This is a genomic window from Eubacterium ventriosum (genome assembly GCF_025150745.1).
Classification (GTDB): Bacteria; Bacillota; Clostridia; order Lachnospirales; family Lachnospiraceae; genus Eubacterium_G; species Eubacterium_G ventriosum.
The window spans coordinates 911,201-1,026,543 of record NZ_CP102282.1; the positions used below are offsets into that span (position 1 = coordinate 911,201).

The window sequence follows — 115,343 nt, forward strand, 5'->3', positions numbered from 1 at the left end:
TTAATGTTTTGGTTATAGCAGATATGATTATAATGGCATTTACCCTGATAAAATATTTTATTTATCACAGAGGCTTGTGGGAAGAGTTAAGAGGTAAGTTGCCGAAAAACATCGAGAAATAATATGGTATACTACTAGTACAAAATAATTTTTATATAAGAGAAATTAAAAAAATCTTGACAAAAATATTTATATAGTGTAACATAACAGAGCGATAAGTCATAACGCAAATCGCCCAGTTAGCTCAGTTGGTAGAGCAGAGGACTGAAAATCCTCGTGTCTCTGGTTCGATTCCGGAACTGGGCACTATATAAATATGCGGGTGTAGTTCAGTGGTAGAACACCAGCCTTCCAAGCTGGATATGTGGGTTCGATTCCCATCACCCGCTCTATTTTTTTGCCCGAAAGGCTGCCGTGCTAAAGAAAGCACGGTGGCTTTTCTTTTTATATTCCCCTTGTTGTATCTTTGTTCTTTTGTGGTAAAATTAAAAAAGAGTGTTGCGATTTTACGCAATGAAGAACGGAGGAATTAGATATGGCAGAAAAAGTTCAATTTACAAATTCACAGATGCTTAAATGGATGGAATATGTAGCAGATATGCAGGGAGTAAGTGCGGAGAAGATTAAGATGCTTAACACTTGCAGCAAGAGAAGAAATGTGTTGGCAACTATTGCAACACATAAGAGAGTTTTGATTTTTGCAGATTCTACATATCCTAACATGTTATATAAATGCTGGGAAGCAGGATATGGTGATTATGAAATGTACTTTGGTGAAGGGTACGAACCTTCTGAAATGAAGCATTGCAAAGTAAGCGATATGATGGACGGCAATTTAGAAGGACCAACGGTTATTTATATTGTTAATGAAAACACAAGAGAATCAATGATTTTCGGAATGAAGAATGATAATTTTTCATCAGGTATGGTTAAATATGTAGGTCATGAAATCCGTGCAGTTATTATGAATAAGCTTGAAATGGATGTAAGAGACACTGTTTTACTTGCAAATGCTGAGAGTATTGCAGTTGAAGCATCAATGGTAGCTTATGAAGGGGTTGTTATTGCAGCGGAAAGAGATGCAGGTTCACTTAGGACAATGGAAGAGAATGCTTCTAAGTTTGGTACCCATAATATTGAAATTATTCCTGAAATTACTGTTGAAGCATTGGAAAAACTTCCAACGCCAAGACTTGCTTTTATCGTGGCACAAAAAAGTACCATCGAAAATGATATAGTAACTTTATTAAAAGTAAATCCGAAGATTAAATTTATTATTTATACATTAGAATTAGATATTTTAGCAGATATTAAATACCTAATGAAGAAACATGGTGTAGATGTAACAGAAGTAATGCAGATAGCTGTGTCTAAGGTAGACAAGAATGGAGTATTTGTCGCACAGCCGGCACCATGGATGATTACATGTGAGGTAAAAGAGAAATAATATGAAGTTTTTGCTAGTTGCAATTAATGCAAAATACATACATTCAAATCTTGCAGTTTACAGCCTTAAGGCTTTTGCTGAAAAATATGGAAATAATAATAATGAAATAGAGATTGCAGAATATACTATTAACCAGTACAGTGATGATATTTTAAGAGATATTTATAAAAGAAAACCGGATGCAGTTGGTTTTTCATGCTATATCTGGAACATTGGAATGGTTAAGGAGATTGTTAGGGATTATAAGAAGATTTGCCCAAATGTGGATGTTTGGGTGGGTGGCCCTGAAGTTTCCTACAATGTGGAGCAGGTTCTTAGGGAGAATGAAGCCATTGATTATGTTATGTATGGGGAGGGCGAGCTTACTTTCAAAGAAGTAATGGACAAGTATACTTTTAATGGAATTGGTATTGATGAACTTAATGATATACTTGGTATAGGATATAGAAAGTCTAAAAGTTTAGAACATCAGATATTCGAATCAGAAACAGGAATACTAGATTGTTCAAAAAAACAGAGAATCCAGATTATAATCAACAAACCTCAACAGCCTGTTGATATGTCGGACATTCCTTTTGTTTATAAGGAGATGAAGGACTTTGAAAACAAGATTATTTACTATGAAACAAGCAGAGGCTGCCCTTTTTCATGCAGTTATTGTCTTTCATCCATTGACAAAAGATTAAGGTTTAGAAGTCTTGATTTGGTTAAGAAGGAACTTCAGTTTTTCATAGACAATAATACTAATCAGGTTAAGTTTGTGGACAGAACTTTTAATTGCAACAAGAAGCATGCAATGGAAATTTGGTCATATATTAAGAAACACGATAATGGTGTAACTAATTTTCATTTTGAAATTGCAGCAGATCTTATGACGGATGAGGAGATTGCCTTAATAAGTGATATGCGACCGGGGTTGATTCAGTTAGAAATTGGCGTGCAGTCAACTAACGAGAAGACTTTGGAGGCAATTAATCGTAAAACGGACATTGAAAAAATAGCAGAGATTACGGAAAAGATACATCATGGTGGTAATATTCATCAGCATCTTGACCTTATAGCAGGGCTTCCATATGAGAATTATGAAAGCTTTAAGAGAAGTTTTGATCAGGTGTATGCAATGAAGCCTGACCAGTTTCAGTTGGGATTTTTGAAAGTTCTTTATGGCTCAATGATGAAGGAAAATAGTGAAAAATATGGTATGTCTTATAGTGGCAGGGCACCTTACGAAGTGCTTAAAACCAACTGGGTTAGTTTTGATGACATATTGAAACTAAAAGAAGTGGAGGCTGTTGTTGAGATATATTACAATAGTTTTCAGTTTGAAAATACAATAAGAAAGCTTAGTGAACTTTACGAATCACCATTTGAACTGTATGAACAACTGGGTAGTTTTTACCAGAGACACAGTGAAAACGGGGAGAAACATTCAAGAGTAAAGCGTTATGAATTACTTTTGAATTTTATTAAGAAGAGGAACTTTGAAGAGAATATTCAATGGGAGGAGCTTTTGACAAAAGATTTTTATTTGCGTGAAAATGCCAAAAGCCGTCCTGGATTTTCTAAAAACATTGAAAAATACAAGCATCAGATTAGAGAGTTTTTTAAAGGAGAAGAGGTTAGAACAATCCTTATGGATTATGAAGATTACGATTCCAAGCAGTTAGAAAAAATGACTCACGTTGAAGTGTTTGGAATAAATGAGGACAATCTTACATATATATTATTTGATTACAAACACAGAAATCCTTTGAATAAACAGGCTAAGCTGATTAACATAACAAAGCAGATAAAGAGATAGGAATTATGGTTAAAGATTATGTGTGTGTGGATATCGAAACATCCGGCATAAGAGTAAAGTGGGACAAAATAATAGAGATTGGAGCAGTTAAGGTAAGGGACGGTAAGGCAGTTGATACTTTTTCGGAGCTGATTAATCCGGGACTGAAACTTAGTCCCTATATTACGGAACTTACGGGAATAACTGACGAAATGTTAAAGGATAAACCTTTTATAGAGGAAGTTCTGCCAAGATTTATTGAGTTTGCCGGGGACGATGTGATTATGGGACACAATATTATGTTTGACTATAGCTTTTTGAAACAGAATGCAATTAACCAGAAACTTAAGTTTGACAAAATGGGAATTGATACATTAAAGATTGCAAGAAAGACTTTGAAGGGACTTGAAAGCAGAGGCTTGGAATATTTGTGCAATTATTATGGAATAGCAGATGAAAACCATCACAGGGCATTTAATGATGCAGAGGTTACATCTAAGTTATACAACGTGCTAATGGAAAAGTTTGGAACAGAGAGTCCGGGACTTTTTGAACCTTATCAGTTAGTATTTAAAGCGAAAAAAATGCAGCCTATTACTGACAGACAAAAGAAATATTTAAAAGATTTGATGGTATATCATAAGATTGAAATGAATTTTAATATAGATGAGCTTTCAAAGAATGAGGCGTCTAAAAAAATAGACAAAATTCTTTCAGAAAAAGGCAGAATTTTTGACTAGGACATTTTTGACAGTTATGGTATACTTTGTTAAAGAAAAAGTGGGTTATTAGACCACAGTTCACAATATTAACGTTTTTTATTAATATAATAAATGTTAAAATACCTAAAATTTGATTACACTGTAATCATTAGTTTATTGGGAAAAGGAGAATGGTATGAACTTTTTTTACAACAAGAAGAATCAGAGAATTATCGCAGGAGTAATAGCAGGTTTATTAATACTTGCAATGGTTGTTACAACAGTATTTAGTGTATAGAGAAGGACTTGAGGAGGCTAATTGTGAAGGGGATTAAGAAAGTAGTTTTATTAATCGCATGTGTTATTCTTACAATGGGAACAGTGTGTGTATGGGCTGCTTCTGAGGATGCAGAAGAAAAGATTAAAAAAGGCGTGTCAATTGACAGCGTTGATGTAAGTGGAATGACAGCAAGCGAAGCTACAAAAGCGTTGAAGACAGTTGTGTCAGACAAGACAGCTACAACGGTAACATTTGATGTTAATGGTAAGTCAGTTCAGACTACGTTAGGGAATTTAGGATACAAGTGGAGCAATAAGACAGTAGTTGATGAAGCTGTGAATACAGGAAAGACAGGTAACATTATAAAGAGATATAAGGATGGTCTTGATTTACAGCATAATGGCATGAAGTTTAATGTTGAAATGTCATTTAATAAAGATACCTTAAAAAAGAAGTTGCAAACTATTTGTGCTGAGTATGAAATAAAGGCGCAGAATGCATCTTTGGAGGCTACAGGTCATGGATTTAAGATTATAAAAGAGAAAGAAGGCGTGACTGTAGACTATGATAAGACTGTAGAACAGTTATATACATATGTAACAGAGAAGTGGAATAAGAAAGCTAACATAAAGTTAACTGCCACAACTACAGTTTCAAAACCTAAGTATACAACAGAGGATTGTGAAAAGGTTTCTAACGAACCAATGGGCAGTTATACAACAGAGTTTAGTGTAGGAAGTTCTTATGCTAATAGAAACTTAAACATACAGAATGGTGCTAAGTTAATTAACGGAGCAGTTGTTTATCCGGGAGAACAGTATTCATGTAATGAAAACTTATATCCGTGGACAGAGGATAACGGATGGCATCCTGCAGGTACATATGTTGATGGTGGCGTTCAGGACAGCTTAGGTGGTGGTATTTGTCAGGTTTCAAGTACACTTTACAATGCTTTGCTTAGAGCAGAGATTAAGGTTGTTAAGAGATTCCCGCATTCAATGGCAGTAGGATATGTTCCTTTGTCAGCAGATGCAGCTTTGGCAGGAGATTACAAGGATTTAGTATTTGAAAATGATACTGATGCGCCTATTTATGTTCAAGGTATTTATAATTCAGGCGGTTCAATTACTTTCAATATTTATGGACATGACACAAGAAAAGCAGGTCATTCAGTAAAATATGAAAGCAAGACTGTAAAGACTACACCTGTTAAAACACAGACTAAGAAGGATTCAAGTAAGCCTGTAGGCTATTCAGAAGTTGAATCTTCAGGTCATGTAGGGTATGTGGCTGAATTATGGAAGATTACATATGAAAACGGCAAGCAGGTTAGTAAGGAATTAATACATACAAGTACTTATGCAATGTCACCAACAATTGTTGTAAAGGGAACTAAGAAGGCTTCCACAACAACTAAGAAAGATGATAGTGATAAGGACGACAAGAAGAGTAGTGAAAAGACAACAAAAAAGTCGACTTCAAGTAAGAAATCAAAAAAATCAGAATAGTTAAATAAGGCGGTGAATTATGAATCCGGGAAAAGTTTCAGAAGTAACTTATAAAAGAGCTATTTTAAAGAATTTAAATTCCAAAAACGAAGGAGTTAAACCGGGAGTAAATGCTGCAAACATACAATTAGAAGACATTACGGCTGTAGTGTCTTCTAATTGTATATTAAAGACTTTTGACGGATGTGAAGAGTTTTATGTTCAGCGAAGTATTAACAGTATTTGCGAAAAGGGTGGCGTTCCAAAAAGTTTACAATTAAGCATTACAATGCCATTGGAATTTGAAGAAAAAGAAGTAAACAGAATGATTAAAAATTTTAGAAAGTCAGCAGACAGTCATAATGTGGAAATTAACCAGTGTAATGTTTATAGAGGAACCACTGAAGGTCCAATTATTAACATTTTTATGATTGGAACAACAGGCAATTTACTAAAAAGTGATAGCATAAAACCGGGAATGGATGTTATAATGGCAGGAACACTTGCTATTGGTGGAACATCTGTTATAGCAGAAAGATATAAAGATAAGTTAGAAGGCAAGTTTTCCGGAAGATTTATTTCAGAATGCTTGGAATTGAAAGATTACACTAGTACCGAGAAAGCTTCTGCAATAGCAATAGATGCAGGAGCTGTGTATATGCACGCTGTTTCTGAAGGAGGATTGTTTAGCGGATTATGGGAAGTGGCTTCATGTGTGGATAAAGGCATTCAGGTAGATATTAACAAGATTCCTATTTGGCAGCAGGTTATTGAAATAGCAGAATTTATGGATATTAACCCTTATTTGTTGGAAGGTTCAGGTTCGCTATTGATTGTAAGCCCTGATGGTTATAAAATAGAAGAGTCACTAAACGCTAACGGAATCTATGGAGAAGTAATCGGAAAGATAACTGACAATAAGAACAGAGTAGTTATAAATGGCGATGAAACAAGGTATTTGGAACCTCCAAGAGGTGATGAAATATACAAATTTATTTAAAAAAGGAGATTGGCAATGAGAGAAGAGATTTTACGTTTAATTGAAAAAAATAGCAGAATTGACATTCATGAAATGGCGATTCTTTTAGGAGCGAAGGAGGCGGAAGTTGCCAGCGCCATAGCGGATATGGAAAATGAAGGTGTAATATGTGGATATTACACACTTATTGATTGGGATAAAACTAACGATGAAAAAGTAACAGCATTAATCGAAGTTCGTGTTACACCACAGCGTGGAAGCGGATTTGATGAAATTGCAGAGAGAATATATAAATTTGAAGAAGTTAAGGCAGTTTATCTTATGTCAGGTGGTTTTGACTTTACAGTTATACTTGAAGAAAAAACAATGAAAGAGATAGCCCAGTTTGTATCAAGTAAGCTTTCTACTTTAGATTCAATTTTGAATACAGCAACACATTTTGTATTGAAGAAGTATAAAGACTACGGAATGATTTTAGATGAAAAAGAAAAAGATGAAAGGATGTTAGTGACACCATAATGAGAGATCCATTATCAAAAGTAACAAAGGAAATTAAACCATCAGGTATTAGAAAGTTTTTTGACATTGTAAGCGAGATGAAAGATGCTATTTCACTTGGCGTAGGTGAGCCTGATTTCGATACCCCTTGGCATATTAGAGAAGAGGGGATATATAGTCTTGAGAAAGGACGTACTTTTTATACATCTAACTCAGGTCTTAAAGAGTTAAAGATGGAGGTATGCAATTACCTTAAAAGAAAATTAGATGTAGATTATGATTATAACGGCGAAGTAATGATTACTGTAGGTGGTAGTGAGGCCATTGATATTGCGATGAGAGCAATGCTTGATCCGGGTGATGAAGTTTTGATTCCACAGCCAAGCTACGTTTCATATGTTCCATGTGTTGAATTAACACATGCTGTTCCTGTCATTATTGAATTAAAGGAAGAGAACGAATTTCGTTTAACTAAGGAAGAAGTTTTAGAAAAGATAACTGACAAAACTAAGATTTTGGTTTTACCTTTCCCTAATAATCCAACAGGTTCTATTATGGAAAGAAAGGATTTGGAAGATATTGCTCAGGTTTGTATAGAAAAAGATATTTTTGTATTATCTGATGAAATTTATTCTGAATTATCTTACAAGGAAGACCATGTTTCAATAGCATGTATTCCGGGAATGAAGGAAAGAACAGTTTTGATTAACGGTTTTTCAAAGGCTTATGCAATGACAGGTTGGAGACTTGGTTATGCGTGTGCGCCAAAGGTTATTATGGATCAGATGGTTAAAATCCATCAGTTTGCAATTATGTGTGCACCTACAACAAGCCAGTATGCTGCAGTTGAAGCATTAAGAAACGGTGATGATGATGTGGCAAGAATGAAGGAGTCATACAATCAGAGAAGAAATTATCTTGTTCACGAATTAAGAGATATGGGACTTGATTGTTTTGAACCATATGGAGCATTCTATGTATTCCCAAGCATTAAGAAGTTTGGACTCACATCAGAAGAGTTTGCTACAAGATTGCTAGAGGAAGAAAAGGTTGCCGTAGTTCCGGGAACAGCTTTCGGTGATTGCGGAGAAGGTTTTCTTAGAATATCATATGCATATTCACTTGATGATCTTAAGCTTGCCCTTGGCAGAGTTAGAAAGTTTGTTGAAAGACTGGAGCAGAAGTAGACTATAAGCTTACATGATTAGCAGATGTACATTAGTGTACAGTTTTGTAAGACAGAATGGAGATAGGTTATGAATGTTATATTATTAGAGCCTGAGATCCCACAGAACACAGGTAACATAGGACGAACATGTTGTGCAACAGGTACAAAGCTTCATCTTATTGAACCTATGGGATTTAGAATAAATGAGAAGAATCTTAAGCGTGCAGGAATGGACTATTGGGATGATTTGGACGTGACTATTTATGATAGTTTCAAAGATTTTATGGATCAGCATCCGGGAATAAAGATTTGGATGGCTACAACTAAGGCTCCACACAGATATACAGATGTAGAGTTTGGACCGGATGATTATATAATGTTTGGAAAAGAAAGCGCAGGAATACCGGAGGAGATTTTGGTAGATAATGAAGATACATGTATTAGAATCCCAATGAATCCGGAGATTAGATCATTAAATCTTGCCAATTCAGTTGCAATTGTACTTTATGAGGCATTAAGACAGAATGATTTCCATGGAATGCAGATGGAAGGTCACCTTCACAGACTGCAGTGGAAGGAATAATATAATCAGAAACAAATTGATTATAGAAATAAAAAATAAATTATAAAGCATTTAGACTATTAAATAACAATGTAAAAAATAGCCTAAATGCTTTTAATTTTTTGTGCATTATAACGTTTTTAGAGATTGTGGTCGAAAAATCTTTAAACTTCTGCTAAAATGTTTTATCGAAAGTAAAAAAAGGAGGATTTGACAATGTCAAACAACGAAATTGGTAACTCAGCAGTATATGATGCCAGAGAGTTGGGAAAAGGAAAGATGTTTCTTTTAGGTTTCCAGCATATGTTCGCCATGTTTGGTGCAACAGTTTTGGTACCACTTTTAACAGGTCTTGATGTTCAGACAACATTACTTATGGCAGGTCTTGGAACTATTCTTTTCCATATTTTTACAAAATTACAGGTTCCGGCATTTCTTGGTTCATCTTTTGCATTCCTTGGTGGATATACAACAGTATCAGGAGCTTTTGGTGACTTTGGAGTAAAAGATTCAGCTCATATGCTTCCATATGCATGTTTAGGTGTAGCTTGCGCAGGACTATTATATTTAGTTTTAGCGTTGCTAATAAAGTTAGTAGGTGTTAAGAAGGTTATGAAGTTCTTCCCACCTGTTGTAACAGGTCCTATTATTATTGCTATTGGTCTTTGCCTTGCACCATCAGCACTTAATAACTGTGCAACATGTTGGCCACTTGCCGTCGTAGCGCTTGTTATCGTAATATTCTTTAATATCTGGGGAAGAGGAATGGCAAAGATTATTCCTATTCTTTTAGGTGTAGTTGGAGCATATTTATTCGCCCTTATTTTTGGAAACGGATTAGGTTTATTAGGCGAAACAGGTCAGGTTGATGTAAAAGCTATTGCTGATGCAGCATGGATTGGTCTTCCTGTTCATATGGACGAAACAATTTTTTCAATTGACTGGAACAACAGCTCAGCAATTATTTTTGCTATTACAACAATGGTTCCAATTGCCATTGCAACAATGATGGAACATATCGGTGACATTTGTGCCATCAGTGCTACAGTAGGAAAAGACTTTATTAACCGCCCAGGTCTTCACAGAACACTTTTAGGTGACGGACTTGCTACAACATTATCATCAATTTTTGGTGGCCCTGCTAACACAACATATGGTGAAAACACAGGTGTACTCGCTCTTTCAAGAGTATATGATCCAAGAGTAGTAAGAATTGCAGCTTATCTTGCAATGTTATTCTCATTCTCCCCTAAGTTTGCCATGATTATTCAGGCTATGCCATCAGGTATCGTTGGTGGTATTTCATTTATGCTTTATGGAATGATTGCAGCAATCGGTGTTCGTAATGTAGTAGAAGCACAGGTTGACTTTAAGAAGAGCAGAAACGTTATCGTTGCAGCTATTATCGTTGTATGTGCTTTAGGTATCAAGTTTAGTTCAGGAATGGGCGCAGATGTATTAAGCGGAGTTGACGGAGCAGTTTCATTCTCAATCGGAGGAGTAGTAATCAGCCTTTCAGGACTTGCAGTTGCATCAATTGCAGGAATTATCCTTAATGCAGTATTCCCAGACAAAGATGAAGTGAACGACGTAACAGAATCCAAATAATAAATTAATGTAATTACAGTGTCAAAAGGTCCTATCCCAATTATTCCAGTACAAAAAGGGAAAGGTGAATTGGAATTTTGATATTTTAATTAAGTATCACAAAAAAATGGATGCCAGCAAACAATAGGCAGATTTTCGAAATTTTGCGAGTATAGTGTACAGCGATAAAACTACTGTCCGAGCGAAGCGAGTTTAGTTTTTCGCTGTACGATAGACGACGGAGCAAAATAAGAAAATCAACGTGTTTGAGGGCATCCATTTTTTTGTGATACGACAAGTGGCAAATTACCTGTTAATGGTAACAATTCCTTTGTTAGTCTGTATCAATCCTTCATCTTTCATTTTCTTTAATTCTCTACTCATGGCACTTCTGTCAACTGAAAGATAGTCCGCAAGGGCAGTCATTGTGAAGGGAAGCTTGAAAGTATTGCTTCCGGATTTCGAAGACAAAATTTCAAAATAATTATTTAAACGGTCACGTATGGTTCGACCGCTTAAAACTTCAAGATGTTCACAGATAGATCTTGTCTTATCTGAAATTATAACAAGAATATTATTAACTAACTGGCTGTGATGTGGACAAGCTTTCGAGCATCTTTTTATAATGTGTTCATAATCAATAAAACGAACAACGCAGTCACATGTAGCTTCAAGAGAAATGCTTTCAGGACAGGCATAGTGATAAAAAAGCTGACCGAAAAGATCACCACGACATAATTGCTCAAGAATAGTCTGGGTCCCGTTAGGAAGAAAATGTATAACCCTTGCGCTACCTGACTCGATTATACCTACCCCTATATTGTTGTCGTCATAGAAGCAGATAACTTCTCCGGATTTATAAGTTCTGGTATACGTTTTAAAACAGTGCATCATTTCAGCCTGTTGCTGTTCTGAAATATTGTAAAACAAATCTGTTTTTGTTATTTCCATAAATAAACTCCAATCTATATTGATATAACTATTGTATAAAAATTTTTATCATGAATATGTTGCAAATGCAACAGAAAAATAAAAACAATCATCATATAATAAGAATGTAAAGAAAATATAGACCAGGATTGCACTTTATAAAGTGAAAAACGTTAAATTTTAAAAACGAAAATAATTCCTTCTTAACGTTGCAAAAAAAAAGATAAAGTGTTATATTAATCACAGTTAGTGAAAATTACTTTTATTGTGTCTAGTTGCGTCTTCTTGACAATTAAACACGGCACTGGCTAATATTTTTGAGAGGTGTATGATATGGATACAATAACATGCATTAAAACAAGAAGAAGTGTTAGAAAGTTTAAACAGGAACCAATATCTAAGGATATTATTGAAGATTTGGTTTTGGATGCTTCGTATGCGCCTTCTTGGAAGAATACTCAGACAACACGATATATTGCAATAACAGATGCTGAGATTAAAGCTAAGCTTGCAGAGGAATGTTGTGCAGAGCATAACAGAGGAATTATTAATGGAGCACCACTTCTTATTGCTACATTAATAGTGGACAAGCGTTCAGGTTTTGAGAGAGATGGCAGTTATTCCACATCTCGAAAAGATTGTTGGCAGGCATTTGACAATGGCATTGCTACACAGACATTGTGTTTGGCAGCTAATGACAAAGGCTTGGGAACAGTAATAATGGGATTGTATGACATCGATAAAGCAGAAGAGATTATCGGGGTTCCCGAGGGACAGTTACTTATGGCACTTGTTGCTGTAGGTTATCCTGATGAAGAACCTGGTGTTCCAAAGAAGAAGACAGTAGATGATTTATTAAGCTATCGTTAGTCATTCACTATATTTTATGCTTTACATTTATTTTTAGGAGGAAAAACAAGATGAGAGAAGAATGGAAAGGATTTACTACAGGCGAATGGGCAAAAGAAGTCAACGTCAGAGATTTTATCCAGAAGAACTACACACCATATGATGGTGATGCAAGTTTCTTAGCAGGTCCTACACAGGCAACAACAGATTTATGGAATCAGGTACTTGATCTTCAGAAACAGGAAAGAGCAGCAGGCGGCGTACTTGATATGGATACAAAGGTTGTACAGACAATCACATCACACGGCGCAGGTTACTTAGATAAAGATAAAGAAACTATTGTTGGTTTCCAGACAGATAAGCCTTTCAAGAGAGGTCTTCAGGTTAACGGTGGTATCCGTATGGCAATGAAGGCTTGTAGTGACAATGGATACGAAGTAGATCCAGAAGTTGTAGATTTCTACACAAACTACAGAAAGACTCATAACGCTGGTGTATTTGATGCTTACACACCAGAAATCAGAACATGTAGAACAAACCACATCGTAACAGGTCTTCCAGATGCTTACGGACGTGGACGTATCATCGGCGACTACAGAAGAGTTGCATTATACGGTGTTGATACACTTATCACAGATAAGGAAGCTCAGAAAGCAGCTACACCTACAGAAATGAGACCAGAAGTTGTCCGTGATAGAGAAGAATACTCAGAACAGATTAGAGCTCTTAAAGAATTAAAAGAATTAGGTAAGATTTACGGATTTGATATTAGCAGACCAGCTCAGAACGTACAGGAAGCTATTCAGTGGATGTACTTCGGATACCTTGCAGCAGTTAAGGAACAGAACGGTGCAGCTATGTCATTAGGACGTACTTCAACATTCATCGATATCTATGCTGAAAGAGATTTAGCTAACGGAACATTTACAGAAGAACAGATTCAGGAATTCGTTGACCACTTCATTATGAAGTTAAGATGTGTTAAGTTCGCAAGAACACCTGAATACAACCAGATTTTCGCTGGTGATCCAGTTTGGGTTACAGAAGCAATCGGTGGTGTTGGTATTGACGGACGTCACATGGTTACAAAGATGTCATTCAGATATCTTCATACATTAGAAAACTTAGGTGCAGCTCCAGAACCAAACCTTACAGTTCTTTGGTCAACAAGACTTCCACAGGACTTCAAGAAATACTGTGCTAAGCTTTCAATTGAATACTCATCAATGCAGTACGAAAGTGATGACTTAATGAGACCAATCAATGGTGATGACTATGGTATCGCTTGTTGTGTATCTTCAATGAGAATCGGTAAGGAAATGCAGTTCTTCGGAGCTAGAGCAAACCTTGCTAAATGTTTACTTTACGCTATTAACGGTGGTGTTGATGAAAAGACTAAGGTTCAGGTAGGACCTAAGTACAGACCAATTACATCAGAATATCTTGATTATGATGAAGTAATGGAAAGATATGAAGACATGATGAAATGGTTAGCAGACGTTTATGTTAACGCTCTTAACATCATTCACTACATGCATGATAAATATTCATATGAAAGAATCCAGATGGCTTTACATGATGCTCATGTAACAAGATGGTTCGCAACAGGTGTTGCAGGACTTTCAGTAGTAGCTGACTCACTTTCAGCTATTAAGTATGCTAAGGTTAAAGCTATCAGAGATGAAGATGGAATCGTAGTTGACTATGAAACAGAAGGTGACTTCCCTAAATATGGTAACGATGATGACAGAGTTGACCAGCTCGCAGTTATGATCGTTAACAAGTTCATGGGTTACTTAAGACAGCACTTCACATACAGAGATAGTATTCCAACACAGTCAATCCTTACAATTACATCAAACGTAACATACGGAAAGAACACAGGTAACACACCTGACGGTAGAAAGATGGGACAGCCATTCGCACCAGGTGCTAACCCACTTCATGGTAGAGATACACATGGTGCTGTAGCATCACTTGCATCTGTAGCTAAGATTCCTTTCGAAAACGCTAGAGATGGTATCTCAGATACATTTACAGTAGTTCCAGATGCACTTGGAAAAGACTGTGACGTATTTACAGGTGACCTTGACGCTGATGCACTTGGTCTTGATATTGATGAAATCATCAAGCAGCAGCAGTTATAATAAATACAAATAAAAAGGAAAATCAGAATGTCAACAGGAATAATTCATTCAACAGAAAGTTGCGGAACAGTAGACGGACCGGGTGTAAGATTTGTAGTGTTCTTTAAAGGGTGTCCAATGAGATGTGCATATTGTCACAATCCGGACACGTGGTCAATGGAAGGCGGTACAGAAATGACCGTTGATGAATTGCTTAAGGAATATGAAACAAAGAAATTTTTCTACCAGAGCGGCGGTATTACTGCTACAGGTGGTGAGCCTATGGTTCAGATTGATTTCCTTACTGAACTGTTTACTGAAGCACATAAGCGAGGAATTCATACCTGTCTGGATACATCAGGTGTAACATTTAGACCTGATGATCCGGAAAACCTGATGAAAGTAGATAAATTACTTGAAGTAACCGATTTGGTTATGCTGGATATTAAACATATTAATCCGCAAGAACATTTAAAACTTTGCAAACAGCCTAATGACAATATTTTGGCTTTTGCAAAATATCTTGATAAGAAAGGTATTCAGATGTGGATAAGACATGTTGTTGTACCACATATAACTTTAAATAAAGAGTACTTATATGAATTAGGACTTTTCATTGGAAAGTTAAAGATGGTTAAGGCTTTGGATATATTGCCATATCATGATATGGCTAAGCCAAAGTACGAGAAACTTGGCATGGATTACCCATTGAAGGATATAGAGCCTGCTACCAAAGAAATGGCAGTAGCTGCTCGAAAAATAGTGTTGCAGGGATTTAAAGAATCCAGAATTAAGTTATTACAAGAGAATAAATAGGAGGTAATAAAAATGGCAGCAAGCGAAAAACAGATTGATAATTTAGTTTCTTTAATAGATGGATATGCACAGGAAGGTGGTTACCATCTTAATGTTAACGTATTAAACAGAGATACATTACTTGATGCTCAGAAGCATCCAGAAAAATATCCACAGCTTACAATCCGTGTATCAGGATACGCTGTAAACTTTATTAAGTTAACAAAAGAACAGCAGGATGACGTTATTCACAGAACATTCCACGGAAGTTTATAAGATAACGAAAAGAAATGATTCTTTATCGCCATATCGGGGTTACCCGGTATGGCGATTTTTTCTTGCTAATTAATGAAAAGAGTTTATAATTATAAAAAGAGTGTCTTACTCAAATATATAGTAAAAGAGGCGAGAATTATGCATAATATAGTTTCAAAATTACTTATTTACGGAGATATGCCTAAAGATTCCATTCTTATGGAACTTAGTGACATTATTAGAGAATATAAAAGTGGTGACTATAAGAAAGATGAAATAATCACTAGGATATATAATCAGATTAAGAGAATTCTGGAAGTATCAACAGATTATGCTTTCGATAAGAATTTGTGGCACAACTATCTTACATATTTATTAATAACAAATGAGAACCCATTTAGCTTAACATGTGAAAAGGTTGGAGCAAGTGTGGGAACAGTAAACAGTTTTGCAAAGAATGACTTTAAGCAGTTCAAAGCCTTATTTGATTATGACTTTAAGCCAATGGAAGAAGAGCTTGGTATTGACTGTTTTACAAAGATTGAAAATTATCAGGCAATTGGGAAACCTGAACTTATGTACAACAAGAATGTTAGTGAAAAGGTTAGAGATTTAAGCGAAAAGCTTGAAAGCGCTAAGGATGAAGAAGAATTTTTTGATCACGTAACACAGTTTTATAAAGATTATGGTGTTGGAATGTTTGGTCTTAATAAGGCGTTCAGAATTTCAGACAACAATGGCAAGGTTGAATTCCAGGCTATTAACAATATGGAAAAAGTTATGCTTGATGACCTGGTTGGATACGAAATTCAGAAAAAGAAACTTGTTGATAATACAGAAGCTTTCGTACAGGGAAGAAAGAGCAACAACTGCTTATTATTTGGTGACAGCGGTACAGGTAAATCTACAAGTATTAAGGCTATTGTTAACGAATACTATGATCAGGGACTTAGAATGATTGAAATATACAAGCATCAGTTTAAAGACCTTTCTAACGTTATAGCTATGATAAAGAATAGAAACTACAAGTTCATTATTTATATGGATGACCTTTCATTTGAAGAATTTGAAATTGAGTACAAGTTCTTAAAGGCAGTAATTGAGGGGGGCGTTGAAACAAAACCTGAGAATATTTTGATTTATGCAACATCTAACAGAAGGCATCTTATTAAAGAAACATGGAATGACAGAAGTGATGTTCAGGTTGATAATGGAATGCATAAGTCAGATACTATGGAAGAAAAATTATCACTTGTACATAGATTTGGTGTTACAATTAACTACTCAAAACCTACACAGAAGGAATACTTTGATATTGCAATTGAATTGTGTAGAAGATTAGGTGTTGAACTTAGTGATGATGAAATCAAGGCTGAAGCAAATAAATGGGAATTAAGCCATGGTGGAATTTCAGGTAGAACAGCACAGCAGTTTGCTAACTATCTGGCAGGTCAGCAGAAATAAAACATAGGACAGTATTGATGATAACTACACAATAATAGTTAATTCATGTGGATAATTGTTCAATAATAATCAACATATGTAGATAAATCTTGCAAGGTTGTTAAAAAAATTAACCTTGCAAGATAAAAGAAAAATAAAAAAATAAAATTTTTTTGAAAAAAATTAAAAAAGTACTTGCATTGTTATAGTGACTGTGCTAGAATATTTTTTGTCGCGAGACATTGGCCCATCGCCAAATGGTAAGGCACTGGACTCTGACTCCAGCATTTTCAAGGTTCGAATCCTTGTGGGCCAGCTTTAAACCACTTCATTATGAAGTGGTTTTTTTCTTTCTAAGATTATCAAAATTCATTTGTAAAGCTAAGAATATATTTATAGTCTGTAATCCTGTATCCTATTTTATACAACTGCTTGGATTGAAAGCATAGAAGTTCTTTTTGTCCATGTCTTCAGTTACCATTCGTAGAGCTTCGCCAAAACGTTGAAAATGAACAATTTCTCTTGCTCTTAAGAATTTAATAGGTTCTCGAACATCACTTTCTTTTACAAGAGTTAGGATATTATCGTATGTTTTTCTGGCTTTTTGTTCTGGTGCGACCTCGTAAGAACAACATAGCTGGAAAACCTTGAAAATACGCTATTTTGCGTAGGACAAGCACTTTCTTGCTACGATTGCATAAGAACAAATATATAGAAAAATGAAGATGAAACAAGCTATCCTACATAGTTCCAATGTTTTCAGCAACTAAGACGTTCAGAAATGAGCGTCTATTTTTTTACCCTAAAATCGAAAGGAGAATTAAATATTATGAAAAAGATTATAAGACGATTGCTTACAGGTGTACTCACCCTTGCAACCGTATTTACCGCCTTTCCAGTCACACAAATTCATGCTGCGGATTCTGTCTATACTCATTCAGATGGAAAAACAGGCACGGTTTTAAAAGTGACAGATGGTGGCGAAGTTGAATCCACATTTCAAGAGGGGTGGATGAAAGCAGATGGTGAAACTGCCTACTGTATTCAGCTAGGTGTTGCGTTCCAATCTGGATATAAAACTCGCAAGGACGCAACCGAACGTCTGAACCAGTCACAGATTACAGATGTAGCATTGAATCTGGAATACATCAAGGAACATACCAAAAAAGGTTTTACAGATGAACAGTCTTACCTATTACAACAGTGTACGGTGTGGCGTAGATTAAGCGTTCATTTAGGATGGGGATTTGGAAAGACCCATGTTGACTATGACGAAATCTCAAAAAGCATACAAGATAAGCTTTATGCAGACGCACAGGCTTTTGCTAAAGCAAATAAAGACCGTTACGATTGTGGCGGTTATATTTACGTCGGTGAGGGTCAGGACTTAGGACAGTTCTGGGCGAAATTGGCTGTCGGAAATGGCAAGATTCAGAAATCTTCCAGTAATACAACGATTACAAAATCTAATGACTGCTATTCAATCGCTGGTGCGACTTATGGTGTCTATTCTGATAAAGGCTGCACGAAGTCTGTTGCCACACTTACGACAGATAGTAATGGAAACACTGATACAGTGGAATTAAGGGCAGCGACATACTTTGTAAAAGAAACGAAAGCTCCAAAGGGATTCCAGTTAGATAAGAACGTCTACACCCTTACGGTAAAGGCTGGTGAAACTGCTACCTTAAAAGTAAGCGATACACCAAAAGTCACAGACACATTGGTTGAGCTTTTCAAGATTGATATGGAAACTTCCAAATCAACCGCACAGGGTAACGCTTCTTTGGAGGGTGCGGAGTTTGTCTGGAAATATTATGACGGATATTACACAAAAGAAAATCTACCATCAGAACCGACACGCACATGGACGACAAAAACAATCGCTGAAAAAGACAGCAAGAATGAAGTCCATTACATCACACATTTAGCTGACGTTTACAAAGTATCTGGTGACAGCTTCTATACACAGAATGGTACTATCTGTTTGCCACTTGGTACTATCACTGTGGAAGAAAAGACAGCTCCAAAGGGTTACTTGTTAGAGGGTGCTTATATGCAAGCCGCTGGAAGTTCTGAACAGATAAAAGGCGTGTATGTGGCACAGATTACAGAGAATGGTGAGCTTGCAGCGTTAAGCGGCAGCAACCAGTATTCCGTATCAGACAAGGTTATCCGTGGCGGTGTAAAAATCCAGAAGCGTGACCTTGAAACAAAAGATACAAAAGCACAAGGCGGTGCGACTTTGAAAGATACTGCCTTTGAAATCATCTCCTTAAATGATAAGGCTGTCTTGGTAGATGGCAAGTTATACAGCAAGAATGAAGTTGTCAAAACAATCCATACAGGCATAGACGGTATCGCTACGACTGACGCAGATACGTTACCATACGGAAAATACCGTATCGAAGAAAGCAAAGCTCCAGAGGGATATTTAACTGACGGTGCAAAACCGATTGAGTTTGCAATCACAGAGAATGGAAAAATCGTTGATTTAACTGACGAAGTACACTCTGTTTACAATCAGATTAAGCGTGGTGATATTGAGGGTGTTAAAATCGGTGACGGTACTCACAAGCGACTTGCGAATGTTCCGTTTAGGATCACAAGCAAGACGACTGGTGAAAGCCACATCATTGTGACTGATAAAAACGGTCAGTTCTCTACTGCTGCTGACTGGGTATCCCATAAACAGAATACAAACGCTGGCAAATCTAGTGAGGACGGTATCTGGTTTGGAATATCTGAACCAGACGACAGCAAAGGTGCTTTACTCTATGATACTTACGAGATTGAAGAATTACGCTGTGATTCCAACAAAGGAATGACCTTGATTCCTGCCTTTGATGTTGTGGTATCACGCAATAAGACTGTCGTTGACTTGGGAACATTGACAGATGATTACGAACCAGAAATCTCTATCCATACCACAGCTACCGACAAGGTAACAGGCGAAAAGTCAATCATTTCTGGTAAGAGCGTGACTATCGTTGATACAGTCACTTTAGATGGCTTGAAAAAAGGAACAAAGTATCAGCTCAAAGGCTGGCAGATGGTAAAAGCTGAAAATGCAGAACTTATTGTTAATGGTGAGCGTGTGGAAAGTGATTATTCCTTTACCGCTAAAGATTCCAAAATGGAAGTTGAAGTTTCGTATACATTCAATGCCAGTGCTTTAGGTGGCAAAGACCTTGTGACGTTTGAAGAATTGTACGACCTTTTCAATCCAGACGAGCCTATCAAGGTGGCTGAACACAAGGACATTGAGGACGACGGGCAGACGGTGACAATCACAGAGCGTATCATCACTATGCACACGACCGCTGCCGACAAGGTAACAGGTAAAAAGACAATCGAAGCTGGTAAGGACGTAACTATCGTTGATACTGTTACCTTAGATGGTCTTGAAAAAGGCACAAAATACCAGCTAAAAGGTTGGGAAATGGTGAAATCGGAAAATGCAGAACTTATCGTCAATGGTAAGTGTGTGGAAAATGACCTTACATTCACCGCTACAGATACGAAGATGGAGGTTCAGATTGCCTTTACATTCAATGCCAGTGAGCTTGCTGGTAAAGAGCTTGTCACTTTTGAAGAATTGTACGACGTGACAAATCCAGACAAGCCTATCAAGGTAGCGGAACATAAGGACATCAAGGACGAGGGGCAGACGGTGACAATCAAGGAAAAATCAGAATCCCCTACTACACCAGAAGAATCCAGCACACCAACGAAACCGAGCGATTCACCAAAAACTGGTGACAATACGCCATTTGCCGCATTACTCGCTATGATGGGAATTTCTGCTGCTGGTCTTATCTTTGCAGGTTATAAAAGATTCCGCAGAGTAAAGAAATCTAACTAATGCAGGAGGTAGCAGCTTATGAAAGCACTCCCCCGACCACCGCCCATCATAGAAACGTCAGCCTTTGGCTGACAGTTTAACTAAATTCTGCTTGACTGTCATTTATCTTTCTGAATGGGGATTGTCAAGGGTGTAAAGCACAACGCTTGCCCTTGATGATTCACAGGCAGACAGATACAATCTATACAGCAGAATGACACTATCAATCATTAAAATATAGAAAGAAAAGAGGTAAATACATTTATGGAATTAAAACACGTTATCCCGAACATGGAAAAGACATTCGGAAATTTAGAGTTTGCAGGTGAGAATAAAGTGGAACAGCGTAGGATCAACGGACGTATGACGGTAGTTTCCCGTAGCTTCAACCTTTATTCGGACGTACAGAGGGCAGATGATATTATCGTCGTGCTGCCTGCGTCTGCTGGTGAGAAGAACTTTGAATCAGAGGAAAAGGTAAAACTTATCAATCCCAAAATTACCGCAGAGGGCTATAAAATCGGCACAAGAGGATTCACAAACTATATCCTGTCAGCAGACGATATGGTGAAAGCATAAGGAGGGAAAAAGATTATGAGATTAGCAAACGGAATCATCATTGATAAGGAAAAGACATTCGGAGTATTGAAGTTCTCGGCATTGCGTCGTGAGGTACATATCCAGAATGAGGACGGTACGGTTTCTGAAGAAATCAAATTACGTACCTACGATTTGAAGTGCAAGGAACAAGGACGTATGATACAGGTAAGTATTCCTGCTGCTGTTCCGTTAAAGGAATTTGACTACAACGCAGAGGTGGAAATCATCAATCCTGTGGCTGATACGGTGGCAACTGCTACCTTTCAAGGGGCAGACGTTGACTGGTATATCAAGGCAGATGATATTGTTTTGAAAAATAAACGAGTGTCTAAAAACGCTACTGAACTACCAAATAAAAACTGATAGTATTATTCATTGTTTCCAATAATTAGAAGTGATATAATTATTAAAAATGTTTTAAGGAGATATGTGTATGGAGTTGATTAATTTCATTAAAGATAATTGGGTCAATCTTGGTTTGATTATAGTAGGTTTATCTGCTGTATGGATTTATAAAGCACAGGAAAAGGGGAAATTGCGTGACGCTGCTTCTTTAGTTGTTTTGCAGATAGACGAACTTCAAAAGCGTGTACAAGAAATTCAGTCTTATATAACTAATCAAGGTTTAAATTTAACTGCCTTTTATGAATCACTTCCCTTAATTGATGTTAATCATTGGAAAAACTATAAGCATTTATTTATTCGCAGAATAGATAACAAAAGTTATGATAGTATAAATAAATTTTACCAATATGTTACTTCTATGCAAGAGCAACAAGAACTGATACGCAATTTGCAAAGGAACTATTTTTTTGTAAAACAAAGTGCTTTATGTAATGTGGAAATTTCATTTATTGTTGAGACATTGAAAGAAGTTGATTCAAGTTCTGTATCCAGCAAACAATTACAAGAGCTTATGCAAGCCACTTCCGTAGTAACTAATGAAAATCAGCAAGAAGTTTTAGCAAATTTAATTAGACAAATCGAACAAAATAATCCGAATATTGATATGGATAGATTTTGGGGGATTTATCAAAATAAACGAAGAAGATTTATAACTATTACAAATGGGGATTCTTTAACTCCATACACGCCCGAACAAATATCAGTGACATTACAATCACTTCTAAACCAATATAATTTGTTAGAAATATCAGGAATCGAAGGATATAGAAAGCTTCGTAAAATAGCTAAAATGACAAGGAAATAATATGTAAGCAGTAAATCTATAAGGTTTGCTGCTTTTTTCATGGAAAGGAGGATTTTATATGCCACTATACAAAAAAAGAGGAAACCGTATCAGAGCCAGTGACAAGTCGCTGGTTTTTCGTTTCTCGGCTAGTTCACTGTTCCTGTTGTTCCTTGCTGTGATTATGCTGCTGAACCTAAAAGCAATCCTAACAACGGACTGGAAATCGGTTCATCTTATGCAAGATGGTAGCGTCCATTTTACCGTCACGCCATACATGATAGTTACAATCATTGTGGCAGCTCTGGTCTGTGTGATTGCTGCCTTTTTGTACCGAAGATTCCAGTATGACAGGGTAAAGCAGCTCTTTCACCGTCAAAAGCTGGCAAAGATGATTCTTGAAAATGGCTGGTATGAATCGGAAACCACACAGGACAGCGGATTTTTCAAGGATTTACCAGCGACCAGCAAAAAAGAGAAAATTACCTATTTTCCAAAACTGTATTACCGTATGGATAACGGACTATTGTATATCCGTACAGAAATTACGCTGGGGAAATATCAAGACCAGCTTTTACACTTGGAAAAGAAGCTGGAAACAGGCTTATATTGTGAGCTGGTTTCCAAAGAATTAAAGGACAGCTACGTTGAGTATGTCTTACTCTATGACACTATCGCAAACCGTATCACCATCAATGAAGTACAGGCTGAAAATGGCAGCTTGCGTCTAATGAAAAATGTCTGGTGGGAGTATGACAAGCTCCCACACATGCTGATTGCTGGCGGCACTGGTGGCGGTAAAACTTACTTTATCCTCACTATCATTGAAGCTCTGCTCCGTTGCAATGCAGTCATGTATGTGTTAGACCCGAAGAACGCTGACCTTGCGGATTTATCCGTCGTCATGCCAGAAGTCTATTACAAAAAGGAAGATATAACCGCCTGTATTGATAGGTTCTATGACGGTATGATGGCAAGAAGTGAAGATATGAAGCTCATGGAAAACTACAAGACAGGTGAAAACTATGCCTATCTCGGTCTTGCTCCGCACTTTTTAATCTTTGATGAATATGTGGCGTTTATGGAAATGCTGACGACAAAGGAAAACGCTGCTGTGCTGAATAAGCTCAAACAGATAGTCATGCTCGGACGACAGGCAGGTTACTTTCTTATTCTCGCCTGTCAGCGACCAGACGCAAAATACCTCGGTGACGGAATCCGTGACCAGTTCAACTTCCGTGTCGCATTGGGGCGTATGTCAGAACTGGGCTATTCCATGATGTTCGGAGAAGTAGACAAGGACTTTTTTCTGAAACAGATCAAAGGACGTGGCTATGTCGATACAGGAACAAGTGTCATATCCGAGTTTTACACTCCCTTTGTACCAAAAGGACACGATTTTCTAAGAGAAATAGGCATACTCTCACAAAACAGGCAGGACGGACAGGCGGCGTGCGAAGCAAAAGCCGCAGGTACGGACTAGCCTGTGTTGGTGTGGCTTGCCACACCAACCATTCGCCCCCATTATCTAACAGGGGGGCACAAATTATCTGGAAACAGTTATAAAAATATCGGGAAGTCCTTGAAAACAGCGGACTTTTCAAACATTCAAGGGAGTGTGACAAAATCGGTAAATGTCACATTCCTTTTTCGATTGGAGGGATTTTTACTGAATGATACCGACTGGATAAACAAGCTCAAAGAACAACGGACGCAGTACGGCGTTTCCCAGAATCAGCTTGCGGTCATGGCTGGTGTCAGTCGTGAATACATCAGCAGGCTTGAATCTGGAAAAGTAGCCTTGACAGAAGAAATCAAGGTGAAACTCACGGACGCTCTGGATAAACTGAATCCAGAAAATCCGCTGGAAATGGTCTTGGATTACGTCAGAATCCGATTCCCCACACAGGACGTAAAACACGTTGTGGAGGATATTCTTAAATTAAGGCTTGATGTGATGATACATGAGGATTTTGGCTTCTACTCCTATGCGGAACATTACGTCTTGGGTGATGTGTTCGTGCTGGCTTCACCCGATAAGGAAAAAGGCACATTGCTAGAGCTGAAAGGTAAAGGCTGCCGCCAGATGGAAAGTTACCTTTTGGCACAGCATAGGAGCTGGTATGACTTTCTCATGGACGCTCTGATAGAGGGAGGTGTGATGAAACGTCTTGACCTTGCCATCAACGATATGGCAGGAATCTTAGACATTCCAGAGCTGACAGAGAAATGCAACCATGAGGAATGTATTTCCGTATTCCGCAGCTTCAAGAGCTACCGTAGCGGTGAGCTTGTAAGAAGTCAAGAGCAAGACAGATACGGTATGGGAAATACATTGTACGTCGGTTCGCTCAAATCGGAAGTCTATTTCTGTATCTACGAAAAGGACTATGAACAGTATGTAAAGTATGACATAGCCATTGAAGATACGAAAATCAAGAACCGTTTTGAAATAAGGCTAAAGAATGAGCGAGCCTATTATGCGGTGCGTGACCTGCTGACTTACCACGACGCAGAACGTACCGCTTTCGATATTATCAACCGCTATATGCGATTCGCTGACAAGGAGGTGGATAAGCGACGCAGCGAATGGAAAACCAATGAGAAATGGGCGTACTTTATCGGTTCTGATCGTGGGCGTTTGAAACTGACGACCAAACCAGAACCGTACACGCTCACAAGGACGCTGAACTGGATAAGCAGACAGGTAGCTCCCACATGGAAAGTCTTACAGCAGATAGACAGTACCAACGGTACGACTTACCTCAAAGATATTTTAGACCATGCGAAGCTCACCGAGCGTCATAAAAAGCTGATTGAACAACAGACGACTTCCACAGAGGAAATCATCAGTAAGGAGGAATGACAACATGAAGCATATCTTATTTGACTTCTTCCTGTTCTCACTTGGGGCAGGATTCGGAGTAGTGACTATGTGTCTTATGCAGTCTGCAAAAGCCGCAGACAGAGAAATTGAAATGATGGAAAGGAGAAAGAGATAATGAATTTCGGACAGAACTTATACAACTGGTTTTTATCTAACGCACAATCCCTTGTGCTTATGGCAATCGCTGTTATCGGGGTGTATCTCGGATTCAAGCGTGAGTTTTCCAAACTTATTGGATTCTTGGTGATTGCCTTAATTGCTGTCGGCTTGGTATTCAATGCCGCTGGCGTGAAAGACGTACTGTTACAGTTATTCAATAAGATTATCGGGGCGTAATATATTGTTTTTTCTTCCAGTATTTTGATATACTAGAGAAAAGGTAATTTAAATCTGGGAGGAATAAATCTTATGCTTCAATATGCTTTAAATAAGAGCTTTGAAGAAATGCAAACAGTAATTAAGCTTGCTGAAAGTGATTTGAATAATGATGAATTAAAAAAGGAAGTCAATTATAGGGTTGGTACATTTCTACATTGGTTATTGGATTATTATGAATGGTTAGAAAAAACTTATAAAGGAAAACTGAATAAAAGTGATATTTCTTTTTTCAGCGGATTAAGATATGCTAACAATAAATTGAAACATGACCCTAACGTAATTCAAATATATGAGCGTACAGGAGGTTTTACTTTTCCAATTACATTTCCTCTATCCATTGAAAAAATTGAATTTAAGTGGGGTAAGATTGATGTGGAAAAAAATCCAAAGTATCAAAACCAGTATGATAATTACGTTACGTATATTGATGGAAAAGAAATCATTACTCTATCACAACAGGCATTGAAGCAACTAGAAAATTATAAGTAAAACAAGCTGACAGCAGCTAAATTAGTTGCTGTTTTTTATTTGTAAAAATCAAAGATTGGAGGACAACATGAAAACAGATATTTTTGAGGATATGAAAGAGCTGGTCGGCTGTAAAGATGTTTCAGACCTGCCCTATAGAAAACGCAAGGTATGGGAAGAAATCAAACGACAGTCACTGCTTGCCTATCCAAAAGAACAGTTAGAAAAATTTTCCCATTATGTATTCGGTGTAGATTATGCTGTTATAATGGGAATACTGGATATGATGAAAGGAAGTGACAGACCATGCAGGAAATGCGAATCTACCTGTTAAACAATACAAAACCTTACCACGACGAGGACGACGGTTACTCTGGCGACTGGTTCAACTGCCCGATAAATTTTGATGAAGTCAGAGAAAAGTTAGGTGTAGAGAATGAGGAACAGGTCGAGATTGCAGACTATGAGCTGCCATTCCATATCAACACCGACACACCGATATGGGAAATCAACGCCCTTTGCCGCTTCGTGCTGGAAATAGACGGTACGCCTATCGGTAACGAAATGAAAGCCATTCAGCAGAAATGGTTTGACAGCTTCGAGGACTTTATCGACCATAAGGACGAGATACGTTACTATGATGTGGGTGACGGTGCAGCACTGGCAGAATACCTTATCTGTGAGGAAAATATATTCGGTGAGATTCCCCACGAATTACAGAAGCATATCGACTACCATTCCTACGGAAACGAGCTGGAAATGGACGACAGATACCTTTTCACAACAAGCGGTGTATTCCGTTATCAGTAAGGGGTGATGTGGTATCGAAGAAATGCGAATCTATATCGCCAATCTGGGGAAATATAACGAGGGTGAGCTTGTAGGTGCGTGGTTCACACCGCCTGTCGATTATGATGAGATGGCAGAACGTATCGGCTTGAATGATGAATACGAGGAATACGCAATCCATGATTATGAGCTGCCCTTTGAGATTGACGAATACACACCCATTGAGGAAGTCAACCGCCTGTGTGAAATGGTGGAGGACTTACCAGAGGACATACAGGACGAGCTTTCAGAGCTGCTCTGCTATTACAGCAGCTTGGAGGAATTGTGCGAACACGCAGACGACATTATCCATTATCCCGATTGTGACGATATGACAGACGTTGCCTATTACTTCATAGATGAATGTCAAAGCCTTGGTGAGATACCAGACAGGATAAGGAACTACATAGACTATGAAGCCTACGGTCGTGACCTTGATTTAGAGGGGCGTTTTGTCGTCACCAATCATGGCGTGTTTGAATGTCCGTATTAGCAATGACAACTGAATATCTTATTATCAGCCAGTTATCAATGAACTGGTATTTTTTATGCAGCAGCTTGTGAAAACAGGCTGCTGTTTCCATTTTAAGAGAAATCTTCAAAGAAAGGAGCTGTGAAAAATGAAGAAAATCAAAAGCTATACAAGCATTTGGAGCGTGGAAAAAGTCATTTATGCCATTAACGACTTTCAACTCCCGTTCCCTCTCACGTTCAGTCAGATGGCATGGTTTGTCGTGTCGCTGTTCGTGGTTATCCTCTTTGGGGAGCTGCCGCCCTTTAACATGATTGACGGTGCGTTCCTCAAATACTTTGGAATCCCTGTCGCTTTTACATGGTTCGTGTCACAAAAGACCTTTGACGGGAAAAAGCCTTTTGGGTTCTTGAAATCCTGTATCTCGTTCTTCCTGCGACCAAAAGTGACCTATGCAGGAAAAGCCATCAAGCTGAAAAATGAAAAATTCAATACCGCTGTTACAGCAGTTAGGAGTGTGATGTATGTTCCCGATTAAATATATCGAAAACAATCTGGTGTTCAACCATGACGGTGAGTGCTTCGCCTACTATGAGCTGACACCTTACAATTATTCGTTCCTGTCACCAGAGGAAAAGTACATGGTGCATGACAACTTCCGTCAGCTTATCGCCCAGAACCGTGACGGGAAAATCCATGCCTTACAGATTGCCACAGAAGACAGCTTGCGTGCGGTGCAGGAACGCTCAAAGAAAGGAATCACAGGCAGGTTGAAAGAGATAGCCTGTAAAAAGGTAGACGAACAGACCGAAGCGTTGGTTGAGATGATTGGGGAAAATCAGATTGACTACCGCTTTTTTCTTGGCTTCAAGCTGCTGGTGAATGAGGAAGAAATCAGCTTAAAGGGCATGAAAAAATCAGCGGCTATGACCTTTGCCGATTTTATCTATGAGGTCAATCACAAGCTCATGGGCGACTTTGTTTCCATGAGCAATGATGAAATCAACCGATTCATGAAGATGGAAAAGCTGCTGGAAAGTAAAATATCAAGACGTTTCCAGTTCCGCAGACTGGATAAGAACGACTTCGGGTATCTCTTGGAACATATCTACGGAAACACGGGTGTTGCGTACAGTGATTATACCTATGAGCTGCCTGTCAAGAAGCTAAAGCGTGAAACGCTGGTAAAGCGATATGACCTTATCCGTCCGACACGCTGCATGATAGAGGAAAACCAACGATACCTAAAGATTGAACGTGAAGATCAGACAACGTATGTTGCCTACTTCACGATTAACAATATCGTGGGTGAGCTGGACTTCCCATCTTCGGAAATCTTCTACTATCAACAGCAGCAATTCACGTTTCCTATTTCCACTTCCATGAATGTAGAGATTGTAACGAATAAGAAAGCCTTAACCACAGTCCGTAATAAGAAAAAGGAATTGAAAGATTTGGATAACCATGCGTGGGAATCCAATAACGAAACAGGAAGTAATGTCATGGACGCTCTGGATTCGGTGAATGAGCTGGAAACCAGCTTAGACCAGTCAAAGGAATCCATGTATAAATTATCTTACGTTATCCGTGTAGCTGCTGATTCTCTGGACGAGCTGAAACGACGCTGTGATGAAGTCAAGGACTTCTACGACGATTTGAATGTGAAGCTGGTACGCCCATTCGGGGATATGCTCGGCTTACATGGTGAATTTATCCCATCAAGCAAGCGTTACATCAATGACTATATCCAGTATGTCACTTCTGACTTTCTCGCTGGTCTTGGATTCGGTGCGACACAGCAGCTTGGGGAAACGGACGGTATCTATATCGGTTACAACCTTGACACAGGGAAAAATGTATATCTAAAACCCAGCCTTGCCGCACAGGGCGTAAAAGGCTCTGTCACCAACGCATTAGCGGCAGCGTTCCTCGGTTCGCTCGGCGGTGGCAAGTCATTCTGTAACAACCTTATCATCTATTATGCGGTGCTGTTTGGAGGGAAAGCGGTCATTGTAGACCCGAAATCAGAGCGTGGCAACTGGCAGGAAACACTACCCGATATTGCACATGAAATCAAGATAGTCAACCTTACCAGTGAGGACAGGAACAAAGGACTTCTCGACCCGTATGTGATTATGAAGCGTACAAAGGACGCTGAAAGCCTTGCGATTGATATTTTAACATTCCTTACGGGCATTTCTTCCCGTGATGGTGAGAAGTTCCCTGTCCTTAGACGTGCAATCCGTTCCGTTACGCAAAGTAAGCAGCGAGGACTACTCCATGTCATTGATGAATTAAGGAAAGACGGTTCGCCTGTTGCAGAAAATATCGCAGACCATATCGAGAGCATGACAGACTATGACTTTGCACACCTCTTATTCTCGGACGGTGATGTGGAGCAATCCATCAGCTTAGACAGGCAGCTCAACATCATACAGGTAGCAGACCTTGTGCTGCCAGATAAGGACACAAAATTTGAAGAATACACTACTATGGAATTATTGTCAGTGGCAATGCTTATCGTCATCAGTACCTTTGCCTTAGACTTTATCCATTCAGACCGCAGTATTTTCAAGATGGTGGATTTGGACGAAGCATGGACGTTTTTACAGGTGGCACAGGGAAAGACTCTCTCTAACAAGTTGATTCGTGCTGGTCGTTCCATGAACGCCGCTGTTTACTTCGTCACACAAAACTCTGGTGATGTGGACGACGAGAAAATGAAGAACAATATCGGCTTGAAGTTTGCCTTTAGAAGCACGGATATAAAGGAAATCAAGAATACCCTTGAATTTTTCGGCGTGGATAAGGAGGACGAGGGCAACCAGAAGCGATTGCGTGACTTAGAGAACGGACAATGCCTGTTTCAAGATTTGTATGGGCGTGTAGGTGTTATCCAGATTCACCCTGTATTCGCTGATTTGTTCCATGCCTTTGATACCAGACCGCCCGTACAGACGGAAGAATCGAGGTGAAGCCTATGCGTAAACGAAAAATCCTGAGATTCTTCGGTATCGCTCTGCTGGTGGTTCTCGGTGTGCTGGTGTTCCTATCTATCACAGGCACGGTGGCTCATGCCGCTGGTCTGGTTGACAGTACAGTGAGTGACGCTAACGCCTATTCTAAATATCCGCTGGAAAACTACCAGCTTGACTTTTACGTTGACAGCTCGTGGGACTGGCTGCCTTGGAACTGGTTAGACGGTATCGGGAAAAGTATCCAGTATGGCTTGTACGCTATCACAAACTTTGTCTGGACGGTGAGCTTATATATTTCCAATGCAACGGGATATGTGGTACAGGAAGCCTACAAGCTGGACTTTATCTCTGATACTGCAAGCTCTATCGGAAAGAACATTCAGACGCTTGCTGGTGTCACGCAAAGTGGTTTTTCCAGTGAGGGATTCTATGTGGGATTCCTGCTTATCCTCATTCTGGTAATGGGTATCTATATCGCCTACACAGGACTTATCAAGCGGGAAACCACAAAAGCGGTTCATGCAGTCGTCAACTTCCTTGTGGTCTTTATCCTGTCAGCGTCCTTTATTGCTTACGCTCCGAACTATATCAGTAAAATCAATGATTTTTCCGCTGATATAAGCAGCTCGGCATTATCGCTCGGTACAAAGATTGTGCTGCCCGATTCCAACAGCAAAGGGAAAGACAGTGTGGATTTGATAAGGGACAGCCTGTTTTCCATACAGGTGAAACAACCTTGGCTGCTCTTGCAGTATGGGGAATCCGATATTGACAAGCTCGGCTCTGACCGTGTGGACAGCCTGTTAGAAGCAAGCCCAGATACGGACGACAGAGAAGATATAGTGGTTGAGGAAATCGAGGATAAGGACAATGCAAACCTAAGCGTTACAAAGACCATGAGCCGATTAGGAACAGTGGTATTTCTGTTCATCTTCAATATCGGAATCTCTATCTTTGTATTCCTGCTTACTGGCATGATGATTTTCTCACAGGTGCTATTCATCATTTACGCTATGTTCCTGCCTGTCAGCTTCATTTTATCCATGATACCGACCTATGAGGGCATGGCAAAAAAGGCACTTACGAAGCTGTTCAATACCATCATGTTAAGGGCAGGTATTACGCTGATTATCACCACAGCATTTAGTATCTCAACTATGTTTTACTCAATTTCTTCTGGCTACCCGTTCTTCATGGTGGCATTTTTACAGATAGTCACTTTTGCAGGAATCTACTTCAAGCTCGGTGACTTGATGGCAATGTTCAGTCTGCAATCTTCCGATACACAGCAGGTCGGCAGACGTATCATGCGGCGACCTTATATGTTCTTAGGCAGAAGTGCAAGACGCTTGGAGCGTAAAATCGGCAGGACGGTTGCGGCTGGTGCTGCTGGCGGTGTAGCTGGTGCGGTGGTCGCTTCAAATAGCCGCAAGGCTGATACAGCAAAAGGAAACAGTCATACACGACCAAACCATGACACCGCTTCTGATACTTCCACTTTTGGGAAACGTGCTGGTGCGAAAGTCGGTGCAGTGCTTGATGGTAAAGACCGCTTGAAAGATAAGGCAAAATCCATTAGACAACAGGTCAAGGATATGCCGACACAGGCACAGTATGCAGTACATAGCGGTGTAAACCAGATACAGGAAAATGTATCAGACTTCAAGCGTGGCATTGTGGAGGAAAAAGCGACCAGAAAACAGGGTCGTGCAGAGAAACAAGATAAGCACAGACAGACAGTTGCGGAAAAACGTATGGAACTGGATAAAGCGAAAGAAAGCACAGGATTAGTGACAAAAGGAACTGCCCCTGTGCATGAGCGACCAGTGACAACGCTTGTATCTGCAAAAGCAGCTCCACAGGTGGCAGCTTCTAAGCAGGAGCAAACGGTCAAGGAACGTCCTGCTGTTACAAGGGAACAATCTTCTGTAAAGAAAGAGCCTGTTACGAAACAGCAGGATAATGTGAGGACGCAGGTTGTCAGAGAATCCTCTCCAACCGTGAAACAGGCTTCAACAGCAGCTACAAAACAATCTGTCCGTCAGACCATGCAATACCAGAAGCAGACAAAGTCCGTACAGAAAAAGACCACAAATCCGTCAACCATGAAGAAAACGACCAGCAGGAAAGGCGGTAAGAAATGAAGCTAAGACACTTCGCTGTGTTCGGTGGGATTTTCACGGTGATTATTTGTCTGCTTTTGTTCCTGTTTATCGTGACCGCAGATGATGAAGAAAACAGCACTTCCCACTTTGATTTTTCTGGACTGAATCTGTCAGAGGAAGTGCTGAAACATCAGCCGACGGTAGAAAAATATGCGAAAGAATATGGAATTTCGGACTATGTGAACTATCTGCTTGCCATCATGCAGGTGGAATCTGGCGGTACAGCTACGGACGTTATGCAGTCGTCAGAATCAATGGGGTTGCCGCCTAATTCCCTCTCGACGGAGGAATCCATCAAACAGGGGTGTAAATACTTCTCGGAGCTTTTAAAATCCGCAGAAGCGAAAGGCTGTGACATTGATACAGTGGTACAAGCCTATAACTATGGCGGTGGCTTCATTGACTATGTGGCGAAGCATGGAAAAAAGTACACTTTTAAACTGGCTGTCAGTTTCGCTAAAGACAAATCGGGCGGTGTCAAAGTCACCTATAAGAATGAGATTTCCATTAAGGAAAATGGCGGCTGGCGTTATAAGTATGGAAATATGTTCTATGTCCGTCTGGTGAACCAGTATTTAGCTGTTCCCAGTTTCGGTGACGCTACCGCACAGGCAATCTTCAAAGAAGCATTGAAGTATCAAGGCTGGAAGTATGTCTTTGGCGGCAGCAATCCGAACACCAGCTTTGATTGTTCTGGTCTTACGTCTTGGTGCTATGGGAAAGCTGGTATCAGTCTACCTCGTACCGCACAGGCACAGTATGACGCTACGCAGCACATACCGCTGTCACAGGCGAAAGCTGGTGATTTGGTATTCTTTCACTCTACTTATAACTCTGGAACGTATGTCACCCATGTGGGAATCTATGCAGGAAACAACAGAATGTATCACGCTGGAGACCCTATCGGATATGCAGATTTAACAAGCCCCTACTGGCAGAAACACTTGATTGGTGCTGGTCGGGTAAAATCAAAATAGAAAGGAAATGGTACTATGATATTTAAGAAAAAGGACAAGGAATCAAAACCGAAAAAAGAGAAAAAAGTGCCTGTGATGAAAGTCGGCACACACAAAAAAACCGTGATTGCCTTATGGCTGGTGCTGATTGCAAGCGTCAGCTTTGGGGTGTATAAGAATTTCACCGCCATTGATATGCACACGGTACATGAAAAAGAAGTCATTGAACAGCGTATTGTCGATACCAACAGGATAGAGAACTTTGTCAAGGCATTTGCGAAGTCCTACTATTCTTGGAGCAACACGCAGGAATCCATTGATAAAAGAACCGTGGCAATCAACAACTATCTGACTAAGAGCTTGCAGGATTTGAATGTCGATACGGTAAGGCAGGATATACCCACAAGTGTGGCGGTTACGGACGTAAAGATTTGGGATATAGAACAAGCTGGAACAGACGACTTTACCGTTGTCTACTCGGTAGATCAGACGGTAACGGAGGGTGAAACGTCAATCGGCTACACTTCCGCTTACATGGTAGTGGTTCATGTAGATGGTGACGGGAACATGGTTATCACACAGAATCCGACCATCAGCAGCACACCGACAAAATCCAGCTATGAACCAAAGACAAAGGAATCTGACGGAACGGTGGACGCTGCCACTACGGAGGAAGTGACAGAGTTCTTGGAAACATTCTTTAAGCTGTACCCTACCGCTACGGAAAAAGAGCTTGCCTACTATGTATCTGGAAATGTGCTTGAACCTGTAAACTGTGATTATCTGTTTTCAGAGCTGGTGAATCCTATCTTTATCAAAGATGGGAAACAGGTCAAAGTTTCGGTATCGGTGAAGTATCTCGACCAGAGGACAAAGGCAACACAGATTTCACAGTTTGATTTGACGCTGCAAAAAGATAGTAACTGGAAGATTGTGAGATAATATGATGAAAGGCTTGCATTTCGCATATAAGAATGAAATGCAAGTCTTTTTATAGTGAATGAATATTATTCATTGACTTTTGCTTCTACAGATTGTATAATACGAAACTGAAAGGAGGCTTATGTTTATGGATAGTATAAAAGAGAGGTCAAAAATAGCTTTTAACCAACAAGCACTTACTTATGATAAGGATATAAAAGGTCAACACGCCAGAAATCTTTATCCTTACATATTAAATATGCTAAAAGATAGACATTTTTCCTCTATCTTAGATTTAGGGTGTGGTACGGGAGAACTTCTTTATCAAATACAACAAATATATCATTCAAAAGATTTAACTGGTATAGATATATCTGATAAAATGATTGATATAGCTAATAGAAAAAAGATTAACAATGCTCATTTTGTAATGGGTGATACAGAAGATTTACCCTTTAAAAATAGTACATTTGATATTGTTGTTTGTAATGATTCTTTTCATCATTATCCGGCACCAGAGAAAGTATTAGACGAAGCATATCGTGTTTTAAAAGACAGTGGCATAATTATTATTGGTGATTGCTGGCAGCCATTATTTGCACGACAGCTAATGAATCTGTATATGAAATACAGTAAGGAGGGTGATGTAAAAATATATTCCAAAAAAGAAATGATTAACCTTTTATTAAACAAATTCCATAATGTTAATTGGGAGCGTATAGGAATTACTTCTTGTATATCATTTGCGACAAAATAGATATGAGTGAATATCAGTCATTGACACTTTATTTTGTAAATGTTACTCTATAAAAAAGGAGGTTTTTGTATGCGTATTTCCAAAGAACCAGAAGCAAGAAAACAAGAAATATTAGAAACCGCTATGAAATTATTCGCTGAAAAAGGATATGAAAAAACGTCCATATCTGATATTGCAAAAGAAATTGGAGTGGCACAAGGGCTATGTTACCGCTATTTTCCATCAAAAGATATTCTTTTTCAAACGGCAATCAATGAATATGCAAATATATTAGTCGATAAATTAAAAACAAACATCAATATTGAACAGGATTCTATAAAGGATATTTTAAATCATATGGAAGTATTATCGGAAAGTACAAATGATACATATTATGATATATTCCATAATGAAAAAAATAAAACTTTTCACGACTTATTATCCTTAAGTGTATGCAAAAAGTTAGTGCCTGTCGTTGCAAAACTGATAAAAAATGCAAATGTAACGGGAGAGCTTAATGTTTCTGATGTAGAATCATATGCTAATTTTTGTGTATACGGTCAGCTTGGAATTTTGACAGATGATAATTTGTCATCAGAAGAAAAAAACAGAAAGATAAAAGCAATTTTATTTGATTTATTCAAGCTATAATCTTTCCCCTGCTTTTACGGGCAGGGAAAATTTTTAAACAATAAATGAATGATATTCATTCATCAAGGAGGATTACATGAATACGAAATTAGATTTTATAAACGGAAATACTAAAAAATGTTTGCTGGCAATGACACTTCCTATGATTGTAGCTATGTTTTTAAATATGGCTTATAACTTGGTTGACAGTCTTTGGATTGGGAATTTACTAGGCGAAACAGCGTATGCTGCATTAACTAATTCTACACCTATTGTATTACTTTTGACTTCTGTTGCGATGGGAGCAACAAATGGGATTTCTATTTTGCTCTCACAGGCAATAGGAGCTAGAAATGAACAAAAGAAAATGAAATTGATTTCTACGTCCTTTTGTATTGCAATAATTTTTTCTCTGTTTATTACTTTAATTTTAGAGTTGTTTTTGCCTGTTATATTAGCGGCATTAAATACGCCAGCGGAAATAATGAACATGGCAAGAGATTATTTATCAATTTATATTTTAGGTTACTTAGCTGTATATCTTTACTTATATTTTACAGCGGTTCTTCGCAGCTTTGGAAATACAATGTTTCAAGTGATTGCTATGCTTATATCAACAATTTTAAATATCATTTTAGACCCTATTTTTATTCTTAAAATAGGTTTTCGTGGAGCTGCGATTGCGACATTACTCTCACAATCAATGTGTTTAATTTTTATGATTATTTATATTAAGAAACGAAATGTTTTTAAAATTTCATTTGCGGATTTTGATAAAAAAGAAATTATTCCGCTAATAAAAAGTGCTGTGCCATCTGTAATTCAGCAAAGTATTCCAGCAGTTAGTACCACTTTTTTGACTTCGCTTGTCAGCACTTATAGTATTTCTGCCATTGCAGCATATGGCGTTACAGGAAAATTAGAAACAATATTATTTTATCCTGCAATGGCATTTAATATGGTTCTAACTTCCATTGTTGGACAATGTATTGGTGCAAAAAGAGTTGATAGAGCAAAAGACTATTTAAAATTATCCTTGAAATACGGTATTACAGTTTTATTTATACTTTCAACTCTGATTATTATTTTTTCAAAACAGTTAGCAGGCTTATTTGTTTCAAGCAATCCTGTAGCACAAATTGTAAAAGAATATTTTATGATTATTAGTATTGGATATGTGTTGAATACCATAACAAATTGTTATTTAGGTTGCTTGAATGGAATGGGAAAACCTACAAAGAGTATGCTTTTAATGATTTTCTATTATTTAGTTGTTCGCATACCTTTAGCTTATGTTTTCTCATATATAGGACTTGGTTTAAATGGCATTTGGATTGCAATTTTAATTAGTCATATAATTGCTTGCATTACAGCTATTTCAACTGGTACACACTTATTTAAAGAGAATATAAGAATGGAGGGTTAATTTCCCTCCACTCCCTTAGACTTAATGATTCCGTCTGCAACGCTTTCCATGATAACTAAATCCTTATCAGACAAGTTATCAAGCTGTCTTTCCAACTGTATTCTTCTGGTGCTTTTCGCCAGATCAGAAGCAGGTAGGAAAAAAGCGTCTGCTGATACATTTAACAAATGAACAAGGTCATAAAACACCTGTAAACTTGGGTGCTGCCCCTTATTCTCAATATTCGTCAAATAACGTGGGTCAATCTCAATCATTGCTCCTACCTGTTCACGGGTAAGACCTTGTTTTTTACGAGCTTCTTTGATGGCAAGACCAAAGGCTCTGAAATCATACTTATCTTCTTTTTTACGCATATTTAATCACCTCACTACATTTTACTGTTCCTGTTGATTTTCTAACAGGTATAGAAAAACGTATAGTATGGTTTGTCAGTTCCTATTATGCGTATAAAGGTGAAAATGTACTGCCTAGCGGCAAATAAAAAAAACCGCTATCAACAGTACCGTTTTTGCATGTCACAAAATATCTTTTTCCAGATGGCGGTTGAAAAGCCGCCTTTTTCTTTTCCCATCAATAGGAAAACAGCATAATGGTTTTGGTTTAGCGGCTCTGGGAGGTAGCCGCATTGAAAGACCTGTATAATCGACAATCTTCGATATATCCGTTATTGTCAAAAAAAACCTAGCTTTTACAGCGGCAGAATATACCCTTGAATGTGGTTTTTTACATTACACAACAGGAACAATTTTTAAAGCACAAGAACAGCATTTCTTTCATGCACTTGTGCTTTTTTGCTACTCAAAAAAATTTTTAAAATTTTATCTGGTTTGGGTTACAAATCTTCCCTCCGTGTTGAGTGTTAGTGCGGAAAGAGGTAAAAAGCCTTTTCGCTTTGGCAACTTCAACTTGAAAGGAGGTGAGATTATGAAACCTTCTTCATTTGAGAACGCTATAAGACTTCAATTTGACTGTCTGGTTCGTAAGGTGATTGGCAGAACCGTCAAGAACTATAACAAAGAACTTGCCAGACGTTCAAAGCATGAAATATCTTTCTGTGAAATGCCAGAGCTGGAATTATGCCAGTTAGGTGTAACGGACGAATACTCGATTGAATTTACTTCTTTTGATGTGTTCGGTACAGAAGTTCGTGTCTATGATGAGAAATTATGTGAAGCAATCAAAAAATTAAGTGAAAGACGACGCAATGTTATATTGATGTTCTACTTTTTGGAACTGCCTGACGCAGAAATTGCAGAGATTCTGAATATTTCCAGAAACTCTGTTTATAGAAACAGAATGTGTTCACTAAAACTCATTAGAGATATGTACGAGGAGGAATTATAACATGATGAAGTCTACAAAAAAGTGTCCTCTATTCTCCACAATCAGTTTAGCTGCTGATGGCGACAGTGTGGCAATAGAGAAAATACTAAATCACTATGACGCTTACATATCAAAAGCTAGTTTACGTCCATTCTATGATGAACACGGAAATATGTATATTGTGGTCGATATGGAGCTAAAAGGCAGAATTAGAGCTGCCCTTATCAAAGCAATTCTAGGTTTTGAAGTCAGAGTGAAATAAACAAAAATATATGGAGTGCAATACTACCTCATTCCAGCTCCGTTTAGAAATGTGTTCTTTGAAAACTGAATAAAGTAATCAGATACGTTTGATATACGGTAAGCCGACGGACTGGAACGCCATGACCCATGAAAGGAGGGATATAAGAGCGAGCGACCACGCCAGTGATCCGTAAGCGACTGTTGGAAAAGTTGCTGCCATGACCCGTATATCAGAATAATGATACACTCGCATGGTGCGATTCACCCATAAGAATGGGAATGGTGAAATTCCAGTGGAGCTTGCCAAAGCCATCTGATTACTTTCTATTTATAGACAAATTCTTTCATAACGTACAAGCATTTTTGCATACTTTGTAAATATATTGTAGTGAGGTGGTTCAATGGCAAATGATATAAAGGTAGTTTGCAAGAATGTTTTTAAAAATTGTGATAAAGCGGCGTTTACAAAAGCATTTACTCTAAAATGGATAGAGTTGATAAATCAATATGAAAAAAATAAAGGAAAGGCAACTCCTGCCAGATGATAGACAAACTATCCTACAAGATGTTATAATAACATTATGTAGAGATAGTTTGTTTCGTCTTCTCTAAAAGGAGAACGAAGCATGATAGAATCGAAATCAAGAGTTGCTATCTATTGCCGCTTATCAGAGGAAGATAGAAACAAACAATCAGAAACAGACGACAGTAACAGTATTCAAAATCAAAAGTCAATGTTACTTCAATACTCATTAGAACATGGTTGGGAAGTCTACAATATATACAGTGATGATGATTACACTGGTTCTGACAGACGACGACCAGAATTTAACAGGTTGTTGGAGGACGCAAAGAATCGTAAATTTGATATTGTCCTTTGCAAGACACAATCCAGATTTACCAGAGAACTGGAATTAGTGGAAAAATATATCCACGGTCTTTTCCCTCTTTGGGGTATTCGTTTCATCAGTATTGTTGATAATGCGGATACTGCCAATAAGGGGAATAAGAAATCTCGACAGATTAACGGTCTGGTAAATGAGTGGTACTTGGAGGATATGTCAGAGAATATTAAAAGTGTTCTCACTGACAGAAGAAAGAACGGACACCATATCGGTGCTTTCGCCCTGTATGGGTACAAAAAAGACCCAGATGTAAAAGGTCATTTGATTATTGATGAAGAAGCTGCGGAAGTTGTCAGAGAAGTTTTTACACTGTTTTCACAAGGGTATGGAAAGACCGCCATTGCCCGTATGCTGAATGACAGAGGAATCCCGAATCCTACGGAATACAAACGACTTCATGGATTACGTTACAAACAACCGAAAACGAAAAATAACACTTTATGGAAATATTTTAATATTTCTGATATGTTAGTAAATGAAATGTATATTGGAAATATGGTACAGGGTAAATATGGCAGCATATCTTATAAAACAAAGCAAAATAAACCCAGACCAAAAGACCAATGGTACAGAGTTGAGGGTACACATGAGCCGATTATCGAACGTGAATTATGGGATAGAGTTCAAGCTATGGTCGCTCAAAAAGCAAAACCTTTTATAGTAGGAACAATCGGTTTGTTTGCAAGAAAGGCTCGTTGCATGAATTGCGGTTATACAATGCGTTCATCAAAAAATCGTGGCAAGCACTATTTACAATGTTCTTGTCGTCATATATCAAAAGACGCTTGTATAGGCTCTTTCATTTCTGTAGATAAACTAGAAAAAGCTGTGATTGATGAACTTAATAGGTTATCCGCAGAATATCTTGATAAAGATGAGCTTGAACAAAATGTGCAATTCAACAATGACTTGCGAGGTCAAAAGGAAGCTCTGGAAAAGGGGATTGCCGCTTATCAAAAGAAGATTGCGGAATACACAAAAGGAATCCGTGAGTTATATTTAGATAAGGTAAAGGGTATTCTTTCAGAACTCGATTATTTGGATTTATCCAAAGACTTCTCAACACAAAAAGAAAGGCTCGAAAAACTGGTAATTGATACGCAGAAACAGCTTGACGTTATCGAAAGGAAAATGCTGATTGGCGACAACAGACGACAGTTAATCGAGCAATATACAAATCTTGAACACTTAGACAGGGAAACAGTTGAAAAACTGATTGATTATGTATTGGTCGGTAAGAAAGACCCTGTAACTAAGGAAGTACCTATTGAAATACATTGGAATTTCTAAGGTTCTCATATCTGGCAGCTAGTATGCCAGATTATCGGGAACTATCTTTTAAAACCTCAATGTTGTTTTTACATAATCGTACCATCCGCAGCCATATCTTCTATAAGGTCTGCAATAGGATCACCACAAGATTGGAAGGTAGTAGCTGAGAAAGGAACACCTCCGGCAGACTGTGGCCATACGCCCAAAGTGTGGTCGACATAGTATTTCTCAAAGCCTGCAAGGTCAATATCATCACAAGGAAGGTCTTTTACAAGCTGGGAAACAATGGAGCCGACCATTTCGAGATGCCCAAGTTCTTCCACCGCAATATCATTGATTAAACCTGCAACTTTAGGGTTTTTCATTGCAAATTTCTGTGACATATAACGCATTGCGGCCGCTGATTCTCCGTCAGGACCCCCATACTGACTCAAAACTATTTGAGCAATTTTTGGACTTTTGATTTTAATATTTACAGGATACTGTAATCTTTTTTCATAATTATACATTAGCAGTTACCTCCTTCCCAAGGCATTGGACCTTTATTCCAGTCCCAGTAGTCCTTATTTGCTACATCATATGCCGAAAGAGGTCCAAAATTGTTAGTGTACATTTCCCACGCCTCTTCCCGCATTTCCTTCGCCTTGCGATAGTATTCAAGGGCCTCCATGCAATTGGGATGAGTATCAAGGAACAGCTTTACGTCATCCATTGCAAAACTTGCTTTAGTAATAATATCCATAAGTTTTTCTTTACTCATATCACACTTCATCGCCCACATCCCCTTCCAACATAAGGTTTATAAAGTTCCTTGAATATGGTTCCACAGCCTATAGCCTGGTCAATGTCATAAACATCCTGCCATTTTTGCCAAGGGACAAAACACATACCGGGAGCCATATGGTCGACATGTTCTGTTCCACGGTCACAACCCTCATTGTTCCGTTTCATATTGCAACCACAACCCTGATTATCATAAGTCATATTGCAACCACATCTATGGTTATCATTTCCGATACTGTGATTCATAGTATTGCGTTCCATACCACGATTTGGGTTATCCATTTTTCGTTCTCTCACATTGTTGTTCATTTCACATCCACATTCCTGTCCCGACATAGGTCTGCCACATGGCATCATTCTGTTACAATTACCACGATTATATCTTCCGTTTCTTGGCGTATTCATATTGTTATGATTAAAACAATTTGCGTTTTGATTGCAATTGTTACAGTCCATAAAAATCTCCATTTTCTTTTTGTTCTACAGTATTATTCTATGCATAAAATAATTTGGTGTTAAATAAAAATAAAAAAATAAAATAAATGCAATATTTTTTGAAAACCTTTCGTTTAATATGTAAAGACACAAGGAAAGCTAGCAAAATAAAGTGACTTTGAAACAACAGTAAGGAAGACTATGAAAAATCAGTATTAAATCAAGAAGGATACACAAACAAGGAGGTAGGAGCTATGAGGAAAACATCAAAATTTTTATTTGCAACAGCTATGGCAGTAACTGTTTTGGCATTGGCTAATCCATCACCAACAGTAATGGCTAAATCAAAAGGGAAAAAGGCAAAGGTAGTATACACGCTTAAAAAAGGCACACTTACAATCTCAGGAAAAGGTGAAATGCCTAAGAAAATGACTTTCAAAAATAATAAGAAAGTTAAAAAAGTAGTTATTAAAAACGGTGTAACGTCAGTTTCAGACAAAGCATTTTATAAGTGTAAAAACTTGTCAAAAGTAACAATTGGCAAATCGGTTAAGAAAATAGGAATTGATAGTTTTAATGGAACAAAAATTAAGAAAGTAACAATTCCTAAGAAAGTAAAAGAAATCGGTCAGGATGCTTTTGAAAATTGTAAGCAGTTAGAAAATATCACATTACCAGGAAAGTATACATTAAAAAAGAAAAAAGGTGATGACGCTTATGCAACAATTATGGGCGGTTCAATGGCTGACACAGTAACTTTTTCAACAAGTATTGATTTAAAGACAGTTACATATGTTAATTCTAATGTTTTTGATGTTAGTGCAAATGACAAGAATTATACATCAAAGTCAGGAATGATTTACACAAAGGACGGAAAAACTCTTGTAAGAGTATCAGCAGGAACAAAGGAACTTTCAATAGATGAAGGTTGTGAAACATTTGCATTACAGTCAATTCTCTATGCAAGATATTTTGATGGAGATGATTATGTAGTTTGTAACAAACTTGAAAAGATAAGAATACCGGCATCAGTCAAGAAGATTGACTTATATGCATATGAAGCGGGAGATTCTCTTGACAGATTTGATGAAGTAAAAGATGTAGTGATTTCAGCTACAGATTTAGATGGGGAAAGTATTGTAAATCTTTGCAACCGTACAAATATTTCTACATGGGCAAATGTTGCAAAGCAGGTACCAGACGTAAAGGTTGAGGATGGAATGTATATTTCAAAGGAAGGAGTAATGCTTGGTTACGAAGGTAAAGACGAGAAAGTTGTAATACCTGAAGGTGTTAATACTATTGCTTCAAATGTATTAAAAGTAAAAAATATTGATGGAAAAAAAGTAGCAAAAGAAATTGTAATGCCTGACACAGTTACTACAATAGAGGATGATGCTTTCTATGAGGCAAAGGGTGTTGAACAGGTTACATGGTCAAAGAGCCTAAAAACTGTAGGAGATAGCGCTTTTGCAGGTTGCAGTTTAATAACATTGGATATGCCAACAACAGTGACAAAGTGGGGCGAAAATGTATTTGCGGATAATCAGTTGGAAAAGATTACAATTTCAAGTGCAATAAAAGAAATTCCACAGAATATGTTTACAAGATGTGGTTTCTTAAAAGAAGTTGTTATACCTGACAATATTGAAAAAATTGGATGCTCAGCTTTTGCAAATTGTGGCAGATTAGAAAAAATAACAATAGGAAAGAATGTAAAAGTCATTGAAGCGGCTGCATTTAATAATACGGATTTAAAGGAACTTGTAATACCGGCAAATGTAGAAAAAGTTGAAACAGATGCTTTCAGTGAGATTTGGTACCTTGGAAATGTTACAATAGAAGGCAAAACAGTTATTGAAAATGGTGCATTTGGCAGCTCATCATATCCAACTTTAGACTATAGAGCAGGTGCACAGTATAATAAAACTAGTATAAAATTAAGAAGCGTTAAAAAGTCCAAAAATAAATACCTTACAACTAAGACAAAATGGGTTAAAGTCAAAGGTGTTAGCGGTTACGAAGTAAAAGTTGCAACAGACAAAAAGTTCAAGAAGAACACAAAAACTGTAAAAGTAACCGAAACAAAAACAGATGTAACTGTTAAAATTAAAGTTAAAGATGTTAAAAAAATCAAAAAAGTTTATGTTAAAGTAACTCCATACACATTTGTTAATGGTACAAAAGTATATGGAATTGCACAGACAGATTTAATGGAGATTAACTAAGACTTTAATGGCTTAACAGCAACAAAACCCAGAAAAACTTAATATTATGGTAATAACCCGGGAAATCAGAAAGGTAACAAACAAGATTTCCCGGGTATTATATTTTGTATAGAAGAAATATAACTGTTGGTTTTTGTCAGAAACTGGGGTATACTAGATTTCGTGGAATAAAGTTTTGGAGGTAATTATGAGAAATTGTTTAGTTGCACAGTCTGGTGGACCGACTGTGGCTATTAACTCAAGCTTGGCGGGAGTAATTCAGGGAGCAATCGACAGCAAAAAGTTTGACAAGGTTTACGGCTCTCTTAATGGTGTACAGGGACTTTTAAATGGATGCCTTATGGATTTGACTGAAAAAGTTGAACAGGTGCCTATGTTTATTGAATTGTTAAAAAAGTCACCTTCTATGTATTTAGGTTCATGTAGATATCAGTTGCCTGATTATACAGAAGACGATGCACCATATGCATATATTTTTAATAAGTTTGAAACATATGAAATAGATGCATTTTTCTATATTGGCGGAAATGATTCTATGGACACGGTAGACAAGCTTAACACATATGCAAAAGCTGTTGGAAAGGATGTTAAGATAGTTGGTATTCCTAAGACTATTGATAATGATTTGTGTATTACAGACCATACACCGGGCTATGGTTCAGCAGCAAAATATGTGGCATCTACTTTACTGGAAATAGGTCACGACACATCAATTTATCCAATTAACAGCGTAACTATTGTAGAAATTATGGGACGTGATGCAGGGTGGCTTACAGGGGCTTCAGTCCTTGCAAGAAATAAATATAATCATGCACCTCATCTTATTTATTTGCCGGAAGTTGCTTTCGATGAGGCTCAGTTTATTGAAGATGTAAGAGAGGCAATTAAGAAATACAATAACGTTGTAATTGCTGTTTCAGAGGGAATCAAAAATGCAGAAGGAAAGTACATTAGTGCCACATCTGCAGTGGAAGATACTTTTGGACACAGCCAGTTAAGCGGAACAGGAAAGTGCTTAGAATATATTATTAAGCAGAATCTTCAGGTAAAGGTTCGTTCTGTTGAAATTAATATTTTGCAAAGATGTGCTGCACATATGTCTTCTATTACAGATATTGGCGAAGCATTCAGACTTGGGCGTCATGCAGTTGAAACTGCACTTGAAGGCAAGTCAGGCGTTATGGTTACAGCAATCAGAAAAGCTAACGAACCATATAGTGTTAAAATGGGAGACACAGATGTTAAAAATGTGGCAGGCCTTGTAAAACATGTTCCAAGAGAATGGATTAACGAAAGAGGAAATGATGTAACACAGGATTTTGTTGATTACGCATATCCGCTTATTCTTGGGGAACCGGTTGTTAAGTATGAGAGAGGAATTCCTGATTATTTGGATGTTTCTCATTTGTATCCTAATAACTAAAGTAGAGAACAAACTTCACAATAATTTTATAAAAGTGCAAAAAACATAGTTATATTAGCGAATATTAGTGTTGCAATACTACCAAAATGGGTTATAATATAAGCAGTTGTTTAAAAATTAACAATGAATGAATTTTACGGAGGTACATTATGTTAGTATCAGCTAAAGAAATGTTAGAAAAAGCTAAAGCAGGCCACTATGCAGTAGGTCAGTTTAATATCAACAACCTTGAATGGACAAAGTCAATTCTTTTAACAGCAGAAGAATTAAAGAGCCCTGTTATTTTAGGTGTATCTGAAGGTGCTGGAAAGTACATGACAGGATACAAGACAGTAGTAGGAATGGTTAACGGAATGATGGAAGAACTTGGAATTACAGTTCCAGTTGCTCTTCACTTAGATCATGGTTCATATGAAGGATGTTTAAAGTGTGTTGAAGCAGGATTTTCATCAATCATGTTCGACGGTTCACATTATCCAATCGAAGAAAACATCGAAAAGACTAAAGAATTAGTTAAAATCGCTAACGAACACGGTATGTCACTTGAAGCAGAAGTTGGTTCAATCGGTGGTGAAGAAGACGGTGTTATCGGTAGGGGTGAATGTGCAGATCCTGATGAATGTAAGGCTATTGCTGATTTAGGAGTAACTATGTTAGCAGCAGGTATTGGTAACATTCATGGTAAATATCCAGCAAACTGGGAAGGATTAAGCTTTGAAACATTAGCAGCAGTTAGTGAAAAAGTTGGTAATATGCCATTAGTTCTTCATGGTGGTACAGGAATTCCTGCAGACCAGATTAAGAAAGCTATCTCACTTGGCGTTTCAAAGATTAACGTTAATACAGAATGTCAGCTTTCATTTGCTGAAGCTACAAGAAAATACATCGAAGCTGGTAAGGACTTAGAAGGAAAGGGATTCGATCCTCGTAAGTTACTTGCACCAGGTGCTGAAGCAATCAAAGCAACAGTAAAAGAAAAAATGGAACTTTTCGGTTCAGTTGGAAAAGCTGAATAATCCATACAAAAATAAAGCAAGAATACATGCCCCGGCAAAAGCCGGGGTTTTTCTTTTGGCAGGAGGAGATTCCTATACATAATGATATAATTGATTATTTTGCTATGTTAGATAATATAATCAAAAATCACTTATATAATTCTTGATTAAAGTTTAAAAAGTATTTATACTTTACTAAGAAAGGTTATGATATGAAAACTAACAAAAAAGAATTAGGAAAAGAACAGAATACAAAAATAGAATCTGAAAAAACAGAAAATAATAAATCAATTGAAACAGATGAAAAAAATTCTACAACAATTGAAGACAAAAAAACAAGCTTGGATGACTTATCACCTAAGTCTAAGAAGTTTGCAAAGATTTATAATGCTGTAAGATTTCTTGTGATTATTGCGGCAGGAGTAGCCTTGATTTATGCGTCTTACAGCCTGACAGAATCTTATTTGAATTACAAGGATGATGAGAAGAAGTATGCAAGTCTTAATGATATGTTTGTACAGGATGCTAAAGGAAATACAGGCTCAGATAGTAGTGCCGGTTTAAATGGAAACAAAGCTTTAAATAATAGCGAGGTTTCAGACAGCAATTCAACTGCCAACAGCACAAATTCCAATACTTCAAACACAGGCTCAAGTACCACAAGTTCAAACAGTTCAAGTTCAGACACCTTAAACTACAGTGCTGATAGCAAGAAGTGGGTTTGGAACTATGATGCCATGCTTAAGTATAATGATGAGGCAAAGGGGTATATTAAGTTAGACGGTACAAGAATACAGTATCCGATTTTTGAACATAGTGATAACAAGTATTATTTAAAGCATGGTGCAGACAAGATTTATAATGGAGCAGGTGCGATTTTTATTGACTATAGAACAGCAGGTCTTGAAGGAGATATGTGTATTTTGTATGGTCACAATATGCTTGACGGTTCTATGTTTAAAGAAATTATGAATTTTAGAGATAAGGATTTCTGCAAGAAACATCCAACTTTTGATATTTATATTGGTCGCAAGCATTACATTTATTATGTTTTCTCTGTTTTTTCGGGAAAAGACGTTGATGAGAAGATTTACCAGTATGGTTTTGAAAATAAAAGCGATTTCCAGAGCTGGATTGACAGAGTTTACAGCAAGAGCACATACAAGTTTGATACAAGAAAGCCAACGACGGATGACAAGATTATTATGTGTTCAACATGTGTGGACGACTATGGAAACAGACAGCTTGTTTGTATGTACAGAGGGGAAGAAGTTGTGGATTAAGGACTTACACTTAATTTTATTAAGAAAAAGGTTTAAAAAATTAGATAAATACTCATATGCTATTGATTTTTGTAAAGAAATGATGTAAGTTATGACACGTACAGAGCAAAAAGCTCAACCGCTAAATGAGATTAAGGACAAGGACGTTCTTCAAAAGTGAAGTTTGGAGAAGTGTCCTTTTTTTATAAGTGACGTTCATTAGTGTATTTACTATCATAAATGCCATTTATAAAACTTTAAGATGAAATTGTTAATTATATTTATTATAGCGGACGAAAAATTTGTTGTATAGGAAAGGAACAGAACTATGGGAGTAAACATTGAAAAAGTTTTTGGGGAAAACGTATTTGACGATGCAGTAATGAAAGTTCGTTTACCAAAGAGCGATTACGAAACAGTTAAGAAACTTATGTACGAAGGCGGTGAAATCACAGAAGATTTAGCAGATGTGGTTGCACAGGCAATGAAGGAATGGGCGTTGGAAAAAGGTGCTACACACTTTACACATGTGTTCCAGCCATATGTAATTTCAGTAGGAGCTGAAAAACATGATTCATTTGCTTCTGTTCCAATAGATGGAAAAATCGAAAACACATTTACAGGAAAAGATTTATTAATGGGTGAACCTGATGCTTCATCTTTCCCTTCAGGTGGTTTAAGAGCTACTTGCGGAGCAAGAGGATATACAGCATGGGATATTACATCACCTGTTTATGTTAAAGAAGATACCCTTTGTATTCCAACGGCGTTTTGCTCATATACAGGGGAATCACTTGATACAAAGACACCATTACTTAAAGCAATGCATGCAGTAAGTAAGCAGGGTGTAAGACTTATGAGATTATTCGGTGATCAGGATACTAAGAGAATTTTCTCTTATGTAGGACCTGAACAGGAATACTTTTTAGTAGACAGAGAAAAATATTTAAAGAGACCTGACCTTATGTATTCAGGACGTACACTTTTCGGAGCAATGCCTCCTAAGGGACAGGAAATGGACGACCATTACTTTGGAGCAATTAAGCCTAGAGTAAAAGCTTTTATGGAAGATATTAACATTCAGTTATGGAAATTAGGTATTACAGCAAAAACAGAACATAACGAGGTTGCACCTGCTCAGCATGAAATTGCACCAATTTTTTCAATTTCAAATGTAGCATTAGACAATAACCTTTTAGTAATGGACGTATTAAAGAAAACAGCTACAAAGCATGGTCTTGTATGTTTATTACATGAAAAACCATTTGATGGAATCAATGGTTCAGGTAAACATAATAACTGGTCACTTACAACTGATGACGGAATTAACTTGTTTAAGCCAGGTAAGAAACCTGAAGAAAATAAATTATTCCAGTTAGTACTTGCCTGCACAATGGCAGCAGTTGACAGACATGCAGTATTATTAAGACTTGCAGCATCAAATACAGGTAACGATCACAGATTAGGAGCTAACGAAGCACCTCCAGCAATTATTTCAATGTATCTTGGTGATCAGGTTGGAGATATTGTAGAGCAGATTCTTAAGAACGGTAAGGCTACTTCAAGTCTTTCATCAGGAACACTTGAATTTGGTATTAAGAAACTTCCTGTACTTGAAAAAGATCCTACAGATAGAAATAGAACATCACCTTTTGCATTCACAGGTAACAGATTTGAATTTAGAATGGTTGCTTCATCTAACTCAATTGGTGATACAAATACAGTGCTTAACGCAATGATGGCAGAAGCATTTAGCGAAGCTTGCGATGCCCTTGAAGGAGCAGCAGATTTCGATAAGGCAGTTGAAGAATATACAGCTAAGTTAATGAAAGAACATGCAAGAATCGTATTTAACGGTAACGGATATTCAGATGAATGGCCAATTGAAGCTGAAAAGAGAGGACTTCCTAACTGCAGATCAATCGTTGATGCAATCCCTGCATTAGTAGACGATACAACAGTTGCAATGTACGAGAAATTCAACATTTTATCAAAGGCTGAATTGGAAGCAAGAAAAGAAATTCTTTTTGAACAGTATGCAGGCGTGCGTAACATTGAAGCATTAACAATGGTTGAAATGTCAAACAGAATCATTATGCCGGCAGTTACAAAATATACAAAGGATCTTGCTGATACAGTTATCGCTGTTAAGGAAGCAGGAGCTGACGCATCAGTTCAGGCTGGATTATTAGGAGAAATCTCAGCTAAGTTAGCTGAAACAAAGGCAGCTACAACAGCACTTGCTGAAATTGTAGAAGAAGCAAAAGCTAAGGATGACAGTAAGGCAATTGCAATATCATACAAGGACGACGTAATGGCAGCTATGGCAGCTTTAAGAAAGCCTGTAGATGAGCTTGAAGTAATTATGCCTAAGGAAGTATGGCCAATGCCTACATACGGTGATTTAGTATATGAAATCGATAAATAAAAGGCAATAACAATAGAATAATTTTGCTAAAGCAATACAAATAAAGTAGGGATACTGTTTTTGAGTAAAGACGGTATTCCTATTTTTTGTGCTATAATGTTAAAAAATCTTATTTCACCTGTGATTGATAAAGGTGAAATAATGAGCTATATCTGTTGCATAAATGCCAATAATTGTATAAAATAATATCTATGCGATTAAAAAGAAAAGGTGAATAAATGAAAACAATATTAGATATTATTTTATTATTAGTAGGATTTGTGCTTCTTATAAAAGGAGCAGACTATTTTGTAGACGGAAGTTGTGCAGTGGCGAAGAGACTTAGAGTACCATCAATAGTAATCGGACTTACAATTGTGGCAGTTGGAACTTCCCTGCCGGAACTTGCAGTAAGTACATTTGCAGCAGTTAAACATTCTAATGCCATAGCACTTGGAAACGTGGTAGGTTCTAACATATTTAATCTTTTGATGGTAATTGGTATTACTGCATTATTTAAAGATATGTTAGTAAAAAAATCCATACTAAAAAGAGAAATGCCACTTTTGCTTATAATATCAGTACTGTTAATATTTTTGGCAGGAGATATTTTATGGTTTGGAGGAATAATTAAGAAAAACAACATTTTCCTATTTGAAAATGGATCAACAATGGTAGGAAATGTTAACAGAATTGATGGTATATTATTGCTTGTACTTTTCGTAGGATTTATAGCCTGGACTGTAAGTTATGCTTTAAAAGAAAGAACAGAAGAAGATGGTACCGATGAAGTTATAATGCTTTCAAAAAGAAAAAGTGCAATTTTCATAGTTGGTGGTGCAATTGCCATAGCGGTAGGAGGACAGGTTGTTGTAGACAGCGCAAAGAGTCTGGCTCTTGCAGCAGGAATGTCTGAAACATTGGTAGGACTTACAATTGTAGCAATGGGAACATCACTTCCTGAACTTGTAACATCAGCAGTTGCAGCTTCCAAGGGAGAGGCAGACCTTGCAATAGGAAATGTTGTAGGTTCAAACATTTCAAACATTCTTTTAGTACTTGGATTATCAGCAGCAATTTCATCAGTTGGAGTTACGGCAATGAACTTCGTGGACATAATAGTTTCATTGGCTGCTACAATTATCGTGTTTATTGTTGCATCAACACAGAGAACAATTAAGAAGAAAGAAGGAATCTTTCTTGTAATAATTTATGCATTCTATATGGCATACATTATTTGCAGACAGATTTATGGATAAAAATGAAAAAAGAGCTTCACGTTTCGTGAAACTCTTTCCGTGCAAAAAGGATGCAACGCACGCATCCTTTCCGCAAATATATTCTAATAATAAAAAAGGGAGGGAATCGGATTAAATCCGATTCAAAAAAATTATGAAAAAACATAAACAAATGATTAATTTCTTTTGTTTATGTTTGTATTATAATTTTTAAACGTGAAAAAAGAGTGTTTTACGTGTAAAAGAAATATGAACAAAATGTAAAAGTTAAAGGAGATATTAAAATGGCAGAAAAAAATCCAATAGTAACAATTGAAATGAACAACGGAGATGTTATGAAAGCTGAACTTTATCCTGAAGTTGCGCCTAACACAGTTAACAACTTTATCAGCCTTGTAAACAGAGGATACTATGATGGAATTATTTTCCACAGAGTAATCAGAGGCTTTATGATTCAGGGTGGAGATCCTGAAGGAACAGGTATTGGCGGACCGGGATACTCAATTAAGGGCGAATTTACACAGAACGGCTTCAAGAACGACTTAAAGCATGAACCGGGCGTACTTTCAATGGCACGTACAATGATGCCAAATTCAGCCGGATCACAGTTTTTCATAATGCACCAGACATCACCTCACCTTGATGGTCAGTATGCTGCATTTGGCAAGGTAATCGAAGGAATAGAGGTAGTAAACAAAATTGCAGACGTGGCAACAGACAGAATGGACAAACCATTAGAACCACAGGTAATGAAAAAAGTAACAGTAGAAACATTTGGAGTAGACTATCCGGAACCTGAAAAATGCTAAAAAACATAATTATTGAAAAATAATTATAGAAAAGGCAAAAATCAGAACAAAATTAAAATAAGGAAGTAAAAAACATGGCAAAGATAACAAAAGACATGATAATCAAAGATATCATAAACATAAACATGGGCTGTATTCCAATCCTCTTAAATGAAGGAATGCACTGCGTAGGATGCCCTGCATCACAGGGAGAAACATTGGAAGAAGCATGTATTGTACACGGACTGGATGCAGATGTACTTGCAAAGAAATTAAATGATTTCGTAGTAAGCGTAGACGGCGAATAATAGAAACATATCTAAAGAACATCGAAGGGAGCATACAAGTTGTGCTCTCTTTTTATTTGATTTATATTGTGTCGGCAGAGAAAAAACACCTTCAAACACGTTGATTTTATCATTTTACGCGTTACTGCAAGCGGTGCATGAATTAGTGAAAAAAAGAGCCGCACAAATGCGACTCTCCTGATATCTTTAGTATATGTAGGAATTATAAAGCTACGTCACCAATAATTCCGTCGATTACGTAATAAGCTTTCATGTCTTCAGGCTTAATGTAGATAGAAACTGACTTCATATCCTTCTTACCATTCTTTGCTGTGTAATCAGCCTTTACAGCCTTTTCGATTGCAGCAGTATCAAATTCCATACCTGAGAACTGAACATAAATGTTGTTTTCAACTTTAGCAGCCTTAGCAGGTGCCTTTTTAGCAGTTGTAGCTGCTTTCTTAGTAGTTGTAGCTTTCTTGGCAGCCGGTTTCTTTTCAGCAACTTTTGTAGCAGCCTTAGCAGGTGCCTTATCTTCTTTCTTAGCTACAGTCTTAACTTCTACAGCCTTTTCAACTTTTTTAGGTTCAGCTTTTTTTACTTCAGCTTCTTTCTTAGCTTCAACCTTAGCTTCTTTCTTAGGTTCAGCTTTAGTCATTGCTGCTACTACAGGAATCTCTACTGTATTGTCTTTCTTAGCAGCAACAGGTGTTGTTTTTTTCTTTGTGTTTGCCATAACAAAATTCCTCCTTAACAAACTTTCGGGAAAACTAATTTCCATATCTTCCATATTTAATACAGATCCCGAATTTACAATTAACTTATATATTTGTTAATTATAATGGTAGGTCGATACTAAGTCCGTAATGTCAAGTTAAGAAATTTATCAACCAAAATAATAAATGCATACCTCACAATAATACAACTTTTGTGAAAAATATGCAATCTTTGGGAAAAAGTTTATGAAAATATTACAAGATGTATTAACTAATATATGCTTTTAATAAGGAATTGGTTAATAAAAATTTAATTAAAAAAGTTAAATGTTAAAATCTAACAATAAAAGAAAAAATCAGCTGAAAAAAATTAAGCATTTTAGGTATAAAATATATGACAAAAAATTGACATAGACTGTAATATTTGTTACAATTTTTAAAGACGATGACGAAATTTGACAGGAAAATTCGAAAAATCAGAGAAGGAACCATTAATGGATAGCAATAGATTAGAGAGAAAAAAGAGAATAGAGAGAAACAGAAAGAGAAGATTATACAGAAATGTTAATAATCTTATGTACGCCGGTATTTTTGTTATGGCAGCAATTATTACAATAGCTGCAGCAGTTAGCAGAAATAATAAGATTGAATATGTAGATACAGCTCAGATGGCATCAACAGAGTCAATCAGAGTTAACAATAGCAATACAGACAAGGTTGCAGCTAAGGCTGAGGAAACAACCAAGAAATCAAAGAAGAAGGTAGTTACAACAGAAGAGGCAGTTGAGAGTACAACAGCCGAAGCTGAGACAACAACAGAGCCTGAAACCACTACAACAAGGGAAAATAACCTTGAATTAGGCGGAAGAATTAAGATTACGGCAGATACGTTGTATGTAAGAGAGGAAGCTTCAGCAGACAGTTCAGTGCTTGGAATGGCATCAACAGGCGATGAGTTCTACGTTCTTGGAAAAGAAGGGGACTGGGTTTTAGTCAACTATCAGGGTAATGATGGTTATATCAAAGCAGAGTTTGCCGAATCAGCAGATTAATATTTATGTAGGATAATAAATCTTGAGTATAATGTATAAAATAAAATATACTTAGGGTTTATTTTTTTGCGTTTAGATGATAAAATTGCATAAAATGAAATGAAAGGAAGATGAGTATGAGCTATATTGCTTGGCTTGTAGTGTTTGTTGTTTTTGCAGCACTTGAGTTGGTATCACTTGGCCTTACCTGTATATGGTTTGCCATTGGAGCTTTAGCCGGATGTGTGGCAGCATTGCTTGGAGCAAACTGGATTGTTCAGGCAGTTGTTTTTCTGGTAGTTACCATGGTGGTATTAATATTTATAAGACCATTTGCCATTAAGTATGTAAACAACAAAGCTGAAAAGACTAATGTTGAATCAATGGCAGGTAAACAGGGAAAAGTTGTTGTGGAAATTGATAACATTAACGCAAAAGGAATGATTAAGGTAGACGGTATGGAGTGGACAGCCAGAAGTGTAGATGGAGAGATTATTCCTAAAGATTCATTAGTTACAGTTGTGTCCGTAGAAGGGGTAAAAGCTATGGTCAGAAAGGCCTAGTATACAAGGAGGTAGAATATGATATTTTTTATTATTTTAATTGTGTTAGCCATTGTATTGGTTTCAACATGCGTAAAGATTGTGCCACAGGCGCATTCATTTGTTATTGAAAGATTAGGTGTTTACAAAGAAACATGGTCAGTGGGACTTCATTTCAAAATTCCATTTTTGGATAGAGTATCAAGAAAAGTTAATTTGAAGGAACAGGTTGCAGACTTTGAACCACAGCCTGTTATTACAAGAGATAATGTTACAATGCAGATAGATACAATTATTTTCTATCAGATTACAGATCCAAAGCTTTATGCTTATGGTGTTGAAAATCCAATTGTGGCTATTAAGTCTTTAACGGCTACAACACTTAGAAATATTGTAGGTGATCTTGAACTTGATGAAACTCTTACTTCAAGAGAGACAATCAATGCTAAGATGCGTACAGAATTAGACGTTGCAACGGATCCTTGGGGAATTAAGGTTAACAGAGTTGAGCTTAAGAACATTATTCCACCAAGAGATATTCAGGAAGCAATGGAGAAACAGATGAGAGCTGAACGTGAAAAGCGTGAACAGATTCTTAGAGCTGAAGGTGAGAAAAAATCAGCAGTTCTTATTGCAGAAGGTAAGAAAGAAGCAGCTATTCTTAATGCTGAAGCTGACAATCAGGCAGCAGTTCTTAAGGCCGACGCAGAAAAGAAGAAGAGAATCCTTGAAGCTGAAGGTGAGGCACAGGCTATTCTTAGTGTCCAGAAAGCTACAGCAGACGGTATCAAAGCCATTAAGGAAGCAGGAGCTGATGAGGCAGTTCTTACACTTAAGAGTCTTGAAGCTTTTGCAGCAGCAGCAGACGGTCAGGCTACAAAGATTATTATTCCATCTGAAATTCAGGGAATTGCCGGTTCAGTAAAGGCTTTGGCTGAAGTTATTAAGGATTAAGAATTAATTTAATTTTTACTGATAAGGAAGAAATATGTTTAACGAGAAAATGGTATTGTGTGGTGCTAACGCATACGACAAAAAATATTATTTAAATGAGCAGTTTTCCAACCTGCCAGAACAGATTAAACAGGAATTGCAGATTATGTGTGTTCTTTTTACGGAGGAAGTTGGAGGAATACTTGTTCTAGAATATGATGAGGAAGGCAATCTTCAGATTATAACAGAAGCTGATGAAGGGGATTTGTTATATGATGATATTGGCTGTGGACTAAAGATAAGACAGATGCAAATGGAAAAAAGAGATTTACTGGAATCTTTAGAAATGTACTATAAAGTTTTTGTATTGGGAGAAGAAATATAATGTTACTTACTGTTGATGTTGGAAATACTAATATAACACTTGGACTATTTAAGGAGGATAAGGTATTTGCCACATTTAGAATGAATACCCAGATGGTGAAAACATCTGATGAATATGGTTCAACAATAGCCGAATTAATAGCGAGAAAGAATATTAATATTAACGAGATTGAGAATGTTATTATTTCATCGGTAGTTCCTAAAGTTATGTATTCCTTAAATAATGGTATTATTAAGTATTTTGGAATAAAGCCTATAATTGTAGGCCCGGGGACAAAGACAGGAATAAGAGTTAAAAGAACTGATCCGAGGGAACTTGGTTCAGACCGTCTTGTGGATGTTGTGGCAGCATATGAATTATATGGCGGACCTTGTATTGTAATAGATTTTGGCACAGCTACAACTTATGATTTGGTTGGAGCTGACGGTACTTTTGAAGCAGGAGTTATTTCGCCGGGAATAAAGATTTGCACAAAGGCTTTGTGGAATGAAACAGCTAAGCTCCCTGAAATTGAAATCAAAAAGCCTGAAAGCATTTTAGCTAAGGATACAATTTCATGCATGCAGGCAGGTATTGTTTATGGATACATCGGTCAGACAGAATATATTATTGAAAAGATGAAAGAGGAAAGCGGTCTTACAGATGTTAAGGTTGTTGCCACAGGTGGCCTTGGAAGAATAATATGGCAGAATACAGACAAAATAGACATATATGACAAGGAATTAACTCTTCAGGGAATGAGAATTATTTACGAGAAGAACAAGAATAATAAATAAGCTTGGAGATTAATTATGAAAATAGGCAATGTTGAAATTGAAAATAGTTTGGCATTGGGACCAATGGCAGGTGTAACGGACCTGCCATTTCGTCTGCTTTGCAAAGAGCAGGGATGTGGCATGCTTTACACGGAAATGGTAAGTGCCAAAGCTATTTTGTATAAAAATAAAAATACAAACATATTATTAAATATTGATAAGGCTGAGCATCCAATAGCTGTTCAGCTTTTTGGCTCTGATCCTGACATTATGGCGGAAATCGGTGCAAAGGTTGCAGAAGGTCCTTGTGATTTTATTGATATTAATATGGGGTGCCCGGTGCCTAAGATTGTTAACAATCATGAAGGTTCTTATTTGCTTACGCAGCCTAAACTTGTGGAACAGATTCTTACAAAAATGGTTAAGGCAATAAAGAAGCCTGTTACAATAAAGGTTAGAAAGGGCTTTAAAGACGGTGAAATTCAGGCACCTGAGATTGCAAGAATTGCGGAAAGCTGTGGCGTATCAGCAATTGCCGTTCACGGAAGAACAAGGGAGCAGTATTACAGCGGAAAAGCAGACTGGGACGTGATTAAAGAGGTAAAAGAGGCTGTGAAAATTCCTGTAATTGGTAACGGTGATATTTTTTCTGCAAAAGATGCAAAGGCAATGAAGGAATATACCGGATGTGACGGGTTAATGGTTGGAAGAGCCGCAAGAGGAAATCCATGGATTTTTAAACAGATAAAAGAGTATCTTGAAAATGGAATTATTGTGGATGAACCGTCTTCAACAGAAGTACGCGATATGGTTTTGAAACACGCAAGAATGCTTATTGATTACAAAGGTGAATATACAGCAGTTAGGGAAATGCGAAAACACATAGCCTGGTATACACAGGGCTTGCCACATTCTGCAGAGCTTAGACGCAGATGCAATGAGATTGTGGACTGGCAGTCCCTAGAGGAGCTAATTAAATCAAAATTATAAGGTTTTATAGGCTTTTTGTACACTTTTTCGGGGCTTTAACATTGACAATAAATGGTGGTTGGGCTATTATAAAGTGTAAAACTATGAACGAACATGTAGATGGAGGAAGTAAACATGGCAGATGCAAAGAAGAATATATTGACATATGCAGGTCTTCAGGAATTAGAAGCAGAATTAGAAGATTTAAAGGTAAATAAACGTAAAGAAGTAGCACAGAAGATTAAGGAAGCCAGAGAGCAGGGGGACTTATCAGAAAACGCTGAATACGATGCAGCTAAAGATGAACAGAGAGACATTGAAGCAAGAATCGAAGATATTGAAAAGATTCTTAAAAATGTTGAAGTTGTAGCTGAATCTGATATTGATGATACAAAGATTAACGTTGGATGTCATATCATCATTCATGATTTCGAATATGATGAAGACCTTGAGTTCAGCATAGTTGGTTCAACACAGACAAACAGCTTAAGTGGAAAGATTTCTAACGAATCACCATTAGGTCATGCACTTATTGGACACGAAGTTGGAGATATTGTAGAGGTTGAAATGGGCGATACAGTATCAAAATATAAAGTTCTTGATATTAAGAAAAAGAAATAAATTATATTATACAGTGTCAAAAGGTCTTAGCCCACCTGTGCTTGCACAAAGGTGGGAAAATGACCTTGAGACACGCTCCGATATGAGCATAAAAGGGAAGCGTAAGCTTCACGATATGCGAATAATCGGGGAGGATTGCGGGAGTGCGAAGTGCGGAGCAATCCGTATAATAGAAATATAGATAATAGATTTATAATTGGTTTAACCAGTTGAATATATACTACTTTAAGGAGTTTAAGAAAATGGCACAGCAGAATAAGAATGAACAGCAGGTTGACGTTAATCAGCTTTTAAAGGTGCGTCGTGAGAAGCTTGCTGATTTACAGGAAAGAGGAAAGGATCCTTTCCAGATCACAAAGTATGATGTAACAAACCATACTACAGAGATTAAGGATAACTTTGAAAAGTTTGAATGTGAACATGATGAAGAAGGAAAGCTTGTTAAAGATCCTGCAAAGCTTGTTTCAATTGCAGGTCGTATTATGCTTAAGCGTGTAATGGGTAAAGCTTCATTCTGCAATGTTCAGGATAAAACAGGAAATATTCAGGTTTATGTTGCAAGAAATGAATTAGGTGATGAACCTTTTGAAGAATACAAGGATTTCAAGAAGATGGATATCGGTGATATCGTTGGTGTTAAGGGATATCCTTTTGTAACAAAGACAGGTGAAAAGAGTATTCACGCTACAGAAGTTACTCTTCTTTCAAAGAGTCTTCAGATTCTTCCTGAAAAGCATCATGGCCTTACAAATACAGACCTTAGATACCGTCAGAGATATCTTGACCTTATTATGAATCCTGAAGTTAAGGAAACATTTATTAAGAGATCAAAGATTATCAGTGAAATCAGAAAATACTTAGACGGACAGGGATTTATGGAAGTTGAGACACCTATGCTTGTACACAATGCAGGCGGTGCAGCAGCACGTCCATTTGAAACACATTTTAATGCTTTAGATGAAGATGTTAAGCTTCGTATTTCATTGGAACTTTATCTTAAGAGACTTATCGTTGGTGGTCTTGAAAGAGTTTATGAAATTGGACGAGTATTCCGTAACGAAGGTGTTGATACAAGACACAACCCTGAATTTACACTTATGGAATTATATCAGGCATACACAGACTACCACGGCATGATGGATTTAACAGAAAATCTTTACAGACATCTTGCTGAAAAAGTTTGTGGAAGTGCTAAGATTGAATATAATGGCATTGAAATGGATTTAAGCAAGCCTTTTGAAAGACTTACAATGGTTGATGCAGTTAAGAAGTATGCCGGTGTTGACTGGAATGAAGTTGAAACAGTTGAACAGGCTAGAGAACTTGCAAAAGAACATCATGTTGAATTTGAAGAACACCACAAGAAGGGTGATATCTTAAACTTGTTCTTTGAAGAATTTGTTGAAGAACATTTAGTACAGCCTACATTTATTATGGATCATCCAATTGAAATTTCTCCTTTAACAAAGAAGAAACCTGAAAACCCTGAATATGTAGAAAGATTTGAATTTTTCATGAATGGTTGGGAAATGGCTAACGCTTATTCAGAGCTTAACGATCCAATTGACCAGAGAGAAAGATTTAAGGCTCAGGAAGAATTATTAGCACTTGGTGATGAAGAGGCTAATACAACTGACGAAGACTTTATGAACGCACTTGAAATTGGTATGCCACCTACAGGCGGTATCGGATTTGGTATTGATAGAATGTGTATGTTACTTACAAACGCAGCAGCTATCAGAGATGTTTTATTATTCCCGACAATGAAGCAGTTGGATAAATAATTTATTTTTAAAAACTGTAGAACCCCTTTATTTATGGGCATTGTAACAAGTTATTAGTAATTAAAAATTTACTAATTAAAGCAAAAGGACGTATAAAAGGACGTAGAAATTTTACGCTATAATAAGTCATAGTACGTTAACTTAATAATTAAATAAAAAATTTAGACACTTTCTAAAAAGAAATTTTTAGAAGGTGTCTTTTTTTATTTACATTTTCAGCACTTGTGATTTTGTAGGAGATATAAAAAATATAAAAGGAGGAAGAAAGAAATGTGTAAGGTAATTGCAATAGCAAACCAGAAGGGTGGAGTAGGAAAAACTACTACAACAGTGAATTTAGGTATTGGATTAGCAAGAAAGGGGAAAAGGGTTCTATTAATAGATGCAGACCCACAGGGTAGTATGACAGTAAGTCTTGGAATTGATGAACCAGACAAGATTGAGTATTCATTAGCAAATGTGTTAATGGATGTTGTAAATGAGGAAGAAATCGATTATGCAAAAATAATTTTAAAACATGAAGAAAATATTGATTTTGTTCCGGCAAACATAGAGTTGGCAGGATTAGAGGTTTCTATGGTTAATGTAATGAGCAGAGAATTAGTAATGAAAAGATTTATTTCTGATATAAAAGAAAACTATGACTATATTCTTATTGACTGCATGCCGAGCCTTGGAATGATAACCATTAATGCACTTGTGTGTGCCAATTCAGTGTTAATTCCTGTTCAGGCATCATATTTACCGGTAAAAGGATTACAACAGTTAATAAAGACAATAAGCAGAGTAAGAAGACAAATAAATCCGGAACTAAAAATAGAAGGTATGGTTATGACAATGGTTGATATGCGTTCTAACTATACAAAGGACATATTAGAGGCATTAGAAAGCACCTACGGAGAAACAATTGGAATATTTGACAGTAGAATACCAATGTCAGTAAGAGCTGCAGAAACAAGTGCTGAGGGAAAGAGTATATATATTCATGACCCAAAAGGAAAAGTGGCAAGAAGTTATGAAGAATTAACAGAGGAGGTGCTTGTACATGAGTAAAGTAAGAGAAAAAATAAAATTAACAAGTTACGATGAATTATTGAAAGTGGAAACAACAGATGGATTAAAAGAAATAGATGTAGATAAATTACATGATTTTAGTAATCATCCATTTAAGGTTTCGGATGATGAAAAGATGGAAGAATTAACAGAGTCAATAAGGGAAAGAGGCGTACTTCTTCCTATATTGGTAAGGAAAACAAATGACGAAGAATACGAGATAATATCAGGGCACAGAAGAACACATGCAGCAAGGCTTGCAGGACTTGAAAAGGTGCCGGTTATTATAAGAGAATTGAGTAATGACGATGCAACAATAGTAATGGTTGATTCAAACATTCAAAGGGAAGAAATACTTCCAAGTGAAAAAGCCTATGCATTTCAAATGAAACTTGAAGCGATTCACCATAAAGGAATAAAAGGAGCAGAAAGCAGGGAAGTTGTAGGAGAGGCAAATGGCTTGTCAGGGAGACAGGTATCACGATACATAAAACTTACTAATCTGTTACCGGAGTTACTTGAAATGGTAGATAAAAAAAAGATTGCCATAAAACTTGCAGTGGAAATAGCAGAATTGTCCGAGAGTGAACAGCAGGAAATTTTAGATTATTTCAATCTTGGATATAAGGTTAGTTTAGAGCAGGTTAAGGCAATTAAAAATAAGGAAAAATCAACGGACATCATTGAAAGACCAGAAGAGAAAACCAAGGAGAGTACAAAGGTTACAATATCCAGGAAGAAACTTAAGCAGTATTTTCCTGAAAATTATACAAAGGCGGAAATGGAGAACATAATTTACCAGTTATTGGAGAAATGGAAGAGTGACGGTTATGACATTTGATTATTATTATGGAGCTCAGGCAGAGCAGTTTAATTTCATAAGAATTCCCAAAGCAATGATTGTGGACCCAATGTTTGCAGATTTGTCAGTCAATGCAAAACTTCTTTATGGAGTTTTGCTTGACCGAATGAACCTGTCAATGAAGAACAGATGGTTTGATTCAGAGAACAGAGTGTACATAATTTATCAGATTGCAGAAATAATGGAGGACTTTAATTTCAGTAAAAAGACAGCTGTAAGATATTTAAATGAGCTTGAGAATTTTGGATTGGTTGAAAAGAAAAGAAGAGGTTTGGGACTTCCAAGCCTCTTATATGTAAAGAATTTTGTTGTGTTTCAGGACCATTCGGAGCCTGATGACACAGATTTTGATGATGTAGCGGAAGATGATAATTTGAATGAAAATATGGAAACTTCAGGAGGTATACAGAAGGAAACTTCCAGAGGTGTAGGAACTTACACTTCAAGAAGTGTAGATATGGAAACTTCTAAAGGTGCACAGGAGGAAACTTTAAGAGGTGTAGAAACTTACACTTCAAGAGGTGTAGATATGGAAACTTCTAAAAGTGTACGACAGGTTACATCAAGAGGTGTAAAAAGTGAACTTCAAGAAGTAACCAAAAGGGGTCCGCTCATTAGTAAGACTAATAGTAATAATATTAATATTAATAATACTAAAGAGAGTAATAATATCTTATCTAATCCCATGGTGAAAAATGCAGTTGATGTGATGGGAAGAGAAGAAGAATCAATTTTTGAAAAATATACAAAAATGGTAAAGGATAACATAGACTATGATGTTTTAATTAGCAGACATTATCTTGAAAAGTCAATGATAGATGGAATGGTTAATCTTATTGTTGAAACCATTATCAGTGAAAATGATTATATTATTATTTCAAGTACAAAGTTTCCAAAAGAGGCTGTAAAGTCCAGATTCTCAAAATTGGACATCAGTCATATTGAGTATGTGTTAGAGTGTATGAATCATAATACAACAAACATAAAAAACATTAAGAAATACCTGTTGGCAGCACTTTATAATGCACCAACAACAATTGACAGTTATTATAAGGCAAGAGTGCAACATGACATGCCAGAACTTGCAAATTAGAAAGTGGGACACCGGGTCCCAATGTTTAAAATACAGAGTATGGTTGAAAGAGTCGAAATTCAACCACATTAGAATTTGAAATCGAAGATTACTATGATAAAATGTATTTATCAATTCTTGGTGGAATTACCACAACACTAAGAATGATGGATATTTGTTATAAATGGTTAAAATACAATTCGACAGAAGGGTTGGAACAATGATTAAGAAAATTAAATATGCGATTATAGTAATGTTGATTATCGCCAATGTGATATGTTTAAATAGTATTGAGGCTGCAGAAATATCCAAGGTGACTAATGTAAAGACAAGAGAAGTTACTAAAACTTTCAAGACTATTAAGGATGCAAGTCTTGCGACAACTAAGTTAAAGTACATAGCAGGTTACAAGATAAGCTGGAAAAAGCAAAAGAAAGTTACAGGTTACAATGTTTATGTTTACTATCCAGCAACAAAAAACTGGAAGAAAATAAAGACAACAAAGAAAAATTGCTTTACATTAACTAATTGCTTTCAAGGTGAAAAAGTAAAAATAAAGATAAGAGCATATAAAAAAATTAATGGAAACAATGTATATGGACAGTTTTCAAAAGTGAAAAGTATTAAAATCAAAAAAGCTCTTTATTCAAGAACGAAATGGGGCAAAATCAAAAAGCCCTTCACAGACAGAATAGCATCTGAAAAAGCATTTGAACTTCAAAATGAATACCGAAAATCCGTAGGTTCTGACAAAATTAAATGGTCAGAGAATTTATATAATGTTTGTCTGGAAAGAGCAAAGCAAATTAGTAAGAATTACAGCCATAATGGATGGTATGAAACAACGATGAAAGTTCTTTCAAAAAAATACAAGATAGATGACGAGTTTATTTGGATTAAAGAAGGAGATTCCGAATATGGTATAAATTATGCTTCCGGTGAAAATATTCTTAATGGAGCGTATTCATACAAGGAAGCAATGAAACAATGGAAAAGAAGTAGTGCTCATTACAACAATTTGACATTAAAAAGTCATGTTAAGGGAGCGATAGCATGCTATAAATCAAAAGGAGATTATTATTGGGTCGCATTGTTTGCAGATGCGGACATTGATAAGCTCCTAGAAGAAAAATGTAAAAAATGAATATAAGACAGATAACGCCTTATTAAATCACAATTGATTTGATAAGGCATTTTTTTGTTTTTTTCAAGAAAGGAAAGAGGTATAAGATGTTTAATAAAATGAAAAAAATGGTAGCAGGATTATTAGCTACAATAATGATTACAACAAATGTTTGTCCAATGTTTCCAGTAAGAGCTGCAAGTGGAGTTGCCAGCTTGGAATCACTGGGAAAACTAGGAACAGTAAATATAGGGTCAAAGAGTGAGAGTGGAACATGGCTTCAAACTCAAGTAGATTCAAAGCCGGTTTTTTGTATGGATTTGGGAAAGGCATGCCATACGGGATATACTTACAAATCTGAATCAAAAACAATTAGTAGCGATGATTCCAGTACAAAGAATAAGTTAGAAGCCAAGATTGGATATTGGTATGACCAAGTGAAAAAAGGTAGTAATAAGGCTTGGGTTTATGCACAGTGTCTTATCTGGAGTGTTGAAGAGGGGTGCACAAGTGAAAGTAATTTAAAAAGTGTAATAAATCAGGTTAAAAAAAATACAGGATATTATAAAGATGATTCATTATATTCAGATATTTTTGAAGTAAGTAAAAAAGTAGAATGTGATATTTATATATGGAAATATTCAGGAACTACAGATGACAGTGAAGTTCAAAAGCTGTTACAAATCAAATCAACTGATGAAGAATATAAGTATTTAGCTACAAATGGAAAAAGATACTACAGACAAAGAATAACACTTGAAAAAGTTGATGAAGATGGAAATGCGCTTCCAAAAGTTGCTTTTATGTTTACAGCTAAAAACATAAAGGAATTATATTCCTATCAGTATAATGGTTGGGGAGATTCAGTGAAAGAAGAGGCTGATGAGGATGCAACAAAGTTTAGTCAGGATGTAATGACAGATTCAAATGGAAAAATTGTATTTAGATTTACATATATATTGAATTCAAAAAAATATTATTATGTTTCTGATGATGAATTATCAAAGATGAGTTCATCTGAGAAAAAGCAAATGAAAGACTTATTAGATGATAAAGGATATAATTATGCATCTGATTTATCTAAAGCTAGTGCTGAAAAATTAAAAGAAGCAGATCTTGATGACCAGATGGATGATATCAGTAACAAGTATGTTATTGAGGAAGTAAATTCAGGAAATGACAATATATTAACTTCTTTTGTGGTAGATAAGGGAAATAAGAAGATAACAGATGCAACTAATAATAAAGTGACAGTGACACTGACTAAGGCTGATTCATGGACAAGAAACAGTGACGGAAAGTGGCCTGAAACTGCAGAAGAATCTTATAGCAATTATAAGCTTGCATACAAGCCTGTTCTTAAGGACAAGTATAAGAAAGTGAAATTAACTGCAGTAAAAATTGATGAAGAAACAGGCAAGGTTGCCCAGGGTGATGCAACACTTGAAGGTGCAGTGTATGGAGTGTATTCAGACGTAGCCTGCACAAAGTTACTTAAGTCATATACAACAGACAAGAACTACCAGTTTGAAACAGATTATATGAGATGTGGAAAGACATATTATCTAAAGGAAATCACACCACCAAAGGGATATCTTAAGAATGACAAGGTGTATGACATTGTGGCTGACGGTACAAACTTCACTGCAGAATACAATTCAATTGAAAAGCAGGTTTCAGAAAGGCCAATCAAGGGTGATGTGGCAATCATCAAGGGCATGGGTAACGGAACTGCAGGCATTGTACCATTTGAAAAGAGTGCACAGTTTCAGGTATATCTTGCAAGTGCAGGTTCATATGACAAGGCAAAGGCAACTGAAAGAGACATTTTAACAACAGACTTAAACGGATATGCCAAGTCAAAACAGTTACCATATGGTACATATGTTGTACATCAGATCATTGGAGCAGACAATACTGAAAAGTGTCCTGACTTTTACGTGAATGTGAAGGAAAACGGAAAGACATACAAGTATCTTTTAAACAATCCGGAATTCAACGCATATCTAAAAATCGTAAAGAAGGATTCAAAAACAAATCAGACAGTTTTAAAGGCTGGAACAACATACCAGATTTACAAAGTTGATAAAGATGGCAAGGAAACTCTTGTGACACAGACACACAGCAATGTAAATGCAATAGAGGTTGTGGACAGATTTGTAACAGATGAAACAGGAGAAATCATTACTTACGAAAAGTTAAAAGCCGGTACATATAAGGTTTATGAAATTGAAGGTCCGGAAGGATACAGGGTAAACAGACAGCCGGTGATGGTTGAGATTAACAGTAACTCATACAAGACAATGGTGGACAAGCTTGGCAAGGAATATCTGTACGCAGAGTGTGAGTACTATAATGATGTGACTTACGGAAAATTTACAATAAATAAAATTGGTCCTGAATTATGCAAGAAGGATGATGAAAGTGATTATGCAGATAAAAATGCGGATGGCAAAGAAAATGCAGGCTTGGAAAATAAAAACGGCAATGAGGACAAAACAACAGTAAATGATAGCAATAAGTTAAATGACATTGCCATAAATCCATTTAACTATAAGGACACATTGCTAAATGGTGTTGTGTTTGAACTTACTGCAAGAGAAGACATCATGTCACAGGATAATCAGGGAACAGTATTGTTTAAGAAGAATTCAGTTGTTGCAAAAATTACAACAGGTGAAAGGGCAGAGTTTACAAATGATTGCAATGGCATCTGTAATTTTGTGTTAAACGATGACGGAACAATCACACTTAATGTCCCACTTGGAGAATACACTTTAAAGGAAGTAAAGACAAAGTATGGTTATGTTCTTCCAGAACAGTCATTCTGGGACTTAAGTTTTAAGTGGAATAACAAGGATGATGAGTATGTGTTTGACATTTCTGAAAACTCAAAGGATGGAAAGATTGACATACACAATGACATGGTAAAGACAGACATTACACTTGAAAAGCAGGATTCAAAGACAAATGAGCCTGTTGGAAATGCAAGATTTGGATTTTATTCAAGGGACAACATTTATGACAGGAATGGAAATGTGATTGTAGCTGTAGGTGAAAAGATTGCAACAGTTACAACTGACAAGGAAGGAAAGGCAAAGATTCCTTTTGATGTGCCTGCAATGGATGAAGGTTATGGAAAGATGGAAGGCAACTTAAATTCAGGAGATTACTATTTCCTTGAAGAAAGTGTTAGCAACAGTTATTACATTAACAGGGAAAAACATCAGGTACATCTTGAATACAAGGATCAGGAAACTGCAGTTGTATCAGCAAAGGCAGTGGTTAAGGAAGACCAGACTGAAACAGTAATCAGCAAAAGAATGATTGCATCATCAGTTGAGATTAAGGACTGCCATTTGAAAATCAGTGATGAAAACGGTAACGAAATCGTAAGCTGGATAACAGGTGACATTTCGTCAGTTAAGTTAAATGAAAAGCTTGATGAGATGGGATATGACAACGTTCATGTAGAAAAATGCGACGGTTATGCAGTTAAGATATACGGATTACTTCATGACAGGGAATACACCTTAACTGAAACAAAACCATCAGACGGTTTCGTAACTGCAAGTGATATTATCTTTAAACTTGCGGAAAGTGATGATGCAAATGCCAAGACAAGAGTACTTATAAAAGATGGTGATGCTTTTAATGAAAATATTGACAATCAGGTGGTAATGTATGATGACACAACAAAGATTGAATTTTCAAAGACAGACATTACAAATGGAAAGGAACTTCCGGGATGTCATATGCAGGTAACTGAAAAGGACACAGGAAAGGTAATGGATGAATGGGTTTCATCAAGACAGAGCCATGTGATTGAAGGAAAGTATGCCGTGGGAAAAACTTATGTTTTAATGGAAACAAAACCAAGAGACGGATACGCAACAGCAACAAGTATTGAATTCACGGTGGCTGATGATGGAAAAGTCCAGAAGGTAAACATGGTGGATGACACAATCAAGGTTGAATTCAACAAGATTGCATCAGACACAAAGAAACAGCTTGGCGGTGCAAAGTACAAGGTATATGACAGCAATGGCAAAAAGGTGTATGAGTTTACAACCGGAAAGAAAGCAGAATTCATAGAAGGCATGTTTAAGGCAGGAGAAACCTACACATTTAAGGAAGTGGATGCACCAGAGCATTACAAGGTTGCAAAGAATAAGAAAATCAAAGTTAAGGATACAGGAAAAGTTCAGAAACTTACGGTTACTGATGAAAGAATCCCTGTGGTACCTGACACACCACAGACAGGCATTAATGGAAAGACAGCAGGAATGGCAGTTTCACTTATTTCTTTATTACTTGCACTTGGATGTTTTGCATGCGTAAGAGCAAAGGATAAGTCAAAATACAATTTCAAAAAGGAGAAGGACGATGAAGAGGATAATTAAAATATCTGTGATACTTCTTTTAGTGGGGATGGCTGTGATTGCAGCTGTCCCTTTTTTGAAGGAAAAAAGAGCAGAGAAAAAGTATGAGAATGATTTTAAGAACATACAGGAGAGCGTGATAGAAAAGAAGTCAGATGCAAATGGTCTTGTAAAGAAAAACAAGGACTGTATAGGTTATGTGGAAATACCGGGAACAACCATAAGTTATCCTGTGATGCAGACAAAGGACAATCCGGATTTTTATTTGAATCATGATTTTAACAGGAATTACAGTTTTTATGGAACACCATATTTAAGTGCATACTGTGATGTGACAAAATCAGACAACCTGCTTATTTACGGTCATAACATAAACGGAGGAAAAATGTTTGGAGCGCTGGAACAGTATAAGGATAAGGAGTTTTTTAATAAGCACAGGAAGATATATTTTACAACAGATAAAAAGAGGGAGTATGAAGTGTTTGCAGTGATGTGTGTTAACATACATGAGTTTGAGTACTGGAAATTTGTTATGGCAAGGAATAAGAAAGAGTATGACGAGTTAGTTGACAAGATGGAAGAGCATAGTTTGTGGAGAAGGGAAAATAAGCCAAAGTACGGAGACCAGATGCTGATGTTGTCTACTTGCGATAATAAAAAAGGGGATAATTGGAGAATTGTGGTTATTGGAAAAGAAATATTTTAAAAATAGTAAAATAATCTGGTAGTATCTACAGATAAAATAAGTAAAATACTACCAGATTACAATTTTGTACAGATTGTTAAGTGCCTTTGATATTATGTGTTAACTCAACTTTTATTTTAAGTGTTTTTTCTAAAATAACTAGAATGGCTGCCAAATCAATAGATGTAAAAAGCGTAGTAGAATATAGAAAATATTTTGTAAAAAATAAAACGATTCCAATAAAAAGGATCACCAGTAAGGCTACACGTTTAATTTTTGTGTATTGAATAATTTCGAAATTCTCCAAACAACGAGTCTGATTTCCTTCTGTTTGAGTAAAAAACAAGTAAATAAAATTTGCAAAAGATATTATTATTAAAATAACAATATTTTTATAAAAAAATGGTTGACTAACCAGCAAAATAACAATAATTATGTTAGAAATCACATAGCAAAGAAAACGCGATTTACAATGGAATCCACCACAATATGAACGTAACGGTATGAAAGATATTAGAAAAAATAGCAATATATCTGTTTTTTTGACTATATATGAAAGAAATAATGCTGTTAAAAAATTTGCGATTATCATAAAACCATTATTTAAACCATAAATGTAAAATTCCTTATTTTCGCTAATAATTTTTTTCTCTATCATTTTGTCAACTAAATAATCTGTAATTACCATAACTAAAATTTCCTTAATTTTTTAGCATTTTCAGGTAATTTTTCTTCGTGTAATACATACCAACATCTTTGATTGGATGCGACAGTAGTAATGACTAATGCAAATGTGGCAAATGAAGAAAGCATTTTTATATTTGCATTTGAAATGAATTTTTTAAGAATTGCCTTCATAAATAAACCTCCTTTTTTATTTTGATAAATATTATCACAAATGATGCAAAAAAAACGAAATTGTAATAAAAGGTATTTTATATGTAATATTTTCACAAAAAATATATAAAATATTGTCGAAAGTAGCACTATATATAGACCTAGTTTTGAAAACAAACGAGTAAAATTGTAGCAGGACTATATATGGGAGGAGTGCTATGACTTCAAATGAAGCAATCTGTAAGAGAATATCAGATTTGTGTAAGGAACAAAATATTACTTATTATGCATTAGCATCTCGTGCGGCTATTCCAAAATCTACACTCATGAACATATTGTCTGGTACTAATACAACTGTTGCTACCATTAATAAAATATGTAGTGGTTTAGGAATAACGATGTATGAGTTTTTTCAGTCAGAGTATTTTGAAGATTGTGAAGATGATTAATATGAAGGGGAGAAAAATGTTACGTTTGGCAGTTTGTGATGATGATAAAATTGTTGTAGAACAAATAGAGTCATATATAGAACAATTAAAAGAATTATCTATAGTATATGAGGTGTACTTTTCAACAGAAGAATTTTACGGTCACATGTTTGAATTAGATTTTGATGTATACTTTCTAGATATAGAAATTGCAGACAAATCAGGAATAGAATTGGCTAAAAAAATAAGACAGGCAAATCAATATGCAGTGATTGTATTTATAACCAGTTATTCTAAATATGTTATAGATGTGTTTGATGTCAATACCTTTAATTTTATTTTAAAGCCATTGACGTATGAAAAATTCAAAAAAACTATATGTAAAGTATCTGACTATATTTTTACTTCTAAAACTAATTTTGTCTTTATGCATAACAAAAATCAGTATGCTATTCCTTATCATAATATTATTTACATAGAAAAGAGAAAACGTAAAGCATATATTTATACAAATTCTGGGTATGTGTATAAATGCAATATGACTATGGAACAAATTATAGAACGACTTACGACAAATAGATTTGCAAAAATAAATCGAGGATGTATCGTTAATTTGGCAATGATTGATGAAATTATAAGAGAAGAAATTCATTTGCTAAATGGGGAAATTCTATATATAGCACGAGATTGTAAAATGGACATAAAAGAAAAGCATCTAAATTATTTTAGAAAAATGATATAATAAATCTGCAAGATAAGTATAAAAGAGTACATTTATTAGGCTGATTTAGATAGGTAAGTGTGTTATAATTACAAAGTCATTAAATCTAAAGGAGAGACAGAGGATGAAAATTGCAATATGTGATGATGACACAAATGTAATTGAGCAAATAGAACAATATATTGAAAACATTAATGATAAGTCATTGGAATACGAAGTATTTTTTAGTGCAGAGGAGTTAAAATGGTATATAACTAAAAACGATGCAAAATTTGATTTGTTTATATTAGATATTGAGATGAAAGAAGTGTCTGGAATAGATTTTGCAAAAAATCTTCGTGAGAAAGATATGGATACGTTAATTGTTTTTATGACAAGTCATTCTAAATATGTATTTGAAGTGTTTGATGCAATAACATTTGACTTTATTGAAAAACCGTTGACTTTTGAAAAAATGAAAAATATGTTGGAAAAAGCAAAAAAGTATCTGGGTATGGCACAAAAAAGATTTGTGTTTTCTTATAGAAAAAATAGTTATAGTATTGCTTTTTCAAATATTAACTATTTAGAGAAAGCAGGTAGAAAAGTATGGATATATACGACGGATGACAAAAAATATCAGTCTAATATGACATTGGAAGAAATAGTGTCACAATTAGATGCTGAAATGTTTGGGCTATTGAATAGATCTTTGATTGTAAATATTTCAAAGATTGAAGGATTTATAGGTGAAAATGTAATCATACAAGGTGGAAAAATGCTATATGTAAGTAGAGATTATAAAAAAGAACTTAAGAAAAAACACTTAGATTATTTAAGGGGGCAAGTATAAGCGTGATTTACGATATTATAATAAATTTAATTGATTATTTAATCATTTTTAAATATTTCAATTGCTTTGGCAAAAAAAGAAATTTGAAAAAGAAATATTGCATTAGTATTTTTTTCAGTTGTATTGTATTAGTAAGTGTAATTAATCAGTTGCAGAATCAGTATATAAATCTTATTTTATGCATATTAATGATTTATTTATACAGTTTATCCTTTTCATATGGAATATCTTATCATATTGTTTTGCCTATTCTGTATATTGGGTTTGGAATTGTGGCTGAACTAATAGGATTCATTATTTTAAATGTTTCAGGAAGTATATTACCATATCCAGTTCAATATTATGGCAGTTCATTCATCTGTGAATTTATTCGCTATTTGATTGTTTGCGTTTTTTGCAGTATCAAAAAAATAAAGCTTCCAAAATTATCTTTCAAAATAGGTAAATTTCTGGTGATTATCCCGATTTCAAGTATTATTATATGTTGTATTGCAATTAATATTATTCAAAATAGTAAAAATAATCTAGTTAATATGATGTGTATGGTAATAATTATTATGACAATTACTAGTAATATTTTGATGTTTAAAATGTTTTTTAAAGTAATAGATACATTATCAGATAATTATGAAAAAGAAATGTTATTACTAGAAGCAGAAGCAAAAGAACAATATTATCAGGAACTAGAAAAGAGTAGCAGAGAAGTACGCAAAATCAAACATGATTTAAAAAATATGTTATTAGCAATATGTGGAAAAGCAAAAAAGCAGAATGAGATTTCAGAAGAAATTTATAAAATTATTAAGGAATTGGATGAAAGCGACAAAAAAATATATACATCTAATGTGGTTATCAATACAATAATAAATCACAAGATTAGTCAGGCAAAAAAATTAGAGATAAAGACAGATGTAAATATTAAAGTGTCAAAAGCTATTCATATAGACTATAAAGACGCTGGAATTTTGTTAGGAAATATATTAGATAATGCAATAGAAGCGTGTGAAAAGATAAAAAAGAAAGAGAGATGGATTAAAATAGACATGCTTCATAATAAGAATACATTGTTTATTGAAGTATGCAATAGTAAAGGAAAGGAGCTAACAAATATCAGTAAAAGCAGTAAAAGTGATGCTCATAATCATGGAATAGGAATATCAAGTATAAAGGCTATTACAAAGAAGTATGATGGTTATGTAGAATTTGTCGATAAAGGAGAAGAATTTGAGGTTGTCGTGAACTTATACGGAATGAGTTTTTAAAATAAAGTATATAGATTACACATTTTTAATGAGTAGAGGTTGTTTTTAGGAAGAGTATGTAGAAATATGTGCTCTTTTTTGAATATTAGCATATAGAAAATTATATTGAAAAGCGAAATTGTTGAGAGATGCCGATTTTTTGGAGGGTATTTTGTGAGGGCTAATTAATGAGTTTGGTAACTCCAGATATTCTTCTAGTATTATTAGTTTTGATAATTTTTTTTTCTAGAAAAGTTTTTTGGAGTTGTACAAACAAAAATAAGTGATATTAAGACATACAAAAAGGTAAGTGCATCAAAGATTGAAAAATTCATCATCGTATTCATTGTAATAGTATTCTTCGGCAACAAAATAGATTATGTTTGTAAAATTAGAACCACTCATGTCCTTGAAAAAATCAGTAGTTATTGTTCTAAAAGGAGTGTTCGTATAATTTTTTAGTTTTGTAACAAGTTTTGAGTTTTGCTCCTCTAACTCGATAATAGGATAAAACTCTTAAACTGAACCCTAAAAAAATCACCATTCTAAAAAATTTAGTTACCACCTAAATATAGTTGGTTAATATTAATAAATAAAGTTAGATAGAAAGTATCAAATAAATTCACATGATTAAATTTAAGTATTTTATATCAATTAGGAGAAAACAAAATCAATTATTGTATCTATTAATTATGGTTGGAATAAATCAAGATATAGATATTTGAAAAAAATTTTAGAAAAGCAAAAAAGGGAAAAGTTATTTAAGAATAGGTAGTGCATATTTTTTATTTTGATATGGAAAGTGTCATCGTGTTGTTGCACCGATGGTTTGTTAAATGTCTTGTTATGAGTTAGTATACGAAACATTTTAACTAATATATTATTCAAACTATTTTTAGCATATTAGTCAAATAATAGATGGAATCATAAAATCTTTTATTTGAAGTCTAAAATCTTATAACTTATTTTGGCTTATTCACATATATGTCAGAAATCTTATAATATTAAGATGTGTCTTGATTAAAAAATATATATTGTGCCTTTTATTACAGATAAACGACAAATCATGACATATGAAAAGAAATAGAAAAAATATGTGTATAATAAATGACAGTTATTTGAATTGAAAAAATAGAAATTTACATTCAAACATGAGACGAAATGTCAAAATGGAAGACAAATTATGATATTTAATAGGTATAAAAAATACAATATATATAAGAGGAATAAGAAGAATGGCATCTACTACATACAAATTATCAAACTATAATTTTGTAGTTGAAAATAATGGGGAACTAATAGTTTATAACTCATATATAGGAATGAATAGTATACTGAAGATTTCATCGGAAGAACTGAAAAAAATTATTAAACCAGATTGTGAGAGAATGGCTATTGGTGATAATAAATATGTTGAAATATTAATTGAAAAAGGGTTATTAGTAGAAAAAAATATTGATGAATTAACACTTGTAAACAAGAAAAAAGAAGAATATTTTAGCAATAATATGTTGGAGATAACGATATCATTGACAAAAAAGTGCAATTTCAATTGCACATATTGTTATGAGAAAAAAGATAATTGCACAATGAATATTAAAACAATAGAAAATTTAGTTAAGTTAATTAAAATCTTGATGAGAAATAAAAAAACATTGAAGGTTAATTGGTTTGGCGGTGAACCATTGATAGAGAAAAATATTTTAGAGGCTTTATCAAGAGAACTTATAAAATATTGCAGAGAAAATAAAAAATTATATTTTTCTACAATGACAACAAATGGATATTTATTGGATATTAATACATTAAAGTTGTTAATGAAATTGAAAGTTTACAGTTTTCAAATTACGATTGATGGAACAAAGAAAACTCACAATACATTAAGACCATTAAGTAATGGAGGAGAAACTTATGATAAAATTTTAATAAACTTGAAAGAGATAAGTAAAAAAATAAAATCACCAATGTTAAGAATTTTGTATAGATGTAATTTTACAAGTGACAGTTGGAATGATTATAAATCAGTAATAGAGGAGTACTGCAAGAATTTTCTGGAGGACAATAGATTTAATTTTTTACCGATGATAGTGAATGATTGGGGAGGGGAAAAAGTAAAATCTATTAAAAATGATATAATTTCAAAAGAAAAATTTTCACAGCTTGAAAAGAATGTGAATAATGAGCTTTTTAAAAAGGGATATGATAAAAATAATTATTATAATCAACTTGAGGAGTTAGAGATACGATCAAATTGTCAGTATTTTATTAATGATAATTTTTCGGTTGAACCTAATGGAGACATATATAAATGTACAGTTCTTCTTAAAAATAGAATAGGAAATGTTAATGAAAACATTGATTATAAAAAAATGAAAGTTAATATGGACAAATTTAAGAATTGTACTGAGTGTGTTTTTTATGGAATGTGTAATCAAATTTTGTGCAATAAATTTGATAATAAGTTAACTTGTAAAAATGTTGAAAAGCATATAAGTACTATTTTAGAGAATATCCCAGAAGAGCTTTTTGTTAAAGTGGCAAATTTGGAAGGAGTTAAAGAATTAAGAGGATTTAAGTTATGAATGAAATATTAAAGATAAAAATGATACTAGAAGATATAGGCATAGAAATTAATATTGATGAGAAAAATTGTGATGATATAGATTTAACTGAATACATAGAAGATTCAATGGAATTTATGGAGTTTATGATGAATGTAGAGGAAGAATTTGAGATTGATATACCAGATGAATGTATGAGTTTAGAGGCTATAAAGTCATTAAATGGCTTTTTAAATATAATTATTTCCTGTAAAGAGGAACAAAAGAAAGATGGCTTGAATAGCAAATTATAGGAAAGGGGAGTGAAAAGGAATGAAGTTATATAAGAATAAAAGTTCTAAGAACTTAAATTTATATGCTCAAGAAAAAGTGATCATTAATATCTATAGATGCAATTGCTAAATCTTGAAATAATATTAAGTAAAAGGCTGTCAAATGGCAGCCTTTGTTTAAGATTATTTTAATAAAATATATACTACAAAGTATATGCTACTTTTATATTCAATATATTGCGATAAAAATGATTTTAATTAAAATAAAAGATCTTTATAATTAATTATTATATTTTTAAAATGTCTATTTACTAAAAATAATTTGCGGTCAATTTGATAATACAATATTTAGGTGGATAATAGTGAAAAGAAAATTATCGTGTGCTGTCACTATAAAGGTTATTATTAAAATAATAAATGGTAAGATGGTTTTATCGCTATTTAAAAGGCAAGTATTTTTTTACTGAGATCATCAATTTATGGAGGTGAAAATTAGCATGGACAAATTGAAAAAGAAAATTGGATATTTATTTTTACTCGTGAAAATTTTACATCGTACAGATAAGGGTTTTTTATGGACGTTAATTATACAGATTGGATTTTTGGCGATTATTCCATTTATTCAATTAGAGCTGACAAGACAATCAATAAAGATGCTGACGGATTATTCAAAGTATGATGCATATATATGTAACATAGTGACATTATTATTAATTTTACTTTTATTAAATATAATGAGTACTTTTTTTCAAGGAAAAAATGAACTTAAAGCAAATGTAATTGGACAAATATTGTATAAAGAAATATTAAAAACTTGTCTTTTTATGGATTATGAAGAACTACAGAAAAAGCAAACGCAAGAAAAAATGAAAACCGCGACTTTAGCATTTGAAAATGGATCGCTACAAAATTTAACAAGAGAATTCAAAGTTATTATTTCATCTGTTGTAATAATAAGTGGAATAATAGGAATCGTCGCGTATTCAAATATCTATTTGTTAGTTATTTCTTGTGGGATTATTCTTGTGAATTATTATATCTTGAAAAATGTAAAAGCAAAACAATATAATGTAGATAAAGAAATAGTACCAATAGGAAGACAAATTGAGTATTTTGATAATATTGCGGCAGACTTTTCTATTGCTAAGGAAGTGAGATTATACCATACAGAAAATGCAATGTTAAATGAATACAATAATTTAAAACATCGTTTGGTTAATATAGCAAACAAAATGATTAAAACTAGAATTGATAGCGAAATGTATATAAACATCGGAAATCATATTTTAGAAATTGCCATTTATATTATTTTAGGCTATAGCGTTTTGATAAAAAAAGAGATATCTGTTGCTGAATTTTCAGCTGTTGCTGTTGCGGTTAGAACATTTAGCTCATGTATGAATGATATGTTGGATTCTTTTACGGACATAGAAAAAAATTCAATGCATTTGAAAGATTATTTCGAATTTATTCAAATAAAGTCAAAATTTAAAAAGAGTGGTAATAGAAAGATTGAAGCTTCAAAGTTTGAAATTGTATTTAAAAATGTAAGTTTTAAATATCCTGAGAGTGAAGTATATGCATTAAAAAATTTGAATTTAAAAATTAGAAATGGAGAAAAGATTTCTATTGTAGGGGAGAATGGTTCTGGAAAGACTACCTTTGTTAAACTGTTATTGAGATTATATGATCCAACGGAGGGGAATATTTATATAAATAATATTAATATAAAGGATATTAAATACGAAAATTATTTAGACTTGTTCTCTACAGTTTTTCAGGATTATAAATTATATGCCTTTACTATTAAAGATAATATACAAATGTTTAATAAGGATAGAAATGAAAGCGAAAATGACAATAAACATATTATGAATATTTTAGAAAAGTTAAATATTAAAGACAGAATTGAAAGCTTAGAAAATGGGTTAGACACATATTTGTATAGAATATTTGATGAGAATGGTGTTGAATTATCTGGTGGACAAAATCAAAAAATTGCTATTGCAAGAGCAATATATAAAAATGCTGGGATATTTGTGTTGGATGAGCCTACAGCAGCATTAGATCCGAGAGCTGAACATGAAATATTTAATGATTTTAATAATATGGTTCAAGGGAAAACTGCAATATATATATCTCATAGATTGTCAGCTAGTTTATTAGCTGATAGGATAATTGTCTTAAAAAATGGATTGATTGTTGAAGAAGGTAAACATAAAGATTTAATCGATAGAAACGGATTATATGCGGAATTATTTAATTTGCAAGCACAATATTATATCGGGGAAGAAGGAAATGGCAAAAATTGTAATAATAGATAGTGGAATAGACTTAACAAATAGAGAATTTGAAGGAAGAAAGATTTCGGGTATACATATTTATGAAGACAAGGCTGGTAAAATAAATATAGATGAGAACATTAAAGATCAAATAGGTCATGGAACGGCAGTTGCAGCAATATTAAATGAAGATTTAGATAATGAATTATTCGTTATTAAGATTTTTGATGAAGAAATGGAAGGTGATATTAATTTATTAGTGCGAGCATTGGAGTATGTCTATGAAAATGTGAAGTGCGACATAATTAATATGAGCGTAGGGTTTACCGAATTTGATTCTATAGCTGAAATAAATAATATTTGTAATAAATTATACTTTGAAAAAGGGATAATTATGGTTTCTGCTTTTGATAATTTTGATACAATATCATATCCAGCAGCATTAGATACCGTCATAGGTGTAGACATATCAAATGAAATACATAAAAAAAGAGAGTTTTACTATTTAAAAAATAGTGTTGTTGACATATTATTAAAAGATTCAATGCATAGAGTAGTATGGTTAGATAAAAAAATTATGGTTCATGGAACAAGTTTTGCAACTCCAAAATTTGTTAAAATGTTAGCAAAAGAATTAAAAACAACTGATAAAGAAAAAATAAGAGAAAGGCTTGAACATATAGCAACAAAAGTTGTTGATTTTAAAGATGAAAAATATGAATCAAAATTGGAGTATTTTAAAATTGAAGAGGCTATTGTATTTCCTGTAAATAAAGAAATGCATACATTAATAAGATTTGAAGAAGATTTGAAATATACTATGAATTTTTATGATATAAAATATTCAGGTAAAGTTGGTTCAAATACATCACGATTTGTGCCAAAATCTAATCATATAATAATGGATATAGATAAAATAGATTGGACAGGAAAATTTGATACTGTAATTTTGGGACATTGTAATGAGTTATCAAATATAACAAATAGGGATTATATAGATAATATTTTGAATAATGCTATCAAATATAAAAAAAATGTGTTCGCTTTTGATGATTTGAAAGAATATAGTAGTCTAATAGATAGAATTAAAAAAAATGGAAATCATGTATATTATCCATTTGTGACAAAGCGAAAAGGGAGAAGTACATTAAGTAAATTGCATTATATACCCAAACCCGTACTAGCAGTATGTGGAACAAGCTCAGTACAAGGAAAGTTTACACTTCAATATATGTTGAGAAAAAAATTTGAAGAACAAAATATTAGTGTTGGACAAATTGGAACAGAGCCAACATCATTATTATTAGGATTAGATGCAGACTTTACAATCGGGTATGATTCAAGAGTTGAGGTGGGAGGATATGATTTTATTTCTGAAGCAAATAAAGTTATATTTGAAGTATCTCAAAAGAATAATGATATTATTATAACAGGTACACAATCAAGTACGATACCATATAGTTATAATTCTTTAAAGAATATACCTTTGCATTCACTAGAATATTTAATGGCTGTAAAACCGGATGCGGTAGTATTGTGTGTGAATAGGTATGATCCGATAGAGTATATAAAAAGAACAATATTAACCATAGAAAATTTGTTTAACACAATTGTAGTTGCTATATCGGTATATCCTATAGATAAAACTAGAGAGAAATTTAAAAATAAGGAAAGAGAGAATAGCGAAGAATTCATTGAAGAGATGTCTATGAAAATAGGAAAAAAATGTTACTTAATGAATTCTGAGAAGAAATTAGGGTGTTTATTTGATGATGTATTAACGTATTTTACTACACCAAAATAATGAAAGAGGAATAAAATGATACATAAATTTTCTATACCAAAATTTCAGACATATCCAGATATGACAGGAATTTTAGGAATTTTAACAGCTTTAGGCATTGAAAAAAATTGGATATATAATAATTATTTATTATTATGGTCTTATAAGAAAATCGACGACGATAATTATTGGTGTGATTTTAAACAAGGAGATTATCTTATTGACAATTCTATACTTCCTTTGAAATTTATTGAATTTGATAAAAAAAATTTCAACAGTAAGAGAGAAGTTATAACATTTCTTAAAAAACTTTTAAAAAATGGGTATATATTAACAGATTTAGATACCTTTTATTTTGATGAATGGTGGTCTAATGAAAGTATAAGAGAACATAATAGTCATACGGTAATGATATTTGGTGATACTGAGGAAGAATTTTTATGTGCCGATTTTTTGAAAAGTAAATATGGTTTGTTTTCGGGGAAATATATGGATATAGCAGAGGCTTTTTTCCGGGGGAATAATAAAATATATGGGATAGAAATTACAAATACTAAGCTGGAGAAAAATAATGATTTATTAAAAAAACAAATTATTGATTTTATACATTGCAGTGGAAATTCAGTGACTAATTTTTTGAATTTATATACTTATGAAAATACTCTATATGGATTTGAAGCATTAAAAAACATTTTTTTGAAAATAAAAATATGTTTTGAGAAGAGGGAATTTATTGATTTGAGATCAATACAAATTATTCTGATTTTTGCTAGAATTATGAAAGAAAGAGTAATTTTCTGGAATAATAATAGTTTAACAAAAAAATATGATTACATAATGGATATATGCGTTAAACTAGAAAGTAAAGTATTTAATTTACTTATTTTGTGTATGAAAATAAATTATAAGAAGAAATATACAAACAAGAAATATATATATAGATTAACAGATGATATTTTAAGAGAAACCACGTTGTTGTTTGAAGAGTTATTAGAATGTTTAGATATCGAATTATCTGAAGTTGAGAAAGATATATTGTGGAAAAATTGGGATAAATTAAAAAAAGATAGAGTGATAATGCATGAGTGTAGAAAAGTAATTGGAGATGAAATAAATATTAGTTTTTTTAGAAAAGTAAAAGTAAAGTTTGATGATTGTTTAAATAAACCTAACAAATTAGAAAATATGATATACAATATAAAAAATGAATGTATAGCGATTTATACAAATGATTTTTGGAAAAATGTTTTTCAATTTGATATCGAAGAAAATGGATTTGAAAAAAATGGGAAAATAATTTCAGATAAAGAGTGTAATAATCAAGTTTCGGAAAAAGTTTATTTTTTTGATGCTCAAAAAAGGATAAAAATGATTGAGTACAAGAATAAATTTATGAAGAACATTTATCTAATCTATGAGTATGAAGGTAATCATATTATAAGATATAAAGTAAATAAAGAATCTAAAACGATACATCAAGTATTATTTGACATACATAATAAAGATAAAGAAATTCAATACATATATGCAGAAGAATATAAAAAATTAATTATGTATGAATTAAAAAAAGGAAGAAAAAAGAGAGCTTTAATATACAAAACTTCTGATTTTAATATGCCCGATAATATTTGGATAGATAATAATTGGAGTGAAAATCAAGAATATATTTACAATAGTAAAAACGAATTATTACAAATAATTAGAACTGATTATGAGAAAAATAATCAGTTGATTTATTCAAACCTAGGCAGGCATTTAAATGAGGGATTAATAATGGAACAGTTTAAAGTAATTCTTAATTCAATTATTCAAAGGAAGAACATTAAGAAAAGTGATAGGATTGTTATTAATTTTAATACATCTATTCATACTGTAACTGTAAAAATAAATAATGAGATATATGATAGTATGTCTTTTTTAGAAGAATATAAGTTATATAGAGAGGCATTAAATAGGTTTACAACCATTTTTTCTATTGAAATATTTAAATATAATAAATTGTATAAACTTAATATTTTTTTAACAGTAAATAATTTAAAAGTTGTTCTAGAAAAACAAATTTTAAGCAATAAAACGATATTTTATTGTTAATTTAAGGGTACACAAAATATTTAGACAAATGTGCTGTACCCGCTGTAATTATTGTGGTAAAAACTACTTTTCAGTGAAAGTGGCGCAACTATTTTTGTTGTTTAAAGCATCAGTTTTATGTTGCAAGTTCTTTACATAAGTAGCCATTGATGGAATATATTATAAGACAATAATACTGAAATCATTTAATTGTTACATTGTCAAAAAGTTATGTGTGTAGGAGACATAAGCAAAGAGCCGTATTGAGCAAAATGCAGGTAGGTGGCTCAAAGTATCCTGATATAATTAGTTTCAATCTATCATATTTTGCTGGAAAGTTGCATAATGAAGAATAGGGATTAACAATTTTCTATATTAGAAAAGAGACCGTTTATAGTAAAAAATGGAAATATAGAGAAGTCGTAGTAATGGGGTATAATGCTTTTAATAGCAGAGTGAATAGTCTGCTTTCGAATAAATCACCTGTCCAGCATGAGCGAGTCACGATTCTATTTTGTCATAAGCCATCATTCCAGTTACAATGAGCCACTTGTTTAATAATAGAATTATGCGCAGTCATTGTGTAAATCTATTAAGAAGGAAGTCACCATTATGGCAAATATCGTTAAATACTAATATTATCTAATTAATGAATTATTATCGAAAAACTTGATTTTATATGAAAAAGAAAATTATAACAATGAAAAAGCTGATACAACTGAGTGATGTGACCCCAAGACACACTTATACAAGCAATCTGCTTTGTATAGTCATCCTCATGTACATATGTTTCTGCGTGAGGAAGCATTTCTCTTACCATGTTGCAGTTAGCACGCCAGTAATCGGACGGTATGAAATGATGTGCTTGAATATTCGTATCAAGCCATATCTGCATCACAGCGTCTATATCGTTATCGCTGTATTGTCTTACCAATTCTCTATCTACTAACTACTTATTTCTTGTTCCAAAAGTGGAAGTTATTATTGAGTTTTCTTTCTTGATTTTGCCGAGAAACTATTTATAGCGATCGCCAACAGAAGTGATGACTCCAATATCTTCTACCCCCATAATTCTTGCTGTCGTTTTATGGATTTCTGTAATACCTGCATAGATGCCATCGATGCGGATACTCAGAAGCATACCGCATTTTTTTAGTTTTGATGGCTTACCCAAGGCGTAAATTTTACCAATAAAAAATAAATTTGACAAAATAAGACAAATATAATAACATCAAATTAAGGATGGATTAGATAAAAATCCATAATTGAAAGGGAAAATGAAGCACTTAAAGAAAGAAGGGGACACTATGGAACAAAATAAGAAACGTTTATGCATAATCTCATTATTCATAATGGGGTTATTTTTTTGTATTGGCTCGGAAACAGTTAATGCAAAGACAAAGGTTGTAACACCCAAGAGGATAAGGAGAATTTATCAAAATGTGGAATACAAATATGAAGACAAAAATGGGAATACAGTAAGAAGAACAGAAAATGAACCAATATCCTGTGGAATTGAAACGTGTAATCAGCATAGCAGTGAACACATTGTGGAAGGAATAAAAAAAGGGATACATGCAAAGGAATATGTTAAGTGCAATTCAGGCTCAAACCTTTACATGATAAAGATTCCATTAAACACAATAAGGAACAAAAAGGTTGAGAAGGAATACAAAACCCTTAAGGAACTTAAATTTTATTCAATGCAGGGAAGCTGCTGTAAGGGAAATGACATATACATAGCATTCAGTGACAAGGGAAGAAGCGGAAAAGTAAATGACATAAAGAAAAGCACGGGAATTGAAGAACTTAATCTCACAGCGATCGTAAAGCTTAAACTGGAAGGCAAGGATTACAAGGTGGCACAGGTTGCCGTAATAAAAGGATTTGAAAACATGGATGATTCCATTAATTATATGGGACATGCAAATGACATGACTTACTGCAATAAAAAACTTCAGACAACATGGTATGAAGTTAAGGGAAAAAAAGGTAAAAAAAGATTTACACTGGGTTACATCGACATAAGTGATACCGTTAAGGGAATGGCGACCAACATAGGAAATGATGCGGATTCAAAGAAGAAATCAGTGTTTGGAGTGGCAAAGTACAAGAACAGAGACAATGAACTGGCAGTGGGCATCCGTGAAAAGGGAAAAAGCGTGAAGAGATATGTGGATGTTTATAAATGCGTGAAGAAAGACAACACAGGAATTAAATATCGGTATGTGAGAAAAAAGAGACTGTTTGACATAAAAGCCTCAAAAATAAACAAACAGAAGTATTCCATTACACAGTGCATGGAAAGCAGTGGAAATTACATATTCGTCAATCAGTTTTATGAAAAAAACAAGGGAAACAATAACTGCATACAGATATATAAAAACAATAAACATAAAAAAAACATTGTAATAAGGGATCCGGGAATTAGAATGCCGGGACAGGAAAAAGAGACATCATTAAGTAACAAGAGATGGGAAATGGAAGGTTTCGGAAAAATTAAGGGAGATACCTATTACTGTCTAATGGCAATGCCATTAACAGACAAAAAGGATGGGATAAATAACGACAAAAAGGTAACATTAAAAACCAAACAGGCATACCTGTGCACAATGAAAATAAAAAAATAGAAGAGGGAAGAGAGTGGAAATGAAGAAGAAAATTTTAATGATGGTGTTAATGCTGTTGCTTGTGACAACAATGATGCATTCGCCGGAGAAGGCAATTGCAGCCGAAGAAGGAAAGGTACAGATATGGAGCAATACCCATAATGAAAGAATAGAACACAGAAGCATTGCAGTTGGAGATTCAAATCCAAACTTTTCAATAAGGATAACTCCGGAAGGGACTGCATACGGCAATGCACTGTGGACAACAAATAATACTGCAACAGCGGAAGTTACCGGGGATGAAAGCGGAGCAACCGTTCAGGGAAAGGCTGAAGGTTCAACAAGGCTTAATCTGTCGGTGGACACAACAAAATACGGAAGACTAAGTTATGACTGCATCATATCAATATATACACCGATAAACGATGTGTCAGGAAAAATAAAAAAAGCCACAAAATTATATCGTGGTGCAGACAGCGATTCATGGGTAAGAACTGAAAAAGTAAGAATTGGACAGAGTTTCGTAATAAAAGGTTCATGTGGAGACTATTATTACATAACCATGCCGGATGATTATAAGTTTGATGATGAAAGAAAACAGAGAGAGGCATATGTTGCAAAATCCGATGTACACATTCCGGTCACATCAATAAAAGTAAGCAAAGACAACATTGTTATGAAAAAAAATGAAAGTGAGCATATACAAACGGAACTGTTGCCGGAGCTTGCATCAGACAGGACATACGTATACAAAACCACAAACGGAAACATTGCAATGGTGGATCAAAACGGAATGATAAAATCAACAGGAGAGGGATTTGCCGTGGTTTCATCAAACGCAACAACAGACGGTAAAACAGCAGAATGCAGGGTGTCAGTGTATTCACCAATTAATCCGGTTAATGGAACAACCATGGAACACGCAAGGCTGTATGAGGGTGCAGACACATCATGCAGAATAAGAAAAGACAATGCAGGGAAGAATGAAAAGCTTAAGGTGATTGGAAAATGCGGAAATTTTTACTATGTGGAAATGCAGGACAACCATTTTGGAGAAGGGGACAACAGGGCATTCATTTCCAAGTCAGACGTGTACATTCCGGTGGAAAGAATAGAATTAAGTGAGTCAAACTTAATACTTAACATAAATCAAAAAAAGAAAATAATGGTGAAAATATATCCGGAAATAGCAACGGACAAAAGTGTAAGATTTTATTCAAAGATGGGAAATGCGAAAGTTGATGTAGAAGGTATTGTTTCAGTGTCTAGGTTGGATGAAGATATAATATGGGCAGAAACAAAAAGTGGCATAACAACAAACGAATGCACAGTACAGGTTCTATCAGATAAAATAATTGAAAAACTTGATCCACAGGGAACGTTTAAGATATCATCATTAAAGACTGACCTGGACGGAAATCACGTCACATTTTCAAAATGTAAGGGGGCATCGGAATACATAGTGTTCAGAAAGGGAAGGAAAGGTGGCTGGAAGGACATCTACTACATATACAATAATGACTCAAAGAATCAAAGGCACGTCTTTGACATGGGAGCAAAACCGGGAGAGAAATACAGTTACAAGGTATTGGGATATTACAAGTACATAACGTATGAAAACGGAAGGCTGGTGACAAAGAGAATAAGCAAGGCGGTTGAATCTGGAAGCATAACAACAGGGGAACCCACACTTAACACAAAAATTGTCAGGAACAAAAAGAAAAAAATAAAATACATACAGCTTAACTGGAACAAAATGTCATATGATTATGGAGGAAAACATCAAAAGACAGAATATGAGCTGCAAAGAAAAGAAGGAAAAGGAAAAAGAAAAAAGATAAAGACATTTAATGAAAAAACGTTAAGCTATAAGGATAAAAACGTGAAAAAGAACAAGGAATACACATATTACCTGAGAGCATTTTACAAAACAGGAAAAAAGAATGAGTTTCCTGAAAAAAAGATAAAAATAAAAACAAAGTAAGAATAATGAAAGGAGAGTAGCAATGAAAAGAATAACAATAATGATGACAATGGCATTAATGGTCTGTTTGTGCCTGGGAATAAACGGTACGGAAGTAAAGGCAGAAAGCATGACACAACAGGTTTCTGCACCTAAAGGATTTCAGGGAACATCCACTAATGGAAAGATAAAGCTTAAGTGGAAAAAGAACGGTGATGCAAGTGGCTACATACTTTACAGAAACGGAAAGAAGATAAAAAAATTAAAGTCGACAACAACATCATATGTGGACAAAAAAGTAAAAATCAACAAAAAATATAAATATCAGATACTTACTTATAAGAAAACAGAAATTCAAACTGAAAAAAGTGCGAAAAGCTATAAAATAACAGTAGTTGCAACAGACAAGAAATCAAAAAAACTAAATGCTGCAAGATTTGTAAATATTAAAAGTAATTACAAGATTGGATGGGGCGAAACATTAAAATTAAAACCGGTAGCAAAGTATTCAAAAAAAATCAAAGGAAAGTATAAGAAAGGTAAAAAGGTATACAGCAAGAAGATTAAATGGAAATCCTCAAATCCACAGCTTGTAAAGGTTAACAAAAACGGAAAAATCACGGCGACATCAGAAAGAGTAATCGGAACAGCAAAGATAACAGCAAGAAGTCATAACGGAATAAGGAAGACCTTAAATGTAAGTGTGGTTAACTTTGCAAGGTTAGATAAGATACAAAATCTGGAAAAAGTAAAGGATGAAGGAATAAAAAAATTGTTAACAACACAAAAAGATGCAACATCTATAATAGCAGATTTCTTTCAAAATAATATACCAAATCAAGAGTTAGAATTGACATTAGGAATGAAGCAAGTGAAGACAGAAGATGGAGCGATAACACATGCTTGGAGCATAATCATAAACCCGGAAGAAGAAATAGAAAGTAATATGTATAATTACATTTTAAAATATTTATCTGATAATTATAGAACAAGCATAAAAATAACGAAAGATTATATACGTTTTCAAAAACGTCAATTATACACCTGGGGCTACGAACTTAACGATCTAGTTTATGTGTTTAACAACAAAAGTGCGTTAGACAATTATCAGTATGATAATGCGGTATATGACATCGTCAAAGTAGCAGACAGATGGTATTATGGAACAACCAATGCATACGGGCTGGCATATTAAAGAAGTACATTTTAATTAGAACTATTTCATTACACAGTTTTCTCTATAGTATTGATTTCAAAAAATATGCAGAGAAAACTGTGTGGGAAATATGAATGTAGGATTATGCCTATTGCAATAAATACAAGGGAAAATGAATCACTTAAAGAAGGAAGGTAAAACTATGAATCAAAGGAAGAAATGCTTATGCATAATTTCATTATTATTAATGGGATTACTTTTTGATATTCACATAGAAGCAACCAAAGTAAAGGCAGAAAACATGACACAACAGGTTTCTGCTCCTAAAGGATTTCAGGGAGCATCCACTAATGGAAAGATAAAGCTTAAGTGGAAAAAGAACAGTGATGCAAGTGGCTACATACTATATAGAAATGAAAAAAAGCTAAAGACATTAAAGTCAAAAAACACATCATATGTGGACAAAAAAGTAAAAATCAACAAAAAATATAAATATCAGATACTTTCTTATAAGAAAACAGAAACTCAAACTGCAAAAAGTGCAAAAAGCTACAAAGTAACAGTAGTTGCAACAGACAAGAAATCAAAAAAACTAAATGCTGCAAGATTTGTAAATATTAAAAGTAATTACAAGATTGGATGGGGCGAAACATTAAAATTAAAACCGGTAGCAAAGTATTCAAAAAAAATCAAAGGAAAGTATAAGAAAGGTAAAAAGGTATACAGCAAGAAGATTAAATGGAAATCCTCAAATCCACAGCTTGTAAAGGTTAACAAAAACGGAAAAATCACGGCGACATCAGAAAGGGTAATCGGAACAGGATAACAGCAAGAAGTCATAACGGAATAAGGAAGACCATAAATGTAAGTGTGGTTAACTTTTCAGGATTAGACAAGATACAAAATCTGAAAAAAGTTAAGGACAAAAACATTATAAAAATGTTAACTGATGAAAAGCAGGAGACATCTGATATCGCGGATTATTTTCAAAAGAACAAAGTCAATGAAGAAGTTGAATTAGAATTTGGACAAAGGAAGGTAAACACAGAAGATGGAGGAATAACATATGAAATATGTATAAAGATGAACTCAGAAATAAAAATAGAAACGGATATGTATAATGAAATATTAAAATGCATAGATGATAATTTTATTAAAATAAAAATAACACCTGAATATATTCGTTTTCAACATAATTATTTATACACCTGGGGTTACGAACTTAATGATCTAGTGTATGTGTTTAACAACAAAAGTGCGTTAGACAATTATCAGTATGATAATGCGGTATATGACATTGTTAAAGTAGCAGACAGATGGTATTATGGAACATCCAATGCTTATGGGCTGGCATATTAACTGGATATAGGGATGAATTAAGTCATATAAAAAACTAAGTGATTTTTGAAAAGATTACAGAAAATAAAGGTCGATATGGTTACAGACGAATTCACGCCCTACTTAAGCGTGAAAATATAATTGTCTCAGAAAAAGTTATTCGTAGGATTATGAAAGAAGAACAACTTGTAGTAAAAATCAAACGAACTCGTAAATATAATTCCTATCAAGGTGAAATATCTCCAGCAGTAGATAATCTAATTAACAGAAATTTTTCTGCATCTAAACCTAACGAAAAGTGGTTAACAGATATAACCGAGTTTGCAATTCCGGCAGGAAAGGTTTATTTATCGCCTATAGTAGATTGTTTTGATGGCTTACTTGTCAATTGGAATATAAGCACTTCTCCAGATGCATTACTTGTCAATTCTATGCTTGACGATGCAGCTAAATTACTATCTGTAGGAGAAAAACCAATCATACATTCAGACAGAGGCGTACACTACCGCTGGCCAGGCTGGATTTACAGGATTGAGAAAAATGGTTTCATACGATCAATGTCAAAGAAAGGCTGTTCACCTGATAATTCTGCCTGTGAGGGCGTATTTGGAAGAATTAAAAATGAGATGTTCTATAATGCAGATTGGTCTGGGGTAAACATCTCAGAATTTATTGGTATTTTAAATGATTATCTTTATTGGTATAATGAAAAAAGAATAAAAAAATCATTAGGATATTTGAGTCCTATAGAGTACAGACATAGACTTGGATTGGTCACTTAGATAGTCCAAGAAAATGTCCGCACCCTCGACTCGTTAAGTATAAAGATTTATTTTTTTGTTTTTCGTTGCTTAACGACAATATCGTCTCCGATTGCTTTTTTAGCAGTGAAATTTCCTACGTGGTCATCAAAAAATAAATCTTTTTCCCATACTTCTCCAGTTGTAATAGAGTAAATAGGGTATATTGTTATTGTTACAGGATATTTGTAAGTATTACTCCAACTTATACTAAATTTATTTGTTTTGGTAACGTTGTATCCCAACTGTGCGTTTAATATTTTTGATGTAACTCCACCAGAAGCAGAAAATGTGTTACTTATGCTAACACTTTCTGAAATTTTTACTTTTCCAGCAGGTCTTTTATATTGTCTTAAGACATTACTTTTATCTGTTTTTCTAGTTACTTTTTTTGTTTTTTATACAATAATCATCACCAAAATATAATGTTTGTATCATAGCATTTTCGTTAGGAACATCAATATGTCTGTATATTTCTATTATATCTGGATCGTATTTCAGTCCCATTGATTCTTGGTATTCTTTTATTTCCTGCTTATTTGTAATATGTATAGTTCCTTCCTGGGAAAATTGATTTGTTTTTGTAGCTATTTCAGCATTGCTAACTTTGTCATAAGTCAAATTATCTCCAAGTGTAGCTGCGGATGAATTAATAGAAATACATAATGTAGTAATCATACAAATTGTAATTAAGCTTAATAATTTCTTCATAGTGTTTTACCTCCTGTTATTTGTTATCAATCTTTAATTTCCCGAGAGAATAAAAGTATTGCACACGCGATATAAATAATTGATATAACGAGCTCTAAAAAATTCAGTGAAACAAAAGGTTTTGTATTTATTTCATATAATGATTTTATGCAAAATATCATAATCATTGCATATCCAATTAAGGTTAATAAGATATTTTTCTTGGATTTATTTTTCTTTTTAACAATAAAAAAAGAAAAAAATGTAAATGATAACATAAACAAAAGCAATGCTATATTAACAATTCCATACAAATCATAATAATCGATGAATCCTATAAAACCTGTATACCAGGTTCCAGATTCTGACTGTCTGGCAATGGGAGTTTGAAAAAATGTTGATATTAATTTTATTAGTATAAGGAAAATAATCGAAATAGCCATTCCAGATCCTGGCAATATGAATTTGAGATGCCTTTTGATTGCAGTGGCTTTTGTGCCTACATTTTCATTATTTGCAATCTTATTTTGTTCGTTGCTAAATTCCTCCTCAAATTGGTCTTCTTTATCATCATTCATAAGATAATCTAAAGAGCAATCAAAAAAATTGCTTATCTTTACTAAATTATTAATATCCGGTAGGGTTCCTAGTTCCCATTTTGAGATGGCTTGTCTGGATACACATAACTCAGAAGCTAGTTGCTCTTGCGATAAGTTATTATCCTTTCTTAATTTTTGCAATTTACTAGAAAACGTCATTATTTATATCTCCTCTCCTTCTTGTTTTTTGTATAGTACAATAACTCAAGCTACCAAATTGCTTAAAAAATTAAAAAGTGAGCCCCCCCTATCTCGCAATCTATAAATTTGGATATGAGTAAATGTACAGTTACAAATTTTAGTGAAAAAATGAAAATCCTCAACCATTTAAAGTTGGAACTTCCGCAACTCACAGTAGCATCTTGCCTATTTCAGGCGTTTCTCTTGTATTTTTCGTATGTAAATTCTATACATTTGCAATTTATAATATCATAAATATTAGGAGAGATTCAAATTATTTTGAATCATTTACCTTCGAGAGTATCTCTTAATTTTTTATCTGAAGTGTAAAAAATTAAAAATATTTTGCAAGAATTTCTGTATGTTGTAAAACAAGAGAAGATAGAGAAAGTAAGATTGTATATTGATTAGTGGCAAAAAAATAAACCAAATTGAAGATAATAAAAATAACTTAATGAAATAGCTAACTTATGTTATAATTCCCTCGTGGCAACACGAAATCAGAAGGATAATACAGATTATATAACATAGGTAGAAAAACGGCTGAAAGAACATTGAACTTAAACAAATATGCTTAAGCTATACTCTGTACACGCTGAGTCATAATCGTTAGAGCACAGTTCCTTTTCTTTTTCATATTCATTCAATAATTTAAACCACAATACGGTTTATTTTCCTAAATCCCATCCACGTTAGAATTCGACATAGACACACTGCAATAGTAAAATATAACCATAAAGTTTGAGACCAACAAACCTTAAAACTTTAAATCAAAAATAAATAAATGCCTTATTGAGAACAGTAGTTTAAGAAACTGACTGTTTTTCAATAAGGCATTTTTTATTGCAAAAATGGAGGTGTCTTATGAAAAGTGAAAGCATTTTAGTTGTTCCACCGTAGGAGTGAAACAGGGCCAATATTAGAATTATGAAATTTTTTAGGAGGACAAATATGAATTTAAATTACGAAGAATTTAAGGAAAAGATTAAGGAAGATATTAAGGATTACATGGATGAGAAGTACAAGGATTGTGGAGTTGTAATCAGAAAGGTTAATAAGACTAACCGTGAGGTTGATGGATTAAATTTTTATGATATTCCAGGATTAAAAAATGCCACACCAACATTATACGTAAACAACCTGTATGAAGAATACGAAAGAACAGTAAATTACGAAGATGTTGTAAGAATGGCAGCTGAAACAATGGAAAATGGAATTGAATCATTTAACAAGGAAATTAAGGCAGATTTTTTAGATACGTCAAGACTTAAGGATAACGTATTTTTTACATTAATAAATGCTGAACAGAACAGAGAGTTATTGAAGACTGTTCCACACAGAAAATTTGAAGACCTTGCAATTGTGTACAGATGGAATCTTGGAAATGATTCATTAGGAACATATACAAATCTTGTTAACAATGATTTAGCAGCAAAGGAAGGTCTTACAGAAAATGACTTATACAATGCAGCAAATAAGAACACAAAGGAATTATTCCCAGTGTCAATTAAGAACATGAATGAAGTCATTAGTGAAATTATATTTGGTGAAAGTGAATTGGGTGAAGAAATGCAGGAAGAATTCAATGAAGTAATGATGGAAACACCTAATGAACATTCAATGTATGTAATTACAAACGAAAGTAAATTGTATGGAGCAGCTTCAATTTTGTATGAAGAGCCACTACACGAATTAGCAGAAAAAATTGGAAGTGACCTGTATATTTTGCCATCAAGCATCCATGAAGTTATTGCCGTATCAGCAGATTTTGGTTTACCTGATGAATTGGCAGAAATGGTTTATGAAATCAATATGGACCAGGTAGACATTAATGACCGTCTTTCAAATCAGGTATATTGCTACGACAAGGATTTAAGAACATTAAGACTTGCAACAGACACAATAAATAAGAGTCTTGATGACGTTGACCGTGGAGCAATATCAAGTCCGGAAAGAGAGGGCAGATAGTCATAGAAGATTTTCAAAAAGAATTGGCAGAGAGGATAAAAAGTGAAGTTGCTAACTGCAGTTCGGATGAAGAGTTTTTCATTAAAGTTGAGGTGATTGCAGATGGAAAAGATAAATCAGGTATCAATTAGACTTGTAAAGGAACGACCGCTGCTATCAGAAGAACAACTTACATCCCCTGAAAAGGTGGCAATGGTAGTTGGAGATTACATAAGGGATATGGATCGTGAAGCTTTATGTGTAATCAATTTTAACAGTAAGCTTCAGCCATTGAATTTCAATCTGGTAAGCATTGGAGCAATAGATACTACAATTGCTTCGCCAAGAGAAATACTTAAGTCAGCAATATTGTCAAATGCAGCAAATATGATGATTTTACATAACCATCCATCCAACATTTTAGAACCATCAAAGGAAGACATCAGAACTACGGCAAAGCTAGTTGATATTTGCAATCTGGTGGGAATACCTCTTCTGGACCACATTATTGTTGGTCCAGATAAGGGGAGGTATTTCAGCTTAAGGGATAAGCAGTTGGTTGATTTTAGAAAAAGCAGTATATATTCAGACAAGTTAGAGTTCTTAAATTTTAAGAAAGATAAGGACATAAAAATAGCCGAGGAAGTAAAGGTTAGATAAATAAAAGGGGTTTGGGGATATGCCACAACAAGAATGCATTTGTATATACAAATGCGTATCTTGCAAAAGACATAGCCTACATTATTTTACAGAAGGAAGGTGGAGATATGAGTTCAGATAAAAGAGACATTACTAAGCTTATAAGATTCAATGACAGGGAATATAAGATAGTAATGGAAAATGCAAATGCCTGTAACATGAATTTCTCAGCCTATGTCAGATATGCAATTTCAAACATAAAGATGCCAAATCCTGATATGAGAAAACATATTCTTAAACTTATTAATGAGGTCAATCACATAGGTAATAACGTTAATCAGATTGTCCGCAATAATAACAGTGGTTTGTATATGGACAGTGATAAGACAAGGCTTATGGAGTACATGCGATTACTGAATCTTAAGGTGGGAGCTTTTATGGAAAAGTATGGCGATTAGCAGAATATTACACATGAATAGCCATCACTGTTCTAAAGGCTCACATCTGCAGGTGGCAATTGATTACGTCTTAAAGGATGAAAAGACCATGAATGGTCTGCTTACAGGAAGTGTTAACTGCATAAAAGAAAATGCCTATGAGTGTATGAAGGGGACAAAAAGACTTTATGGAAAAATGGACAAAAGACAGGGGTATCATCTCATCATTTCGTTTGAAGAAAATGAGTGTGGTGGAGATACAGCAATGAAGGTTATAGAAGAATTTGTTCACGAGTATCTGGAAAGCGATTACGAGGTAGTATATGCAGTTCATACCAATACAGACCACATTCATGGTCACATCATCTGGAACAGTGTGCGTTTCACAGACGGATATAAATATCATTACAAAAAAGGTGATTGGGAAAAAGACATTCAGCCAAGAATAGACAGAATATGTGAAAAGTACAATCTTTCAACACTGGATAAATCAATTAAAAAAACAGACAAAAGGGAATGGGATGTTTTAAAGAACGGGCCGTTTATATGGAATGAACAAATTAAACAGGACATAGAGGCGTGTGTTTTAAGAGCTTCAGATTATTCAATGTTTCTGCAAATGCTTGAAGCAGAAGGATATGAAATAAAGCAGGGGAAATATCTGGCAGTAAAACCGCCGGGAATGGAAAGATTCAGACGTACAAAGACGTTAGGACAGGGCTATGGAATTGATGAATTAAAAGAAAGAATTGTAAAGGAAAATCTTAATACTTATAGAAGTAATCAGATAGTAAGATCTCCAAGAGTCAGAAGGTTTAAGTCAAAAAAAGTAAGAAAAACGAGGATGACAGGATTGCAAAGACAGTATTTTAGGGAAATGTATCGTTTGGGAAAAATAAGAAAACAACCATACTCACAGGTATGGAAATACAGGAAGGATGTTAAGAAGTTTAAGTTATTACAAAAGCAGTATTTATTCCTTGCAAAGTATGACGTTACTGATGTGGAACAAATATCTGATGTGCAAAAAGATTTGAGAAAAAAGGTGTCAGTATTGCTTAAGGCAAAGAAGGTAATTGTTAATGAAATGGACAAACACCTTAAGGTATTTCAGGCAGTGGAGAATATAGATAAGGAAAAGAAAGCAACCATTTTCTATAAGATGGGTGATGACACATTTAAGGAATCAGAGCAGATTGTATCAGAAGCAAGGGCAACACTTAAAGAAGAGGGAGTGTCATTTGAGAAAGTAAAAAAATTAAAGGAATATTATACAGAACTTTTGCAGGCAAATGAAAAGGAAATAAAACAACTAAGAAAAGAAATTGGTGTAGGTTACAAAATCATAAAGGAAGTAAAAGTAAGGCAGGAGAAAAAAGAAATTGAGGAAAGAGCAATTAAAGAAGAAAAAAACAAACAGGAAGAACAGGAGAAAAAACATGTTAGAAGGAAGTGATTTATGTGGAACAGGCAAAGGAATTTAAAAGTGAATTTCAGATAGCCCAGAAGAATAGAAAAGAGAATATGAGAATTGAGAAAAACATCAGAAAAGGAGAACCGGTATCCCTGATTAAGAGATTGTTTTTCTCTAAAAAATACAATAATGATTTGGTGGAGAGATTGGCAGATGGAGATTTGACAATTGCACAGATGAAACAGATAAAAATTGCAATAAAAAATAAACTGTCTGAAAAACAGATTGATTCATTGATTAACTGTAAGAAAGATGAAAAGGCAATGGCAACAATAATAGACATAGCAATCATGCTTAACAATGGGCAGAGGAGGTGAGCATATGTCAGATGAAATTTCACAGGCAATACAGATAATAAGACTTGAATTTGATGGTTTGAGATTTGGAATGGACATAACAGGTGGAACAGTGAAGCAGGCAAAAAATCTGGCGGTGTTCATTTATGCACTGCTCACAAGAGAAAAGCTTCAGGGAAAGACATCATTGAAAAAGATGTTAAGTAAGGATGGTAGTTTGCAGATATTAAAAATCAGGGAAGAGGACATGAAGAAGTTTAAAAAACTTGCAAAGAAATATGGAATTCTTTATTCAAAACTTCCGGACATAAACAAGTCAGACGGAATGACAGAAGTTCTCTTTCACACAGAGGCAACACCAAGAATAAATACATTAATCGAAAAGTTAGGCAATGGAAGCATTGAGAACTTAATGGATTATGTAAGAAATGGTAAGGATGGAGATTTTGAAAAGGTTGTTGATTATCTTAAGAAAGAAAACATTTTAAAAGATACTCCCAGTGAAGTCGAACCAGAAAGAAAGGAACAGTTAGACAGGTATGCAGATGAACTTAAATACAATGCAATGATAAATGATCCTTCAAGAGTAGATATTACCATTTCAAGGAAACTTTATGAAGAGGAAAATCTTACATCCATAAAGACAAGGGTTCCTAATACATATGGTGACAATGTCAGATACTTATGGCTTGATAAGTCAGATGTTGTATCAATTAACGGTGGAAAGACTTTCTTCGCATATCTTAACAAGGACAAGGAATACGAACTTGTTGACAGAGACGGGCAGGTGGCAGAGAAACTTTCAGGTCAGAATTTACAGAAGCAGCATTATGACAGCGTGGATGTAACTGTTAAACACAGGGCATTACAGGAACAAAGAAGAGGTAAAAACGAAATGGAACAAAAATACAAAAAGGTTGGGACTCCGGGTCCCAAGGTCAGAAAAACAGAATCGGTTAAAGGAACTCCAAGGGGGCGATAGCCATGAACAGAAAGAATTCAATAGTAATTCCCTGTTTAATAATTGGAGAACTTTTTACCATTTATGTTTCATACGTTCTAAATGGCGTATGGAACACCAATGGCGATATAGTACTAATTCTTAATAAGTTTAATGCTGCAATAAAAAATCCATTCGGACATTACTACAATGCCAATACATTAAGAGCAGTAATCTATGGTTCGTTAATATACGGAATGGCAGTTTTAATGTATGTGACAAGCAGAAGAAATCTTATGCATGGCAAGGAATATGGTACTGCAAGATTTGCAGATATACGAATGGTTAATAAGGCACTTGCAGATAAGGATGAAAGCAAGAATAGAATATTAAGTAATAACGTGCGAATGAGCACTGATACCAGTGTTACCGGTTTGAATAACAACATGCTTGTAATCGGAGGCTCCGGTGCAGGAAAAACATTTTACATTGTAAAACCAAACATAATGCAGATGCTGCCAAAGGGATCCTTCATCGCAACCGATCCAAAGGGAGGTGCGAAACGTTCCATAGTGAAAAGCTATGGCACGATTGCAACTAATAATTGAATAAAAAATAGTAGTAAATCGGAGAACTAAACACACGATATGTCGAATGATGGAGTAACGTTCTGAAAGGCAACCCTAATCCTCCGACTTGCACCTAAGTTAGTAGAAACTAAAGTGTAAGAAGCTCGGTGAAGTCGGCAGAGAGATACCGAAACAGATTAGATGTCGAAAGCATTTCAGAGGTGAGATGTGTATCCTATATGCCGGGGGTCTATAAACTATCTATGGTGAGAATGAAGAGAGTTAAGCTCTTCTGACGAAACTTCGAATGTACGGGTCTATATCGGGACTATGTAGAAATGCATAGTGGCACAAATAGTGCCGTTACTGTGGGCGAGTAAGACTCCGCCTTTATGAAAGTCCATACATTGTTACAGGCAGTGTCAAGGTAACAGGCTCATAGAAGGAACCTAAGGATAGATGTAAAGATAGTGTGTTTGGAACGTTGGAAGCTGACAGCGTGGAGAATCTACTTTCTACGAAACGTATCAAACGGGAAAATCACAATAGTGATATAAGTGAGATTATGTCAGTGAAAGCGGAGGTATAGTACCGAAGAAACCGTGATAATAAGTGGTGGAGGGAAGACCTCTAGTCATACAGTTAAACAAATTAAAGTCGAATGGTATGGGTTCGAGTAAGACTAAGAGATGTAATCACTCCCAGATAGGAGGTTACAGACCATGCTAAAGAAAACCAAATTGAGATACAACGAATATTATGATATGCAAAGAGTATATGATTCATTGTATTCAGCAAGTAAAAACGGTAACAACTTTTATAAGTTACTGGAGATTATTGGTTCAGAAGAAAATATCAGGTTAGCATATAGAAACCTAAAGAGTAATAAAGGTAGTAATACCAAGGGAACTGATGGAAAGACAATAGACGATATTAAAGAACTAACAGATGAAACTGTGATTAATACAGTGAGAGAGATGTTAGCTGACTACAAACCTAAGTCTGTCAGAAGAGTGTACATTCCAAAACCAGGAAGTGACAAGAAAAGACCATTGGGTATTCCGTGTATATGGGACAGATTGGTTCAGCAGTGCATATTGCAGGTCCTTGAACCAATCTGTGAACCTAAGTTTCACAACCATTCATATGGTTTTAGACCAAACAGAGACACACATCACGCAATTAGTAGAACAGTTAGTATGATAAATATGTACAAGCATTACTACTGTGTTGATGTTGACATAAAAGGGTTTTTCGACAATGTCGACCACGGAAAACTTTTGAAACAGATATGGACACTTGGAATAAGAGACAAGCGTTTAATAAGTATCATAAGTAAGATACTTAAGTCAGAAATAAAGGGAGAAGGAATACCGACAAAAGGTACACCACAAGGTGGAATAATAAGTCCACTACTATCCCTAATAGTCTTAAATGAATTAGATTGGTGGATAAGTAATCAATGGGAAACATTCAAACCAAACAGAATGTCTAATGTTGAAGCATTTCGAACATATGCGAAGAAATACACCAATCTGAAAGATGGATTTCTAATAAGATATGCAGATGATTTCAAAATAATGTGTGGAAGTTATAACGAAGCACAGAGATGGTATCACGCAACAGTGGATTTCTTAAAAACAAGATTGAAATTGGACATAAGTGAAGAAAAACCAAAAGTCATAAATCTTAAGAAAAACTCATCAACATATTTAGGTTTTAAAATAAAAGTCGTTCCAAAGGGGAAGACCAGATATGGTTATATAGCAAAGACTGATATGAGTGACAAGGCAATTAAGAATGCAAAAAGCAATCTAAAAGCCAAAATAATTAACATTCGAAAAGACAACCCAACAGTGGCAATTAAAAACTATAATTCAGCCATTAGAGGAATACAAAATTATTATTGCATAGCAACAAATATTTACAACAATTTAACGGATGTGAATTACGCTCTCTTACCAACCATAAGAATACGTCTTAGAGACATTAGCAAAACAATTCCATTTAAGGAAACAGACATTAATTTTCAAAAACAAACAATGGGTATTCAGAAAGAAACAAAAATTGTAACCATAGGAGATATGTGTTTACTCCCATTAACGGGAGTTCACCATAGGAGTCCTATGAATTTCTCTCAGGAAATAAGTAATTATACTTCAAAAGGTCGAGAGAAAATACACAAGAATTTAATGCTTATTACACAAAGAGAATTTGAAGCCATAGCTAAAATGAGAGACCCAACAGAAACAATAGAATTTAATGACAATAGTTTATCAGCATATGTCATTCAGCAAGGAAATTGTTACATAACGGGTAAGAAGTTAGATGTTAGCCATATGAAGTGCATTAGAAAGAAACCTTTAAAAAAGAGGGGAACTAATAATCACGGAAATATAATCTTTATAAATTCAGATGTGTACAAGGCAATATTTACGAGAAAGATGGTTGAAGCCCAAGGTTTATTAAGAAAATTTAAGTTGAATGAAGAACAATGGAAAAAAGTTAATTATATAAGGCAAAATTATGATTACCAAAAGGTTTAGACAATAAATAATTTGCAAATGTATGATGGCACGCCGTATGAGGCGAAAGTCTCACGTACGGTGTAGAGCAGGGGAAAAGGTGGAGATAATATCAAATCCTTACCTATTGCTATAAATCGCAAGAGCCACGGCAAATATGTTAAAGAAAAACGGTTACAACGTGAAGGTTCTTAATCTGATAGACATGGCAAAGTCAGACGGCTATAACCCTTTCAGATACATACGAGAAGAAAATGATGTTGTAAAGCTGGTAACAAACATAATAAGCAATACAACACCAAAGGAAACAGCACCATCAGATCCTTTCTGGGAGAAATCTGAAAGTATGTTTTTACAGGCATTGTTTTATTATGTATGGCTTGAAATGCCACCAAACAGGAAGAACTTTCAATCAGTACTTGACTTACTTTCAGAAGCAGAAGTTGATGCAAAAGGCAATGATTCAAAACTTACAAAGAAGATGAAACAGCTTGCAAAGACAAGCAAGCTTAAGCAAAATCATCCTGCCTATAAGCAATACATGAAAGTAATAAGAGGTGCAGGAGATACGGTGCGTTCCATCATAATCAGTGCCAATTCAAGGCTTGCATTATTGGAAAATCCGCAGATACTTAGAATTCTGTCAAAAGATGACTTGCATTTAGAGGAACTGGGAATAGGTGTAAATGGTGACAAACATACAAGAACTGCATTGTTCTGTATTATTCCTGATTCAGACAAGTCTTACAACTTCATTGTAGGAATGCTTTATACACAACTCTTTCAGGAACTGTATTTTCAGGCAGATTTTAGGAATGGAGGTAAGTTACCAATTCAGGTAACTCTTATGATGGACGAATTCTCGAATGTTGCATTGCCTGATGACTTTTGTTCACTACTTTCAACAATGAGAAGTAGAAGAATAAGTTCAATAATAATCATTCAGAATCTGGCACAGATTAAGGCTTTGTTTAAGGATACATGGGAAACAATTACAGGTAACTGTGACACTCTTGTATACCTTGGCGGTAATGAAAAATCAACTCATCAATACATATCTGAAATGCTTGGTAAAAGTACCATTGACAAAAGGTCAACAGGAGAAACAAGAGGTGTACATGGTAGTGCTTCAAGAAACTATGATGTGCTTGGCAGGGAACTGATGACACCAGATGAAGTAAGAAATATGAGTAATAAAAAGTGTCTCATTTTCATTAAAGGCTTTAATCCAATATTTGATGATAAGTACATTCCGTTTAGACATAAGAATTTTTCACAGACAGAAGATGGTGGTGGAAAGGCTTATGTACATGATCCAAGTTTAAACCAAGAAAGTTTAAGACCGGTTAAACTTCTTAGCGAAAAACAGATAAATGACATCAAGGAATATAAAAAAGAAAATGAAGTTGTTCACATCATGGACATGTCATTAGAAGAAATAATGATGCTTGATGATACAAAAAGACTTTATTTTGAAAATTCAAATGAAAGTGAAAGTTCCGGTGATGAAGGTAGTGCAAAAACAATATCAAGAACAGATATTTTAGAAAATATGACAGAACAGGAACTTATGGATGAGATAACAAACCGAATGTGTATGATGGATTTTTCAAGAGAGCAGATTGAGGAAATAACAAAATCGCTTGATGCACACATGAAACTTTCAATACTTCTTAGTTATCTTTACCCAACAACTTCAGCAGAAGAAATGGCTAAGAAAAGAAACGAACATTTAAGTAAAAGAGATTAGCAAAGGAGAAAGAAATGAGAAAGATTATAAAGAAAATCAAAATGAAAAAAGAAAATATAATGGCTGTACTTTCAGGTGCAGTATTTATGACAGTAGTGGATGTAAACAATGTACTTGCCGCAGGAGATGCAAGTTCAGTTACAAAACCACTTGATAACTTAAAAACACTGGTGCTTGCAATCATCGGAGCAATCGGCGTAATCATTCTTGCAAAGAATGTAATGGAGTTTGCACAGGCATATCAGGCACAGGATTCATCGACAATGAACTCGGCACTTAAGGGAATTGTTGCAGGAGTAATGATGGCAGGCATTTCATCAGTACTTGGTATTTTGGGATTTTAAGGGAGGTAAGAGATTATGGACATATTTAGCTTAGGCGGTGTAATCCTTGATCTTTTGCAGACGGTTGTTGATTTCTGGAATGACAAGGTGTCTCTTGTTTTTGAACTGCTGGGGCAGTCCCCGGTAAGCTTCAAGAACGGAGGCCCTTGGGCAGTGGTGGCAAACCTTGAACCCATATTTGTGGCGGTTGGTTCATCACTGGTGGTTCTGTTCTTTGTAATTGGTTTCTGTTCGGAGAGCATTGACGTAAAGGAAGAGGTAAGATTTGAAACCATACTAAGGATGTTAATGAGAATAGGAATAGCAGAATGGCTTGTTGCAAACAACGTGACAATAATGAAGGCATTCTTTACATCAGCAGGAAATCTGGTGGGGCTCATGACACAGGGAACAACAACCAAACTAAAGATACCAGATGAACAGCAGACAATCATAAAGGACCTTGGATTCGGGGAAAGCCTTTTAATGATGATACTTGCAGTAATCATTGCACTTGTAATCATCTTCTGCGGTTTCATACTCATATACACCGTGTATTTCAGATTCTTAAAAATACTTGTGGTGGTGCCGTTTGGTGCACTTGCGTTTTCAACTGTAAGCGGAAACCGGATGGTAAGTCATTCGGCAGTAAGCTATGCAAAGTACTTTCTGTCAATAGTGCTGGAGGCAGTGACAATGGCACTTGCAATAATTGTATGCAATGCATTTTTGAATGCAGGACTGCCAACATTCACAAGCGATTACGCGGACTGGACAAAGGCACTGATGTACATGTGTGAACTTACATTCAGTGTGGCAATGACAGTCGGAGCAGTGAAGGGAGCACAGAGTCTTACAGGCAAGGCACTGGGATTATAGAAACAGGAGGAACAGATGAACATATCAATTAACAAGGACATAGAAAAATATCAGGAGTCAGTGGTGATGGGACTTACCGCAAGACAGCTGATATTTTCCATCGCATCAGTTGCATGCGGCGGCGCAATAGTTCTTCTTACATACAAATACGTGGGGCTTACGGGAAGTGCATACATTGCTATTCCCGTGGTGGCACCACTTGCATTAAACGGATTTTATTCATATCAGGGAATGAGTTTTACACAGATGTTTAAAAGAAAACTGTGGTTCGCTTTTAAGAACAGACCACTTACATACATTTCAGAGGAAAGTGAGAAAACCATAAAAAGAATGAGAATGGAAGAGGAACGGCAGAGAAAAAAGGAAGACAAAAGGAAAAAAAGAAAAACAGGAGAAGTAACAAAAGCAGAAAATGAGAAACATAAAGGAAAATTTAACACAGGAAAACAGACGGAGGAACAGGAATGAACATATTTAAGGACAGGTTTTCTGAAATAAAGAAGGCATCAGAGCCACTTTACAAATCACCAAAGTCGGTGCAGGAAACAATTGAAATACTAAAGATATCTGAAAGCGGAATATTTGAGGTGGCAGATGGAAAGTATTCAAAGACATACAGATTCAGTGATGTCAATTATGCCACACGTTCAGAGGACGAACAGGAAAGCTTCTTTCAGAGATACTGCAAATGCCTTAACTCATTTGACTGCACATTCAAGATAACAGTCAACAATAAAAACAAGGACATGGATGTGCTAAGAAATGAGGTAATGCTTAAGTACAGAAATGACGGATTCGATAAGATGAGGGAAAGTTACAACAGAATCATTGAGGAAAAGATACTTGAGGGAAGACAGGGCATTGAGCAGGAAAGATATCTTACCATAACAATTGAGAGAAAGAACTTTGAGGAGGCAAAGGCACAGTTTGCAACAATTGAGGCATCAATGTTTAGAAGTTTTGCCGAACTTGGTTCAAAGCTGACACCACTTACAGGAAATGAACGATTAAAGATTCTTCACGACTATTACAGACTTGGAAGGGAGGATGAATTTAACTTTGACATAAAGAATGGAAGAATTACCGGAACAGACTTTAGAAATGAAATCTGCAACACAAGGATAAAATATCATCCTGACTATTTTGAGAATGAAGGAAAGGTTGGAAGGGTTCTTTTCATAAAGAAATATCCAACATACCTTTCTGACAGATTTTTTACGGAGCTGACATTTCTGCCGGTACATTCGGTTACAAGTGTGGATGTGGTTCCGGTGCCAAAGGACCTTACAATGAAGATGCTGCAGAAAAAGTATCTGGGCATTGAGTCAGACATAATAAAACAGCAGAGAACAAGAAACAGAAACAATGACTTTTCATCAGAAATTTCATATGCAACGAGACAGAAGAAAAAGGACATTGAGGAGATAATGAACAATGTAAGGGAAAATGACGAAAGCCTTTACTATGTTTCAGTGACAATGATTGTCATGGCAGATGACAGGGATGAACTTGAAAGCATCTGTGAGACAGTGGATTCCGTTTCAAAGGGAGCAGGATGTGCTGTTGACACATGCATGTACAAACAGAGGGAAGCAGTTAACACAACACTTCCCATAGGAGTAAGACAGATTGAAACAATGAGAACAATGCTTACACAGAGCCTTGCAGTTTTAATGCCCTTTAATGTGCAGGAACTTTGTGACAGAAACGGCATTTACTATGGCGTAAACCAGATATCCAAAAACATAATTGTGGGCAACAGAAAAAAACTTTTAAACGGCAACGGATTCATATTCGGTGTGTCAGGTGCAGGAAAGTCGTTTCAGGCAAAGATGGAAATGGGGTCGGTTTTACTTTCAACAGATGACAATGTAATTGCAGTGGATCCAATGAATGAATATGAGGATGTCACTGAAAAATACAATGGAACCTACATAAACATTTCAACAAACACAAGAAACTACATTAATCCCATGGACATGGATGTGTGGAATCTGGACGTATTGGACAGTAAGGGATGGGTAAGGGACAAGTGCCAGTTCATGCTAAGTATCTGCGAGCAGATAATGAAGGAAATAACACCACAGCAGCGTTCAATCATTTCAAGATGCGTAAAGGACTTGTACATGGACATTGCAAGAAGCAGGGAAAAATACGTTCCCACAATGGAGGATTTGTACAACAGGCTTCTTAAACAGGAAGACAAGGAAGCAAGAGACGTGGCACTTGGACTTGAAATATTTGTTACCGGAGCATTGAATATCTTTAATCATCAGACAAATATAAATGTAAATAACAGATTTATTGTGTATGGAATAAGAGACCTTGGGGAATCTCTTGCCCCACTTGCAATGCTTGTAATGATGGAAACAATACAGCAGAAGATAATCGACAACGGTGAAAGGGGAATAGCAACATGGTTTTACATTGATGAGGTGCATGTTCTTTTAAACTCACCGTTTAGTGCGGAATATCTTCGTCAGATGTGGAAAAAGGTAAGAAAGCAGGGAGGACTTTGTACAGGAATAACACAGAACATAGTGGACCTTCTTATGAGTGAAACGAGCACAACAATGCTTTCAAACTCAGCATTCATACTACTTTTAAATCAGTCAAGCAAGGACATAGAAAAGATAGTGGAGTCACTGGAAATATCAGAAGAGCAGCTTAACTATGTTATAGATTCACCGTCAGGATGCGGGCTTATAAAATGCGGAAGCAGAATAGTACCGTTTGACAATGTGATAACAAAAGACAGTGAACTTTACAGACTTTATAATACAAATATGTATGAGAAGATGGAAAGGCTGGAGAAAGAAAAGCAGTAATTGAATAAGGGGAGGTGGGTGTGGTAGAATCTAAGGAAGATAAAAGGTTTGAAAAGTGTAGTTCTTTAGAACTGAACAAATCGGAATTTGTGGAGGTACTTTATGAACGAGAGAGAAAAAATTATCCGATTATGGTTTGATATGTGGATTAAGAAAGCAGATTTAGGAATTGACAATATTTTTACAGATGATGTTGTATATACTGAGAGTTGGAGTCCTAAATATGAAAACCGCAAAACGGTAAAGCACTGGTTTGACGAATGGAATACACGCGGAAGTGTTCTTGTCTGGGAGATTAAGCAATTTTTTCATCAAGGCAATCAAACAATCGTGGAGTGGTATTTTAAAAGCAAAATGAATAATGGAAATGTTGAAGAATTTGACGGAATATCTTTAATTGTATGGACACAGGATAACAAAATAAAATCATTAAAAGAGTTTGGTTGCAATCTTCATAATTACAATCCATATCGAGATAGTGATATTCCCGTATTTCGAGAAGAAAAAGCAAATTGGTTTTGAGAGGACTATAAACTTGAATTTAACGATATAAATATTCCACAACAAGGAGATGAGGAAAAACATAATGATGTACAAGTTTAATGAAAAAGTGTCTGTAAAAGCATTGGCAGATTTGCGTGAATCTGTGGGTTGGAACAGGATGGAAAAAGAGTATAAAAACCCTTTGATGACATCGTATTACCATATTGCAGTTTATGAAAATGATAAACTGATTGGGTATATTGATAGTGTATCAAATGGGGTAGCAGATGCTTATATTCAAGATTTAATGGTTTGTCCGGATTACCAAGGTAAAGGGATTGGCACAGACCTGATGGATAAAATGATTGAATATTTGAAGAAAAAGCGTATCTACATGATTTCAGTGGTTTATGAAGAATGCTTAAAGCCGTTTTATGAGCGATTTGGGTTTTATAATATGCTGTGTGGGCAAATGGAAACATATTAAAAATCGTACATAATACAGTTTCTCGCACAAATTCCAATTTTTGAGATTGAGAAATCGGTATTTGGAGGTGAATAAAATGGATAATTGTGATTGGTGTAACTTGTCTGAAGAAGATAAACAGTTTCAGGTGTACGAAAGTAAATCATGGTCTGTTTTCCTTTCAGATGAACAGGATTATATTGGACGCTGTATATTGGTTTTGAATCGTCATTGCAATTCATTGTCAGAGCTAACAGATGATGAATGGGACGAGCTTCGCAATTTGATTTGTAAAATGGAGGCATGCTTAAAAACTGTTTTAGGAGCAACTCTATGTAATTGGAGTTGTTTGATGAACAATTTCTATAAAGAGTCAGCGCCTAATCCTCATCTTCATATTCACGTAAGGCCAAGATATGATAAGCCCATTGTGCTCAACGGGAGCACCCATACTGATAGCGAGTTTGGTCATCATTATGCGTTGAATAAGGGTGCGGTAATACCTTTTAAAGATAAGGAAGAAGTGTTTAGCCGACTAAAAGGATGGCTTAATCGTTAACTTCAAGTTTGTTGAACAATTATATTTCAGTTAAACGTAGCAATGTGGTTTGATTTTCTTGGCATAGAAAATCTACAGTTTATAGTGATAGGAAAACAAATGATAACTATAGATGAATCATATATTAAAGTGTGTAAGCTCACTAAGAATATGGCAGCCGGTTATATCGATTATTTTGAGAACAGAGCATTTTCTGATGGTAATATTCAAAAAGGTTGTTATTGTGTTTGGCATCATTGGACGGAAAAACATGAACACGAGCGTAGTTTGATGCCGGAAAATGAGCGGCCATATCGAAAAAGAGATTATGCAAAAGAATTGATAGAAAAAGGTGTTTTGAACGGCTTTGTGGCTGTCTGTGAAGATAGAATAGTTGGATTCTGTAACGCAGATAATAAAAATACCTATTTCAGGTTAAGCAGGGAGAATGCGCCGAATAGTTGGACTGGTTCCCGTGAAGGGGATAAAATACTATCTATAGTATGTTTTACCGTTGAGCCTGATATGCGTAGGAAAGGAATAGCAAAAGCTATGCTTGAATATGCTTGTCAGTATGCTAAAGAAAATGGATATGATGGTATTGAAGGGTATCCTTCAAAGGGAAGGTTTTCTGCAAGTGACTGTGGTGGTTCTGTAGAGATGTATACAGATCAGGGATTCGATATCATTGAGATTCCTAATGGTGTGGTTGCAAGAAAAAACTTTAAAAAGCAATGATCAATTTAATCGGAAGATAATCATACAACTTCCAGTTTGTAAGGAAAACTATCAAAACATAAATTACATAGACAATAAATAGAATTGTAGACAAACGCCGAGTTAGTGTAAAAGCTAACTTTGGCGTATTTTTTTACGCAAAAATAAAGGAGGACAATATGAAAATAGGTAAAGAAAAAGAAGTTGAAACAAAAATACACAAGAAGAAAAATGGCAAGATTCATAAGAAGCGAGATTTAAAAATAGATAACAAAGTAATGTCTACAAGGACGAAGAATAATGTAAGAACAATGAGAAAAGTAGCCGAGTCAAAGATTGTAGACAACATTGAAGGTGGTGAAAACATTGAGGAAACTTTTGAAGCTACAGGAATGGCAATAAAGCCTATAAAGAGCATTGTAAATGAAGGTAATCGTATTAGAAAAAAGGCAAAAGTTTCAAAACTTCAAAAAGAAGTCGTAGGAAGCAGGTTAAGAAAGAGAGCGGTTAATAAAGGTAAACAATTAGCAAAAAAGTCAGGCAGAAAGGCGGTAAAGAAAATATCAAAAAAGATGGCTAAAGATAACGGCAGGAAAGTGGCAAAGGAAAGTGCAAAGATTGCAACCAAGGCTGGAACGGCAGTGGCAGGTTCAGTGGCAGGTTCAGTGGCAGGACCGGAAGGTACTTTGATAGGAATGGCTGCAGGCGAAGCAGCAGGAATGAAGATTGACAATACATTTTACAAGGCAGAGCAAAGAAGTAGAATGATGAAATTTTTTATGGATAAGCTGAAACCAAACGAAGAGCAGAATGACAGTCTTTTTAAACTTGTAGGGAGAATGGTAAGAAACAAAATGACTTTTTTGATAAAAAGAATGGTATCCTTATTGGCACCATTGATTACACCAATTTTAATAATTGTAATAGCAGCAACTGGGATTGTATTTGCCGTCATTGCAGTTCTGTACAATTCACCATTTGCATTGTTTCTTCCACCATTGGAAAGTGGAGACACAATACAGTCAGTGACAACACAGTATGTTTCAGAATTTAATCAGGAAGTGCAGACTTTGATTGATGAACACAAGGACGCTGACAAGGGAAGAAAGGTGTATGTGGATTATGAAGGAATGAATAGTGAGCCGTCCAATTATTACGACATTATGAGCGTGTACATGGTTAATTACGGATATGAAAATACCGCAACAAAAATGAATGAAACGAACAAGCAAAATTTGAAGGCAGTGTTTGATGACATGTGTAAGTACACCACGGAGAATGTGACAGAGAAAAAAGGCAAAAAGAAGATAAAGTATTTAGAGGTGAGAATTACACTAAAAAAATATACAGAAATGGCAATAGAGTATCAGTTTGATGATAACAGAACAGCAACACTTAATCAGTTGATGAGTGCTTACATAACAAACAATCCTTCCGGTGGAAGTCAGATAAGTGGATTACAGGGAAGTCTTACTCCTCAGGAAATAAGCAACATAACAGACAAGATTTCTAATCCAACACAAAAGGCTGTTGCTTCATTTGTTTTGTCAAAAGTAGGATATCCTTACAGTCAACCATTAAGAAACAGTGGAAAAGCATTTGACTGTAGTTCATTGGCATACTATGCGTGGAAGTCAGCAGGTGTTGACATATCGTTTGGCGGTGGAACAACTGCGGCTGCAGAAGCAGAAGGGCTGAAAGATAAGACAGTAAAAGAAGAAAATCTACAGCCGGGAGATTTGATTTTCTACAGTTATACAACAAACGGAAGATATAGGAACATCAGTCATGTTGGAATTTATGTGGGCAATGGAAAGATGGTGGAAGCCGTGGATGAAGCTCATGGAGTGTGCCTGGGAGACTATCATAATGGTGGATTGGTTATGATATGTAGACCGGGGAAATAAAATATGTTAAATGTGGTTCCAATCTTAATAATTCAACCACATTAGAATTCGACAACCTATCTTATCTTTGATAAAATTATTGTGTCAAAGGAAATTGATCAATAACTAAGACAACAAAATAAATGCCTTATTAAAATTCTTGGTTTAATACCGGGAGTTTTAATAGGGCATTTTTTATTTACAAAATTTTGATGGGAAGAGAGGAGTGAACCAGTGAAACAGACAGGAGAAAAATACAAAATTAGAGAAATCAGTTATCTTTTTCAGACACTTGAAAAGGAATGGGAACGTTCCGGAAGAACAGTGACTAAGCGAAAACTAGATCAGGATGCATTGGACATGTTTTCTGAATATTACGTGCGAAAGGTGAAGGAATATGAAACAGAGCAGGACAATATCAAAACCAAAACAATTCAAAAGATGGTGAAGGAAATAAAGGAAATGAGCATTCTTTTAAGAATAACAAAAAAGATTTGTACCAAATCAAAAGCTCAGACTACAAAGGATTACATCATTATTGAATTGGACAAGGAAGAAAGGAATTGTTTGGAAAATATTATAGGAAGTGAGGAGTAGCGGATGAATTATAAGATAAAAGTGTACAAGACAAAAAATAATGAATGGAGCACTAAGGCATATGCTTCAGTTACATTTAATAACAGTTTTGTTGTAACAGGAATAACGGTTAGGGAAGGAAAGAACAATAACTTATTTGTAGCCATGCCAAGTTATAAAAGCAGCAAGACAGATGAAAATGGCAGACCCATATACAAAGATTATTGTAATCCAACCACAAAGGAATTCAGGGATGAACTTTATGGAAACATCATTGATGCTTATATGAATGACAAGAAGGAACTTGAAGTAAAAGGTGCAAGCAACAAGTTTGAATTTGGAATAGCCCTAAGAAGTTTTAGTGGTGAGAACATAGAAGCCTTGGGACGCATTTATTTTGACAAATGCTTTGTCATTAATAATGTGAAAGTAATTCCAAGCGAAAAAGGTTCATTTGTGGCAATGCCATCACAACTTGTAAGCAAGGAAAATGGTGAAAAAGAATATGAAGATATTTGTTTTCCAATAACCAAGGAATTTAGGAAAGAATTATATGATGCAATTTTAAAGGAAAAGGACGTAATGAAACAGAAACAGCAGGAAGAATTTCAAAAGATTGACGAAATGGACAAAGAAAATTTGCCATTTAGATAGGAGGAGCTTATGGACAAAAATATATGTGTAATTTTTAGAAAAGATGGATTGTCAGACGATGACGTAAGAATGGAAATAATGAAGAGTATTGCGTGTATTCCAAAGCAGGAACTAAGCAATATACATATTTGCATTGACAGCTTGAAAGAAGATAATGACGGTATTAGACGTGAATGGTTAAAACAATTCATAAAGGAAAACTTATTTACAACGAGTACAATATATACTAATTCATTAGTAAGTATTGCATATGACATAACAGAAATAAACATTTTCATAGCATTGATGCATTTGTTTGGAATAAATATTTATCTGGAAAATGAAGAGGCAAGCATATTACCTGATCCATTGTATGTAGGTGAAATTCAAAAAATAATAAAGACTAAACTTAAGGAGCATCCAATGTGTATAGCAAAGGCTAATGCAGAGGAAAGAGTGTTTGTAGCAAATGTTGTGTTAGACATTATAGATAATCTTTGGTTAAGTTACAGAAAGACAGCACAGTAAAATGAAAATGTTTTTATACTTTACAAATGAAAGAGGAAGTTATATAATGACACTACAGCAGAAATCGAACATACATTCGAACGAAAGCTGAGCTTCTATCCGGAATGAAGTAAGAGAAATGAAAACTTAAACAGAAGGGAGATGAACCAGGTGTCTACAGAAGATTTGAGCAAAAGGCAGATACAGATATATGACAGCATTGTAGCTCATGTCCAGGAATACGGTTTTGCACCCACCGTCAGAGAGTCGTGCAAATTAACAGGTTTAGCTTCCACATCAACTATAATTGGGCATTTAAAGACTTTAGAGAAAAAGGGATACATAAAAAGATATCCTGCACACCCTAGAGCAATTACAATATTACAGTAGATGTGTGAGATGGAAATTACCGAAGTATAAGATCAGCTGAATAACAGGTCATGTGCGTAAGGCTAAACAGGCGCAGATGATGGTTACATAAGGCTTACAAGGAATAGTTTCCCATCCTTTGTGAGTACAAAAATTTAATGATTAAATATTTGTATAACAAGGAGAAACACAATTGAACAGAATAGATACTAATGGAAAGAATACATTTAATGTAGGAGATGAAGCCTACATTATTGAGAGTAATCGCAACGTAAGAAAAGTTACAATCATAAAGATAAGCAGAGATTTCTGTACAGTAAGATTTGCTGATACAGATGGAGCAATAGCAGTAAGAGTAAGCAGACTGTATGGTACCCGCAAGATGGCAGAGGAATCACTGCCAAAGAAACTAACAGTTGCAGTCAGACAGGAAGGACCTCGTCCTCCACATAACGTATGGATGTAGTGGAGGTGATTTGGTGATAGAGTTTGAATATGACAAAACGGGGGTCGGCATACGACTAGAGATGCTTAGGAAAAAGGCTAACAGTTCCAGAGAAAAGGCAGCGGAAGACTTAGACATATCAAAGGATTCCTTATATGCCTATGAAAAGGGAAAAAGCATCATGAGTGCAGAAGTATTGGCAAAGGTTTGTATCTTATACAATACTTCAATGGAATACTTACTTAATGGTTGTGAGTCAGAAAACAATGTTATAATTCCGGAAATAATGATTTCTTTAGGAAAATATAATGTTGAACAACAGAAACACATGTATGCAGCATTGAGTCATATGATGAAAGTGTTTGCGTAAGAAGAATAAAAAAATCACACTTATGGTGTGAAAACCATAAGTGTGATAAATGGAGAAAAAAATTATAGAAAGAGTAAAACAAAAGGATTTAACATAAAATCATACAAGGTTTAATGGTGCGTTGAATTGATTAGAATTAATGTTTTTAAGAATATTATGCTATATAAAAAGTAGTTGATATTACAGTAATATTTTTTTAGAAAATATAGTGCAAAAAATAGATAAAAGAAAATATGTAAATTATAAAGCGAAATTGTCTTTTTTTAAAATTCAGGATATGTTATTATTTTAGTATTAAATGATAAATATATAGGTGTAAGATGATTAAAGAAAAGTTACAATTGGAACAAATTAATACAGACGCAGATGCAAGCATAAAAGGAATAGGATTACAAAAGTTACGAGTGGCGGAAAGATTGTTAAGGGCTATTATTGATGGCAAAAAAGCAATATTTTGCACTATCGAACATATTGATGATGTATTAGAGATAGATGTATCTAAAAGTAAAGATGTAACAGATTATGTAACAGAACAGGACAAATCATATTCTACAAATTTTTCAATAAACGACGAGGAAATAAAAAAATCTTTAAGAATTTTCTTTGATAATTGGTATGGTACAGTAGAGGGGTCAGAAAATATTAAATTTCTTTTTTATACGAATGCTAGTATCAAAAAAGAGAAAAAAGTTGGAATATTAAAAGAAATCGATATGGATCTTCCGAAAAAACCGTTATTACAGTTGATAGTAGAAAAAAAGTATTCGGAAGCGTTTCCGTTTGTTTTACCAGTTTTTAAAAAATATTATATAGAACAACATAAGAAACATACTGATAAAATAGAAACATATGAAAAAATATTAGATTCTATGGATGAAAAAGAGTGGAGAAAGTTTTTCGATTTGATTGAATGGAACTTTGAAAGACCTAATGAACAAGAAATTAGAAATAATATTAACGAAATGGTAAAAGAATTATGTATAAAATACAATGTATCTAATAAGTATACAAATGCGATTATTGCAAGTATTTTAGACATGGTTGAGTCGAGAAGATTTGCAGACGATTTTTTAGAGAAAATTGTCCATGTGAGTGAGATTAAAACACTTTTTCTTGAATTTGCGCAAGAAGCAAAAATAGAAGAAAAATTAGATCCAATGCATACAAAATGGGATGGCATATTGTGTGATGATGTGAGATGCCTTAGCGAAAAATTTAAAAATGTGTGTGTAGAGTATGATAAAGAAGATTTGGAAGATTTAGAGGAAGAATATGTGGATGGAATATATGAACAACGCCAACATCCAAATGTACAACAGGTAAAAGCATATAATTATAGGGTTTATAAAGTCTGTAATAAAGCAATAAAAAAATTTTTGAAAAAGAATCAAAATAATTTAAAACAGGATGAAATAGAAAAATTTCTCGATGATCTAACAGATGAGGCATATGATTTTATAAAGGATAAATCTAAGACTTACAATGTTGCATATGAGGATAGAGATATGATTAGAAAG

General features: G+C 35.0%; 112 protein-coding genes, 3 tRNA genes and 2 pseudogenes (2 of these 117 running past the window's edge). 104 read left to right on the top strand and 13 right to left on the bottom strand.

Annotation, left to right across the window (positions count from 1 at the left end):
- The 12 genes from NQ558_RS04135 to NQ558_RS04190 all read left to right on the top strand — a co-directional run.
- Nucleotides 1-122, top strand: the final stretch of a protein-coding gene (locus NQ558_RS04135) for a CDP-alcohol phosphatidyltransferase family protein (RefSeq protein WP_198006746.1). It extends 469 nt beyond the left edge of the window; 122 of the gene's 591 nt are visible here — the last part of the coding sequence; the start codon falls outside the window, past its left edge; the stop codon is at nt 120-122.
- A 111-nt stretch (nt 123-233) separates the two neighbouring features.
- A tRNA-Phe gene (locus NQ558_RS04140) sits at nt 234-306 on the top strand.
- 12 nt (nt 307-318) lie between these two features.
- A tRNA-Gly gene (locus NQ558_RS04145) sits at nt 319-389 on the top strand.
- A gap of 146 nt (nt 390-535) precedes the next feature.
- The gene (locus NQ558_RS04150) at nt 536-1,447 is read left to right on the top strand and encodes a hypothetical protein (protein ID WP_005363272.1); all 912 of its coding nucleotides are present in this window, start codon (nt 536-538) and stop codon (nt 1,445-1,447) included.
- Nucleotide 1,448: 1 nt separating this feature from the next.
- On the top strand, nt 1,449-3,248 hold the full coding sequence (locus tag NQ558_RS04155; protein ID WP_005363271.1) for a B12-binding domain-containing radical SAM protein: 1,800 nt from the start codon (nt 1,449-1,451) through the stop codon (nt 3,246-3,248).
- Nucleotides 3,249-3,253: 5 nt separating this feature from the next.
- Nucleotides 3,254-3,967: a 3'-5' exonuclease gene (locus tag NQ558_RS04160; RefSeq protein WP_005363270.1), complete on the top strand. Its 714-nt coding sequence runs from the start codon at nt 3,254-3,256 to the stop codon at nt 3,965-3,967.
- Nucleotides 3,968-4,249: 282 nt separating this feature from the next.
- Nucleotides 4,250-5,716, top strand: coding sequence for a VanW family protein (locus NQ558_RS04165; RefSeq protein WP_050750986.1), 1,467 nt, complete (start codon nt 4,250-4,252; stop codon nt 5,714-5,716).
- A gap of 19 nt (nt 5,717-5,735) precedes the next feature.
- Complete coding sequence (locus NQ558_RS04170) at nt 5,736-6,695, top strand: AIR synthase family protein (RefSeq protein WP_005363268.1); 960 nt, start codon at nt 5,736-5,738, stop codon at nt 6,693-6,695.
- Nucleotides 6,696-6,710: 15 nt separating this feature from the next.
- Nucleotides 6,711-7,193, top strand: a complete 483-nt coding sequence (locus tag NQ558_RS04175; RefSeq protein WP_005363267.1) for an Lrp/AsnC family transcriptional regulator — start codon at nt 6,711-6,713, stop codon at nt 7,191-7,193.
- On the top strand, nt 7,193-8,359 hold the full coding sequence (locus NQ558_RS04180) for an aminotransferase class I/II-fold pyridoxal phosphate-dependent enzyme (protein ID WP_005363266.1): 1,167 nt from the start codon (nt 7,193-7,195) through the stop codon (nt 8,357-8,359). The genes NQ558_RS04175 and NQ558_RS04180 overlap by 1 nt, the downstream gene beginning before the upstream one ends.
- Before the next feature lie 69 nt (nt 8,360-8,428).
- On the top strand, nt 8,429-8,923 hold the full coding sequence (locus tag NQ558_RS04185) for a tRNA (cytidine(34)-2'-O)-methyltransferase (protein ID WP_005363265.1): 495 nt from the start codon (nt 8,429-8,431) through the stop codon (nt 8,921-8,923).
- Nucleotides 8,924-9,118: 195 nt separating this feature from the next.
- Entirely contained in the window at nt 9,119-10,510 is a 1,392-nt protein-coding gene (locus tag NQ558_RS04190; protein WP_005363264.1) for a uracil-xanthine permease family protein, read from the top strand.
- 285 nt (nt 10,511-10,795) lie between these two features.
- On the opposite strand, the gene NQ558_RS04195 is transcribed toward NQ558_RS04190, so the two are convergent.
- The gene (locus NQ558_RS04195; protein WP_005363261.1) at nt 10,796-11,440 is read right to left on the bottom strand and encodes a Crp/Fnr family transcriptional regulator; all 645 of its coding nucleotides are present in this window, start codon (nt 11,438-11,440) and stop codon (nt 10,796-10,798) included.
- Nucleotides 11,441-11,752: 312 nt separating this feature from the next.
- Here NQ558_RS04195 and NQ558_RS04200 point away from each other — a divergent pair, with 312 nt between their 5' ends.
- The 6 genes from NQ558_RS04200 to NQ558_RS04225 all read left to right on the top strand — a co-directional run bounded on the left by NQ558_RS04200 (nt 11,753) and on the right by NQ558_RS04225 (nt 17,203).
- Entirely contained in the window at nt 11,753-12,289 is a 537-nt protein-coding gene (locus NQ558_RS04200; protein ID WP_005363256.1) for a nitroreductase family protein, read from the top strand.
- Nucleotides 12,290-12,339: 50 nt separating this feature from the next.
- A complete protein-coding gene (gene pflB, locus NQ558_RS04205) occupies nt 12,340-14,415 on the top strand; it encodes a formate C-acetyltransferase (RefSeq protein ID WP_005363255.1) in 2,076 nt (691 codons plus the stop codon).
- 27 nt (nt 14,416-14,442) lie between these two features.
- A complete protein-coding gene (gene pflA / locus NQ558_RS04210; protein WP_005363254.1) occupies nt 14,443-15,210 on the top strand; it encodes a pyruvate formate-lyase-activating protein in 768 nt (255 codons plus the stop codon).
- Between the two features lie 12 nt (nt 15,211-15,222).
- On the top strand, nt 15,223-15,465 hold the full coding sequence (grcA3, locus tag NQ558_RS04215) for an autonomous glycyl radical cofactor GrcA3 (RefSeq protein WP_005363253.1): 243 nt from the start codon (nt 15,223-15,225) through the stop codon (nt 15,463-15,465).
- 138 nt (nt 15,466-15,603) lie between these two features.
- Complete coding sequence (locus tag NQ558_RS04220) at nt 15,604-16,908, top strand: ATP-binding protein (protein WP_040447188.1); 1,305 nt, start codon at nt 15,604-15,606, stop codon at nt 16,906-16,908.
- Between the two features lie 222 nt (nt 16,909-17,130).
- A tRNA-Gln gene (locus tag NQ558_RS04225) sits at nt 17,131-17,203 on the top strand.
- A 99-nt stretch (nt 17,204-17,302) separates the two neighbouring features.
- Here the strand turns inward: NQ558_RS04225 and NQ558_RS04230 are convergent.
- Nucleotides 17,303-17,542, bottom strand: a complete 240-nt coding sequence (locus NQ558_RS04230; RefSeq protein WP_084812574.1) for a manganese catalase family protein — start codon at nt 17,540-17,542, stop codon at nt 17,303-17,305.
- 174 nt (nt 17,543-17,716) lie between these two features.
- Between NQ558_RS04230 and NQ558_RS04235 the strand changes: the two genes are divergently transcribed.
- From NQ558_RS04235 to NQ558_RS04330, 20 genes are all read left to right on the top strand, one after another.
- Complete coding sequence (locus NQ558_RS04235; RefSeq protein WP_040447186.1) at nt 17,717-20,752, top strand: VaFE repeat-containing surface-anchored protein; 3,036 nt, start codon at nt 17,717-17,719, stop codon at nt 20,750-20,752.
- A gap of 243 nt (nt 20,753-20,995) precedes the next feature.
- Entirely contained in the window at nt 20,996-21,310 is a 315-nt protein-coding gene (locus NQ558_RS04240; protein ID WP_005363246.1) for a YdcP family protein, read from the top strand.
- Between the two features lie 15 nt (nt 21,311-21,325).
- Nucleotides 21,326-21,694 carry a YdcP family protein gene (locus tag NQ558_RS04245; protein WP_005363242.1) on the top strand — a complete coding sequence of 123 codons (369 nt, stop codon included), beginning with the start codon at nt 21,326-21,328 and terminating at the stop codon, nt 21,692-21,694.
- Nucleotides 21,695-21,764: 70 nt separating this feature from the next.
- Nucleotides 21,765-22,541, top strand: coding sequence for a hypothetical protein (locus NQ558_RS04250; protein WP_005363237.1), 777 nt, complete (start codon nt 21,765-21,767; stop codon nt 22,539-22,541).
- Nucleotides 22,542-22,599: 58 nt separating this feature from the next.
- Nucleotides 22,600-24,003 (top strand): helicase HerA domain-containing protein, encoded by a 1,404-nt coding sequence (locus NQ558_RS04255; RefSeq protein WP_005363228.1) that lies wholly within the window; start codon nt 22,600-22,602, stop codon nt 24,001-24,003.
- Nucleotides 24,004-24,189: 186 nt separating this feature from the next.
- Nucleotides 24,190-25,386 carry a MobT family relaxase gene (mobT, locus tag NQ558_RS04260; RefSeq protein WP_459539771.1) on the top strand — a complete coding sequence of 399 codons (1,197 nt, stop codon included), beginning with the start codon at nt 24,190-24,192 and terminating at the stop codon, nt 25,384-25,386.
- Nucleotides 25,387-25,390: 4 nt separating this feature from the next.
- Nucleotides 25,391-25,522: a DUF3789 domain-containing protein gene (locus tag NQ558_RS04265; RefSeq protein WP_005363224.1), complete on the top strand. Its 132-nt coding sequence runs from the start codon at nt 25,391-25,393 to the stop codon at nt 25,520-25,522.
- Nucleotides 25,522-25,743: a hypothetical protein gene (locus tag NQ558_RS04270; RefSeq protein WP_005363222.1), complete on the top strand. Its 222-nt coding sequence runs from the start codon at nt 25,522-25,524 to the stop codon at nt 25,741-25,743. The genes NQ558_RS04265 and NQ558_RS04270 overlap by 1 nt, the downstream gene beginning before the upstream one ends.
- A 72-nt stretch (nt 25,744-25,815) precedes the next feature.
- Nucleotides 25,816-26,274, top strand: a complete 459-nt coding sequence (locus NQ558_RS04275; RefSeq protein ID WP_005363220.1) for a hypothetical protein — start codon at nt 25,816-25,818, stop codon at nt 26,272-26,274.
- A 67-nt stretch (nt 26,275-26,341) separates the two neighbouring features.
- Complete coding sequence (locus tag NQ558_RS04280) at nt 26,342-26,587, top strand: hypothetical protein (RefSeq protein ID WP_005363219.1); 246 nt, start codon at nt 26,342-26,344, stop codon at nt 26,585-26,587.
- A complete protein-coding gene (locus tag NQ558_RS04285; protein WP_040447184.1) occupies nt 26,560-27,063 on the top strand; it encodes an antirestriction protein ArdA in 504 nt (167 codons plus the stop codon). The genes NQ558_RS04280 and NQ558_RS04285 overlap by 28 nt, the downstream gene beginning before the upstream one ends.
- A 22-nt stretch (nt 27,064-27,085) precedes the next feature.
- Complete coding sequence (locus tag NQ558_RS04290) at nt 27,086-27,574, top strand: antirestriction protein ArdA (RefSeq protein ID WP_005363217.1); 489 nt, start codon at nt 27,086-27,088, stop codon at nt 27,572-27,574.
- 127 nt (nt 27,575-27,701) lie between these two features.
- A complete protein-coding gene (locus tag NQ558_RS04295) occupies nt 27,702-28,091 on the top strand; it encodes a conjugal transfer protein (protein WP_005363216.1) in 390 nt (129 codons plus the stop codon).
- Complete coding sequence (gene tcpF / locus NQ558_RS04300) at nt 28,078-30,528, top strand: conjugal transfer ATPase TcpF (RefSeq protein WP_005363215.1); 2,451 nt, start codon at nt 28,078-28,080, stop codon at nt 30,526-30,528. Before NQ558_RS04295 ends, tcpF begins: the two co-directional genes overlap by 14 nt.
- A 5-nt stretch (nt 30,529-30,533) precedes the next feature.
- Nucleotides 30,534-32,675: a CD3337/EF1877 family mobilome membrane protein gene (locus tag NQ558_RS04305; RefSeq protein WP_005363214.1), complete on the top strand. Its 2,142-nt coding sequence runs from the start codon at nt 30,534-30,536 to the stop codon at nt 32,673-32,675.
- A complete protein-coding gene (locus NQ558_RS04310) occupies nt 32,672-33,673 on the top strand; it encodes a bifunctional lytic transglycosylase/C40 family peptidase (protein ID WP_005363209.1) in 1,002 nt (333 codons plus the stop codon). Before NQ558_RS04305 ends, NQ558_RS04310 begins: the two co-directional genes overlap by 4 nt.
- A gap of 18 nt (nt 33,674-33,691) precedes the next feature.
- Nucleotides 33,692-34,594, top strand: coding sequence for a conjugal transfer protein (locus tag NQ558_RS04315; RefSeq protein WP_330594363.1), 903 nt, complete (start codon nt 33,692-33,694; stop codon nt 34,592-34,594).
- Between the two features lie 127 nt (nt 34,595-34,721).
- Complete coding sequence (locus NQ558_RS04320; protein ID WP_040447182.1) at nt 34,722-35,330, top strand: class I SAM-dependent methyltransferase; 609 nt, start codon at nt 34,722-34,724, stop codon at nt 35,328-35,330.
- Between the two features lie 69 nt (nt 35,331-35,399).
- Nucleotides 35,400-35,960, top strand: a complete 561-nt coding sequence (locus NQ558_RS04325; protein WP_040447180.1) for a TetR/AcrR family transcriptional regulator — start codon at nt 35,400-35,402, stop codon at nt 35,958-35,960.
- Between the two features lie 76 nt (nt 35,961-36,036).
- On the top strand, nt 36,037-37,365 hold the full coding sequence (locus NQ558_RS04330; RefSeq protein ID WP_005363205.1) for an MATE family efflux transporter: 1,329 nt from the start codon (nt 36,037-36,039) through the stop codon (nt 37,363-37,365).
- Here the strand turns inward: NQ558_RS04330 and NQ558_RS04335 are convergent.
- Complete coding sequence (locus NQ558_RS04335; RefSeq protein ID WP_005363197.1) at nt 37,362-37,718, bottom strand: helix-turn-helix domain-containing protein; 357 nt, start codon at nt 37,716-37,718, stop codon at nt 37,362-37,364. The two genes, NQ558_RS04330 and NQ558_RS04335, sit on opposite strands and share 4 nt — an antisense overlap.
- A gap of 571 nt (nt 37,719-38,289) precedes the next feature.
- Between NQ558_RS04335 and NQ558_RS04340 the strand changes: the two genes are divergently transcribed.
- The 4 genes from NQ558_RS04340 (at nt 38,290) to NQ558_RS04355 (ending at nt 41,126) form a co-directional block, all read left to right on the top strand.
- Complete coding sequence (locus NQ558_RS04340) at nt 38,290-38,709, top strand: RNA polymerase sigma factor (protein ID WP_005363196.1); 420 nt, start codon at nt 38,290-38,292, stop codon at nt 38,707-38,709.
- A 1-nt stretch (nt 38,710) separates the two neighbouring features.
- Entirely contained in the window at nt 38,711-38,950 is a 240-nt protein-coding gene (locus NQ558_RS04345) for a helix-turn-helix domain-containing protein (RefSeq protein ID WP_005363195.1), read from the top strand.
- A gap of 382 nt (nt 38,951-39,332) precedes the next feature.
- Nucleotides 39,333-39,476: a hypothetical protein gene (locus tag NQ558_RS04350; protein WP_005363193.1), complete on the top strand. Its 144-nt coding sequence runs from the start codon at nt 39,333-39,335 to the stop codon at nt 39,474-39,476.
- Between the two features lie 81 nt (nt 39,477-39,557).
- Nucleotides 39,558-41,126 carry a recombinase family protein gene (locus NQ558_RS04355; RefSeq protein WP_005363192.1) on the top strand — a complete coding sequence of 523 codons (1,569 nt, stop codon included), beginning with the start codon at nt 39,558-39,560 and terminating at the stop codon, nt 41,124-41,126.
- 68 nt (nt 41,127-41,194) lie between these two features.
- Here the strand turns inward: NQ558_RS04355 and NQ558_RS04360 are convergent, their stop codons facing one another.
- Genes NQ558_RS04360 through NQ558_RS04370 form a run of 3 tightly spaced genes read right to left on the bottom strand, consistent with a single transcriptional unit; the run spans nt 41,195 to nt 42,347 of the window.
- Entirely contained in the window at nt 41,195-41,617 is a 423-nt protein-coding gene (locus NQ558_RS04360) for a manganese catalase family protein (RefSeq protein ID WP_005363191.1), read from the bottom strand.
- Nucleotides 41,617-41,880, bottom strand: coding sequence for a spore coat protein CotJB (locus NQ558_RS04365; protein ID WP_005363190.1), 264 nt, complete (start codon nt 41,878-41,880; stop codon nt 41,617-41,619). The genes NQ558_RS04360 and NQ558_RS04365 overlap by 1 nt, the downstream gene beginning before the upstream one ends.
- Nucleotides 41,877-42,347 carry a spore coat associated protein CotJA gene (locus tag NQ558_RS04370; protein WP_050750985.1) on the bottom strand — a complete coding sequence of 157 codons (471 nt, stop codon included), beginning with the start codon at nt 42,345-42,347 and terminating at the stop codon, nt 41,877-41,879. The genes NQ558_RS04365 and NQ558_RS04370 overlap by 4 nt, the downstream gene beginning before the upstream one ends.
- A gap of 233 nt (nt 42,348-42,580) precedes the next feature.
- Here NQ558_RS04370 and NQ558_RS04375 point away from each other — a divergent pair, with 233 nt between their 5' ends.
- The 8 genes from NQ558_RS04375 (at nt 42,581) to NQ558_RS04410 (ending at nt 52,975) form a co-directional block, all read left to right on the top strand.
- Nucleotides 42,581-44,554: a leucine-rich repeat domain-containing protein gene (locus NQ558_RS04375; RefSeq protein WP_005363183.1), complete on the top strand. Its 1,974-nt coding sequence runs from the start codon at nt 42,581-42,583 to the stop codon at nt 44,552-44,554.
- A gap of 187 nt (nt 44,555-44,741) precedes the next feature.
- Complete coding sequence (locus tag NQ558_RS04380; RefSeq protein WP_005363181.1) at nt 44,742-45,977, top strand: 6-phosphofructokinase; 1,236 nt, start codon at nt 44,742-44,744, stop codon at nt 45,975-45,977.
- Between the two features lie 149 nt (nt 45,978-46,126).
- Nucleotides 46,127-46,993 carry a class II fructose-1,6-bisphosphate aldolase gene (gene fba / locus NQ558_RS04385; RefSeq protein ID WP_005363179.1) on the top strand — a complete coding sequence of 289 codons (867 nt, stop codon included), beginning with the start codon at nt 46,127-46,129 and terminating at the stop codon, nt 46,991-46,993.
- A gap of 191 nt (nt 46,994-47,184) precedes the next feature.
- Nucleotides 47,185-48,255: a class B sortase gene (locus NQ558_RS04390; RefSeq protein WP_005363177.1), complete on the top strand. Its 1,071-nt coding sequence runs from the start codon at nt 47,185-47,187 to the stop codon at nt 48,253-48,255.
- Nucleotides 48,256-48,562: 307 nt separating this feature from the next.
- On the top strand, nt 48,563-50,662 hold the full coding sequence (locus tag NQ558_RS04395; protein ID WP_005363168.1) for a glutamine synthetase III family protein: 2,100 nt from the start codon (nt 48,563-48,565) through the stop codon (nt 50,660-50,662).
- A gap of 218 nt (nt 50,663-50,880) precedes the next feature.
- The gene (locus tag NQ558_RS04400) at nt 50,881-51,900 is read left to right on the top strand and encodes a calcium/sodium antiporter (protein WP_005363167.1); all 1,020 of its coding nucleotides are present in this window, start codon (nt 50,881-50,883) and stop codon (nt 51,898-51,900) included.
- A gap of 263 nt (nt 51,901-52,163) precedes the next feature.
- Nucleotides 52,164-52,688, top strand: coding sequence for a peptidylprolyl isomerase (locus tag NQ558_RS04405; protein ID WP_005363166.1), 525 nt, complete (start codon nt 52,164-52,166; stop codon nt 52,686-52,688).
- Between the two features lie 74 nt (nt 52,689-52,762).
- Nucleotides 52,763-52,975: a DUF1858 domain-containing protein gene (locus NQ558_RS04410; protein ID WP_005363164.1), complete on the top strand. Its 213-nt coding sequence runs from the start codon at nt 52,763-52,765 to the stop codon at nt 52,973-52,975.
- Between the two features lie 202 nt (nt 52,976-53,177).
- Here NQ558_RS04410 and NQ558_RS04415 read toward each other — a convergent pair whose 3' ends face one another.
- Complete coding sequence (locus NQ558_RS04415) at nt 53,178-53,690, bottom strand: DUF6465 family protein (RefSeq protein ID WP_050750984.1); 513 nt, start codon at nt 53,688-53,690, stop codon at nt 53,178-53,180.
- A gap of 474 nt (nt 53,691-54,164) precedes the next feature.
- On the opposite strand from NQ558_RS04415, the gene NQ558_RS04420 reads away from it, so the two are divergent.
- The 14 genes from NQ558_RS04420 (at nt 54,165) to NQ558_RS04490 (ending at nt 69,888) form a co-directional block, all read left to right on the top strand.
- The gene (locus NQ558_RS04420; protein WP_005363160.1) at nt 54,165-54,722 is read left to right on the top strand and encodes an SH3 domain-containing protein; all 558 of its coding nucleotides are present in this window, start codon (nt 54,165-54,167) and stop codon (nt 54,720-54,722) included.
- A 116-nt stretch (nt 54,723-54,838) separates the two neighbouring features.
- A complete protein-coding gene (locus tag NQ558_RS04425; protein WP_040447178.1) occupies nt 54,839-55,264 on the top strand; it encodes an NfeD family protein in 426 nt (141 codons plus the stop codon).
- Between the two features lie 18 nt (nt 55,265-55,282).
- A complete protein-coding gene (locus tag NQ558_RS04430; protein ID WP_005363156.1) occupies nt 55,283-56,197 on the top strand; it encodes an SPFH domain-containing protein in 915 nt (304 codons plus the stop codon).
- Between the two features lie 34 nt (nt 56,198-56,231).
- Nucleotides 56,232-56,561: a DUF6145 family protein gene (locus tag NQ558_RS04435; RefSeq protein ID WP_005363155.1), complete on the top strand. Its 330-nt coding sequence runs from the start codon at nt 56,232-56,234 to the stop codon at nt 56,559-56,561.
- On the top strand, nt 56,561-57,337 hold the full coding sequence (locus NQ558_RS04440; RefSeq protein ID WP_005363153.1) for a type III pantothenate kinase: 777 nt from the start codon (nt 56,561-56,563) through the stop codon (nt 57,335-57,337). The genes NQ558_RS04435 and NQ558_RS04440 overlap by 1 nt, the downstream gene beginning before the upstream one ends.
- A 15-nt stretch (nt 57,338-57,352) precedes the next feature.
- Entirely contained in the window at nt 57,353-58,306 is a 954-nt protein-coding gene (gene dusB / locus NQ558_RS04445) for a tRNA dihydrouridine synthase DusB (protein WP_005363151.1), read from the top strand.
- Nucleotides 58,307-58,420: 114 nt separating this feature from the next.
- Complete coding sequence (gene greA / locus NQ558_RS04450) at nt 58,421-58,906, top strand: transcription elongation factor GreA (protein WP_040447176.1); 486 nt, start codon at nt 58,421-58,423, stop codon at nt 58,904-58,906.
- A 242-nt stretch (nt 58,907-59,148) separates the two neighbouring features.
- Entirely contained in the window at nt 59,149-60,690 is a 1,542-nt protein-coding gene (gene lysS, locus NQ558_RS04460) for a lysine--tRNA ligase (RefSeq protein WP_005363147.1), read from the top strand.
- 270 nt (nt 60,691-60,960) lie between these two features.
- On the top strand, nt 60,961-61,743 hold the full coding sequence (locus NQ558_RS04465) for a ParA family protein (RefSeq protein WP_005363146.1): 783 nt from the start codon (nt 60,961-60,963) through the stop codon (nt 61,741-61,743).
- A complete protein-coding gene (locus NQ558_RS04470) occupies nt 61,736-62,584 on the top strand; it encodes a ParB/RepB/Spo0J family partition protein (protein WP_005363145.1) in 849 nt (282 codons plus the stop codon). The genes NQ558_RS04465 and NQ558_RS04470 overlap by 8 nt, the downstream gene beginning before the upstream one ends.
- Nucleotides 62,574-63,698, top strand: coding sequence for a DUF6017 domain-containing protein (locus NQ558_RS04475; RefSeq protein WP_005363144.1), 1,125 nt, complete (start codon nt 62,574-62,576; stop codon nt 63,696-63,698). Before NQ558_RS04470 ends, NQ558_RS04475 begins: the two co-directional genes overlap by 11 nt.
- 199 nt (nt 63,699-63,897) lie before the next feature.
- Nucleotides 63,898-64,821, top strand: a complete 924-nt coding sequence (locus NQ558_RS04480; RefSeq protein ID WP_040447174.1) for a CAP domain-containing protein — start codon at nt 63,898-63,900, stop codon at nt 64,819-64,821.
- Between the two features lie 86 nt (nt 64,822-64,907).
- Nucleotides 64,908-69,203, top strand: coding sequence for a SpaA isopeptide-forming pilin-related protein (locus tag NQ558_RS04485; protein WP_005363142.1), 4,296 nt, complete (start codon nt 64,908-64,910; stop codon nt 69,201-69,203).
- Nucleotides 69,187-69,888 (top strand): class B sortase, encoded by a 702-nt coding sequence (locus tag NQ558_RS04490; protein ID WP_005363140.1) that lies wholly within the window; start codon nt 69,187-69,189, stop codon nt 69,886-69,888. The genes NQ558_RS04485 and NQ558_RS04490 overlap by 17 nt, the downstream gene beginning before the upstream one ends.
- Before the next feature lie 76 nt (nt 69,889-69,964).
- Here the strand turns inward: NQ558_RS04490 and NQ558_RS04495 are convergent, their stop codons facing one another.
- Nucleotides 69,965-70,555 (bottom strand): accessory gene regulator B family protein, encoded by a 591-nt coding sequence (locus tag NQ558_RS04495; RefSeq protein ID WP_005363138.1) that lies wholly within the window; start codon nt 70,553-70,555, stop codon nt 69,965-69,967.
- A 2-nt stretch (nt 70,556-70,557) separates the two neighbouring features.
- Nucleotides 70,558-70,725, bottom strand: coding sequence for a cyclic lactone autoinducer peptide (locus NQ558_RS04500; RefSeq protein WP_005363136.1), 168 nt, complete (start codon nt 70,723-70,725; stop codon nt 70,558-70,560).
- A 197-nt stretch (nt 70,726-70,922) separates the two neighbouring features.
- Between NQ558_RS04500 and NQ558_RS04505 the strand changes: the two genes are divergently transcribed.
- The 9 genes from NQ558_RS04505 to NQ558_RS04545 all read left to right on the top strand — a co-directional run bounded on the left by NQ558_RS04505 (nt 70,923) and on the right by NQ558_RS04545 (nt 82,915).
- Entirely contained in the window at nt 70,923-71,153 is a 231-nt protein-coding gene (locus NQ558_RS04505) for a helix-turn-helix domain-containing protein (protein ID WP_005363135.1), read from the top strand.
- 16 nt (nt 71,154-71,169) lie between these two features.
- Complete coding sequence (locus tag NQ558_RS04510) at nt 71,170-71,874, top strand: LytR/AlgR family response regulator transcription factor (RefSeq protein WP_040447246.1); 705 nt, start codon at nt 71,170-71,172, stop codon at nt 71,872-71,874.
- Between the two features lie 103 nt (nt 71,875-71,977).
- The gene (locus tag NQ558_RS04515) at nt 71,978-72,685 is read left to right on the top strand and encodes a LytR/AlgR family response regulator transcription factor (protein ID WP_005363131.1); all 708 of its coding nucleotides are present in this window, start codon (nt 71,978-71,980) and stop codon (nt 72,683-72,685) included.
- A gap of 188 nt (nt 72,686-72,873) precedes the next feature.
- Nucleotides 72,874-73,947: a sensor histidine kinase gene (locus tag NQ558_RS04520; protein ID WP_005363129.1), complete on the top strand. Its 1,074-nt coding sequence runs from the start codon at nt 72,874-72,876 to the stop codon at nt 73,945-73,947.
- Between the two features lie 1,214 nt (nt 73,948-75,161).
- Nucleotides 75,162-76,508, top strand: coding sequence for a radical SAM protein (locus tag NQ558_RS04525; RefSeq protein ID WP_005363128.1), 1,347 nt, complete (start codon nt 75,162-75,164; stop codon nt 76,506-76,508).
- Complete coding sequence (locus NQ558_RS04530; protein WP_005363127.1) at nt 76,505-76,780, top strand: phosphopantetheine-binding protein; 276 nt, start codon at nt 76,505-76,507, stop codon at nt 76,778-76,780. The genes NQ558_RS04525 and NQ558_RS04530 overlap by 4 nt, the downstream gene beginning before the upstream one ends.
- A 476-nt stretch (nt 76,781-77,256) precedes the next feature.
- Entirely contained in the window at nt 77,257-79,083 is a 1,827-nt protein-coding gene (locus NQ558_RS04535; protein ID WP_040447171.1) for an ABC transporter ATP-binding protein, read from the top strand.
- Entirely contained in the window at nt 79,058-80,845 is a 1,788-nt protein-coding gene (locus NQ558_RS04540; RefSeq protein ID WP_005363125.1) for a S8 family serine peptidase, read from the top strand. The genes NQ558_RS04535 and NQ558_RS04540 overlap by 26 nt, the downstream gene beginning before the upstream one ends.
- 15 nt (nt 80,846-80,860) lie before the next feature.
- Complete coding sequence (locus NQ558_RS04545; RefSeq protein WP_005363124.1) at nt 80,861-82,915, top strand: hypothetical protein; 2,055 nt, start codon at nt 80,861-80,863, stop codon at nt 82,913-82,915.
- A 994-nt stretch (nt 82,916-83,909) separates the two neighbouring features.
- On the opposite strand, the gene NQ558_RS04550 is transcribed toward NQ558_RS04545, so the two are convergent.
- Nucleotides 83,910-84,104, bottom strand: a complete 195-nt coding sequence (locus NQ558_RS04550; RefSeq protein WP_207634889.1) for a hypothetical protein — start codon at nt 84,102-84,104, stop codon at nt 83,910-83,912.
- A gap of 97 nt (nt 84,105-84,201) precedes the next feature.
- On the opposite strand from NQ558_RS04550, the gene NQ558_RS04555 reads away from it, so the two are divergent.
- The 6 genes and pseudogenes from NQ558_RS04555 to NQ558_RS04580 form a co-directional block, all read left to right on the top strand.
- A complete protein-coding gene (locus NQ558_RS04555) occupies nt 84,202-85,524 on the top strand; it encodes a hypothetical protein (protein WP_040447169.1) in 1,323 nt (440 codons plus the stop codon).
- Between the two features lie 19 nt (nt 85,525-85,543).
- A complete protein-coding gene (locus tag NQ558_RS04560; protein WP_005363115.1) occupies nt 85,544-87,487 on the top strand; it encodes an Ig-like domain-containing protein in 1,944 nt (647 codons plus the stop codon).
- Nucleotides 87,488-87,509: 22 nt separating this feature from the next.
- Nucleotides 87,510-88,661, top strand: a complete 1,152-nt coding sequence (locus NQ558_RS04565; protein WP_005363114.1) for a hypothetical protein — start codon at nt 87,510-87,512, stop codon at nt 88,659-88,661.
- A gap of 163 nt (nt 88,662-88,824) precedes the next feature.
- Entirely contained in the window at nt 88,825-89,448 is a 624-nt protein-coding gene (locus tag NQ558_RS04570; RefSeq protein WP_040447165.1) for a hypothetical protein, read from the top strand.
- Nucleotides 89,449-89,492: 44 nt separating this feature from the next.
- Nucleotides 89,493-89,981 (top strand): hypothetical protein, encoded by a 489-nt coding sequence (locus tag NQ558_RS04575; RefSeq protein ID WP_040447163.1) that lies wholly within the window; start codon nt 89,493-89,495, stop codon nt 89,979-89,981.
- Nucleotides 89,982-90,040: 59 nt separating this feature from the next.
- A pseudogene (locus NQ558_RS04580) lies at nt 90,041-90,742 on the top strand (IS3 family transposase); the annotation flags it as partial.
- Nucleotides 90,743-90,789: 47 nt separating this feature from the next.
- On the opposite strand, the gene NQ558_RS04585 reads toward NQ558_RS04580, so the two are convergent.
- The 3 genes from NQ558_RS04585 to NQ558_RS04595 all read right to left on the bottom strand — a co-directional run bounded on the left by NQ558_RS04585 (nt 90,790) and on the right by NQ558_RS04595 (nt 92,208).
- Nucleotides 90,790-91,005, bottom strand: coding sequence for a hypothetical protein (locus NQ558_RS04585; protein WP_040447160.1), 216 nt, complete (start codon nt 91,003-91,005; stop codon nt 90,790-90,792).
- 133 nt (nt 91,006-91,138) lie between these two features.
- A complete protein-coding gene (locus tag NQ558_RS04590; protein ID WP_040447158.1) occupies nt 91,139-91,471 on the bottom strand; it encodes a hypothetical protein in 333 nt (110 codons plus the stop codon).
- 26 nt (nt 91,472-91,497) lie between these two features.
- The gene (locus NQ558_RS04595) at nt 91,498-92,208 is read right to left on the bottom strand and encodes a helix-turn-helix domain-containing protein (protein ID WP_005363104.1); all 711 of its coding nucleotides are present in this window, start codon (nt 92,206-92,208) and stop codon (nt 91,498-91,500) included.
- A 972-nt stretch (nt 92,209-93,180) separates the two neighbouring features.
- Between NQ558_RS04595 and NQ558_RS04600 the strand changes: the two genes are divergently transcribed.
- The 25 genes and pseudogenes from NQ558_RS04600 to NQ558_RS04720 form a co-directional block, all read left to right on the top strand.
- Nucleotides 93,181-94,197, top strand: coding sequence for a DUF5688 family protein (locus NQ558_RS04600; protein ID WP_040447156.1), 1,017 nt, complete (start codon nt 93,181-93,183; stop codon nt 94,195-94,197).
- Nucleotides 94,198-94,299: 102 nt separating this feature from the next.
- Nucleotides 94,300-94,836 (top strand): JAB domain-containing protein, encoded by a 537-nt coding sequence (locus tag NQ558_RS04605; protein ID WP_005363099.1) that lies wholly within the window; start codon nt 94,300-94,302, stop codon nt 94,834-94,836.
- 107 nt (nt 94,837-94,943) lie between these two features.
- Nucleotides 94,944-95,273 (top strand): plasmid mobilization protein, encoded by a 330-nt coding sequence (locus tag NQ558_RS04610; protein ID WP_005359331.1) that lies wholly within the window; start codon nt 94,944-94,946, stop codon nt 95,271-95,273.
- A 13-nt stretch (nt 95,274-95,286) separates the two neighbouring features.
- A complete protein-coding gene (locus NQ558_RS04615) occupies nt 95,287-96,708 on the top strand; it encodes a relaxase/mobilization nuclease domain-containing protein (protein ID WP_198006745.1) in 1,422 nt (473 codons plus the stop codon).
- A gap of 5 nt (nt 96,709-96,713) precedes the next feature.
- A complete protein-coding gene (locus tag NQ558_RS04620; RefSeq protein WP_040445922.1) occupies nt 96,714-97,043 on the top strand; it encodes a hypothetical protein in 330 nt (109 codons plus the stop codon).
- A gap of 4 nt (nt 97,044-97,047) precedes the next feature.
- The gene (locus NQ558_RS04625; protein WP_040445920.1) at nt 97,048-98,004 is read left to right on the top strand and encodes a PcfB family protein; all 957 of its coding nucleotides are present in this window, start codon (nt 97,048-97,050) and stop codon (nt 98,002-98,004) included.
- 2 nt (nt 98,005-98,006) lie between these two features.
- Entirely contained in the window at nt 98,007-98,570 is a 564-nt protein-coding gene (locus NQ558_RS04630; protein WP_005359295.1) for a type IV secretory system conjugative DNA transfer family protein, read from the top strand.
- Nucleotides 98,571-99,253: 683 nt separating this feature from the next.
- Entirely contained in the window at nt 99,254-101,077 is a 1,824-nt protein-coding gene (gene ltrA / locus NQ558_RS04635; protein ID WP_005359293.1) for a group II intron reverse transcriptase/maturase, read from the top strand.
- A 115-nt stretch (nt 101,078-101,192) separates the two neighbouring features.
- Nucleotides 101,193-102,806, top strand: a pseudogene (locus NQ558_RS04640) (VirD4-like conjugal transfer protein, CD1115 family); the annotation flags it as partial.
- A gap of 14 nt (nt 102,807-102,820) precedes the next feature.
- Complete coding sequence (locus tag NQ558_RS04645) at nt 102,821-103,150, top strand: hypothetical protein (RefSeq protein ID WP_005359289.1); 330 nt, start codon at nt 102,821-102,823, stop codon at nt 103,148-103,150.
- Nucleotides 103,151-103,165: 15 nt separating this feature from the next.
- Nucleotides 103,166-104,008 (top strand): VirB6/TrbL-like conjugal transfer protein, CD1112 family, encoded by an 843-nt coding sequence (locus NQ558_RS04650; protein ID WP_005359281.1) that lies wholly within the window; start codon nt 103,166-103,168, stop codon nt 104,006-104,008.
- Nucleotides 104,009-104,023: 15 nt separating this feature from the next.
- Nucleotides 104,024-104,476 (top strand): PrgI family protein, encoded by a 453-nt coding sequence (locus NQ558_RS04655; protein WP_005359275.1) that lies wholly within the window; start codon nt 104,024-104,026, stop codon nt 104,474-104,476.
- Nucleotides 104,473-106,836: a VirB4-like conjugal transfer ATPase, CD1110 family gene (locus NQ558_RS04660; RefSeq protein WP_005359273.1), complete on the top strand. Its 2,364-nt coding sequence runs from the start codon at nt 104,473-104,475 to the stop codon at nt 106,834-106,836. Before NQ558_RS04655 ends, NQ558_RS04660 begins: the two co-directional genes overlap by 4 nt.
- 102 nt (nt 106,837-106,938) lie before the next feature.
- Nucleotides 106,939-107,358, top strand: coding sequence for a nuclear transport factor 2 family protein (locus NQ558_RS04665; protein WP_003864537.1), 420 nt, complete (start codon nt 106,939-106,941; stop codon nt 107,356-107,358).
- A 64-nt stretch (nt 107,359-107,422) separates the two neighbouring features.
- Nucleotides 107,423-107,806 (top strand): GNAT family N-acetyltransferase, encoded by a 384-nt coding sequence (locus tag NQ558_RS04670; protein ID WP_050750933.1) that lies wholly within the window; start codon nt 107,423-107,425, stop codon nt 107,804-107,806.
- A gap of 76 nt (nt 107,807-107,882) precedes the next feature.
- Nucleotides 107,883-108,344 carry an HIT family protein gene (locus tag NQ558_RS04675; RefSeq protein ID WP_005359268.1) on the top strand — a complete coding sequence of 154 codons (462 nt, stop codon included), beginning with the start codon at nt 107,883-107,885 and terminating at the stop codon, nt 108,342-108,344.
- 99 nt (nt 108,345-108,443) lie between these two features.
- A complete protein-coding gene (locus NQ558_RS04680; protein ID WP_040445913.1) occupies nt 108,444-109,061 on the top strand; it encodes a GNAT family N-acetyltransferase in 618 nt (205 codons plus the stop codon).
- Between the two features lie 158 nt (nt 109,062-109,219).
- Entirely contained in the window at nt 109,220-110,947 is a 1,728-nt protein-coding gene (locus NQ558_RS04685; RefSeq protein ID WP_050750932.1) for a C40 family peptidase, read from the top strand.
- Between the two features lie 213 nt (nt 110,948-111,160).
- Nucleotides 111,161-111,523: a hypothetical protein gene (locus NQ558_RS04690; RefSeq protein ID WP_040445910.1), complete on the top strand. Its 363-nt coding sequence runs from the start codon at nt 111,161-111,163 to the stop codon at nt 111,521-111,523.
- A 3-nt stretch (nt 111,524-111,526) separates the two neighbouring features.
- Complete coding sequence (locus NQ558_RS04695; RefSeq protein ID WP_005359259.1) at nt 111,527-112,156, top strand: SpoVG family protein; 630 nt, start codon at nt 111,527-111,529, stop codon at nt 112,154-112,156.
- Between the two features lie 9 nt (nt 112,157-112,165).
- Entirely contained in the window at nt 112,166-112,663 is a 498-nt protein-coding gene (locus NQ558_RS04700; RefSeq protein WP_005359257.1) for a hypothetical protein, read from the top strand.
- Between the two features lie 141 nt (nt 112,664-112,804).
- Nucleotides 112,805-113,032 (top strand): LexA family protein, encoded by a 228-nt coding sequence (locus NQ558_RS04705; protein ID WP_005359255.1) that lies wholly within the window; start codon nt 112,805-112,807, stop codon nt 113,030-113,032.
- 172 nt (nt 113,033-113,204) lie between these two features.
- Complete coding sequence (locus NQ558_RS04710; RefSeq protein ID WP_050750931.1) at nt 113,205-113,477, top strand: hypothetical protein; 273 nt, start codon at nt 113,205-113,207, stop codon at nt 113,475-113,477.
- A gap of 13 nt (nt 113,478-113,490) precedes the next feature.
- On the top strand, nt 113,491-113,826 hold the full coding sequence (locus NQ558_RS04715) for a helix-turn-helix domain-containing protein (protein WP_040445908.1): 336 nt from the start codon (nt 113,491-113,493) through the stop codon (nt 113,824-113,826).
- Between the two features lie 320 nt (nt 113,827-114,146).
- Nucleotides 114,147-115,343, top strand: partial view of a hypothetical protein gene (locus NQ558_RS04720; protein ID WP_005359251.1) — the 5' portion only. Its footprint extends 66 nt past the window's final position; the window shows 1,197 of its 1,263 coding nt (coding positions 1-1,197); it begins with the start codon at nt 114,147-114,149; its stop codon lies off the right edge, out of view.

What these genes read in the sequence shown, in the direction of transcription:
- NQ558_RS04680 (WP_040445913.1), top strand. Translation starts at nt 108,444, where the DNA reads ATGATAACTATAGATGAATCATATATTAAAGTGTGTAAGCTCACTAAG.
- fba (WP_005363179.1), top strand. Translation starts at nt 46,127, where the DNA reads ATGTTAGTATCAGCTAAAGAAATGTTAGAAAAAGCTAAAGCAGGCCAC.
- NQ558_RS04265 (WP_005363224.1), top strand. Translation starts at nt 25,391, where the DNA reads ATGAAGCATATCTTATTTGACTTCTTCCTGTTCTCACTTGGGGCAGGA.
- NQ558_RS04255 (WP_005363228.1), top strand. Translation starts at nt 22,600, where the DNA reads ATGCCACTATACAAAAAAAGAGGAAACCGTATCAGAGCCAGTGACAAG.
- NQ558_RS04185 (WP_005363265.1), top strand. Translation starts at nt 8,429, where the DNA reads ATGAATGTTATATTATTAGAGCCTGAGATCCCACAGAACACAGGTAAC.
- NQ558_RS04160 (WP_005363270.1), top strand. Translation starts at nt 3,254, where the DNA reads ATGGTTAAAGATTATGTGTGTGTGGATATCGAAACATCCGGCATAAGA.
- NQ558_RS04220 (WP_040447188.1), top strand. Translation starts at nt 15,604, where the DNA reads ATGCATAATATAGTTTCAAAATTACTTATTTACGGAGATATGCCTAAA.
- NQ558_RS04480 (WP_040447174.1), top strand. Translation starts at nt 63,898, where the DNA reads ATGATTAAGAAAATTAAATATGCGATTATAGTAATGTTGATTATCGCC.
- NQ558_RS04245 (WP_005363242.1), top strand. Translation starts at nt 21,326, where the DNA reads ATGAGATTAGCAAACGGAATCATCATTGATAAGGAAAAGACATTCGGA.
- NQ558_RS04365 (WP_005363190.1), bottom strand. Translation starts at nt 41,880, where the DNA reads ATGAAGTGTGATATGAGTAAAGAAAAACTTATGGATATTATTACTAAA.
- NQ558_RS04625 (WP_040445920.1), top strand. Translation starts at nt 97,048, where the DNA reads ATGTCAGATGAAATTTCACAGGCAATACAGATAATAAGACTTGAATTT.
- ltrA (WP_005359293.1), top strand. Translation starts at nt 99,254, where the DNA reads ATGCTAAAGAAAACCAAATTGAGATACAACGAATATTATGATATGCAA.
- NQ558_RS04695 (WP_005359259.1), top strand. Translation starts at nt 111,527, where the DNA reads ATGAATTATAAGATAAAAGTGTACAAGACAAAAAATAATGAATGGAGC.
- NQ558_RS04200 (WP_005363256.1), top strand. Translation starts at nt 11,753, where the DNA reads ATGGATACAATAACATGCATTAAAACAAGAAGAAGTGTTAGAAAGTTT.
- NQ558_RS04485 (WP_005363142.1), top strand. Translation starts at nt 64,908, where the DNA reads ATGTTTAATAAAATGAAAAAAATGGTAGCAGGATTATTAGCTACAATA.
- NQ558_RS04350 (WP_005363193.1), top strand. Translation starts at nt 39,333, where the DNA reads ATGGCAAATGATATAAAGGTAGTTTGCAAGAATGTTTTTAAAAATTGT.
- NQ558_RS04180 (WP_005363266.1), top strand. Translation starts at nt 7,193, where the DNA reads ATGAGAGATCCATTATCAAAAGTAACAAAGGAAATTAAACCATCAGGT.
- NQ558_RS04500 (WP_005363136.1), bottom strand. Translation starts at nt 70,725, where the DNA reads ATGAAGGCAATTCTTAAAAAATTCATTTCAAATGCAAATATAAAAATG.
- NQ558_RS04540 (WP_005363125.1), top strand. Translation starts at nt 79,058, where the DNA reads ATGGCAAAAATTGTAATAATAGATAGTGGAATAGACTTAACAAATAGA.
- NQ558_RS04295 (WP_005363216.1), top strand. Translation starts at nt 27,702, where the DNA reads ATGAAGAAAATCAAAAGCTATACAAGCATTTGGAGCGTGGAAAAAGTC.
- NQ558_RS04410 (WP_005363164.1), top strand. Translation starts at nt 52,763, where the DNA reads ATGGCAAAGATAACAAAAGACATGATAATCAAAGATATCATAAACATA.
- NQ558_RS04400 (WP_005363167.1), top strand. Translation starts at nt 50,881, where the DNA reads ATGAAAACAATATTAGATATTATTTTATTATTAGTAGGATTTGTGCTT.
- pflA (WP_005363254.1), top strand. Translation starts at nt 14,443, where the DNA reads ATGTCAACAGGAATAATTCATTCAACAGAAAGTTGCGGAACAGTAGAC.
- NQ558_RS04290 (WP_005363217.1), top strand. Translation starts at nt 27,086, where the DNA reads ATGCGAATCTATATCGCCAATCTGGGGAAATATAACGAGGGTGAGCTT.
- NQ558_RS04475 (WP_005363144.1), top strand. Translation starts at nt 62,574, where the DNA reads ATGACATTTGATTATTATTATGGAGCTCAGGCAGAGCAGTTTAATTTC.
- NQ558_RS04330 (WP_005363205.1), top strand. Translation starts at nt 36,037, where the DNA reads ATGAATACGAAATTAGATTTTATAAACGGAAATACTAAAAAATGTTTG.
- NQ558_RS04670 (WP_050750933.1), top strand. Translation starts at nt 107,423, where the DNA reads ATGATGTACAAGTTTAATGAAAAAGTGTCTGTAAAAGCATTGGCAGAT.
- NQ558_RS04685 (WP_050750932.1), top strand. Translation starts at nt 109,220, where the DNA reads ATGAAAATAGGTAAAGAAAAAGAAGTTGAAACAAAAATACACAAGAAG.
- tcpF (WP_005363215.1), top strand. Translation starts at nt 28,078, where the DNA reads ATGTTCCCGATTAAATATATCGAAAACAATCTGGTGTTCAACCATGAC.
- NQ558_RS04520 (WP_005363129.1), top strand. Translation starts at nt 72,874, where the DNA reads ATGATTTATTTATACAGTTTATCCTTTTCATATGGAATATCTTATCAT.
- NQ558_RS04340 (WP_005363196.1), top strand. Translation starts at nt 38,290, where the DNA reads ATGAAACCTTCTTCATTTGAGAACGCTATAAGACTTCAATTTGACTGT.
- NQ558_RS04655 (WP_005359275.1), top strand. Translation starts at nt 104,024, where the DNA reads ATGAACATATCAATTAACAAGGACATAGAAAAATATCAGGAGTCAGTG.
- NQ558_RS04190 (WP_005363264.1), top strand. Translation starts at nt 9,119, where the DNA reads ATGTCAAACAACGAAATTGGTAACTCAGCAGTATATGATGCCAGAGAG.
- NQ558_RS04675 (WP_005359268.1), top strand. Translation starts at nt 107,883, where the DNA reads ATGGATAATTGTGATTGGTGTAACTTGTCTGAAGAAGATAAACAGTTT.
- NQ558_RS04490 (WP_005363140.1), top strand. Translation starts at nt 69,187, where the DNA reads ATGAAGAGGATAATTAAAATATCTGTGATACTTCTTTTAGTGGGGATG.
- NQ558_RS04250 (WP_005363237.1), top strand. Translation starts at nt 21,765, where the DNA reads ATGGAGTTGATTAATTTCATTAAAGATAATTGGGTCAATCTTGGTTTG.
- NQ558_RS04515 (WP_005363131.1), top strand. Translation starts at nt 71,978, where the DNA reads ATGAAAATTGCAATATGTGATGATGACACAAATGTAATTGAGCAAATA.
- NQ558_RS04565 (WP_005363114.1), top strand. Translation starts at nt 87,510, where the DNA reads ATGAAAAGAATAACAATAATGATGACAATGGCATTAATGGTCTGTTTG.
- NQ558_RS04420 (WP_005363160.1), top strand. Translation starts at nt 54,165, where the DNA reads ATGGATAGCAATAGATTAGAGAGAAAAAAGAGAATAGAGAGAAACAGA.
- NQ558_RS04605 (WP_005363099.1), top strand. Translation starts at nt 94,300, where the DNA reads ATGGAAAAGATAAATCAGGTATCAATTAGACTTGTAAAGGAACGACCG.
- NQ558_RS04600 (WP_040447156.1), top strand. Translation starts at nt 93,181, where the DNA reads ATGAATTTAAATTACGAAGAATTTAAGGAAAAGATTAAGGAAGATATT.
- NQ558_RS04705 (WP_005359255.1), top strand. Translation starts at nt 112,805, where the DNA reads ATGAACCAGGTGTCTACAGAAGATTTGAGCAAAAGGCAGATACAGATA.
- NQ558_RS04610 (WP_005359331.1), top strand. Translation starts at nt 94,944, where the DNA reads ATGAGTTCAGATAAAAGAGACATTACTAAGCTTATAAGATTCAATGAC.
- NQ558_RS04645 (WP_005359289.1), top strand. Translation starts at nt 102,821, where the DNA reads ATGAGAAAGATTATAAAGAAAATCAAAATGAAAAAAGAAAATATAATG.
- NQ558_RS04270 (WP_005363222.1), top strand. Translation starts at nt 25,522, where the DNA reads ATGAATTTCGGACAGAACTTATACAACTGGTTTTTATCTAACGCACAA.
- NQ558_RS04275 (WP_005363220.1), top strand. Translation starts at nt 25,816, where the DNA reads ATGCTTCAATATGCTTTAAATAAGAGCTTTGAAGAAATGCAAACAGTA.
- NQ558_RS04355 (WP_005363192.1), top strand. Translation starts at nt 39,558, where the DNA reads ATGATAGAATCGAAATCAAGAGTTGCTATCTATTGCCGCTTATCAGAG.
- NQ558_RS04435 (WP_005363155.1), top strand. Translation starts at nt 56,232, where the DNA reads ATGTTTAACGAGAAAATGGTATTGTGTGGTGCTAACGCATACGACAAA.
- NQ558_RS04545 (WP_005363124.1), top strand. Translation starts at nt 80,861, where the DNA reads ATGATACATAAATTTTCTATACCAAAATTTCAGACATATCCAGATATG.
- NQ558_RS04370 (WP_050750985.1), bottom strand. Translation starts at nt 42,347, where the DNA reads ATGGACTGTAACAATTGCAATCAAAACGCAAATTGTTTTAATCATAAC.
- NQ558_RS04505 (WP_005363135.1), top strand. Translation starts at nt 70,923, where the DNA reads ATGACTTCAAATGAAGCAATCTGTAAGAGAATATCAGATTTGTGTAAG.
- NQ558_RS04535 (WP_040447171.1), top strand. Translation starts at nt 77,257, where the DNA reads ATGGACAAATTGAAAAAGAAAATTGGATATTTATTTTTACTCGTGAAA.
- NQ558_RS04345 (WP_005363195.1), top strand. Translation starts at nt 38,711, where the DNA reads ATGATGAAGTCTACAAAAAAGTGTCCTCTATTCTCCACAATCAGTTTA.
- NQ558_RS04570 (WP_040447165.1), top strand. Translation starts at nt 88,825, where the DNA reads ATGAATCAAAGGAAGAAATGCTTATGCATAATTTCATTATTATTAATG.
- NQ558_RS04320 (WP_040447182.1), top strand. Translation starts at nt 34,722, where the DNA reads ATGGATAGTATAAAAGAGAGGTCAAAAATAGCTTTTAACCAACAAGCA.
- grcA3 (WP_005363253.1), top strand. Translation starts at nt 15,223, where the DNA reads ATGGCAGCAAGCGAAAAACAGATTGATAATTTAGTTTCTTTAATAGAT.
- NQ558_RS04405 (WP_005363166.1), top strand. Translation starts at nt 52,164, where the DNA reads ATGGCAGAAAAAAATCCAATAGTAACAATTGAAATGAACAACGGAGAT.
- NQ558_RS04170 (WP_005363268.1), top strand. Translation starts at nt 5,736, where the DNA reads ATGAATCCGGGAAAAGTTTCAGAAGTAACTTATAAAAGAGCTATTTTA.
- lysS (WP_005363147.1), top strand. Translation starts at nt 59,149, where the DNA reads ATGGCACAGCAGAATAAGAATGAACAGCAGGTTGACGTTAATCAGCTT.
- NQ558_RS04305 (WP_005363214.1), top strand. Translation starts at nt 30,534, where the DNA reads ATGCGTAAACGAAAAATCCTGAGATTCTTCGGTATCGCTCTGCTGGTG.
- NQ558_RS04155 (WP_005363271.1), top strand. Translation starts at nt 1,449, where the DNA reads ATGAAGTTTTTGCTAGTTGCAATTAATGCAAAATACATACATTCAAAT.
- NQ558_RS04495 (WP_005363138.1), bottom strand. Translation starts at nt 70,555, where the DNA reads ATGGTAATTACAGATTATTTAGTTGACAAAATGATAGAGAAAAAAATT.
- NQ558_RS04375 (WP_005363183.1), top strand. Translation starts at nt 42,581, where the DNA reads ATGAGGAAAACATCAAAATTTTTATTTGCAACAGCTATGGCAGTAACT.
- NQ558_RS04280 (WP_005363219.1), top strand. Translation starts at nt 26,342, where the DNA reads ATGAAAACAGATATTTTTGAGGATATGAAAGAGCTGGTCGGCTGTAAA.
- NQ558_RS04325 (WP_040447180.1), top strand. Translation starts at nt 35,400, where the DNA reads ATGCGTATTTCCAAAGAACCAGAAGCAAGAAAACAAGAAATATTAGAA.
- NQ558_RS04390 (WP_005363177.1), top strand. Translation starts at nt 47,185, where the DNA reads ATGAAAACTAACAAAAAAGAATTAGGAAAAGAACAGAATACAAAAATA.
- NQ558_RS04650 (WP_005359281.1), top strand. Translation starts at nt 103,166, where the DNA reads ATGGACATATTTAGCTTAGGCGGTGTAATCCTTGATCTTTTGCAGACG.
- NQ558_RS04555 (WP_040447169.1), top strand. Translation starts at nt 84,202, where the DNA reads ATGGAACAAAATAAGAAACGTTTATGCATAATCTCATTATTCATAATG.
- NQ558_RS04335 (WP_005363197.1), bottom strand. Translation starts at nt 37,718, where the DNA reads ATGCGTAAAAAAGAAGATAAGTATGATTTCAGAGCCTTTGGTCTTGCC.
- NQ558_RS04530 (WP_005363127.1), top strand. Translation starts at nt 76,505, where the DNA reads ATGAATGAAATATTAAAGATAAAAATGATACTAGAAGATATAGGCATA.
- NQ558_RS04430 (WP_005363156.1), top strand. Translation starts at nt 55,283, where the DNA reads ATGATATTTTTTATTATTTTAATTGTGTTAGCCATTGTATTGGTTTCA.
- NQ558_RS04525 (WP_005363128.1), top strand. Translation starts at nt 75,162, where the DNA reads ATGGCATCTACTACATACAAATTATCAAACTATAATTTTGTAGTTGAA.
- greA (WP_040447176.1), top strand. Translation starts at nt 58,421, where the DNA reads ATGGCAGATGCAAAGAAGAATATATTGACATATGCAGGTCTTCAGGAA.
- NQ558_RS04425 (WP_040447178.1), top strand. Translation starts at nt 54,839, where the DNA reads ATGAGCTATATTGCTTGGCTTGTAGTGTTTGTTGTTTTTGCAGCACTT.
- NQ558_RS04665 (WP_003864537.1), top strand. Translation starts at nt 106,939, where the DNA reads ATGAACGAGAGAGAAAAAATTATCCGATTATGGTTTGATATGTGGATT.
- dusB (WP_005363151.1), top strand. Translation starts at nt 57,353, where the DNA reads ATGAAAATAGGCAATGTTGAAATTGAAAATAGTTTGGCATTGGGACCA.
- NQ558_RS04310 (WP_005363209.1), top strand. Translation starts at nt 32,672, where the DNA reads ATGAAGCTAAGACACTTCGCTGTGTTCGGTGGGATTTTCACGGTGATT.
- NQ558_RS04660 (WP_005359273.1), top strand. Translation starts at nt 104,473, where the DNA reads ATGAACATATTTAAGGACAGGTTTTCTGAAATAAAGAAGGCATCAGAG.
- NQ558_RS04235 (WP_040447186.1), top strand. Translation starts at nt 17,717, where the DNA reads ATGAAAAAGATTATAAGACGATTGCTTACAGGTGTACTCACCCTTGCA.
- NQ558_RS04440 (WP_005363153.1), top strand. Translation starts at nt 56,561, where the DNA reads ATGTTACTTACTGTTGATGTTGGAAATACTAATATAACACTTGGACTA.
- NQ558_RS04510 (WP_040447246.1), top strand. Translation starts at nt 71,170, where the DNA reads ATGTTACGTTTGGCAGTTTGTGATGATGATAAAATTGTTGTAGAACAA.
- NQ558_RS04560 (WP_005363115.1), top strand. Translation starts at nt 85,544, where the DNA reads ATGAAGAAGAAAATTTTAATGATGGTGTTAATGCTGTTGCTTGTGACA.
- NQ558_RS04150 (WP_005363272.1), top strand. Translation starts at nt 536, where the DNA reads ATGGCAGAAAAAGTTCAATTTACAAATTCACAGATGCTTAAATGGATG.
- NQ558_RS04360 (WP_005363191.1), bottom strand. Translation starts at nt 41,617, where the DNA reads ATGTATAATTATGAAAAAAGATTACAGTATCCTGTAAATATTAAAATC.
- NQ558_RS04595 (WP_005363104.1), bottom strand. Translation starts at nt 92,208, where the DNA reads ATGACGTTTTCTAGTAAATTGCAAAAATTAAGAAAGGATAATAACTTA.
- pflB (WP_005363255.1), top strand. Translation starts at nt 12,340, where the DNA reads ATGAGAGAAGAATGGAAAGGATTTACTACAGGCGAATGGGCAAAAGAA.
- NQ558_RS04415 (WP_050750984.1), bottom strand. Translation starts at nt 53,690, where the DNA reads ATGGCAAACACAAAGAAAAAAACAACACCTGTTGCTGCTAAGAAAGAC.
- NQ558_RS04285 (WP_040447184.1), top strand. Translation starts at nt 26,560, where the DNA reads ATGCAGGAAATGCGAATCTACCTGTTAAACAATACAAAACCTTACCAC.
- NQ558_RS04615 (WP_198006745.1), top strand. Translation starts at nt 95,287, where the DNA reads ATGAATAGCCATCACTGTTCTAAAGGCTCACATCTGCAGGTGGCAATT.
- NQ558_RS04175 (WP_005363267.1), top strand. Translation starts at nt 6,711, where the DNA reads ATGAGAGAAGAGATTTTACGTTTAATTGAAAAAAATAGCAGAATTGAC.
- NQ558_RS04465 (WP_005363146.1), top strand. Translation starts at nt 60,961, where the DNA reads ATGTGTAAGGTAATTGCAATAGCAAACCAGAAGGGTGGAGTAGGAAAA.
- NQ558_RS04470 (WP_005363145.1), top strand. Translation starts at nt 61,736, where the DNA reads ATGAGTAAAGTAAGAGAAAAAATAAAATTAACAAGTTACGATGAATTA.
- NQ558_RS04240 (WP_005363246.1), top strand. Translation starts at nt 20,996, where the DNA reads ATGGAATTAAAACACGTTATCCCGAACATGGAAAAGACATTCGGAAAT.
- NQ558_RS04195 (WP_005363261.1), bottom strand. Translation starts at nt 11,440, where the DNA reads ATGGAAATAACAAAAACAGATTTGTTTTACAATATTTCAGAACAGCAA.
- NQ558_RS04590 (WP_040447158.1), bottom strand. Translation starts at nt 91,471, where the DNA reads ATGAAGAAATTATTAAGCTTAATTACAATTTGTATGATTACTACATTA.
- NQ558_RS04380 (WP_005363181.1), top strand. Translation starts at nt 44,742, where the DNA reads ATGAGAAATTGTTTAGTTGCACAGTCTGGTGGACCGACTGTGGCTATT.
- NQ558_RS04630 (WP_005359295.1), top strand. Translation starts at nt 98,007, where the DNA reads ATGAACAGAAAGAATTCAATAGTAATTCCCTGTTTAATAATTGGAGAA.
- NQ558_RS04700 (WP_005359257.1), top strand. Translation starts at nt 112,166, where the DNA reads ATGGACAAAAATATATGTGTAATTTTTAGAAAAGATGGATTGTCAGAC.
- NQ558_RS04395 (WP_005363168.1), top strand. Translation starts at nt 48,563, where the DNA reads ATGGGAGTAAACATTGAAAAAGTTTTTGGGGAAAACGTATTTGACGAT.